The organism is Solwaraspora sp. WMMB335, from assembly GCF_049179075.1.
GTDB lineage: Bacteria > Actinomycetota > Actinomycetes > Mycobacteriales > Micromonosporaceae > Micromonospora_E.
The window spans coordinates 456,179-571,521 of the sequence record NZ_JBMHMF010000001.1; the positions used below are offsets into that span (position 1 = coordinate 456,179).

Consider the following 115,343-nt stretch of genomic DNA (forward strand, 5'->3'; position numbering starts at 1 on the left):
ATCTCCGTACGCGAAGCTCTCGCCCTGCTGCTCGGCGGCAACCTCGGCGAGATCCTCTTCTCCGTGATCAGCTCACTGATCTCCGGTCGGCAGGCGCTCAACCCGCGGCAGATCCTGTTCGTGAACCTGATGACCGACCTGCTGCCGGCGATCACCGTCGCCGCCCGACCGCCGCGCGGGGTGAGCGCGGACAAGCTCACCCGGGAGGGGCCCGAGTCGTCACTGGGCGCCAGTCTCAACGAGGAGGTGGCCCGGCGGGCGGCGGCGACCGCGCTGGCCGCCACCGGTGGTTGGCTGGCGGCCCGGTTCACCGGCACCCCGGCCCGGGCCAGCAGCGTCGGACTCGCCTCGCTGGTCGCCGCCCAGCTGGCGCAGACGGCGGTCGCCGCCAAGGGCGATCCGATGGTGCTGGCGGCAACGGGAGCGTCCCTGGGCGCCCTGTTCGGGGTGGTACAGACCCCGGTGGTCAGCCAGTTCTTCGGCTGCCGCCCGCTGGGCCCGATGGGCTGGTCGATCGTCGGTTGTTCGGCGGCCGCCGGCGCCGGGCTGGGGCTGCTGCCGCTGGAACGGCTGCAGCGGCTGCGGCGCACCCGGCTCGGCCGGTTGACGGCCGGCGTCAACCGGCGCGGTCACGGCCTGCGGCAGGGCCGTGGCCTGCGGTCACGGCACCACCGCTACCCGGTCCGTCGCCAGCGGTTGACCGGCGACGTCCCGGTCCCGGCCTGATCCCCGTCCGCGATGCACCGGTTCCAGGCGCGGGCCGCACGGCGACGCGGGAGCCTGCTCTCGCTCGCCGGCCTCGGCGTCGTGGTCGGCGTCGCCGTCGGGGTGACCGGCCCGCCGCTGCTGGGCCCGCTGGCCGGCTGGACGGTGACCGCGGCGGCGTACCTGTCGTGGCGCTGGCCGGTCATCTGGCGCTGCGACGCCGCCGCCACCGCTCGCGCGGTCGACCAGGTCGACCCGGGCCGGCTGGTGGCCGACGCGGTGCTGCTCGGGGCGGCGCTGGCCAGCCTGCTCGCGGTCGTGGTCGTGCTCGGCGCGCCCCGGGTGGCCCACGATTCGAGCAGCACCGCGCTCATCGCGCTGAGCATCGCCAGCGTCGTGCTGTCCTGGGCGGTGATCCACGAGGTGTTCACCGGTCGGTACGCCCGGCTCTACTACGGCGAACGGGCCGCAGGTATCGACTTCCATTCGCCGGAGCAGCCCCGGTTCAGCGACTTCGCCTACCTGGCGTTCACCGTCGGGATGACGTTCCAGGTCTCCGACCCGGAGCTGACCACCAGCACGATGCGGCGTACGGTGCTCAGCCACGCCCTGCTGTCGTTCCTGTTCGGTGCCGTGATCATCGCCGTCCTGATCAATCTGATCGGTGGCCTGGTGCGGTGAGGCGGAACGGACCGCTCACCTCGTAGGTGACGCCATCGCCGGACCGCCCGCCCGGGCCACGCTGCGAGGAAAAGTACAACCGGCTGCCGTCCGGGGTGAACGCCGGCCCGGTGATCTCCGAGTCGGGCTGGTTGAGCAGCCGGACGAAGGGCGCGACCACGCCGGCCGGCGTGATGATGTTGATCTCCATGTTGCCGCCGTCCTCCGCGACGAACAGGTCGCCGGAGGCCGAGCCGGTGATGTTGTCCACCCCGGTCAGCGGGGCGGTTCCGCTCGGCAGGGCGTTCGCGTCGTACGCCAGGTCGATCCGCTCGGTGCCGGCGTCGTAGGCCCACACCCGGTTGTCGCCCTTGGTGGTGAAGTAACAGACGCCGGCGGCGTAGTGACAGCCTTCGCCGCCGTCGAAGTGCTTCGCCGCGCCGACCTGCCAGCGGGTCGGGATCGGGAAGCCGTCCCGGTCGGGGATCGCCCGCCAGGTCACCGGACCGGAGGTGCCGCCGCCGGCACAGAGCACCTCCAGGCGCCCGCTGCCGAGGTCGCCCCAGGCGTCGGGGACGAAGCGGTAGAAGCACCCGTCGGACTCGTCCTCGGTGAGATAGACGACCTGCCGGTCCGGGTCGCAGGCGGTTGCCTCATGCTTGAAACGTCCCATCCGGATCCGTTCCTCGGCATCGCGCCCACCCTGCGGATAGGTTTCGAAGACCCGGCCGAGCGGCACCTCCTCGCAGGACAGCCAGCTCCCCCACGGGGTGGCCCCGCCGGCGCAGTTCACGTTGGTGCCGAACAGGATCCGGTACGCCCCGGTGATCGCGCCGGTCACGTTGAACCGGATCGCCGAAACCCCGCCGAGGAACGGGATCTCGGAGTTGGACACGTAGATCCAGCCGTCGCCGTCCGGGAAGCAGGCACCGCCGTCGGGGGCGTCGTGCCAGGTGAACGACGTGCCCGGCACCTGCTCACGGGACCGGGCAACGATCCGGGCGGAGAAGCCGGCCGGCAGCTGCAGCCCGTTCGCGTCGGGCGCGAGCAGGTCGCCGTACGGGCTGGGGCCGGGTTGAGCCACATCGGCGAATGCCTGCTGCCAGAGCACGCCGGAGAATGCGGCGGTGCCGGCGCCCAACGCGGTGGCGCGGATGACGGTACGACGGTCCACGGCAAGACCTCCACGGTGGTCGATATGTACGGATCGACCGGATCGTATGCGGGCCAGGCGTCGGGGACTGTGGTGCCACGTGAACAGCTGGTGACCGCTGGCCGTCGACCGCCGTGCACGGTCGAATCCGGCTACACCGCGGTACTCATACAGGCGGCTACACCGCGGTACTCACTTGTTGTTCGAATCGTTTGCGTAGCGCGTCCGCCCGCTGCGGGTCGGCGAATCCACGAAACGACTGTTCCACGAACTCCGTCGGCATCATCGCCTCGACCTGGGTACGGAAGTCCTGGTCGAGCTCGGTGAGGGTCAACTGTGGCGGGTCGGTGAGCTCGGCGACGATCGGACCGGCGTTCATCCGCGACAGCAGGTACGGCGTGCCGGGCGCGCCGGTGGCGCACAGGTAGTAGCCGTAGGCGGTGCCTCGGGCGTCCGCCGTACCGGTGGGATCGACCCGCCACACCTCTGCCGTGCACAGCATCCGTTCGTCCGGATTGACCTCGTGACCGTGCGCGGCGTGCTCATCGGCGGTGGACTGCTCGATCGTGGTGGCGATGCGCACCGCCGCGTCCTCGCGCACCTGGGCCTCGGTCATCACCGGAGCGGCGGACGCCACCGAGTAGTACAGCCCGACGGCGAACAGGGCGAGCACCGCCACCTCGGGCACCAGCCACCAGGCTGCCCGCCGGCGACCTGGTGACGAGGACCTCAACGAATCGACATCTCTCGACACAGTTGCCAGTGTCGCAGCATACGTCGCCGAAGGAAAGCGGCAACCTACCTGTAACGTGCCTGGCTCACCGGTGTGGTGCGTTCAGCCGACCAACGCGGCGACCTGCTGCTCGAACTGCAGGCTGTCCAGCCACCCGCGGTGCACCAACCGTCCGTCGGCGTCGAGGAACACGTACCGGCTCTGCTCGGTGATTTCGAACAGCTGCCACACCGCGCCGTCGGCGTCGTTGACGTGCGGAAAGTCATGCAGTTCGAAATCATCGACGAAGTCGCGCATCGCCGCCTCGTCGCCAAGCCCGGCCACGCCGACCACGGTGAGCCGGTCGCCATGGTCAGCGGCGGCGTCGGCCACCGACGGGGCCTGGCCCGCGCAGGTGGGACACCACGGTGCCCAGAACCACAGCACCGCCGGCTTACCGGCCAGGTCGGCGCCGTCGAAGGTGCCACCGTCGAGGGTGGCACCGGAGAAGGCGTAGTAGGCGACGGTGTTCCCCGCGTCGGCCGGCGGGCTACCGCCCGAGTCGGTGCCGGTAGGGCCCGCGCTGACGGCCGTACCGGCGCCGGAATCCGACCGCGTCGCCGTACCCGCGCAGCCGGCGGCGAACACCGCCGTGGCCAGCAGCGCGGCGATCGACGCGAGGAACCGCCGTCGGGCACCGTACGGTCGTGAACCGAGCAACGGTCGTGGATCGAGCATTGGTCAGTGACCGCCCTTGCCTTCGCCCAGCCGCAGCGCCAGCGCCGGACACATGTAGACCGCCTTTCGGGCGCCGGATTCCAACCATACCGGCACCGGCGACGGCGGGAACGCCGGATAGCCGTTCGCGTCGAGGCGGATGAACTCAGGTACGACGTGGGCGCACAGACCGTGTCCGTCACAGCGGGTCCAGTCGACGCTGAGCCGCTTGGTGCCGCCCGACGGCGCGTCGGCAGGCAGCGGCAGGATCCCCTTGACCGGCTTGCCGCAGCCGTCGCCCTGGGCATGTGCGGCGAGGTCGTCGGCGAAGACCTCCAGCGCCGACGTCGCGAACCGGGATGTGCCGTCCGGATGGCTGCAGGCGCCACGGCCCTTCACCACGCTGGCCGCTGCCCGGACCACGTCGACCGCGGCGCTGCCGATGACCAACGAATCGACCGCCCGGGCCAGATCGGGCAGGCCCAACCGGCATGGCCCGCACTGGCCGGCCGACTCACCGGCGAGATAGTGCACGACCCGCGCGACCTCGCCCAGCGGGCAGGTGCTCTCGCCCAACGGAATGGTGATCCCCGCACCGAGCGTGCCGCCGACCTTGGTGAACCCCTTGCGGGACACCTCGACGGTGGCCACCGCCTGCGGGGTGATCCACTTACCGTGGAAACCGCCGATCAGCAGCCCGGGGCCGACCGGTGCCTGGCACAACTCCAGGATGTCGCGCAGCGGCGTGCCGGTCGGGCATTCCACCACCGCGGGTCGGGCGGCCGAACCACCGATGGTCAGCATCACGGTGCCCGGCTCGTCGGGTAGCCCGACTGCCGCGTACTCGTAGGGACCGAGCCGGGCGGCGACCGCCAACTGCGAGTAGGTCTCCGCGTTGGACAGCAGCGTCGGCAGGCCGGAGACGCCCGAATCGCTGGCCCGCACCTTGACGCCCGGCGGGATGTGCGGGAGACCGTTGATCCCCCGGACCAGCGCCCCGCCCTCGCCCGAGATGAATCGGTGCGGCACGGTCACGATGCTGGTCGGCGCGGGCATCCGCCGTTCCGACAGAGCTGCCGACAGTGACGCGCCGCCTACCCCGTCGTCGGCCACCCCGATGACGATCTCGTCGGCTTCCAGCGCGAAGGCGGCCAAGGCCGCGCCGTCGAGGATCAGATGCGGCGCTCGGGTGAGCAGTACCTTGTCCTTCCAGCTCGCTGGCTCCCCTTCGGTGGCGTTGACCACCACCACGATCGGCTTGTCCTGTTTGTCGGCGGACTCGACGACCGCGGAGACCTTACGGTGGAACGGAAAACCGGCTCCGCCGCGGCCACGCAGCTCGATCGCCTCGGCCAGGCGCGTCAGGTCGGTGACGGACAGCGGGCCGACGCCACCGTGCACCTCCTCGTGCGCGCGCAGGTCGAGTCGGCCGAACTCCTCGAAGCCGGCGGTCAGCCGGGGCGGGCCGATCGTGGCGACGGGCGGGACCGTTGCCGTGCTCAATTCGCTTCTCCTCGGAGCTGGGTCCAGTACTCCTCGTCGTAGTCGTCATCGCTGTTCTGGCGACGTCGCGAGCGCCGGCCGGCGGAATCCGTGGCGGCGGCACGGCGTGCCCGCCGCGAGGCCAGGTCCACCAGGGTCGGTGTGTCGTCCGGTGGCAGATAGTCGTCTTCGAGGTCGGCGCCGGCCGGGGGCAGCGGCTCGGGGGCAGGTTGGCTGCGGTGGCGCGACGCCCGGGTGCGCGCTGGCTCGCTGGACACCGGCCGGTCGTCGAACCGTCCCCGGGGGCCCGCGCCGGACACCGGCCGGTCATCAGCGAAGCGGCTACGCGCCCCCGCGCCGGACACCGGCCGGTCATCAGCGAAGCGGCCACGGGATCCGACCGCCTCGTCCGGCGAGGGACGCCCGTCGTAGCCGTCGTCGTAGCCGCGGTCGTCGTCGACGTAGCGCCGCCGGCCACCCCCATCCGGCTCGGCGGCGTAGCGCCGGCCGGACACCGTGTCGTCGTCGCGGTAGCGGCGCGTGTCCTCATCGGCGTAGCGCCGGCGGGCGGTGTCCGTGCGCGACCCGTCGCGATCGTCGTCGAGCCGACGGTACTCGCGGGTCGCCTCGGCCGCCGGACGCGGCCGTGGGCTCGGTCGAGGCACCTCGGGCACCCGGTAGCGGTCGGCGGAACCGGGCGAAGTGGAGCGCTTCGCGGCCGCCGGCACCCACGAATCGATCATGTCGGCCGCGCGGTCGCCGAGCTGCCCGAACCGGGCGGTCACCGGCTCCAGGCCGACGCCGTCTGCACGGCCGCCACGGCGACGTGCCGAGCCGGAACGGGAACGGGAGTCGTCGGCCATCTTGCCGACCGGCTTCATCGACGTGCCGGTGGCCTGGGACACGAACGGCTTCTTCTTGCCGACCCCGGTGGCGAAACGGACCAGCAAGGCGATGACCACCAGGAGCGCGCAGCCCAGATAGCTCAGGGTCACCCAGGTGGCCGGCGGCCGACCGGCGCCGAGCCCGTGCATGATCCCGATCGGCCAGGCCACGTAGGCGCCGCTGTGCAGCGCCCGCCACATCCAGGGTGGACCGACGCCGACGAACCGCACCCGGGCCAGGCCGGTCCAGAGGATGGCGAACATCAGGTACGCGGCCACCGTGCCGAATCCGACGTAGATGGCCTGGCCGCCGCCGAGGAACGGGATGAAGGCCCCGACCGTCGAGACCATCCCGGTACTGATCTGGGTGACGATGTGCAGCACCAGAAAGGTGATGGACATGATCCCCGTGGTGCGGTGCGCGGACTGCAGCAGCACCCGGTGCCGGGGAAGCAGCACGATCCGGTCGGTGGCCAGCAGCCCGATCATCACCGTGAGGCTGAGCGCGACCAGAGCAAAGACCCCACCGAAGAAGTCCATGAAGAAGAAGGCGTAGACGTAGGCGATACGTCCGGCGGGCGTGAGCATCGCCAGGGCCCAGAAGATCGCCAGCACCGAGGCCGAGAGAATCAGTACCGACAGCCGCGACGGTGCCCGCCCGCCGCTCAGTTCGGGCCTGGGGCCGGCGGGTCGCTGGTTCTGGTTCGTCCGCGCCATGTGCTCCTCGATCTCCCGCTCGGTGCCATCCACGCACCACGCCGGCCGGACTCCGTTCGCCCGGTCCACCGCACGTGCTCTGCCCTTGGCATGGCGCCGGAGAAACCGTACCGCTTCTCGGTCGTTTCGCCCGCTCCAGTGCCCGTCCCTCACCATCTACGTACCGGAAGCGCCGGCGGATGAACACCACCAGGATTTGCTTGTGCCATGTCCGCTCTGCCGGGAACCTCCAGCTAGTTGCCGGTCGGACGAGCAGACCGGACGCTGCACCAATAACGGATAGTGACTCTCCGATCGCGACAGATTCTAAGCGGAAATTAAGACGCCCCTCCGGTGCCGCGAGGAGGGCGGCGCCGGAGGGGCGGGTTCCCGGTGAGCGACGGGGACCGACTCGGGGACGATCAGCCGCCTTGCAGCGAGCAGGTGGCCAGCGACTCCAGGCCGACCGGACGCTCCCCCTGCCGACCGATCGCGATCGCGATCCGATCGATCGTCGCGGTCCGCTTACTCGCCAACGGACCGAGAATCGCGTTGTTCACGAAGTTCGGACCACCCTGACCCTGACTACTGACCAACCGCGCGTTCGCCTCGGCGACCTGCTTGTCCAGCAGCGCCAGATTCCGGTCCACCTCGGCCTGCGCCGACGCCGGAACCGCCGGCAACCGGCCGGCAACCCCGGGACACACGATCGTCCCGACCGCCGCCGGCGGTGCCTGGGTGGCCGCCGGCGGGGTGGTCGCCGGCAGGTCCGCGGCCCCTCCCCCACCGGTATCGCCACCGGCGACGAGTTGGCAGGTGGCCAGCGACTCCAGGCCGACCGGACGCTCCCCCTGCCGACCGATCGCGATCGCGATCCGATCGATCGTCGCGGTCCGCTTACTCGCCAACGGACCGAGAATCGCGTTGTTCACGAAGTTCGGACCACCCTGACCCTGACTACTGACCAACCGCGCGTTCGCCTCGGCGACCTGCTTGTCCAGCAGCGCCAGATTCCGGTCCACCTCGGCCTGCGCCGACGCCGGAACCGCCGGCAACCGGCCGGCAACCCCGGGACACACGATCGTCCCGACCGCCGCCGGTGAGGTCTCGGCGGCCGCCAGACCGAGGCCGGCGCCCATGATCAACGCTGCCAGGCCCAGCGTGCCGGCGATCTTCCAACGCCGCGAGTTCAACGGCGACGGGCCGACCGGGTGGTCGACCCTGCGCCGGGGGGTACGCGAGTACATGCGACTGACAACCCAACCCTTCTGGGACAGCTGCCGGTAGCCGCGCCGCTCGATCGACGGCATCCCGGTGGGCCACTCGGCCCGCGTCCGGCGACACCCCGAGCGTGGGGCCGCCTGACGCTGTCGAAGACACTTTCCGTGGGACGCGGACGGTTTCACCCTGTCCCGCCCTTGCATACGGGGGTCCGACAGGGACGGTTCAACGGCTGCGGCAGATCCGGGAAAAGCACCCGGCGGCCGCGCGTAAGCTGGGCGCGACGCGGCTGAGGCGCGTCTCGGACAGCAGGTGGGGCGACGCAGCCGACTCTTGCGGGAGACCGACGTTAAGGCGCGCCGCCCCGCCTGCACACCCTACTCCCGCACCCTGTGAAAAGGACCGCTGGACTCGCTGTAGCGGTCTAACAATTGCTTGGTGGGCAGTCCGAATTCCACATCTTGTGCTGACTTGCCGATCAGGAACCGGCATCGGAGAGGCAGCCGCGCCGGCACAGATCCGTCCGATCGGGGAGTCTGGTGCGAGAATTCTCACGATGACCGAATCAGCAGCCCCTCGTCGGGACCGACCCACCGACGCACTCATCGCCTTCTGGCAGGAGCGGCATTTGTGCACGCTCACCACGTTGCGTCCGGACGGCACCCCGCACGTCGTACCGGTCGGTGTCACCTTCGATCCCGACACCGCAACCGCACGGGTGATCACCTTCGGCCGGTCCCGCAAGGCCGCTCACGTCCGGGCAGCCGGCTCCACCGGCGCACCGGTCGCCGTCTGCCAGGTCGACGGTGCCCGCTGGTCGACTCTTGAGGGACGGGCCTGGGTCCACGACGACCCGGACACCGTCCATGATGCCGAGCAACGGTACGCCCGGCGCTACCGCGTCCCGCGCGCCAACCCTGACCGGGTCGTGATCATGATCACGGTGGCCCGTCGACTCGGCAACGTCTGACCCTGCCTCGACGACGATGGGTCCGGCTTCGGTGGCGACGGCCCGACCGGGGGCGCGGTGCCCGGTCGACCGGCGGCGGGCAGCCAGGCGATACGGTCGGCGGCATGCCCTCCGCCAGCGGCTCCGGCCCCGCCCTGGTCACCGTCGTCGGCATCGGCGCCGACGGGTGGCGGGGACTGTCCGGGGCCGGCCGGGCCGCCCTGCGCAGCGCGCAGGTGCTGCTGGGCGGTCCGCGGCAACTCGCCCTGGTCCCCGCACCGCAGCGTCCCCCGGTCACCGTGGCCTGGCCGAGCCCGCTGCTGGCCCACCTGCCGCGACTGCTCGACCGGTATCGCGGCCAGCATGTCGTCGTACTGGCCAGTGGCGACCCGATGCATTTCGGCATCGGCGGCACGCTGGTCCGGCTGCTCGGTGCCGACCGGGTCCGGGCGGTTCCGCATCCCTCGGCGGTCTCGCTGGCCTGTGCCCGGCTCGGCTGGCCGATCGAGGAGGTCGACGTGATCAGCGCGGTCGGCCGGCCGGTGCAGCTGATCCATCCATGGATCCAGCCGGAGCGGCGTCTGCTGGTGCTCAGCGCCGGCACGCACACCCCGGGCGAGGTCGCCAGGCTGCTCACCGCACGCGGCTTCGGCCCCAGCACGTGCATGGTGCTGGAACAGCTCGGCGGCGAGCGGGAGCGGCTGCACACCGCCACCGCCCAGGACTGGGCCGAGACCGAGCTCGATCCGCTGAACGTGGTGGCCGTGCACTGCCGGGCGGAACAGGACACCGCGCCGCTACCGCGGGTGCCCGGCCTGCCCGACGACGCGTACCAGCACGACGGTCAACTCACCAAGCGCGAGGTACGGGCGATCACCCTGGCCCGGCTCGGGCCGCTGCCCGGTCAACTGTTGTGGGACGTCGGCGCCGGTTCGGGCAGCATCGCGATCGAGTGGGCGCGTACCCATCCGCAGTGCCGGGCGATAGCCGTGGAGAAGCACCCGCGACGGGCACAACGCATCGCCGTCAACGCCGCCGCGCTCGGTGTACCGGGCGTACAGGTGGTGACCGGCACCGCACCGGGCGCACTCGCCGGGCTCGACCCGCCCGACGCGGTCTTCGTCGGCGGCGGGGTGACGGCCGACGGGCTGGTCGATCTCGTGTGGGCCGCGCTGCGCCCCGGCGGGCGGCTGGTGGTCAACGCGGTGACCGTGGAATCAGAGGCGGTGCTCGCCGGCTGGCACGCCCGCTTCGGCGGCGAGCTGACCCGGATCACCATCAGCCGGGCCGCCCCGGTCGGCGGGTTCACCGGGTGGCGTCCGATGATGCCGGTCACCCAGTGGGTGGTGCACCGCCGGTGACCGTCCGCTTCGTGGGCGCCGGACCCGGCGCCGCCGACCTGATCACCGTACGCGGTCGCGACGTGCTCGCCGCCAGCCCGGTCTGCCTGTACGCGGGCAGCCTGGTGCCGCCGGAGCTGTTGGCCCACTGCCCGCCCGGGGTACGGCTGGTCGACACCGCCCGGCTGGCCCTCGACGAGATCGTCGCGGAGATGCTCGCCGCGCACGGCGCCGGGCTGGACGTGGCCAGGCTGCACTCGGGCGACCCGTCGGTGTTGAGCGCGATCGCCGAACAGATCCGCCACCTCGACGCGGCCGGGGTGCCGTACCAGATCGTGCCCGGGGTCCCGGCGTTCGCCGCCGCCGCGGCGGCACTCGGCCGCGAACTGACCGTCCCGCAGGTCGGGCAGAGCGTGATCCTCACCCGGGTGTCGGCGCGTTCGACCCCGATGCCGCCGGGCGAGGATCTGGCCACGCTCGGCGCCAGTCGGGCGACGCTGGTGCTGCACCTCGCGGTGCAGCGTGTCGACGCCGTGGTGGCCGACCTGATCCCGCACTACGGGCCCGGCTGCCCGGCGGCGGTGGTGGCCCGGGCCAGCCGCCCCGACGAGCTGGTGCTGCGCGGCACCCTGGGCGACATCGCCGAGCAGGTGCACACCGCCGGCATCGTGCGGACCGCCGTGATCATCGTCGGCGCGGTGCTCGGTGCGGCCGGTTTCCCGGACAGCCACCTCTACTCCACCGACCGGTACCGGCCGTGAACACCCCGGCCGGACTGCGGGTGCTGATCCTCGGCGGTACCGGCGAGGCACGTGCCCTGGCCGGTACGCTCGCCACCGGGCTGGCCGCCGCGCCCGGCGGGCGGGTGGTCACCTCGCTCGCCGGGCGGGTCGCCCGACCCCGGCTGCCCGCCGGCGAGACCCGGATCGGCGGCTTCGGCGGGCCGGTCGGACTCGCCCGCTGGCTGCGTGCCGAGCGGATCGACACGGTGGTCGACGCCACCCACCCGTTCGCTACCCGGATCTCCGCGTCCGCGCTCACCGCCTGCGCCGACGTGGCGGTGCCGCTGCTGGTGCTGCGCCGTCCCGGCTGGCTCGCCGGGCCGGGCGACGACTGGCACCGGGTGGCGGACCTGGCCACCGCCGCGGCGGCCCTGCCCGGGCTGGGTCGGCGGGTGATGCTGACCACCGGCCGGCAGAGCCTGGCCGCCTTCGCTCACCTGGACGGGCTGTTCTTCCTGATCCGCACGATCGACCCGGCGGCGGCGCCACTGCCGGCCGACCGGGTGCTGCTGCTGGACCGGGGACCGTACACCGTCGACGGCGAGCTGGCCCTGCTGCGCACGCACCGCATCGACGTCCTGGTCACCAAGGACAGCGGCGGGCGGCAGACGGCGGCGAAGTTGGTCGCCGCCCGCCGGCTGGGTCTGCCGGTGCTGATGGTCGACCGGTCGCCGGCGCCCACCTCGGTCGCCACGGTCGCCACCGAGGAGGCCGCGCTCCACTGGCTCGCCCGGCTCAGAGCGGGTAGCGCCGTGGAGTGAACACCGTCGGCGGGCCGCCGTTTGCACCCGGCACCATCGTGGTCGTCGACGAACCGACGATCAGCAGCGTACGCATGTCGACCCGGGCCGGATCGAGTTTCGCCAACTCCACCACGTCCAGCCGCTCGGCGGGGCCGCCGACGTCGCGGCCGACGACCACCGGAGTGTGCGCCGCCCGGTGTTCCAACAGCAGCTCCCGTGCCTTGGCCAGCTGCCAGGTCCGGGTACGCGACGCCGGGTTGTAGATGGCGATGACCAGATCGGCCCGGGCCGCGGCGAGCAGCCGCCGCTCGATCACCGGCCACGGCTTGAGCCGGTCCGACAGGGACAGCACGCAGTGGTCGTGCCCGAGCGGCGCCCCGGCCCGGCTGGCCACCGCCTGCGCGGCGGTCACCCCGGGCAGCACCCGCACCGGCACGTGCCGCCACCGCGGTTCGGTCGCGGCCTCCAGCACGGCGGTGGCCATCGCGAACACCCCCGGATCGCCGGACGAGACCACCGCCACCCGGGCGCCGGCGGCGGCCAGGTCCAGGGCGTGGGCGGCCCGTTGCGCCTCGGCCCGGTTGTCGGACGGGTGCCGCCGCTGCCTCGGATTGGGTGCCACCCGGTCCAGGTACGGGCCGTACCCGACCAGGTCGTCGGCGGCGGCGAGCGCGGCCTGCGCCTGCGGGGTGAGCCAGTCCCGGCCGGCCGGACCGAGCCCGACGAGCACCACCTGACCCGGGCCACGCGGGTCATGGCGCGCGGCCGGCACCGGTGCCGGTGCCGTACCGATCCGGCTGGCCAGCAGCGCCAGGGAGAAGTACGGCACGGTGTCGGGTACCACCCCGGCGAGCGGCGCGACCCGTTCGGCTCCCGTGCTGGCCCGTTCCACGTACCAGGCGTCGTCGAGGCGCCCGGCGGCGGCGAGCGCGTCACGCACGGCCGGAAAGGTGCGGCCGAGCTTGAGTACGACGGCCGCGTCGGTGTCGGCGAGCCGGCGGGACAGCTGGTCGGCGGGCAGCGTGCCGGGCAGCACGGTGAGCACCTCGTCGGCCTCGACCAGCGGCCGGCCCAGCGCGGCGGCGGCACCGCTCATGGACGTGACCCCGGGCACCACCTCGGTCGGGTAGCGGTCGGCGAGCCGCTTGTGCAGGTGCATGTAGGAGCCGTAGAAGAGCGGGTCGCCCTCGGCGAGCACCACCACCGACCGGCCGGCGTCGAGGTGGGCGGCGAGCCGGGCCGCGCAGTCGGCGTAGAACTGCTCCATCACCGGTCGGTAGCCCTCGTCGCCGGGGACCGGTTCGGTGGTCACCGGGTAGATCAGCGGCTCTTCGACCTGCCCGGCCCGCAGGTACGGTTCGGCGATCGTACGGGCGACGCTGCGACCGTGCCGGGCGCTGTGGTAGACGACGACGTCGGCTTCGGTGATCAGCCGGGCGGCCTTGACCGTGACGAGTTCCGGATCGCCCGGACCGACGCCGACGCCGTACAGCCGCCCGGTGCCGGGCGCCGCTGTGCTCGTCGCCGCTGTGTTCACCGCCGCCCCCGTCCCTCGTCGTCGCTGGCGATCGCGTTGACCGCGGCCGCCGCCAGCGCGCTACCGCCGCGCCGCCCACGCACCACCAGATGGTCGAGTCCGCTGGGATGCCCGGCGAGCGCCTGCTTGGACTCGGCGGCGCCGATGAAGCCGACCGGCAGGCCGAGCACCGCGGCCGGCCGCCCCGCCCCGGCCTCAATCAGTTCGAGCAGGCGGAACAGCGCGGTCGGCGCGTTGCCGACCGCGACGACCGCACCGGTCAGCCGCTCGCCCCACAGGTCCACGGCGGCGGCGCTGCGGGTGGTGCCCAGCCGCCGGGCGAGTTCGGGCACCCGGGGGTCGGCGAGCGTGCACAGCACCGGATTGTTGGCCGGCAACCGGTGGCGGATGATGCCGGCCGCGACCATGTTGGCGTCGCAGAGCACCGGGGCGCCGGCGGCCAACGCGGTCCGGGCCGCGTGCACCACCGCCGGAGAGAAGACCAGGTCGTCCACGAGATCCACCATCCCGCAGGCGTGGATCATACGGACCGCGACCCCGGCCTGTTCGGTGGAGAAGCGGGACAGGTCGGCTTCGGCCCGGATGGTGGCGAACGAGCGCCGGTAGATCTCCGCGCCGTCGCGGAGGTAGTCCGTCACGGCGCCTCCCGGGCGGTATGCACGGCGGCGATCAGACCGGCCCCCGGTGCGGTCCGCGCCACGGGCCGACCAGGTGTCGTGACCTGGTAGCCGTCGCCGGTGGCGAGGACCCGCACCACCGCACCGCCGGGAGTACCGCAACCGCGTTCACAGCCGATCCAGTGCACCGGCAGCCGGCCGGCGTGCCCGGCCGGTGCCGCGGGCCCGACCGGTGCCGCGTGCACGGCCGTGGCGTCGGCCCGTACGTCGGCCCGCGAGCGGGCGCAGCCCGGCCGGCCGGCGCAGCAGGTGACGCCGAGCCAGGGCGAGTCGGGTTCGGTGACCAGACCGGCCGCGTCGAGCCGCCGCGCCCAGCCGGTGGCGTCGGCGACCCGGGGCAGCACCACCGCGCGCCACGGGGTCAGCCGCAGGTCACCGTGGCCAGCACCACCATTGTCGCCAGCGGCGGCGGCCAGCAGCTCGGCCTGTTCGACGCGCAGCCGGCCCAGCGGCACGACCACGGCCAGCCCGTAGCCGCCGTCGGGCCGGGCCAGAACGCCGGCCGCGGCCCTGGCCGACATGTCGGTCGACCGTCCCGGTCCGGACCGGTGACGCTGGCGCTGGTCCGAACCGGTCGGGCGGGCCGCCGGATGGGCGGCGAGGCGGGTGCCGACCCGGCGCAGCACGGGCTCCGCCAGGTCGGCCAGCCGCCAAGCGGCCACGTCGCTGCCGTCCTGGCTGCCGACCTGTTCGTCGAGGAAGGCGTTCGCGGCGGCGACGGCCAGCGCAACCGCAGTGTCCCGACCGGTCCGTACGCCGTGGTCGGCACCGGCCAACAGGACGGTGACCTGCCCTGACTCGTCGGGCAGCAGGGCGATGTCGGGTCGGGCGGCGGCGGTGTCGCCGCGTCCGTCGTCCACGGCGAACAGAAACCGCCCGGACAGCCGGGCGAGCCGCGGATCGGCACAGACCGCCGCGTCGAGGGCGCGCACCTGTGCCGGTACGTCCCACACGGAAACCGCGTCGACGCCGCACAGCGGGGAGCCGACGATGTTACGGACCCGTTCGTGGCTGACCGACGGCAGCAGGCCGGCCGCGGTCAGCCGGGGGACGAGCAGCCGCGCGGCATCGGCGGACAGGCCACGCAGCTGTACGTTGGCCCGGCTGGTCAGCTCCAGGTACCCGGCGCCGGTGCTGCCGGCGGCCTCGGTGAGTGCGGTGAGCTGGGCGGCGGTCAGCAGCCCGCCGGGGCAGCGGATCCGGGCCAGTGCCCCGTCGGCGGCCTGGTGCAGTTGCAGCGCGCCGGGGCAGGCGTCCGGTCCGCTGCGGCCCGGTCCGACGGCGAGGTCGCGGCGCGACGGCGGTGACGGTGGCACGCGGCGGATACTACGGGCCGCCCGGGGTGACGACGCCGTCACGGCGGTCAGATCACATCTTGACGCCGCGTCGGTGAGTCAGGACAGTGGTCGGTAGCCATGTGCGGCGGCGAGTGGAGGAAGCCGGTGTGAGTCCGGCGCGGTCCCGCCACTGTCACCGAGAAGCGGACCCCATCCACGGCCACGGCCCGCGATCATGCGGGCGGGAAGGCCGGGGCGAGCGTCGATCCGGGAGCCAGGAGACTCCGGCCGCCACGACCGACGACCCGGGGCGCGGACCCCGAGGGAGGACCGGGCGTCCGATGATGCTTTTGCTGTCCACTTCGGATACCGACTTGCTGAGTGGGCGGGCCAGCGGCGCCGATTGGCGACTGGCCAACCCCGCCCGGCTCGATCTCGACGACCTGCCCGGCCTGCTCTGCGGCGTCGGCCTCGTCGTGGTCCGGCTGCTCGGCGGGCGGCGGGCCTTCGCCGAGGGCCTGGACACGTTGCTCGCCGGGCCGACACCGGTGGTGGTGCTCAGCGGCGAGCAGGCACCGGACGCCGCGCTGATGGAGCTGTCCACCGTCCCGGCCGGCGTCGCCGCCGAGGCGCACGCCTACCTGGCCCACGGCGGTCCGGCCAACCTGGCCGAGCTGCACCGTTTTCTGTCCGACACGGTCCTGCTCACCGGGCACGGCTTCGCCGCACCGGCTCCGGCTCCGGCCTGGGGCGTGCTGCAGCGGCCCGCGGCAGCCGCCGACGCGGAACGCCCGACCGTCGCGGTGCTCTACTACCGGGCACACCATCTGGCCGGCAACACCGGGTTCGTCGAGGCACTGTGCACCGCGATCGAGCAGGCCGGTGCCCACGCGCTGCCCGTCTACTGCGCCTCGCTGCGGACTCCCGATCCGGAGCTGCTGACCACGCTACGTCGCGCCGACGCGCTGGTCGTCACGGTCCTCGCGGCCGGCGGGACCCGCCCGGCGAGCGCCGGTGCCGGCGGTGACGACGACGCCTGGGACGTCGGCGCGCTCGCCGAGCTGGACGTGCCGATCCTGCAGGGTCTGTGCCTGACCGGCTCCCGGGCCGGCTGGGCGGCCACCGACGAGGGGCTGTCCCCGCTGGACGCGGCGACCCAGGTCGCCATCCCCGAATTCGACGGACGGCTGATCACCGTGCCGTTCTCGTTCAAGGAGATCGACGCCGACGGGCTGTCGGTCTATGTCGCCGACCCGGAGCGGGCCGCCCGGGTGGCCGGCGTCGCGGTCCGGCACGCCACGCTGCGCCACGTCCCGCCAGCGGCCAAGCGGATCGCGGTGCTGCTGTCGGCGTACCCGACCAAGCACGCCCGGATCGGCAACGCGGTCGGGTTGGACACTCCGGCCAGCGTGCTCGCGCTGCTGCGGACACTGCGCGACGACGGCTACGACGTCGGCCCGACCGATGGCCCGCACGCTCTGCCGGGGCTGGTCGACGGCGACAGCGACGCGCTGATGCACGCACTGATCGCCGCCGGCGGGCAGGACCCGGACTGGCTCACCGAGGAACAGTTGGCCGGCAACCCGGTCCGGGTGCCGGCCGCCGAGTACCGCCGCTGGTACGCCGAGTTTCCCGCTGAGCTGCGCGCACAGGTGCAGCGGCACTGGGGCCCGCCACCGGGCGAGCTGTACGTGGACCGCTCCCGCCACCGGGACGGGGAGATCGTGCTGGCCGCGCTGCGGGCCGGCAACGTCGTGCTGATGGTGCAGCCGCCGCGCGGGTTCGGCGCCAACCCGGTGGCCATCTATCACGACCCGGACCTGCCGCCCAGCCACCACTACCTGGCCGCCTACCGCTGGTTGGCGCACGGGTTCGGGGCGCACGCGGTGGTCCACGTCGGCAAGCACGGCAACCTGGAGTGGCTGCCCGGCAAGACGGTCGGGCTGAGCGCGGCCTGCGGCCCGGACGCCGCCCTGGGCGACCTGCCGCTCGTCTACCCGTTCCTGGTCAACGACCCCGGCGAAGGCACCCAGGCCAAGCGGCGGGCGCACGCCACCCTGATCGACCATCTGATCCCGCCGATGGCCCGGGCCGACAGCTACGGCGACATCGCCCGGCTGGAGCAACTGCTCGACGAGCACGCCAGCATCGCCGCGATGGACCCGGCGAAGCTGCCGGCGATCCGGGCACAGATCTGGACCCTGATCCAGGCCGCCCGGCTCGACCACGACCTCGGACTGGCCGACCGGCCGCACGACGCCGAGTTCGACGACTTCCTGCTGCATGTCGACGGCTGGCTGTGCCAGGTCAAGGACGTGCAGATCCGCGACGGGCTGCACGTGCTCGGCGCCGCCCCGCGCGGCGAGGCCCGCGTCGACCTGGTGCTGGCGATGCTGCGCGCCCGGCAGATGTGGGCCGGCCAGGTCGCCGCGCTGCCCGGCCTGCGTGAGGCGCTCGGCCTCGACGAGACCGGATCCGACCGGGACGGCACCGACGCCGCCGAGGCCACCGCCCGACAGCTGGTCACGGCGATGGAGGACGACGGCTGGCGGCCGGAGGCCGGCGCCGAGGTCGCCACGCGTGTGCTCGGTGGCGACGACGGGCGGGCCGCGCTGGTCACCCGGATCCTGACCTTCGCGGCGACCGAGATCGTGCCCCGGCTGGCCCGCACCAGCGACGAGCTGGCCAACGTCCGGCACGCGCTGGCCGGCGGGTACGTGCCGGCCGGTCCGAGCGGGTCGCCGCTGCGCGGGCTGATCAACGTGCTGCCCACCGGGCGCAACTTCTACTCGGTGGATCCCAAGGCGGTGCCGAGCCGGCTGGCCTGGGAGACCGGGCAGGCGATGGCCGATTCGCTGCTGGCCCGTTATCGGGCCGACACCGGCGACTGGCCGCGCTCGGTCGGGTTGAGCGTCTGGGGCACCTCCGCGATGCGCACCGCCGGTGACGACATCGCCGAAGTCCTGGCGCTGCTCGGCGTGCGGCCGCGGTGGGACGAGGCGTCGCGGCGGGTGACCGGCGTCGCGGTGATTCCCGCCGGCGAACTGGGCCGGCCCCGCATCGACGTGACGGTGCGGATCAGTGGCTTCTTCCGCGACGCGTTCCCGCACGTGGTGGCGCTGCTCGACGACGCGGTGCGGATGGTGGCGGCGCTCGACGAGCCCGACGAGGTGAACTTCGTCGCCGCGCACGCCCGCGCCGACCTGGCCGAGCACGGCGACCGGCGGCGGGCCACCATGCGCATCTTCGGATCCAGGCCCGGCACCTACGGCACCGGGTTGCTGCAGCTGATCGACAGCCGCAGCTGGCGCGACGACGCCGACCTGGCGGAGGTGTACGCGGTGTGGGGCGGCTACGCCTACGGCCGCGACCTCGACGGCGCGCCGGCCCGCGAGCAGATGGAGTCGGCGTACCGGCGGATCGCGGTGGCCGCCAAGAACATCGACACCCGCGAGCACGACATCGCCGACTCCGACGACTACTTCCAGTACCACGGCGGCATGATCGCCACGGTCCGGGCACTGACCGGGTCGGCCCCGGCGGCGTACGTCGGCGACAGCACCCGACCGGAGGCGGTGCGCACCCGGGCGCTGCACGAGGAGACCGCCCGGATCTTCCGCGCCCGGGTGGTGAACCCGCGCTGGCTCGCGGCGATGCGCCGGCACGGCTACAAGGGCGCGTTCGAACTGGCCGCGACCGTCGACTACCTGTTCGGCTACGACGCCACCGCCGGGGTGGTGGCCGACTGGATGTACGACCAGCTGGCCCAGACGTACGTGCTCGACGAGGTCAACCAGCGGTTCCTGACCGAGTCGAACCCGTGGGCGCTGCACGGCATCACCGAGCGGCTGCTGGAGGCGGCCGACCGCAAGCTGTGGGAGTACCCGGATCCGGCGACCCTGGACGGGCTGCGGGAGGTGTTCCTGCGCACCGAGGGCGATCTGGAGGACCGCACCGGCTGAGCACCGGGCGTACAGTCGCCGGCATGGGCACCCCGGCACCGCGCAGCACCCGGTACGGCGGGGCCGTCGCCACCGGGGTCGAGCCGGACAGCGTGCTGCTGCCCGGACACGACGTGCCGTTGGGCCGGTACACGACGGTGCGCCGGCCCCGGCGGATGGTCGGCGCGTGGTGCTTCGTCGGCGATTTCGGCCCGGACGACGTCGCCGGCCGGCCGGGGATGCAGATCCCGCCGCAGCATCCGCCGGTGATACACGGGCTGCAGTTGTGGGTGGCGCTGCCGGAGCGGGCGCTGACCGACGGGGTGGAGCTGTCCCCCGGCGCGCTGCTCTACCTGGGGCGGGGCCGATCCGGGGTGGCCGTGCACACGGCCGGACGGGCACGGCCGGACCGTGGGCTGACCCGCCCGGGTCGTTCCTACGTGGGTCGGTCCTACCTGGGCGGCGGCGCGCCGGACCCGGCGCAGCTATTGAAAGTCTTGATTAACTGAGTTTACAGTTAATAATCCTTACATTAGCTGCGGTGGCCCGGCCGGACCCGCACCTTCCGATCTCACCTGCCCGGAGACCCTCATGCGACGACGGATCACCCTGTCCCTGTTGTCGGCCGGCGCCGTGCTCGGCACCCTGCTGGTCGCCACCCCCGCCCAGGCCCACGGCTACATCTCCTACCCAGCCAGCAGACAGGCAATGTGCGCGCAGGGCCGGGTCCCGGCCGACTGCGGCGCCATCGTCTGGGAGCCCCAGAGCGTCGAAGGGCCCAAGGGCCAGCGCACCTGCCACGGCGGGGTGGCTCGGTTCGCCATCCTCAACGACACCAGCGTCAACTGGCCGACGACCCAGGTCGGCAACTCGGTCACCTTCACCTGGACGCTGACCGCCCGGCACTCGACCAGCACCTGGGAGTACTACATCGGCGGCAGCCGGATCGCGGTGTTCGACGACGGCGGCCGGCAACCGAACGCCACCGTCTCGCACCAGGTCAACCTCGGTGGCCGCAGCGGCCGGCAGACCGTCCTGGCCATCTGGAACATCGCGGACACCGCGAACGCGTTCTACTCGTGCGTGGACGTGCAGATCGGCGGCGGAGGCGGCCCGGCGCCGACCACCGCCCCGCCTCCCCCACCGACCACCGCGCCACCGACCACGCCCGCCCCGACCAGCCCGCCCGGCCAGCCCGGCGGCACCTGGACGCCGGGCACCACCTACCAGGTCGGGGCGACGGTCACTTACGGTGGCGCCAGCTACCGCTGCCGCCAGGCACACACCGCCCTCGTCGGCTGGGAACCCCCGAACGTACCGGCGCTGTGGCAACGGCTCTGACCGGCGCACCGGTGCCCATGCCGACCCGCCGGGGTCTCGCCGCCACCGGCATGGGCACCCTGCTGGCCGTCGCCCTGCTGGCCGTCGCCCTGCTGGCCGTCAGCGGCTGCGGCGCCGCCGCGACCGGTGATGCCATCGGTGCGGGGACCGGGCCGGGACCCGGTGCCCAGGCCACCGGCTCGTCAGCGGCCGGGGTCCCGCCGACCGCTGACGAGTTCACCGACGCCGACGAATTCAACGACGCCGACGTCACGTTCCTGCGGCAGACCCTCACCCAGCACGCGGCGGCCGCCGAACTGACCCGGATCGCCGCCGAGCGGGCCAGCGATCCACAGCTGCGCATGCTGGCCGCCGCCGTGGCGGTGACGCAGGCCGGCGAGACGGAGACGATGACCGGCTGGCTCATCGGCTGGGGGCAGCCGGTGATACCGCCGATCGGCTCGTCCGGCAACGACGGTCCGGCCGGCGACGGGCCAGCCAACGGGTCGACCGGCGACGGGCCAGCCGGGGACGGCTCGGCCGACCCGCACGGCGGGCACGACGTGGCGCACGGCACCACCGCCGCCGACGTGGCGCTGCTCGCCGACGCCGCGCCCGACGAGTTCGACCGTACGTTCGTCAACATCCTCATCGCCCACCAGCACTACGCGGTCGAACTCGCCCGCACCGTGCGGGACACCGGAGTGAACCCGCAGGTCCGGCAGTTCGCCGACCAGCTCGACCGGTCCCGGTCGGCGCAGATCACCCACCTGCTCGGCCTGCTGGGTTGAGCTCCGGCGAACCGGTGCCACGGCACCGTGTCGGATCACGGCTAGCTCGTTGATGACCGGCATGCCCACCATGTCGGTCATGAACGATGTGCCCTGCCCGACCGATCCTGCCATGCCGAAACGGCAGTTCCGCGGCATGTGGATCGCGACGGCGGCCAACCTGGACTGGCCCAGCCGTCCAGGGCTCACCCCGGCCGCCCAGCAGGCCGAGGCGCGCGGCTGGCTGGACCTGGCCGGGCAGCTGCACATGAACGCCGTCGTGGTGCAGGTGCGGCCGAGCGCCGACGCGCTGTGGCCGTCGGCGTACGAGCCATGGTCGGCGGTGCTCACCGGGCGCCAGGGCGGTGACCCCGGCTACGACCCGCTCGGCTTCCTGGTCGACGAGGCACACGCACGTAACCTGGAGCTGCACGCCTGGTTCAACCCGTACCGGGTCGCCAGCCACCCGGATCCGGCCCGGCTGGCCGACAGCCATCCGGCGCGACGCAACCCCGGCTGGGTACTCCCCTACGCCGGCGGCCTCTACTACGACCCGGGTCTGCCGGACGTCCGCCGGTTCGTGCAGGACGCCATCCTCGACGCGGTCACCCGGTACGACGTCGACGCGGTGCACTTCGACGACTACTTCTACCCGTACCCGGTGGACGGGCTGGTTGTCCCCGACCAGGACACGTACGCGCGTCACGGCACCGGGTTCGGCGGCGTCGAGGAGTGGCGGCGGCACAACGTGGATCTGCTCGTCGAGCAGTTGGGCCAGCGGCTGCGGGCGGCCAAGCCCTGGGTACGGTTCGGCATCAGCCCGTTCGGCATCTGGCGCAACGCCGGCACCGACCCGCTCGGCTCGGCCACCACCGGGCTGCAGTCCTACGACGCGCTGCACGCCGACACCCGCGGCTGGGTCCGGCGGCGGTGGCTCGACTACGTCGCCCCGCAGCTGTACTGGCACCTCGGTCATCCGGCCGCCGACTACGCCGAACTGGTCCGCTGGTGGTCGGCGACGGTCGACGGCACCGGCGTGCACCTGCTGGTCGGTCAGTCCGCGTACCGGATCGGCGTCGTTGGCCAGGACCCGGCCTGGCAGGACCCGGTGGAGCTGAGCCGCCACCTGCAGCTCAACCGGACCTACCCGGCGGTCCACGGTGACCTGCTCTTCCGCGCCGCCGACGTGCGCGCCGACCGGCTCGGCGCGATCAGCCGGCTGGTCGCCGAGCACTACCGGCGCCCAGCGCTGCTGCCCGTCGCGGGCGGGCAGGCCGCCGATCCGAGCGCCGACGCCCCGCCCGCACCGCCGGCGGTCACCGCCGCCGTGCGCGCCCCGACCGGCGTACGGCTGGACTGGCTGGCAGCCGCCGGCGGCACCCCGGTCGGCTACGCCGTGTACCGGCTCACCGGCACCGACGCCGCCGAGGAGTGCGTCCTGGCCGACGCCCGGCACCTGCTGGCCACGGTGCGGGCCACCGGGCCGGGCGGTTCGTACGCCGATGCCACGGCGGCGGCCGGCACCGCGTACACCTATCTGGTCACCGCGTTGGACCGCCGGCACCGGGAGAGCCCGCCCGGTCCGGCGCGGGTGCTACTCGCGGACGACGACAGGTTCTGTGTGATCGTGGACAACGCGACCGCCGGCGGCCTCACCGCCAGCGGCAGTTGGGGAACGTCGAGCTATTCCGCCGGCCGCTACGGTGCCGACTACCGGTTCGCCGACCCGCAGGCGGTCAGCGACCCGGCCTGGTTCACGGTGACCGTGCCGGTCACCGCCGGTTACCGGGTCGAGGTGTGGCATCCGGCCGCGCCCGGCTACCACCCGGCCGCGCCGCATCTGATCCGGACGGCGACCGGCCTGGTGTCGCGGGTGCTCGACCAGCGCCGCGACGGTGGCCGGTGGCGGGAGCTGGGGGTGTTCACGCTCGCCGCCGGCCGGTACCCGGTGGTCGGCGTGAGCCGCTGGGCGCCGGCCGGCGGCCACCTCGTCGCCGACGCGGTACGCCTCACCCGTGACACGCCCTGATGCTTGTGGCCGGGATCACGGCCCTCTACGGTGGACGGGCAGGGAACACCAACGGCAGCACGGGCGGTCGGACCGTCGCGGGGTGCTGAGCGGCTGGAGTTGACGTGCGCATTCGACGAGCGGGCCGGGGCGCGGTGCTGCGACGGTGCGCTCGCCTGGTGCGTCAGCTGGACCGGACGGTGGGCCTACCGGTGCCGTTCCACTTGGAGGAGTTCCTCGACCGGTGGAGCCGGCATCGGGGCGGCCGGCCGATCTCGCTGTTCCCGCTGACCGTCGCCGAACTGCCGGTGGGGACCTGCGGCCTGTGGCTGGCCCTGCCCGACCAGGACATCGTCGCCTTCCCGGTGGACGCGCCGCGAAACCATCGGGATCACATCGTGCTGCACGAGGTGGGGCACATGCTCGCCGCACACGCGGCCGGTCCGGACCGGCCGGCAGCCGGATTCGCCGATCTGCTGCCGGACCTGGATCCGGCGATGGTGCGCTCGGTGCTGGGCCGCTGCGCGTACGGCGATGTGCCCGAGCAGGAGGCCGAGCTGATCGCGTCGCTGATCATGCACCGCTCGCTCGGCAGCGGGCCACGGGTGCCGCTGGGTGGACGCGTCGGCGTGGTGGTCGAGCGGATGGAGCGGACGCTGGACCGCTGAGGCGGCGGGCCGAGCGTCAGGGGCGGGCCGGATCGGCGGTGGCGGCGGCGAAGCGACCGACGATCGGGGATCTCGCGTAGGCGTCGCTGACGCGTTCGAGCCGGCGCACGACCGCGGCGAGGTCCAGGTTCCCGTCGGCGGGCGCGGTCACGACGCCGCCGCCGCCGGCTGGTCCACGGTCCTCGCCGGCTGGTTTCCGGTGCTCACCGGTTGGTCCACTGTCCTCGCGCAGCGCCGCCAGTCCGGCGGCGAAGAGGGCGGCGTCCCGAACCGCGCGGGCGACCTCGCCGGTCAGCCCGGCGTCGTCGACGGCGTGGTCGATCTCGCGTCGAAGCGCCGCGCCGACCCGCTGTTCCACAACCAGTTGCGCGTCCTGGATCTCGATGACCCGGCGATAGAGGCGCAGCCGGGTGCCGCCCGGGCCGCGGGCGACCGGCAGCACGGCGTGCGGGCGAGCTTCGCGCGCGGCCTCCCACAGCGGACGCAACCGCCGGTGGGTACGCCGGTACTGCCACCATCGGCCACCGGACCGCACCACGATGCCGCCCGTCAGCAGCGCCACGCCGATGGCCGGAACCACGGCGGCGACGACGAACTCGACCAGGCCGAAGCGGTCGTCGCTGCCCACGTCGATGCCCAGCCGGCCGATCAGCAGCGCCCCGATCCGCCCGACGAGATAGATCATGCCGGTCACGCAGGCCCACCGCTGCAGCTGCAGGCTGATCCGCAACCACCGGTCGGAGGTGCGCATGGCGTACCGGCCGATCAGCAGGAACAGGCTCGTGACGATGGCGCCGAGATAGCCCGCGAAGATCAGGTAGTAGGCGACCACGCCGCCGGGAGCGTCCGGCGACGTGAACCTGTCCGGTGCGGTCGGTGTGGCGAGGAACAGGCCGGTCATGGCGGCGAGCGCGAGCAGGAGCGCGGCCAGCCAGCGCCGTGCGTGGGTGCTGGCGGTGGCGCGTTCGTACAGGATGTGCAGCACCATGACCTGGAGGGCGTAGGCGGCGACCAGGGTCGTGCCGTTGCCGGTGAGTTGGCCGAGGTTGGTGACGACCTCGTTCTGTACGCTGCGCGCCGCCGGCGACTGGACCAGGAACGACACGCCGAGCGTGCCCAGCGACGCGGTCAGCGCGATGCGGCCGGGCATCCGCGCCGCGCCGCCACGGGCGCTGAGGATCGCGGACGTCAGCAGGACCGCGCCCGAGGCGGCGAACACCCCGTTCACCAGGCCCGTGTGCGACACAGGGCGTAATGGTATCAGCTCGATGTCTACTCGGGGTGGACATCAAATCCGGTCGCATCTACTGTGAGTGGAAATCCTTCGCATGCCGGTGGAGGTGGTGGAGATGAGTTCCATGCCCGGAGGCGGACCCGGCGCCCCGGCGACGATCAGGAAGCGGGGGTCTCCGGACGCCCGGTGGCGTCTCCGGTCAGACGCTGCATGATGCGCAGGACGGCCAGCCGGTCAGGGCGGGACAACGTGGTGCTGCGTCGCATGATCTCCCGGACATCGGCATCCCGCACCGCCGCCAGCAGCATCAGCTGCTCATCGATGTCGGCGGCTTTGTCGTCGGAAAGGAAGTAGGCAGGCGGTACGCCGAAGAAGGCAGCCAGCGCCTCGATCTGCTTGAGCGTCGGATTGTCCCGGCTGCCGTTGCGCAGCGCCCAGAGGTACTGCGGTGAAATCTGCACCTCTCCGCTGGCACTGACCGCGCGGGCGACCTCCGGATTGCTGTACGGCCGGGTGCGGCCGGCCGGGATCACGACGGCGAAGAGGTGGTTGAGCCGATCCGCGAGGGCCGATCGACGGGGGCGGTCCTCCGGCTCGGACATCTCCTGCGACCTCCTCCGCTGCCGGCCCGTTCAGCCTAGCCCCACCTCCACCCGAAAGGAGTTTGCCGGATGGATCACTCCCGGATTGCATTAGGAATGCTGAGGCGTACGCCGCGCTGGCGGGCGGCTACCGCGCTCGCGGTGGCGCTGGTGCTCGGCGCCACCGCAGGCGGCCCCACGGTCGGCGGCCAGACCCTCGGCGGCCAGACCCTCGGCGGCCAGACCCTCGCGACGATCCGGCAACTCGCCGATGTCCGGACCGGCACGGTCGTCAACACCTGCACCAACCCCGTGCTGGACCGTGACCTGACCGGATGGGGCCGGCACGGTACGGGTGCGACGCCGGGCCGCGCGGCGATCTCCGGGCATGTGGTCGCGGACTTCGCCTACGTGCAGCCGAGCGGCAACGGCGTCGACCCGCAGATGTACCTGCCGCAGCTGGACGTCACGCCCGGTGGGCAGTGGACGTTCGCCATGGACACCTGGGTGAGCGGTCCGGCCACCGACGTCATGGTCCACATGCAGGTCGACTGGTACTCGTCGTCGGGCAGGTACCTCGGCCACACCGAGGGGCCCGGTACGCCGGTGACCGGCAGCACCACTGAACGGTGGACCCGGGTGTCCGGTGACTTCACCGCCCCGGCCGACGCGGCGCGGGCGAACGTGACCGCGCAGCTGATGGCGCCGGCCGGCATGACCTGGCGGTCGACGGCCTGCGACTACCGGCCGGTCGGCACCGCCGCGGCTCCACCACAGGCGACCGGTACGGCTGTCGGCACCTGCGCCAATCCCGTCGTCGGCCGCGACCTCGACGGTTGGGGCAGGCATGCCGGCGGTGCGGCGCCGACCCGGGTCGCCGTCGCCCGACACGCCGTCGCCGGTGCGGGAGCCTGGTTCGACAACACGGGCGCGTCGCCGGCCGCGTACCTCCCGCAGAAGGACGTGCGCCCCGGTGAGACGTGGACGTTCGCCGTCGACAGCTGGGTCGACCACGTCGCCGGCGACGACGCGTCGGTCCGGATGCTGGTCGACTGGTACAGCGCGACCGGCGCCTACCTCGGTCAGCATCACGGCGCGGCGGTGCCGGTCGTCAACAGCGCCACCGAGACCTGGACGCGGGCCGCGGGAGACTTCACCGCGCCGGCCGACGCGGCTCGCGCGAACGTCCTCGCCGAACTGGTGACGACAGACACGTCCACGTCGTGGATCATCACCGCCTGCGACTACCGGCCGACGTCCGCCACCGCACCGCCGCCCGAGTTCGCCATCAACGCGACCGTCCTTGACGGGGACCGGGTGAAGGTCGACTGGGAGACCACCCGGACCGACGTCACCGGATGGACCGTCGGCCGCGACGGCGTCGACGACTTCGGAACCGGCGCCTGGAGCACCGACAAGGCGGCGGCGGACCGCAGCCACACCTTCAACTCCCTCATCGCGGGCACGCGGTACATCTTCACCCTGACCCCCGGGACCGCCACCGGAAACCTCCCGGCGGTGACCGTCACGGCGACCCCCGGCGGCGGAACGGTCCCGCCACCGCTCGACGGCTGGCACCTCACCTTCCACGACGAGTTCGAGGGCACGTCTCTCGACACCACGAAGTGGTCGGCGGTGGACTCCAACGCCACCGAGGAAGCCTTCGGCCTCGGGTACACGTGTTTCGACCCCGCGCGGGTCAGTGTCAGCGGCGGAAACCTGGTGCTCAGCGCCGTCCCGGACGCCACCCCTGAGGTCTGCCCGGGAAGTGAATCTCCTCGCCAGTTCGATTCCGGGATGGTCTGGACGAACAACACGTTCAGCCAGCGTGAGGGTCGGTACGAGGTCCGGATGAGGACTCCGGATCTGCAGGGGGCCTGGCCGGCGTTCTGGACCTGGTCTCAGTCCGCCGCGCAGGACGGCGTGTGGTCCGAGATAGACATCGTCGAGGCATACGACTACGACGACTCCTCGTCGTGGACCGATGTCGCACCGAACCTGCACGACGTCGGCAACATCGACCCACCGACCACCTGCGACGTGCAGAACTTCAACACCGAGATGCACACCTATGCGATGGAGTGGAAAGAGAACTCGATCCGCATGTACTACGACGGCGTCCTGTGTCACGAGTTCACGGACTGGACCAGCTCCAGCGGCCCGCCTCCGGCGCCGTTCGATCGGGAGCACTACCTCGTCCTGAACCTGACCGTTGGATTTCCCTGGGGCGTCGAGGGCGCCGCCGAAACCGTTCCCGATCCCGGCTGGACCGGTTCGGAGATGCAGGTGGAGTACGTTCGCGTCTGGGAAGAGGACACCACCCCCGCGCCACCGCCGTCGGGCGACACCGCGCAGGCCACCCAGAACTGGGGATCACCGGCCTGGAGCGACGACTTCGACGGTACGGCGCCGAGCGCGAACTGGGGGCTCTACCACTCACCCGGCCACGAGCACGGCAACCGGAAACCGGAGAACTGTCAGGTCTCCGGCGGGACACTCAAGCTGGTCTCCGAGCCGAATCTCGACACCTGCGGCATGGCTCACCAGAAGGTGCAGACCCACGGGCGCTGGGAAGCGAGGGTCAGGTCCAGCGGCTCGGGATGGATGAGCCTCTTCATCATCTGGCCCGACCCCGGCAACTGGCCGGACAATGGTGAATACGACTGGCGGGAGCACCGTGCCGGCGCAGCCTGCTACACCGGCTTCCTGCACTATCCTGGTCACACTCCGCAGCGACAGGAACAGTTACCGTACAATTGCGCCGCCGGTGGCACGTCGCAATGGCACAATATCGCGTTCGAATGGTCGTCGACCAGGATGGCCGGATGGGTCGACGGAGTCCTCTGGTACGAGTTCGACTGCGCTGCCAACGAGGATCTCTGCCGGATGCCCGCCGGTCACCTGACCTTCCAGAACGACAACCAGGGCGACGCTCCCGGACACAGTGCCGTCACGGAGATCGACTGGGTTCGGGGTTGGGATCTGTAGTCCCATCGCGTTGTTCGACTCCAGACACCTTGTTTCCCGGCAGTCCACTGCCCGTGGCTGCCGGTAGGCCACTCCACCGGATGGAGGAAGTATGAGAACACGACGACCACCGGGACGGGCCCCGCGACGCGTGGTCTCGGCGCTGCTGGCGCTGGCGGTCCTGATGACCGCGACGTTCACCACCGGCCTGGTGTACGACGTGGCCGGCGGCGCCCCGCACGCGGGCGCCGGGCCGACCCGCGACACGATCACGGCCATCGCCAACGCCGAGGTGGGCACCGCCGAGGACGCGAGAGAGTGCCAGAAGTACGGCCCATGTGCGGACTGGTGCGCGATGTTCGTGACCTGGGTGTGGGAACAGGCGGGGATGTCCGGCGTGCCGCGCGACATCTACGTGGCGCGCAACCTCGGCCGGTGGGGCGTCGACAACGGACTGTTCAAACGCCGGCCGGCCGGCGGGGTTGGCACCCCGGTGCCCGGCGACCTCGTCATCTACGGTGAACCGGCCAACGTGACCGGTGGCCACGTGTCGCTCGTGGACTCGGTCAACAACAACGGGACGATCGTCACGATCGACGGGAACGTCACCGACAAGGTGGTCAGGCGAACCATCGACCCGCGCACGGCGACCTCGGGCGCCAGTCGCCTGCCTGTCTCCGGCTACGTCGCGCCGCCCGGAACGACCTCGGCGGCGGCACCGGCCATCGTCCAGTACGGCAACCAGATTCACGTGTTCGTCACCGGCGCGGACAAGCGTCTGTACCAAAAGGTGTGGAATCCCACCACCGGCTGGACCGGATGGATCGATCACGCCGGCGGGCTCAACGGCCAGCCCGAGGTGGTGGTACTCGGCGACCAGATCTTCGCGTTCGCCACCGGCACGGACCGGCGCGTGCACCAGAAGACGTGGAGCCCGACCGCCGGGTGGTCCGGCTGGAACAGCCTGGACGGTCAGATCATCGGAGAACCGAGCCCGCTGGTCTACGGCAACGAGATCCACGTCTTCGTAACCGGCACCGACCGCCGCCTGCACCAGAAGGTGCGAAGCGGGTCCGGCACCTGGTCCGGCTGGTACGACCTCGGTGGCGGGATCATCGGTGAGCCGAACCCCCTGGCGTACGGCGACCAGATCCACGTGTTCGTCACCGGCGTCGACGCCCGCATGCACCAACTGGTGTGGAACCGCACCGACGGCTGGTCCGGCTGGATCGACCATGCCGGCCAGATCGCCAGCGTCCCGTGGGTGATCGCGGCACAGGGTCAGATCCAGGCGTTCGTCACCGGAGCCGACCGGCGGGTCTTCCAGAAGACGTGGAATCCGTCCGGCGGCTGGTCCGGCTGGAACGGTCTCGACGGCCAGGTCACCGGTGAGCCGATCCCGCTGGCCCAGGGCAGTCAGGTCAACGTGTTCGTCACCGGCGTCGACCGGCACATCCACCAGAAGGTTCGTAGCGCCGCCGGCAGTTGGTCGGGGTGGCACGACCTCGGCGGTCAGATCGCCGGCTCGGCCAAGACGTTCATGCTGGACGACCAGGTCCACGTGTTCGTCATCGGTGTCGACAGACGCCTGCACCAGAAGGTCTGGAGTCCGTCCGGCGGCTGGTCCGGCTGGTACGACCTCGCCGGAACGATCGACGTGTCCTGACGCCGTACCTGGGCCGGCCGGCAGGACAGGCAAGGACCGATATTCATCGGCCGGTAGCTCGCACCGGTTCCCGACAGCCGGGTCCCCCGTGCGAGCTACCGGCGTTCGGTGTGTCGGGTCGGATGCCCGGCCCACATCAGGGATTGGCGGCGGGTCGCGTCCTGGTGGCTTCACTGTCTCGAGCGCGAATCCAATCGATGAAGGTGCGGACCTCGGTGGTCTGGGCCTCGGTGAGGTGGGCACCCGCATAGGAGACGACGGGTTGCCGATCGGACGGCCCTGTCGGTGGGACGGTGTAGGGGCGGGGGGCGGCGTCGAGAACCCGGCGAAGGGCGGCGTCGAGGTCACTCAGGCCGGCGCGGACGGCCTCGGGTCGGTCGATGGCCCGCTGCAGGCGGGGCAGGGTCGCAGCAAGGACACCGGCAGCGGCGACCGTGACCTGTAGACCGTCGTCGCTGAGGCGCAGCAGCCGCGACCGGGCATCGTCGGGGTTAGGCAGCAGCGTGCCGTGTCCACGGGTGGTGATCCGTCGAACCATACCCGAGACGGTGGTGGGGGCCATGCCGGTCCATCGTGAAATCTGTGTGGGTGTGCCTGGCCCGTAGGTGTGGATCAGCGAGTACAGACCGAACTCATCGCTGGTCAGGCCCGTCGGACGGAGCGCCTCGTCGAGCAGACGGCCGGCAAGGTGGCTGACCAGCCAGACGTCGAACAGAAGGGTGGACACCCCTCTATTGCTGCTGTTACGTTCCATAGAAACTACCGTACAGCAGTATCGTGAAGTGTGGGTCGTCGTCATGGTGTCAACGCTGATCCGTACCCGGGTGCGTCCCCGCCACCTGGTGGTGGTTCTCCTCGTCTGGTTGCCCCTGGCCGCGACGATCTTCGGACCGTGGCCCGGTCTACTCGTCCGGGTCACACGCGCCTGCGGCGGCCTGGCCCCGCTGGACGTACGCACGAGTTGGACTGCTACCGACGCCCACACGATGCTCGCCGCCTGCGGCCCCGCCGGCCGGACCACCTACCTGCACCTGCAGCTGGCCGACCTGGCCTACCCCGCCGCCGCCGGCGCGGCCCTGCTCGTCGCAACCGCTCTGCTGGCGCGTCACTACACAGCCCAGACCTGGCCGCTGCTGCTGCCGGCCATCGCCATGACGGTGCTGGACTACACAGAGAACGCCGGGATCTGGACCCGCCCGTACTCCTGCCACTCGGGACCGCTGGCGCCATGCCCGCGTCGCGCTGGAGTCGATCGGCTCGTTCGCAGCACAGCGACACAAATCGACGGCGCCTGCCGGCGGCGGGAGAGTCTGAGTACTGTCAGCTGCGCCGCTTCGCCAGATCGACGAACGAGGACCACACGGCCGGCTCGAAGCTGAGGGTTGCGCCGCCGCGATCCTTGGTATCGCGGACGAGGACGCGCCCGTGCAGGTTACCGGCGACCTCGATACATCCGTTTGTATCGCTGTAGCTGCTCTTGCGCCAGCGAGCGCCGGTCATGTCCATTTCTCTTCCATCCTCGCAATCAACTCCAAGCTCTGCCGGTGCGGCAAGCCGTGTCCCGGGTCAGCTCCCACGCGTCCTCAAGCCTCGCAGTGTCGTCCGGGGCCTCGACGATGCGGCCACGCAGATAGCCGTCCAGAAACCCCACGGTACGCCCGTCAACGGTTGCAAGCACCAGCCCGCCGTGCAGCCCTGGGTAGAGTCCAGTCCCGAGAGGGATCACATGGATCTGCACGCTCGGTCGCTCAGCCGCTGCGGTCAGCGCCCCGATCTGCTCACGCATCACCGCCCGGCTACCGACCTCGCGATGAAACACCATCTCATCGACCACCGCGACGAGCCGGCACGGGCTCTTCCGGGACAGAATCGACTGTCGGGCGATCCTGGCGGCAACCAGACCATTCAGGTCCGCGCCAGGGTCGTCCTCGAAGACGGCAAGCACCTCTCGGGCGTACACCTCGGTCTGGAGCAGCCCAGGCACCACGAACGGATGGAGCCACACGGGCACCTGTTCACCTACGACAAACTCTCGATAGAACTCGGCGAGCGCCGTATCGAACGCCTTATCCACAGCGCGTAGATAGTCAGGAAGCACGCTTCCTGGCTGAGCGCTGCTGCCTCCCGCAGTCGCCGAAGCTCTCTTACCAGATAACCGCTTCCGCCCATAGACCTTCACGTCTCCCAATTCAACACGCGGCGCCACGCTTCGGCGTCGATCACTACCCGCGCCCACTCCGACAACTTGTTCGTTGCCACCAGGTCACACCGGGTCGACGACCATCTTCCGCTTCCTGATACCGACAGTCCGGGGTGGAAGACGGAATTGCCAGCGCCGCTTTCCCAAGGGGGTCCAACGTGCTCAGGAATGACGGTATAGGCAGCACACCCCGCCTCGCCCGGCACACATCGATCGGTACGCCACCCCAGTCTGGAGTCGACCGGACGCCCAACCGGCCACCCCTGTCCAGACGGACACCGGATGCGACCGATGCCGACAACGACCCGCCATTCCGGATCACGGCGACCGCGCCAGCCGCCGACCTGTCGGACGCGCCGGACCCGGACGAGATGCGGGAGGCCGGACAGATACTGGCCCGGCACGCCCCGTCGCGGCACGGGGACCGACGGGTGTACGCCGTGCTCCGATACTCCGGTCGTTGGCCGTCCGTGGTGGCGATCCATGACTGAACCCGCCCCGACGCCGCCGGCAGAGCCTCTGGTGCGCCCCGGCGACCTGGTGTCGCTGCGGCAGTGAATGGATCATGGTCATCGGCCACGAGTTGAGCGACAACCCGATCTTCGACGGAACGCTGGTCACGGTGCGCCCGTACAAAGACGTCCTCCGCAGGCCAGGTGTCGTCACCCGGCCCGGATAACCGGGACTCCCCCGGGGTGCGCACTCCCCAATCGCCGGTCACCCCCACCATGTATGGCCGGCCGCACCCGGGGGCACCACCGGGACGGATGCCGCGCCGCTGCGCCGTGTCGGCAGATAAGCAGTCCGCCCATGAACTGATTGATTCATTTTTCAACAAGGTTCTTGTTGAGATAATTCTATTATGCTAAACCCTTGATCCGGCATTGAGAAATGCAGATACTTCTCAGTAACTCGCCGGACGCAGGGCGTTGCGCGTCCCATCGCGTGCCTGGCAGCACTCAAGGGCCTCGACGTCGGGGTCCCCGATTGAGGAGAGACAGTGAGGATCAGACGCACCACAGGCCGAGCTGCCCGACTGTTCACCGTAGCCGTCGCCGCGGTCACCGCCGGTGTACTCGCCCTGCCCACCGCAGGAGCGGCGTCCCCCCAGGTCTACACCACCACCCAACTCATCGCGGTGAGCGACGCGGTGGAGCGCTCGGGCGTCGCGGGTATCGCCTGGCACGTCGACGACAGGACCGGCCGGGTCGTCGTGACCGCGGACGACAGCGTCTCCCGGGCCGAGATCGCGAAGATCAAGTTGACCGCACGCGGGATGGCTGGCGCGATCACGTTCGAGCGCACCTCCGGTGTCTTCACCAGGCTGGTGTCGTCCGGCGACCCCATCTACGGCAGCGGCGGCCGCTGCTCGCTCGGCTTCAACGCCGTCAGCGGCAGCACCTACTACTTCCTCACCGCCGGGCACTGCGGCGAGGTGATCAGCACCTGGTACAGCAACTCCGCCCAGACCAGCCTGATCGGCCCGACCGTCGACTACAGCTTCCCCGGTGACGACTACGCGCTGGTCCGCTACGCCAACCCGGCCCAGAGCCACCCGGGCGGCTTCACCGTCGGCGACGCCTCCGTCGGGCAGTCGGTGACCCGTACCGGCTCGACGACCGGCACCCACAGCGGCACAGTGACCGCGCTCAACGCCCGGGTCCGCTACCTGGGCAGCGGGGTCGTCCGGGGCCTGATCCGGACCGACGTGTGTGCCGAGCCGGGTGACTCCGGCGGGCCGCTCTACTCCGGGTCCACCGCGCTCGGCCTCACCTCCGGCGGCAGCGGCAACTGCCGGACCGGCGGCACCACCTTCTACCAGCCGGTCCGTGAGGCGGTCGACGAGTACGACGTGACCATCTACTGACCATCGGCGAACGACGTCGGCCGGCGGACGGTGAGTCCGCCGGCCGTCGCGGCGCTCGCGCCGATCACTCGCCGGCGTGGGCGACCGGGCCCCGGACCACGAGGCGATCGAGCAGGTCACGGCTGGCAGCAGCCACGACGGCCACCGCTGCCTCGAACGCTTCGGCGTTGTGCGTCGCCGGCTGGCGGAACCCGGATATCTTGCGGACGTACTGTAGGGCGGCGGCTTCGATGTCCGCGTCGGTGACGTCGGAGACGTACGGCTCGCGCAGCGTCCTGATGCTTCGGCACATGCCGCTATCCTGCCCCATCGGGTGCTGGTCCGCCTGCCCGCGCTCGTCGGGCGTCGGGCGTCGGTACGCCGCACGCGCGAGGGCGGGAGCCGGTTGCGGCCCGCTACCACCGGAATCCGGGCTGATCGGGTAGAGGCGGTCGACCTACTCCGCGCCGGCCTCGCGGCTACCCAGCGGCCGGGCGTTGAGGGTTGGCCGCCGCCACCAGTCCGGCCGCGATCTGCGGCCGGGCCGCCCAGTGCAGGTGCAGGTACGAGGCGTGCACCCGGCCGGTGACGAACCCTTCGGGTGCGGCGCCCCGCCAGCCCCAGGCCGGGCCGGTCGGCCCGGTAGGCGCCGCCGCGCCCGCGCCTTCCGTAACCGTGCTACCCACACCCGTGTCCCCCGCGCGCGGCGTCACCTCGGTGCGGTGGAACTCGTGGCCGGTCAGCCGGGCTCCCTCCGGCGCCAGCACGCTGCCGGTCAGCGCCACCGCGTCGCGGTAGCCGAGCCTCAGCCAGGGCGTCATCCGGGCGTCGGCCGGCAGCACCCCGCACATCGGCGCGCCGTCCAGGGTCCGGCACAGCCAGAGCAGCCCGGCGCATTCGGCCGCCACCACGGCGCCGGACCGGGCCAGGGCCGCCACCTCGGCACGCAGCGCGGCGTTGGCGGCCAGCTCGGCTGCGTACACCTCGGGGAACCCGCCACCGACGACCAACGCGCGGGTCCGCTCGGGCAGCCGCTCGTCGCGCAGCGGATCGACGGTGCGGACCTCGGCCCCGGCGGCGGCGAGCAGTTCGGCGGTCTCCGGGTAGCCGAAGCTGAACGCCGGCCCACCGGCCACCGCGACCACCGGCCGTTCGCCCGGCGTCCGGCCCGCAACCGCGACCGCCCGCTGCGGCGACCACGGCTCGACCGGCAGGTCCGGGGCAGTGCGGGCGAGCGCGGCGACCGTGTCCAGGTCGATCCCGTCGCGGACCAGCTCCGCCAGCGCCACCACCGACGCGGTCGCCTCGGCTGCCCGCTCCACCACCGGGACCAGGCCGAGGTGGCGGGCCGGCGCGGCGACCGCCGGGTGCCGGCGCAGCACCCCGAGCACCGGTACGCCGACCTCGTCGCAGCCGTCACGCAGCACCTCGGCGTGCCGGTCCGAACCGACCCGGTTGAGAATCACCCCGGCGATGCGGACCCGGCCGAACGAGCGGAACCCGTGCACCAGCGCGGCGATCGACCGGGCCTGCCCCGAGGCGTCCACCACCAGCAGCACCGGCGCGTCCAGCAACGCGGCGACCTGCGCGGTGGAGCCGAGGTCACCGGCACCGACCCGCCCGTCGTACAGGCCCATCACGCCTTCGACGACGGCGAGCGCGGCCCCGGTCACGCCGTGGGCGAACAGCGGGCCGATCAGGTCCTCGCCGACCAGCACCGGGTCCAGGTTGCGGCCGGGTCGACCGGCGGCGAGCGTGTGGTAGCCGGGGTCGATGTAGTCCGGACCGACCTTGAATCCGGCCACCGTCAGGCCCCGGGCGGCGTACGCGGCCAGCAGCCCGGTCGCGACGGTGGTCTTGCCGTGCCCGGATCCGGGGGCGGCGATCACCACCCGGGGTACGGCTACCACTCGATGCCCTGCTGGCCCTTGCGCCCGGCGTCCATCGGATGTTTGACCTTGGTCATCTCGGTGACCAGGTCGGCCAAGGCGACGAGTTCGGCCGGTGCGTCCCGGCCGGTGATCACCACGTGCTGGTTGCCGGGCCGGTCCCGCAGCACCGACACCACCTCGGCCAGGTCCACCCAGCCCCACTTGATCGGGTAGGTGAACTCGTCGAGCACGTAGAAGCGGTACGCCTGCGCAACCAGGTCACGACGGATCTGCGCCCAGCCCTCGGCAGCCTCGGCGGCGTGGTCACGCTCGGTGCCGGGCCGCTGGATCCAGGACCAGCCCTCGCCCATCTTGTGCCAGGTGACCGGGGCGCCCTGCCCGCCCGCGCCGAGGGCGCGCAGCGCGGTCTCCTCGCCGACCTTCCACTTCGGGGATTTGACGAACTGGAAGACCACGATCGGCCAGCCGGCGGCCCAGGCGCGCAACGCCATGCCGAAGGCGGCGGTGGACTTGCCCTTGCCGGTGCCGGTGTGCACGGCGAGCACCGGTTGGCGCCGGCGCGCCCGGGTGGTCAGGCCGTCGTCCGGGACGTACTCCGGTCTGCCCTGTGGCATCAGGCGGCCCTCCCCTGCTCGACCGCTGCGGGCAGCTGCGACAGGGCCGCCAGGGGCAGCCACTCGGCGCCGTAGGCGGTGGCGAGCCGGCGGGCCAGTCCGAGGCGGACCGGGCCGGCCTCACAGTCGAGTACCACCACGGCCACGCCGTCCAGTAGCGGGACCACGGTCAGCGGATCCGGTCCGGCAGTCGCCCGCCCGTCGGTGACCAGCAGCAGCAGCGGCCGGCGGCGGGGATCGCGGCGTCGTTCGGTGGCGACGGTGGCGGCGGCCAGGCGCAGACCGGCGGCCAGCGGGGTACGCCCACCGGTGCGCAGCTGCGCCAACCGGGCGACCGCCACTTCGTGACTGCTGGTCGGCGGCAGCACCAGGTCGGCGCCGCTGCCCCGGAAGGTGATCATACCGATCCGGTCCCGCCGGTGGTACGCGTCGCGCAGCAGCGACAGCACCGCCGTCTTGACCACGGTCATCCGTTGCCGGGCGGCCATCGAGCCGGACGCGTCGACGACGAACAGAACCAGGTTTGATTCCTGCCCGACGTAGCGGGCCACCCGCAGGTCGCCGGGTGCGATCCGGCGGGCACCCCGGGCGGCGGTCGCCCGCAGGGTGGCCGGCAGGTGCACCGAGGTGACCCGTCCGCTCGGTGGTGCGGCCCCGACGAGGCGTCCCCGGTTCGCGTGAGCGGCGGAGCGACGCCCGGGTGTGCCCGGGCCACCCAGGCCGGGCAGCCGCAGGGTCCGGATCCGGTACGCCGGACCAGCCGCAGCTGGTGGCCCGGTCGGCTCGCCTGCGCCAGGCTGATCGGGACCGGGCTGGCCACCGGACGGTTCGCCCGGGCCGGGCTGGCCACCGAGTGGCTCGGCGGGGCCGGGTTCGCCCGCACCGGAAGGACCATCCGGTGGCAGTGCGCCCGGTGGTGGTGCGCCCGGTGGTGGACGGTTGCCAGGGCCAGGGCCAGGGCCGGAACCGCCGTCGCCGTCGCCAGGGCCGGGGCCGCCGCATTCGGCCTCCAGCACCTCGTCGAGACGATCCTGGTCGGCGCCGGGCGGATCGAGCGGATCCCGGCGGCGACGGTGTGGCAGCGCCAGCCGGGCCGCGTCGCGTACCTCGGCGACCGTCACCGTGGAAAGCCCACGCCACGCGGCGAGAGCCACCGCGGCGCGGGCCATCACGATGTCGGCGCGCAGTCCGTCCACCCGGTACGCCAGGCAGATCCGTGCGATCCGGTCGATCTCATGGTCGGGCAGGGCCACCCCGGGCAGTGCCTGTCGGGCGGCGCGGACCTGCTCGGCGAGCCGCTGATCGGCGTCGTACCAGGCGCCAGCGAACCCGGCCGGATCGGTCTCGTAGGCGAGCCGGCGGCGTACCACCTCGGCCCGGTCACCGACCTCGACCGGTGCGGTCACCGAGACCACCAGGCCGAAGCGGTCCAGCAACTGCGGGCGCGGCTCGCCTTCCTCCGGATTCATGGTGCCGACCAGCAGGAACCGGGCGGCGTGGCTGACCGACAGCCCGTCGCGTTCGACGTGCGCCCGGCCCATCGCGGCGGCGTCCAGCAGCAGGTCGACGAGGTGATCGGGTAGCAGGTTGACCTCGTCGACGTAGAGCAGGCCGCGGTGGGCGGCGGCGAGCAGGCCCGGCTCGTACGCCTTGGTGCCGGCGCCCAGCATCCGCTGGATGTCGATGGTGCCGACCACCCTGTCCTCGGTGGCCCCGACCGGTAGCTCGACCAGGGCTGCCGGACCGCGCCGGCCGGCGACCGGCGCGGTGTGCGGCCCGTCCGGGCAGCCCGGATCCGGCACGGTCGGGTCGCAGCCGAACCGGCACCCGACCACCCGGCCGACCTCGGGCAGCAGGGCGGCGAGCGCCCGGACGACGGTGGACTTGGCGGTCCCCTTCTCGCCCCGGATCAGCACCCCGCCGATTCCGGGGTGCACCGCGCCGAGCAGCAGCGCCTGCCGCAGGTCAGCGAGGCCGACCACGGCGGAGAACGGGTACGGCGTCATCGGGTGACCCGGCGGCTGGTCATGTCGTATCCCTCCCGCGGGTGTCCGCGCCCGCGTGCCGGTGGACCAACCGAGCGGCCGGAGTCTCCTGGCTGCCGGATCGTCGTCACACCCCGGCCTTCCCGCCGGATCTCGGCGGTGGCGCGGTGTCGCGTTGGGACGTGGCTCCCCGGTCACAGTGGCGGGACCGCCCCGGATTCGCACCGGGTTCCTCCGCGCACCGCTCGTGTGCCGGTCATGCTCGCCTACCGCGGGTCGGCTCGTCAACGTCGCGCTGGTCGCCAGCGTGACCACGACGCTCGCCATTGTCTTGACTTCCAGCTCAGCGGTACCCTGATCAGCGCCACGGTGCTCGGGAAGCCGGTGTGAATCCGGCGTGGTCGGCCGCGGCGACGGCCGTCGCCGGCTACGCCCTGTTACTGGCCTTCTGGCCGGCGACCGGGGTCGCGGTGCCGGCCGACGTACCCGCGTCCCTGCTGTGGGAGTTCCGGCTGGCGTCGCTGGGACAACTCGCCGTGCTGTGGACGGTCCTCGGAGTGGTTCTCGGGCTGCTGCTCACCCCGGTCCGCGCCGCCGTCCGGCCAGCCGTCGCGCCGGCATGACAGGGTGACCGGCCCGATGACCGCCGGCTGCCTCGTCACCGTCTGCCGTGGCTGCTGCTGCGGCACCAGCCGCAAGCACCCCGACGTCGACCACGACGGTCAGTTGCGTGCCCTGCGGGCGTCCGGCGCTCGGGTCCGGGTCGTCGACTGCCTCAACACCTGCGAACGATCCAACGTGGTGGTCGTCCAGCCGGTTCCGGCGGCACGGTGACGCGTGTGGCGGGCGTTGCTTGCCGGCTCCCCGTGCAGCCAGCAAGCAACGGCCTGGCGATGGCGCCGAGCCACCATCGCCCAGAACACAGCGAAGGGCAAGATTCTCACCGCACGGCTGCATGATTGTGCAACCGCTGACGCGACGGTCTTTCCCACACCGCGACGGCATGGTGAGCTGTGGCTGGCGACGAACGGGGGCGACGGGAGCGAGGTATGCCTGAGGTTGCCGGCACAATTCCACAACTGACCCGGTGGGGCGTGTCCGCTGACGCGGACCTGATCTACCGGGCACTGACCATGCTGGGTACGCGCACCGACACCCAGTTGGCTCACGAGCTCGGCCTGGCCCGCAAACGGGTACGCAGCGCGCTCGACGAGCTGTCCACTTTGTCGGCGGCAGCGCCGGCCGTCGACGGCTGGCGGCACCGGCCGGTGAGTCAGGTACTCGCCGGGCTGCACCGTCCCCGGGCCAGACCGATCAGCGAGCAGGAACTCTGGCGTCGGCACTTCGCCGCCCTGCACGGGATCGAACTGCCCGACCTGCACAGCCCGTTGTCCCGCTGGTGGCGTAGCCGGGCGAGCACGAGGCAACGGGTCCGGCGGCTGGTCGCCGCGGAACGGTACGAGCACATGACCATCAACACCGAGGTCATCACGGCCGCCGCTTCGGCTGCCGCGCTTCCCTTGGATCGCAGCCAGATCGCCCGCAGGGTCCGGGTGCGGGTGTTGAACCGGCCGGTCACCGGCGACGACCACACCCCGCACCACCTCGCCGATCTGAACGTGCCGGACGAACGACAACGGGAGATCGAGCTGCCTCCGATCAAACTGCTGGTCTACGACAGGCAGGTCGCGCTGTTTCCCGTTGACCCGCTCAACTTCGAAGCGGGGTATCTCGAGACGGCGCACCCGGTCGCGGTGCAGCAGCTGTGCGCGTTGTTCGACCGGCTCTGGGCGCAGGCACCGCGCCCGGGTCGTGGAGGGAGACCGGCGATCACACTCACCCCGCGCGAGCAGGCGCTGGTCGCGCTGCTGGCCGCCGGACACACCGATGCCACCGCGGCTCGGGAACTGCAGCTGAGCCTGCGGACCGTCGCGTACACGATGCGGAACTTGATGGACCGCCTCGGCGTGGAAAACCGCTTCCAACTGGCGATCCTGCTCGGCGCCTGCGGAGCGGTCACTCCGCTTCCGTCCACCCGCACCACCGACGTTCCCATACCCGAGGAGAAATCCGAATGATTCACCCAAGGCGCCGGGCGGCTATGGCGGCAGCCTCGACAACACTCGTGGCAACCGTCCTGGGCTGGCTGATGGCCGCCGACGTGTCCGCCGCCCCCAGACCCGCGAGCACTTCGACGGCATCGCTCTCGTCGGCCGGACAACCGCCCGCCTCCGAGCCGCCGGTGCTGGACCTGTGGACCTCTGCCGGCTGCGCCACCGGCCGTCTGGGCGGTTTCACCACGGACCCGGATCTCGGCACGGTGCTGCCTGGCGAGGCCGTCCTCTGTGGCCCGTACAAGGACAAGTACCGGTTCGGGGTTGCGGTGTTCCGCGCCGACGCGGGCCAGAGTTTCGTGTTTCAGAGTCAACTGGTGCCGTACCAACCGGCGGGAGCATCGCCGGTACGAATCCTGTTCCCCGACGGGCTACCTCCGCACGGCCGGGGAGTCTGCCTGCTGCGCTCGGAAGACGTCCGGTTGGCCTGCGTCGAACTGATCGGCGGGCCGGCCGGCGCGACGATCGCCCAGCCCATCCCGGTCGATCATCCGCTGGTCGATCGTCCGGCCGTGTTCGACTCGGAGCAGGACACGCAGTTGCCGACTCCGGGCTGCGCCAACTGCGTCTCCCTGCCCGAGGACCAATAGCCGGCGCATCCAGTGGCCATCTGCGACCCCGGGCCGTCGGATCAGCGACCGCCGCTGGTGCCGTAGTACGCGGTCCGCATCAGCTGCTGCATGTCGTCGAGCATCGGCATCCGCGGATTCGCCGGGGCGCACTGGTCCTCGTAGGCGTTCATCGCCTGCTGCGGCAGGCTGGCCAGGAACGACGCCTCGTCCACGCCGATCGCCTGGAACGACGCCTCGATACCGACCGCGTCACGCAGTCGTTCCACCGCCGCCGCGAACGACTCGACGCCCTCGGCCGGGGTGGCCGCCGGCAGGCCGAGCATCCGGGCGATGTCCTGGAACCGCTCCGGTGCCCGGTAGTTCTCGTACTTCGGCCAGCCGGACAGCTTTCCCGGCCGCGCACCGTTGTAGCGGATCACGTGCGGCATCAGGATCGCGTTGGTCCGCCCGTGGGCGATGTGGAACGTCGCGCCGAGCGTGTGCGACATGGCGTGCACGATGCCGAGGAACGCGTTGCCGAACGCCATACCGGCGATCGTGCCGGCGTTGTGCATCTTCTCCCGGGCCTCGGGATCGGCGGCGCCGTCGCGCACCGCCCGTTCCAGGTGGGTGAAGATCAGCCGGATCGCCTGCAGGGCGAGCCCGTCGGTGTAGTCGTTGGCATAGACCGACACGTACGACTCGGTGGCGTGGGTGAGCGCGTCGAACCCGCTGTCGGCGGTGACCACGGCAGGCAGGTCGGCGGCGAGCACCGGGTCGATGATCGCCACGTTCGGGGTCAGCGCGTAGTCGGCCAGCGGGTACTTCTTGCCGGTCACCGTGTCGGTGATCACGGCGAACGGGGTCACCTCGGCCCCGGTGCCCGAGGTGGTCGGCACGCAGACCAGCTTCGCCAGCGCACCCGGGGTCGGGAAGGTGAACGCCCGCTTGCGGATGTCGAAGAACTTTTCCCGCATGTCGGCGAAAACCACTCCGGGATGCTCGTAGCGCAGCCACATCACCTTCGCGGCGTCCATCACCGAGCCACCGCCGAGCGCGATGATGGTGTCCGGCCGGAAGTGGCGCATCTGCTCGGCACCCGCGTCGACCGTACGGATGCTCGGCTCCGGCTCCACCGTGTCGATGATCTGCAGGGCGACCCGCTCGGCCCGGCGCTGCAGCACCGTCAGGATCCGGTCGACGAACCCGAGCCGGGTCATCGTCGCGTCGGTGACCACGGTGACCCGGTGCACCTCGGGCATGTCGGCGAGGTACCGGATGGCGTGCGGTTCGAAGTAGATCTTCGGCGGCACCTTGAACCACTGCAGGTTGTTGGTCCGCCGGGCGACCCGCTTGATGTTGAGCAGGTTGACCGCGGTGACGTTGTCGGACACCGAGTTACGGCCGTAGCTGCCGCAGCCCAGCGTCAGCGACGGCGCGATGGCGTTGTACATGTCCCCGATGGCGCCCTGCGACGCGGGTGCGTTCCACAGGATCCGCACCGCCTTGACCCGCCGACCGAAATCCTCGGCCAGTGCCTCGTCCTCGGTGTGGATGACGGCGCTGTGTCCGAGACCGTGGAACTCGACCATCTGCTCGGCGTACCGGATGCCTGCGGTGTGATCGGTGGCCCGCAGCACCGCCAGCACGGGGCAGAGCTTCTCCCTGGTCAGCGGCTCGGCCGGACCGACCTGATCAACCTCGACCAGGATGATCGAGGTGTCCGCCGGGATGCTGAACCCGGCCTGAGCGGCGATCCAGGCCGGCGAACGCCCGACCACGTTTGGGTTGAGGGTGGCCTGCGAGCACTGGGCCGAGCCGGCGGTGGCACCGAAGAGCAGTTCCTCCAACTGCTGCTTGTCCTGTCGGGTGGCCCGGTGGGCACCCAGCGCGGCGAACTCGGCCATCGCCGGCTCGTAGATCTCGTCGTCGATGATGACGGCCTGCTCGGAGGCGCAGACCATGCCGTTGTCGAACGACTTGGACAGGACGAGGTCGTTGACCGCTCGTGGCAGCTTCGCGCTGCGTTCCAGGTAGGCGGGAACGTTGCCGGCACCGACACCCAGCGCCGGCTTGCCGGCCGAGTACGCCGCGCGCACCATGCCGTTGCCGCCGGTCGCAAGGATCAGCGACACCCCGCCGTGGCGCATGAGTGCGCTGGTCGCGTCGAGGGACGGCTGCTCGATCCACTGAATGCAGTTGTCCGGGGCGCCGGCGGCGACCGCGGCGTCCCGCACCACCCGGGCCGCCTCGGCACTGCAGGCCTGCGCGGCCGGGTGGAACGCGAAGACGATCGGGTTGCGGGTCTTGAGCGCCAGCAACGCCTTGAAGATGGTCGTCGAGGTGGGGTTGGTCACCGGGGTGATACCGCAGATCACGCCGACCGGCTCGGCTATCTCGACGATCCCGCTGATGTCGTCGCGACCGACGACGCCGACCGTTTTCAGTCCGGCCATCCGGTGCGTGACGTGCTCGCAGGCGAAGATGTTCTTGACTGCCTTGTCCTCGAACACACCACGGCCGGTTTCCTGCACCGCCAGCCGGGCCAGGTCGGTGTGCCGGCCGAGAGAGGCCACGGACGCCTTGCCGACGATGGTGTCGATCTGCTCCTGATCGAACTCCGCGTAGTCGTCGAGTGCCTTCAACGCGGCCGAGACGAGAGCGTCGATCGCCACCTCGATCTCGGTCGGCGCGACCTGGTTCGTCGACACCTGGGCGGCCTGGGTCATCCTGGATCACCTCGTTCGGTCGGCACCGACGGCACCCTGTCGCCGGTGCTCAACCTCATCGTCACTCCGGACGGTGATCGCTCGCTGCCGCCGGACGACCCCGGTCGCCGGGACCTAGGTCACCGGCCGCCCACCCAGCAGCAGCCGGGGCGTCGCGGTTCGCTGGCGTCAGCTCTCGGACCGTGTCGCCGCCAGCTCCCGTGCCTTGGCCGGCCACGTCGGCAAACTGGCGGTGGCCCGCACTCCGGCGGACCGGACCGCCGCACGCAGGGCCGCTTCGTCGGTCGCGCCCAACTGCTCGTACGTACGGATTCCGGCCAGCTGCAGCGCCGCCGCCATCTTGGGCCCGATCCCCTCGATACGCCGGAAGTCGTCGGCCGGCCCCGGATCGGCGGGTGCCACCGGCTCTACCGCCACCGGTTCAGCGACGGACGGCTCGACTACAGCTGGCTCGACGTCGACGGCAGGGACTTCGACAACGGGCTCGACGACCGTCGGCTCGACAGTGACCGGCTCGACGACCGTCGGCTCGACGACGGGCGGCTCGGCAGTGACCGGCTCGGCAGTGACCGGCTCGTCCTGGGTGATGGTCGAGCTGGCCGGCTCGGCCTGCGCGGTTTCGGAATCCGGCACGGCCATGCCCGGGGAATCCGGCGTCGCCGTATCCGGCAGTTCCTCGGCGACGGTCGCCTCGGGCTTCGCCGGACCGTCGGCGCTCCGGGCTTCGCCGGACCGTCGGCTCATCACGAGCCAGCCGGCGACTGCCCCGAGCACCACCACGACCAGCAAGATCAGTACGTTTCCGAGGGACCAGTCCACGGCAAACCTCCAGCACCAAAAAGTCAGAATCGCGAAAGGGTCTCGTTGTGGCCTTGCCGCTGTCAACCTACGGGCAGCGGCAAGACGATCCGAGAGCAGGTGGGTCCCGCTACTCTTCGCCCACCGCAGTGGGACGGTGCGTACCGCCGAAGAACGGAGAGCGCACTCCGCCCGGCCGCAACGCCGTTCGGTCGGCGTCACTCAACTCGGCACGCCCGGTGACCGCCCGTACCAGATGTGCCCGGTCCCATTCGCGTGCCGTGCGCAGCGGTAGCAGCGTGGTGCCGGCCGCCAGCGCGACCACCAGGTCCGCCGCCGCAGTGGTCAGCCACGACGCGACGCCAAGGCCGTCGGCCAGGTCGACACCGTGGACGGCGAGTTCGACGACCCGGGTGACCTGGAAGTCGGTCAGCGTCATCAGGTCACCGTGCCGGGTGACGACCAGCCGGTCCGCCGGCTCCGCCGCGACCCGGGCGGCCACCGTCGCCGCCTGCCGCGCCAGTTCGTCGATCGCCTCGCCGACCGACCGGGCCGCGGCCCACCGCTGTGCGTGGAGAACCCGCGCGCCGTCCACGTCGGGACGAAACCGCGCGTCGGGTGCGTAGTAGCCAATCGCCTCCACCGGCTCGCCACCACCGGTGACAGGCGCATGGCCGTCGAGCATTTCGACGGTACGAGACAGCGCGATCACGATGTGTGCCAGCAACTCCCGGACGGTCCACGGCGCGCACCGGGTCGGTCGCGCGAAGAGTACCGGCGGCACGGCCCGCAGCGCGTCGAGCGCGGCCCGGACCTCGGCGGCGTAGGCAGCGGCCACCTCGTCGGCCCGCCAGATCCGTTCGACGACCCGGAACCGTTCGGCCACCACCATCGTCGCGTCGTCGACGGTGAACGTGGCGTCGTCGAGGAAGCCTTCGCCTTCGTCGACGGCACGGGCGAGGTCCACCTCCGCCAGCGCAACCACCCGTACCTCGGTGATCTCCAGTACCGCGCGCGGCTGATCGGCCGAGTCCACCAGCACGGACCGGTCCCCCGCGACCGGCAGCGGCTCGCCCTCGTGCTGGTACTCGCGCAGCAGCCCGGACGTGGCGGTCTTCGCGCCGGTGAGGATCGCCTCGACCAGTCGGTCCCGCAGCGGCCCCGCAAACGCGAACTGGGCCTTCGGCAACTCGCCGTGGTGGCGCGATGTGCCCTGGCCGGCGCCGCTGTCCGCCTCGGTCACCACAGCGGCAGTCTACTGCCCACAATCCGGATGACGGGCGCGACCAGATACGCCAGGATGTTGCGGTGACGACGTCCGGATCGCGCGCGGTGACGCTGCACCCGATGACCCAGCCCGAGTACGACATACGCATTCCCGCGCTGGTCGCGACCTATGCCGGCAATCTGCTGCGGTCCGGGCGGACCACCTCCGCCACGGCGCTGGCCGAGTCCCGCCGTCAGCATGCCGAGTTACTGCCCGACGGGCTGGCCACCGGGCGGATGCTGTTCCTCGTGGCGCGGCCGGCCGGTGCCGACGACGCGCCACCGATCGGCTGGATCTGGGTCGGGCTCCCGGATCCGGCCGAGCCGCAACGGCCGGCCTGGATCTACAACATCGAGGTCGACCCGGCCCACCGCGGCAACGGCTACGGACGGGCCGTCCTGGCCGCCGTCGAACCGGTGCTGACGGCGCAGGGGGTGACCCGGCTCGGGCTGAACGTCTTCGCGGACAACACGGTGGCCCGCCGGCTGTACGAGTCGACCGGGTTCGCGGTCACCGCCCAGCAGATGGTCAAGCCGATCGGTCCCGCCGCCGCAAGGGCCGAGCCGGCGTGACGGGCGGGGCGTCCCAGACGCAGACCGAACCCGACCACGACGCCGACCAGCGGCACGGCTGTGTTGACCGGACGGGTTGGGTCCTTTCAGCCACCGCTTGTTCCGGGGATGCTGCAGACCGAGGCGTACGCGCACGTACCGGGTGCCCGAGGACGACGTCGCGGTCCGCCTCACCCGTTCGTGACCAACGGTCGGTCGGCTGGCACGGCGGCCCCGCGGGCTCAGCTCGCCGGCACGGCGATTCGTAGACTCAGCGCGCCGTGCAGGTCGAGCCAGACGTCGGCCGGGCCCCGTACCAGCCGCAGCAGCACCCCGGCGCAGTGCGGGCAGCGGGCGACCAGGCCGGGCGCGTCGCAGTAGACCAGCAGTGCGGCGAGCGGCCCGGCCCGCCCGCAACTGGCGCAGCGGCCGATCGCGGCGGTGACGTCCACCGCGAAGATCTCGGCCAGCGGCCCGGCCAGCGCGTTGCCGTCCAGGTGATGTTCGTCGGGCATGTCAACCTCCGGTGGGTCCGAATCGTTCGGTACGGACCCGGCGGGGGTCGTGCCCGAGGGCGATCAGGATGTCGGCGACCGTCTCCACGAAGCCGGTCGGCCCGCACACGTAGCAGGCCGGTTCGAGCATCGCCGGCCAGCCGTCGGTGTTGACCCGGGCGACGCCGATCCGGCCGACCCGGCCGGGCCAGCCCTCGGGCGCCTGTCGGGTGTAGACGTAACTGACGTCGAGGCCGGCGTCGTCGCGGGCCCGGTGGCGCAACTCGTCGGCGTAGTAGACGTCGGCCGGCGTACGCACCGAGTAGATCAGCCGGAACGGCACCCGGCGGCCGGCGGCCCGCCGGGCCCGGATCATCGCCATCAGCGGCACGATGCCGGAGCCACCGGCGACCAGCAGCACCGGATCGGTCGACTCCGCACGCCAGACGAACCAGCCGCCGACCGGGCCGCGGATCTCGACCGGGTCGCCGAGGGCGTACGGGCCGGCCAGGTAGCCGGAAACCTCGCCGTCGGGCACCCGCTGCACGGTGAGCTCGACCCGGTCGCCGTCGACGGCGCTGGCGATCGAGTAGCTGCGTTGGGCCTGGTACCCGTCGGGCGCGGTGAGCCGCACGTCGACGTGCTGACCGGGCAGGTGGCCGGGCCAGTGCGGGGTGTCGAGGACCAGCGTACGGGCGGTCGGGGTCTCCTCGCGGATCGCCGTCAGCCGGGCCACCCGCCAGCTCAGTCGCCCTGGTACCGCTGCTCGCGCCACGGGTCACCGTAGTCGTGGTAGCCGGCGGTCTCCCAGAAACCCGGCTCGTCGTCGGGCAGCAACCGGATGCCGTGCACCCACTTGGCCGACTTCCAGAAGTACAGGTGCGGCACGAGCAACCGGGCCGGTCCACCGTGTTCGGGGGCGAGGTCGGCACCGTCGTACCGGTGGGCGATCCAGGCCTGGCCGTCGAGCAGGTCGGCCAGTGGGAGGTTGGTGGTGTAGCCGCCGTAGGAGTGGGCGAGGGCGTAGTCGGCGGTGGTGTCGACGTCGGCGAGCAGGGTGTCCAGTGAGACGCCACGCCAGTGGGTGCCGAGCTTGGACCACTTGGTGACGCAGTGGATGTCGACCGTGACGTCCTCAGCCGGCAGATCGAGGAACTCCGACCAGCTCCACCGCTGTTGCCGACCGTTCTCGGCACTGATCACGAATTCCCACCCGGTGAGGTCGATTCGCGGGGTCGGGCCGGCGGACAGCACCGGGAAATCCTCGGTCAGGTACTGCCCCGGCGGCAGGGTGACGGCGGCCGGGGAACGCGGACGACCCTGGAAGCCGGGCGACACGATACCCACTCCGACAGTGGTATCACAGGTCGAACAGATCGCGCATGGCTTCCTCCAGGCGAGCCATGCTGGCGCCGGTGACCATACCGACCCGCTCCGCGCCGGCGCTGCCGGAGATGCGGCGCATCCGGTTGACCACCACCACACCGGACAGCGGATCGGTCTCGGCCAGCGGCACGACGAACGGCGGCAGGCTGGTCGCGCCACGCTGACGGACGATCGGCGCGCAGTACGGCGCGGCCCGGGGACGCTCGTTGTGCGCGTCTCCGGACAGCACCACCACGCGGTAGCGCAGGTCGGAGCGCTCCCCGACGGTCCAGATCTCGCCGCGGTTCACGCCGCGTCAGGCAGGTCGGACCAGCCGGACTCCAAGGTGTCGGCCAGCCGGTCGAAGGCGTCGAGCTCGTCGCGTACGTCCGGGTTGGCCGCCAGCCACTCCTCATGGGCCCGCGCCGCGTCACGCCGGGCCTCGCGCCGCGCGGCCCGGTCCATCCAGTCGGACAGCGGCATCCCTTCCCGTTCGGCAGCGGCGCGTGCCCGGGCCAGGGTCTCCGGGCTCAGGCGTAGCGTGACCATCTCTGCCATGTCGCGATGGTACGACCACCGGGGCCGTCCTGACGCCCGGGGCGGGGGCGACGGGCTTCTGGCGGTCCAGGCCGGACATGGACTCGCCCGGCCAGTTGTAACGTTCAAGAGTAGCCATTGACGTCCTTATAACAGCCTCCTAACCTACGTTGACAAGCGCTTTCCTGTGACCCACGACGCACGAGTACGCACCTGCTCGTCACCCCGGATCCGGAGGTCTGTATGGCGATAATGAAACGATTCAGGGCTTCACTTGCCGTGGCCGCCACCCTCGCCCTGGTCGCCACCGGTGTCACGGCGTGCGGGGACGACGCGGAGTCGGGGCCGATAACTCTGCGCTACTCCTGGTGGGGCAACGCCGATCGGGCGGACCTCATGCAGCAGGCGATCGATCTGTTCGAGGAACAGAACCCGGACATCACGGTCACCCCCAGCTTCCAGGAGTACGAGGCGTACTGGCAGAAACTGACCACCGAGACGGCCGGCGGCAACATGCCGGACGTGTTGCAGATGGACTTTTCCTACCTGCGGGAATACGCCGACCGCGGGGTGCTCTACGACCTCGGTGAGCAGACCGGTGGGGCGCTGGTCCTCGACGACCTGCTCGACGGCTTCGACGGGGTCGGCGAGGTCGACGGCGCGCTGTACGCGGTGCCGATCGGCGGTAACACCTGGAGCATGTTCTACAACCCGGCCCTGTTCGAGCAGGCCGCCGTCACGATCCCACAGACCGGCTGGACCTGGGACGAATACCGCGACGCGATGGCCACCATCAAGGACGTCACCGGCACCTACGGCGGCGGTAACTACACCGGGATCATCTACAACCTGGAGGTACAGCTGCGTCAGGAGGGCGGCGCGCTGTTCACCGAGGACGGCCAGCTCGGATTCGACGAGCAACGCCTGACCCGGTTCTGGGCGGAGGGCCAGCAGCTCATCGCCCAGGACGTGGTGCTGCCGGTGGAGACCGCCATCCAGATCAAACCGGCCTCGCTGTGGGTGGACGACCTCGCCGCCTCCGAGCTGGGCTGGGACAATTTCCTGACCCGCTATGCCGGTGAGACCGACACCGAGATCCACCTGGGTCCGGTGCCCAGCGACGACCCGCAGGAGTCCGGTCAGTACCTCAAACCCGCGATGTTGTTGAGCGCCGCCGCCGGAACCGATCATCCGGCAGCCGCCGCCGAGCTGATCTCCTTCATGATCAACGATCCGGAGGTCGGCCGGATCTTCGGCGGCAACCGCGGGCTGCCGGCCACCAACGCCCAGCGGGCGGCGGCCGAGCTCGATGGTCCGCTGGCCACCGTGGCCGAGTACGAGGAGACCATCGCTGACCAGCTCACCAAGGCCCCACCGGCCCCACCACGTGGTGCCGGCAGCATCGAGGCGGCGTTCATCCGGATCAGCGAGCAGCTGCACTACGGGCAGATCAGTGTGCCGGAGGCCGTCGACCAGTTCTTCACCGAGGCCGAGGAGATTCTCCAGTCCTGACCTCGTGAGGAGATTCCCGGACTGATGACCACGTCCACCACCGCCGCCATGACCGAGCGCACACCGGTGGAGCAGGACCCGGACCGGCCGGCGGCGCCACGGCACCGCCGGACCGGCGACGGGCCGGCCGGTTACCTGTTCCTGTCCCCGTGGATCGTCGGCATGCTGCTGCTGACGATCGGCCCGATGGCCGCCTCGCTCTACCTGTCGTTCACCGACTACAACCTGTTCACCGCTCCCGAGTGGGTCGGTCTGGAAAACTACCGGCGGCTGTTCGACGACGACCGCTGGCTGCAGTCGGTTCAGGTCACCGCCGGTTACGTTCTACTGGCCGTACCGTTCAAGCTGGCCGCGGCGCTCGCGGTGGCGATGCTGCTCAACGGCCAGCGACGCGGTCAGGGCATCTACCGGGCGGCGTTCTACGGACCGTCGCTGATCGGCGCGAGCGTGAGTGTCGCCATCGTCTGGAAGGCGCTGTTCAGCGACGAAGCCGTCGTCGACCGGCTACTGCGCACGGTCGGCATCGGCACCGGCGGCTGGGTCGGCAACCCCGACTACTCGCTGCTGATGCTGGTGCTGCTGGCCACCTGGCAGTTCGGCGCCCCGATGGTGATCTTCCTGGCCGGACTCAAACAGGTGCCGCGCGAGCTGTACGAGGCGGCCGAGGTGGACGGCGCCGGCCGGTGGCGACGGTTCTGGGCGGTGACCGTGCCGATGATCTCCCCGGTGCTGTTTTTCAATCTGCTGCTGGAAACCATCAACTCGTTCCAGATCTTCACGTCGGCGTACGTGATCGGTGGCCGCAACGGCAGCCCAGCCGGATCGACCCTGTTCTACACGGTCTATCTGTACGACCGCGGCTTCACCGACTTCCGGATGGGCTACGCCTCGGCGATGGCCTGGCTGCTACTGCTCGGCGTCGGCCTGGTCACCGCGTTCCTGTTCCGCACCGCTCGCGGCTGGGTCCACTATTCGGGAGACAGCAGATGAACGCTGAGGCCGATGTCACCGTGGCCGACGGCCGGCGGCCGGACGGCACCGGCGGCCGGGGCCCGCGCGACCCAGCCCGTGCCCAGGCCGAACGCCGCCGCCGCTGGGGCAGCCTGTGGTGGCATCTCGGCGCGCTGACGTTGCTGGTGGTGATCCTCTACCCGGTGGTGTGGGTGGTCTCCGCGTCGTTCAAGCCGTCGCAGTCGATCGTCGGCAGCCTCGACCTGTTTCCCCGGGAACCGACGGTAGACAACTACCAGCGTGCGGCCGAAGGCCTGGCCGGCATCAGCGTGCTGCGGTTCTTCTGGAACTCGGCGGTGCTCGCGGTGCTCGCGGTCGTCGGTACGGTCGCCTCGTCGGCGCTGGCCGGGTATGCCTTCGCCCGGCTACGGTTCCGCGGCCGTACGGCCATGTTCGTCCTGATGATCTCCACCTTGCTGCTGCCGTTCCACGTGCTGATCGTGCCGCAGTACGCGGTCTTCCAGCGTCTCGGGCTGGTGGACACGTACGCGCCCCTGCTGCTCGGCAAGTTTCTCGCCGCCGAGGCGTTCTTCGTCTTCCTGATGGTGCAGTTCATGCGCAACATCCCGCACGAGCTGGACGAGTCCGCGCGCATCGACGGGGCCGGACACTGGCGCACCTTCTGGCACATCGTCCTGCCGCTGTCGCGTCCCGCCATGATCACCACAGCGATCTTCACCTTCATCTGGACCTGGAACGATTTCCTTGCCCCGTTGATCTACCTCAGTACGCCGGACAAGTACCCGCTGCCGCTGGCTTTGCAGCTCTACATCGACCAGACGACGCTGTCGGACTACGGTGCGTTGATGGCGATGTCGATGCTCGCGCTGCTTCCGGTCATCGGGTTCTTCCTGTTCTTCCAGCGCTTCCTGGTCGAAGGAGTGTCCACCTCGGGGCTGAAGGGGTGACCGCGCGACGCGGCCGGTCCCCGGCGGCAACCGTGCCCGGTGGCGCCCGGTTCGCGATGTTCGGCGAGACCCTGCTGGTCGGCGTGCTGGTGCTGGTCAGCGCCCTGCCGGTGGTCACCCTGCTGGCCGCGCTCGCCGCCGGCTGCGCACACCTGCGGGCCTACGCCGACGGTACGGGCAGCACCCGGATCGGCGCCTACCTGGCCCGGTTGTGGGCCGCGCTTCCCGGCAGTTGGCCGTGGTCGATCGCGACCGTCGCCGGTGCGCTGCTGCTGGCCTTCGACGCCGCCGTGGTACGCACCGGCCAGCTGCCGGGTGCCATGGTGGTGGCGGTGGGCTGCGCGGTGGCCGCCGTCGGCGGCGGCGCCGTGCTGTTGCGCGCCGCCGCCGGCTGGGCCCCGGGATCGGCCTGGCCCGTGCTGCTGCGAGCGGCGGCGATCCGGGCGGTACGCACCGATCCCGGGGGAACCGCGCTGCTCGCTCTGGCGCTCGCCGGTCTGGTCCTGGTGACCTGGCAGCTGCTCCCGTTGGTGGTCCCGATGGCCGGCTGCGTGGTGCTGGCCGCGGTCGCGGTCGAGCGCCGTCCTGATCGGTCGTCCTGACCGGCCGGACGGGCCGGGCCGGCCGTCCTGACCGGCCGGGCGCGACCGTGCGGAAGGTCAGTCGTTCAGCTGGGCCAGATGCCGCATCTTGTTCATCGCGTCCAGCGCGGCCACCTTGTACGCCTCGGCGAGCGTCGGGTAGTTGAACACCGCGTCGACGAAATAGTCGACGGTCCCCTGACACCCCATCACCGCCTGTCCGATGTGGACGAGCTCGGTGGCGCCGGTGCCGAAGATGTGCACCCCCAGCAGATGGCGGGTGTCCGGGGCGACGAGCAGCTTGAGCATCCCGTACGAGTCGCCGACGATCTGGCCCCGGGCGAGTTCGCGGTACCGCGCGACGCCGACCTCGAACGGCACCCGGCCGTCGGTCAGCTGGTCCTCGGTGCTGCCGATGAAACTGATCTCGGGGATCGTGTAGATGCCGATCGGCTGCAGCTGCGGCATGCCGCGGGCCGGTTCGCCGCAGGCGTGGTGGGCGGCGAGCCGGCCCTGCTCCATCGACGTCGAGGCAAGGGCAGGGAAGCCGATGATGTCCCCGACCGCGTAGATGTGCTCCACAGTGGTCTGGAAATTCGCGGTGACCTGGATCCGGCCGCGGGAGTCGGCCTGCAGGCCGGCCCGGTCCAGGTCGAGGTCGGCGGCCACGCCCTGCCGGCCGGCCGAGTACATGACGGTGTCGGCGGCGATGCGTTTGCCACTTTCCAGAACCGCTACCGCACCACGTGGATGACGTTGCACCGACGCGACCTCCTCCCCGAAGCGGAAGGTGACCGCCAGATCGCGCAGGTGATACTTGAGCGCCTCGACGATTTCCAGATCACAGAACTCCAGCATCCGGTCACGGCGTTCGACGACGGTGACCTCGGTGCCCAGGGCCGCGAACATCGAGGCGTACTCGATGCCGATCACGCCGGCACCGACGACGAGCATCGACTGCGGGACGCGTTCGAGGTTGATGATCCCGTCCGAGTCGATGATGGTCTGCTCGTCGAAGTCGACGCTGTCCGGCCGGGCGGGCCGGGTGCCCGCCGCGATCACGATCTTGCCCGCGGTGACCTTGTTGCCGTGGCCGGTCGGATCGGTGACCACAACGGTGTGCGGATCGTCGAACCGGGCCGTACCGGTCATGATGCGCACCCGGTTGCGGGTCAGCTGATTACGGGTCACGTCGATTTCCCGGCCGATGACGTGCTGCGTCCGTGCCGCCAGATCACTGACCGTGATGTCGTCTTTGACCCGGTAACTACGGCCGTAGACCTCCCGCTGACTGAGGCCGGTGAGATAGAGCACCGCCTCTCGCAATGTCTTGGACGGGATCGTGCCGGTGTTGATACACACACCACCGAGCATGTGCGCGCGCTCGACGACCATCACCCGTCGGTCGAGCTTCGCTGCGGCGATCGCCGCCTTTTGTCCGCTTGGGCCGGATCCGATCACGAGCACGTCGACGTCATACACCGTTCCAGTCTGACAGCAACTGGTTTCCGGCCGCTTACGCCCACCCCCTCCATCTGGGCTTTCTGGGCCGATGCATGGGTTGCCAAGCTCTGCAAACAGCCTAGTATGGTGCGACGTGCGCTATGCGAACGCCACATGTATGAATATTTGGCGGCACGTGCACCGACGTCCGCTATGCCCCGGCCGCTGCCCCCTCACCCCAGTCGGACCCTGAGAGGCGCAACCGTGAGTTACCAGCACGCTGACCCGTACGACCACTCTGGATTTCCACCGTCCCGTCCGCCGCGCAACCGGGCCCGCCGCCGGCCGATCTGGCCCTGGGTTCTCGTTCCCATCGTCGTGATAGCGCTGGTCGTCGCGGTCGGCGCGCTGACCCGCGACGAGCAGTCACAGGCGACCCCGGTCACGACCCCGACCAGCCACCCGACGCCGACACCGCCGGCTGACACCGCCGGCTGGCAGGCCTGCCAGGACCTGCGCGAGCTCGGTGCCGCCGACCTTGACGACCAGATCAACCGGGACATCGGGCGGCAGGCGCAGCAGTCCACCGAGGCCGAGATCGCCGCTCGTGGCAAGGAGCTCGAAGACGCGGTACGGCGGGCCGCCGACCAGAACCCCATCGACGGCAACCTGGCCATCTCGGCTGCCCAGGTCGCCCTGCGTGACGCCTGCGACCAGGCGTTCGGACCGGCGTGACGGGCCAGCACTGACGGGCCGGCACTGACGGCAACGGGCAACCAACCGACCCGCGCCGTCGGCGCCGGGTGGGGTCGACGCATAGGGTGGCCGGTGACCCTTCCCGCGATCATGAACAGGTGGACCGACGAATGGCGGACCCGGCTGCAGTTGGCGCCATCGGCGCCGGTGACCACGCCTGTCTGACCTTCTCCGATCAGGAGGAGCGGTTGGACCTGGTCGCCGCGTTCGTCCGCGGCGGGCTACGGGCCGGGCACAAGGTCGTCTGCTGGACCGACTCGGTGAGCCCGGACGAGCTCACCGGGGAGCTGCACGACCGTGCGGTACGGCCCGGGTCGGCGCTACGGCGAGGGCAGTTACGGATATCCACGGCCGCCGATTCACTACTCGGCGGGGCCCACGACGCCGCCAGCATGGTGGAGACGCTGACCGGGGAGGTACGGCAAGCCGGCCGGGAGGGCTACCCCGGGCTGCGGATCACCGCCGACATGTGCTGGGCGACCCGCCCGCTCACCTCGGCGGAGCAGCTGCTGGAATTCGAGACGCGGGTGACCGATCTGTTCGCGCATGGGCAGCTCTGTCTGATCTGCCAGTACGACCGGGAGAGGTTCGACGCGGTGACCCTCGCCTTCGCCGCCCGCGCCCACCCGAAGACCGTCGCCGCCCAGGTCTACCTGGAACATCCGTTGCTGCGGATCTGCCGGCAGTACAGTCCAGGTGGCGTGCGGATCGCGGGTGAACTCGACTTCCGGCACGCCGACGTGCTTGAACTCGCGTTGGCCGAGTCGCTGCGCATCGACCGGCACGTCCGGGTCAACCTGGCCGCCCTGGACTACATCGACGGGGCCTGCGCCGCCATCATCGTGGCCGCTGCACGGTCGCTACCCAAGTCCCGTCGGATGACGGTGACCTGCCGACGCCTCGTCGGCACCGTGTTGTCGTTGGTCGGCGCGGACGGTGTCGCGGCACTACGGGTACAAAGATGTCATGACCAGCCGTGATCCGGCCGTGGGCACCGGCGGCCGGCCGAACCTCGCGGCGCCGGCAGACGCCCTCGATCAGCCGTTCGATCAGGACGGGCTCTACGGGCTGCGGGCCACGCTGAGCGCGCACGCACCTGGGTTGGCCATCTCACAGGAGCAGACCGAGCACCTGCTCATCGTCGCCGGAGAGCTCGCCACCAACGCCATCCGGCACGGCGGCGGCGTTGGCCGGCTGCGGCTGTGGCGCCACGGAGCCGTCCTGTACTGCCAGGTCAGTGACGGTGGCCCGGGCATCGCCGACTCCGGCATCGGCACGACACCGCCGGACCAGGCCCGGGCCGGCGGTCGAGGCGTCTGGATCTGCCGTCAGCTCTGTCTCGACCTGACCATCGAGCGGGCGCAACCGGGTCCGGGTGCCGTCGTGACCGCGATCATCGATCTCGACGACACGGCCGGTTGACCGACGGTCCGGCGCTCAGGTCACCAGCACCGCGACCACGGCCAGGTAGCCGCCGAGCAGCAGGGTTCCCTCGAACCCGAGCCGGCCCCAGCCACCGACCTGCCGAGCCAGCAGACCCCCGAGCAGTACGGTGGTCATCAGCAGCGCCGCGGTGGTGACGAACAGTTCGTCGTTGCCGGCGGCGTGGAAGACCGACCCTTGCCGGTAGAAGGCGTCACCGACCACCAGGTTGAGCGCGTCGAGGCAGTTACCACCGAGGATGGCCGCGATGGCGAGGGTCACCGCGCCGCGGCGGACGGCGGCGACCGCGGTGATCGTCTCGGGCAACGCGTTGACCAACCCCATGAGCACGCCACCGACGAATCCGGCGCGGAGTCCGGTGGCTTCCACCAGGCTCTGCGCGGCGAGCGCGGTCGCCCAGCCGCCGGCTGCGACAACGAGCCCGACCGCTGCGAACCACAGCCACAGGCCAGGTAGCGGCCTGGCGTCGAGCGAGCCGTGGCTGGCCGGCAGATCCCGGCGGGTCTCGTTGGTGTCGACGGCTTGCCAGTACGGCGTAACGTCGCAGGAGTGGGCGATCATGACACCGCCGAGGTAGCAGCCGACCATGATCGCGGACACCGGGTGCAGCCCGAACAACGTGCCAGCGGGGGTGTAGGTGGCGAGCAACGCCAGCGCGAGCAGGGCCATCAGCAGGCAGCCGAACAGCAGGTTGGACAGCGACGCGGACGCGTGTTCCAGGTTGACCCGGCGGTAGAACAGATCGGCAACGGCCACGGCGGTGGTCTGCGCGGCGATACCGCCGACCGCGTTGCTGTAGGCCAGTTGGGGTGCCGCGCCCGCCGCGGTGACCGCGGTCATCACGACGCCGGACAGCGAGGTCACCAAGCCGAAGAAGACCGCGCCGAACAGCGCCTCGCCCCAGCCGGTACGGTCGGCCAGCGCGTCCCCGAAGGCGACCAGCCGGAGGCTGCCGGCTACGGTGAGGATCCCGGCGACGACGAACGCGACGATCGCCCACGGCACCGGCCAGGTGCCCACCAGCAGGGATTCCGGCACGAGGCAAATTTTTCCATATGTCCGGCTACCGGATCGGCCGTTCTCCGCCCTGGCCACCCGCTCGCCGCGGATGTCCGTCAGCACATCACGATCGAGGAGAAACCACGTGGTCTTCAAGAAGATGCTGGGCGCTCTGGGAATCGGCGCGCCGAGCGTCGACACGGTGCTGCCCAATCCCAACACCCGCCCCGGTCTTGTTCTCGCCGGCCAGGTGAACATCGTCGGGGGCAATCACGACGTGCAACTGGACCAGGTCACGGTCAGCCTGGTGACCCGGGTCGAGGTCGAGGCCGGCGGTGAGGACCACAACGCGATGGCGGAATTCCATCGGGTGGGTGTCACCGGCGGCATCCACCTGCGCGAAGGGCAGCAGTTGTCACTACCGTTCCAGTTCGCGGTGCCGTGGGAGACCCCGGTGACCGACCTGTACGGCCAGCGTCTGCACGGCATGACCATGGGCCTGCGAACCGAGGTCGCCATTCCCGGCGCCGTCGACCGGGGCGACCTCGACCCGGTGCACGTCTACCCGTTGCCGTTACAGGAACGGATCCTCGAAGCGTTCGCCCGGCTGGGCTTCACCTTCAAGGGCGCCGACCTGGAGTACGGCCGACTGCACGCAGTGCCCCAGACCCTGCCGTTCTACCAGGAGATCGAGTACTACAGCGCGCCGCAGTACGCCAACGGCATCCGTGAGGTCGAGCTGACCTTCGTGGCCAGCGAGTACGGCGTCGACATCGTTCTCGAGTTCGACAAGCGCGGTGGCCTGTTCACCCCCGGCCACGACTCGTACGGCCGTTACCGGATCAGCCACGCCGATGCCGATCGGGTCGACTGGACCGCTCAGGTCGATTCCTGGCTACGTGAGGCGCTCTCCCAGCGGCAGACCCTGCTGGGCGGATACGGCGGATACGGCGGACACCACAGCGGACACCACGGCCGCCCCGGCATGGGCGGGATGATCGCCGGTGCGGCTGGTGGCGCCGCGCTCGGCTTTGCCGGCGGCATGGTCGCTGGCGAAATCCTCGACGACTTCGGGGGCGACGGCGGGGACGAGGACTTCGGCGAGGAGTGACCGGCTGTCACCCGGTCCGGGCGCTCACTCCGGCCGAAGGCCACGTGAGCGCCCGGATCTACCCGAAACGCTCGCCCTGACGGCGAATCAAGTCGTTGGTCCGCTACGGCGATAAATCGACAAACGCAGGACCCAGAATAGATCGACAGTAGATGGTCCTTTCGTCCGATTCGACCAACTGATCGAAGATGTTAAAATTTACGTCGATCATTCGGGCACGAGCATTGCGGGCCTGGCGGCATTGACTTAGCTTGAGGTGAGCTGACCGCCATATACGGCCAACCCGTTCCGAGCGGCGGCGTCGGCACGACTGGCGAGGGTGACGACTTTGCGAATCCAGGTCCTCGGCCAGGTCTCTGCCTGGCACGACGGCGAACAGCTGGATCTCGGACCAACGACTCAACGGGCCATCCTGGGCCTCCTGGCGATCGCATGTGGACAACCGGTGCGCGCGGCGGACATCTCCGCAGCGGTGTGGGCCGACCGCATACCCCCGCCGAGCGCCCGCAACGTCATCCAGACCCACATCAAACATCTGCGCCGCCGGCTCGAACCGGACCGCCGCCCGCGTGCTCCGAGCGCCGTACTCCGGCAGGTCGGCGACGGATACGCGCTGAACCTGCCCGCCGCCGCCGTCGACGCGGTACGTTTCCGCCACCAGCTCGCCGCCGCCGCCGGGCTGCACCGGTGCGGCGATCTCGACCGCGCGGCAGACGAACTCGAATCGGCGTTCGCGCTGTGGCATGGTCCCCCGCTGGCCGACGTGCCGTTGCTCGCCGACCATCCGAAGATCGTCTCCCTGATGGGGGAACGGCAGGCCGCACTCGCCCGCTACGGCGAGATCATGATCACCGTTGGGCGGGCCGCCGACGCCATTCCCGCGCTGGCGGAGGCGGCTGTGGCACAGCCGCTCGACGAAGCCGCCCAGGCTCGGCTGATCCGCGCCTGTCACGCGGCCGGGCAGCGGGCCCGCGCCTTCCAGACGTATCACGACACCCGCCGGCGGCTCGCCGAGGAGCTGGGCGTCGATCCCGGACCGGAGCTGACCGCCGCACACACCGCCTTGTTGCACGACGACGATCTGGCACCGCCCCGCGAGGCGGCGCGCGACGTTCTGCCCCGCGACGGGTCGTCGCGTCCTGACGGGGCGTCACGCGACGCTCCCGACGATGCGTCGCACGACGGGTCGTCGGTTCCCCATCGGAACCCCGCCGACCAGGTGCCCTATCCCGCGCCGGCGCAACTGCCGGCCGACATCCCGGACTTCACCGGTCGCACGAGCGAGCTGGACCAGCTCGACCAACTGCTCGGCGACGGATATGGTCCGGTCGCAGGGCTGCCCGGCAGTCATCCCGGCGTATCGATCTCGGCGATCTCGGGCACCGCCGGGGTGGGCAAGACCGCCCTGGCGATCCGCTGGGCGCACCGGGTCAGGTACCGCTTTCCGGATGGCCAGCTCTACGTCGACCTGCAGGGCTACGACGCGGAGCAGCCGGTCTCCCCTGGTCATGCCTTGGCCGGCCTGCTGCGCGCGCTCGGCGTCGCCGGTCCGGAGCTGCCGCTGGAAGTCGACGAACGGGCAGCCTACTTCCGCAGCCTGATCGACGGACGACGGATGCTGGTGGTTCTGGACAACGCGGCATCGGCGGAACAGATCCGCCCGCTACTGCCCGGATCGGCGTCCTGCTTCGTGCTGGTGACCAGCCGTGACTCCCTGGCCGGCCTCGTCGCCCGGCACGGCGCGCGCCGTATCGAGCTGGATCCGCTGCCGCTGGACGAGGCGGTGGCGCTGATCCGGCGGCTGATCGGCGAGCGGGTCATCGTCGAACACGCCGCCGCCGTCGTCCTGGCCACGCACTGTGCCCGGCTGCCACTGGCGCTGCGGGTGGCGGCGGAGATGGCGGTGACCCGGCCCGCCGCGCAACTGGTCGAGCTGGTACGCGAACTGGCCGACCAGCATCACCGGCTCGACCTGCTGGACGCCGCCGGGGATCCACGCACCGGCGTACGGGCCGTGTTCTCCTGGTCGTACCTGCATCTGCCCGCGGCCGCCGCCCGCGCCTTCCGGCTGCTGGGCCTGCACCCCGGGGCCGATCTCGAACCGTACGCCGCCGCCGCGACCATCGGCACCGGGGTGTCCGACGCACGGCGGTTGCTGGAGGTCCTGGCGCGTGCGCATCTGATTCAGCGCGGCCCCGACCATCGCTACCGCATGCACGACCTGTTGCGGGCCTACGCGGTCGACCTGGCCGAGCGGCGGGAGCCACCGCCGGAGCGGCAACGGGCGTTGACCGTCCTGTTCGACCATTACCTGCACACCGCGGCGGCGGCCATGGACCAGCTCTACCCCGCCGAACGGCACCGCCGGCCGGCGATTCCCGGTCCGGCGCCGGCCGGCCCGGAGCTGGCCGACCCGGCCGCCGCCCGGAGCTGGCTGGAGCGGGAACGGACCAACCTCGTTGCCAGCGTGGTGCACGCGGCCGGGCACGGCTGGCCGGACAACGCCCGGCAGCTCGTGCTCACCGTCTTCCGCTATCTGGAGGGCGCCGGACACTATCCGGACGCGGTGACCGTGCACCATCACGGCCTGCTCGCCGCCGAAGCCACTGGCGACCTGAACGCCCAGGCACACATGATGACCAACATCGCGGTGGTCTACGGCATGCAGGGGCACCGTCAACTGGTCGCCGACCATCTGCAGCAGGCGCTGGTGCTCTACCGGCAGACCGGCGAACGCGCAGGTGAGGCCCGCGCGCTGGGCAACCTCGGGGTCTTCCACGGTCAGCAGGGCCAGTACGACCTGGCCCGGATGCATCTGCGGCAGGCACTCGCCCTGCTGCGCGAGACCGGCGAAACCCACGGGGAGGCCATGGCGCTGGGCAACCTGGGCTGGATCCACGTGCTCCAGGAGCGGTACACCGAAGCCACCGAGTTTCTGGACCGGGCCATCTCGCTGTGCCGCAAGATCGGGCACCGGGTCGGCATGGCGTTCGCCCTGGATTCCTTGGGCCAGCTGCATGCCCGGGCCGGGCGTTTCCGGCAGGCCGCCGACCACCACGGCCGCGCCCTGGCGATCTACCGGGAGACCAGCCAGCCGGTCGGCGAGGCTTCGTCGCTGATCGGCTTGGCCGACGCGTTGATGCAGGTCGGCAGCCCAGCGGTCGCCCGCGACCACTACCGGAGGGCGCTGACGATCTCGGCGCAGATCGGTGACCGGGCCCAGCAGGCGAGGGCGCACGCCGGGCTTGCCCGGGCCGGGCAGCGTCTGGCCGGACCGAGCAGCGGACCGCAGCGTACGCCCGACGACGTGTGGGAGCACTGGTGGCACGCGCTCGCCCATTTCAGCGCGATCGGCGCGCCGGAGGCGGCGCAGATCCGCGCCCAGCTCGCCGCGGCCGACCGACGCCCGGTCGAGGCGGTGGTCAGCGGGCCGGCACCGGGTCACTGAGCACCGCCTCCGTCTGTGCCTGCGCCATCCGCAGCCGCCGCCGGTGCAGGTACTGGGCCAGCAACAGCCCGCCGGCACCGACCGCCACGTCGCTGAGCACCGAGACCAGCCGACTGGCCAGCACCAAGGTGCTGGCCAGCGGCAGTGGCATGACCGTCGCCAGGGCCAGGGCCAGCACCGCCTCGCGTATCCCGAGCCCGTCCGGGGCCACCATGACCAGCAGTCCGGTGACGGTGGCCAGTGCGAAGCCGGCGACGCACACCAGGTACGACGCGCCCGGCGGGGCACCGGCGGTGACCGCGAGCAGCCACAGGTGGTGTCCGGAGATGATCCAGGACACCGTCTGGACGACGATCGCCCGCCGAACGCCCTGGGCCGAGGCGGAGACGTCCGGCGGCGGGCGGCGCAGCACCCGGGCGGCGACGCCGACCCCCCGGTCCAGCAGGTCCGGACGCACCAGCAGGACCGCCAGCGGCAGCGCCGCGGCGAGCAACCACCACATCCCGCCACCGATCGCCGCCGGTCCGGCGGCGATCCCGACAGTCAGTCCGGTGAGCGCGACGATGCTCCAGCTCAACACGAACACCGACGCCAGCCGGACCGGTCCGACCTCGATCGCCTTGCCCATCCGGACCAGTACCGGCAGCGCGACGAACCGGCCCGGAACGAACTTGACCAGAAACCCGACGAAAAAGATCCGGGCCGCGGTCGGGGTGCCCACCCGGGCCCCCAGGTCGAGGAAGAGCGCCCGCCAGGACACGAAGCCGCAGACCAGACCGACGCAGTTGATGGTGACGGCGGCCCCGACGGCGAGGTAGACCGTGGCCGGATCGAGCGACGCGGCCAACTCGCGTACCGGGGTGAAGTCCTGGGTGCGCAGCACGGTCACCAGGCCCACCGCCAGCAAACCGACGAAGAGCACGGCGAAACCCTTGTTGAGCAACCGCAGCCAGCGTTGCCAGTCGATGCGGGCCACCGCGCTCACCGGCCTGGCTCCGTCGTCATCGTCGCCGCCGCCGCCGATGACGGCGACGACGGCGGCCGCCACACGGTGCGCCACAGGCCGGCCGCGAAGCCGGCCATCATGCCGGCGAGCTGCGTGGTGTGCATGAAGAAGTGCATCCCGACGAAGTAGGCCAGGAAACCGGTGCCCCGGCGGCGGCGGACGAACCGGAACAATGCACGGTCGGCGAAGCCGAACGCGGCCAGCGCCGTGACCGGCACCGCCAGCAGCCACCAGCTCAGCAGCACCAGCGGGGCGGTGAGCAGTGCCACCGTACAGCCGGTCATCGCCACCAGCGCGCCGACATCCACTCCAGACGCCGGCCGGGCGGCGGGCACGGCCTCCGCCTGGCGCCTGCCGGGCAGTGCCCATCGTGCGGTGCCGGCGAGCAGCGCACCGTAGCCGACGGCGCGGCGCACGTGTTCGGCCAGGAACGGCCCGAGCCGGTCCACGTCGTCGTGCCGCCCGAGCACGTCGGCGCTCATCCGGATGGTGTACCGGCTGGGCAACCGGGTCCCGAACTCGATGTCCTCCGCGTCGCGCAGGTTCTCGTCGAAGCCACCCACCTCGTCGAAGACCTGCCGGCGGATCGCGGTGAGGGCGAACAGCGTGGCGTCGGTGACTCCGGCGCGCTGGCGGCGCCAGTAGTGCTCGAACAAGGTCTTGTAGACTTCGACCGGACCGTCCGCGACCAGCGGTTCGGCGTCGTAGATGCCCTGTACGACGGCGCATCGTGGGTCGTCACGCAGCACCCGCAGGGCGGTGGCGATCGCGTCCGGCGCCAGCGCGATGTCCGAGTCGACGAAGAACAGCACGTCCCCGGTGGCCGCCGCGGCACCCGCGTTGCGGGCCGCGGACACCCCTCGGTTCGTGCCCAAGGTGAGCAGTCGGCAGGGCACGCCCGCGGCGATCTCCCGGGAGGCATCGGTGCTGGCGTCGTCGACCACGATGAGCTCGGCCGGCGCTCGGGTCTGCCGTCGCACTGCCCGCAGGCAGTCTGCGAGCGTCTTCGCCTTGTTGTAGTTCGGCACGATCACCGACACCCGCACGTCGCCACTCACAACGTCACCCAGATCGACTGCAGCCGGTGGTCGGACAATCCGGCCGGCTCGGAGAACTCGTGCCGATGCACCGTGATCTGCGGCGACACCAGTGCCCAATCCAGTCGCCACAACGACGTCTGCGCCACCGGCCAGGAGGCCGGATACAACGACCGGTTGGCCGTGACCGCGTCGCGCAGCCCATCCGGCAGGCGGCGGATGTCGCCCATCGCCGCAGTCGTGTTCAGGTCACCGGCCAGCACAACCGGGTGGTCGTTGGTTTCGACATCGGTGGCGAGCGCCTCGAACTGAGGTACCCGACGCGCGTGCTGCTCGCGGATGCTGCGGTGGAACTGGCCGGTGAACAGGCCCGGGCCGCCGGCCCACAGCGGCACCGGCAGGTGGGCGTTGTACACCGACAGCACCTCGTCGCCGACCTGCAGATCGGTACGCAGCACCTGATAGCGCCAGAAGTCAGTGAAATCGTCAGGCGCCGGTGGCAGCCCGTCCGCCGACAACGCGATCTCACCGACGATCGGGAACCGGGACAGCGTGACCAGTTCACCGACCTGCGCGACGTGGTAGCCAGGCAGTTCGCGGCGCAACCGGTCCAGCTCGTCGATCGGGACGATCCGCCCGTCGGTCTCGGCGATGTACTCCTGCAGCAGGTAGACGTCGGCCCGGTTAGCACGCAGCAGGTGGTAGAAGTCGTCGCCGGCACCGGCTGGATGCCAGTACCCGGTGTTCCAGGCGACCACCCGCAGCGCGTCGGACGGCACCGGTTGGGCCGGCCGCAGCGGGCCGGGCAGATTGATGCCGGCCAGGGGCGCACCGGCGATCAGGGCGAGGGTGCACAGCAGCGCGGCCGGGCGGCGGGTCCGCCAGCAGCCCGCGGCCGCGGCGGCGAACAGCAGCGGTACGGCCAGGAAGGTGATCGGTGGTAGCAACCCGGCCAGTAGCCACCACCAGACCCGCCCGCTCAACGCCAGGTGGACGAACACGAACACCAGCCACAGCGCCGACCCGGTCACGAACACCCGGCCCAGCCAGCGCCGCCACCACCGCCCCCACCGGCCGTGCCTGCGCCGCGACCCGACCAGGTCCTCGGTCGACCCGGTCCGAGGCTGGGGCTGGGCCGAGGGCTGGATCTGCCCGGCGGTGTCCACCAGCGGTTGTGGGGAGGGCGACAGCGTCATACGGTGGCCTCCACCGGGAAGGTGGCGTCATAGAGCTGGCGAAACGGGCGCGAGGTCAACCACTGCAGCGCCCCGACCCCGACACCGGCGGTGATGGTCACGTTGACCAGGAAATGCACCGCGACGAAGAATGCCAGGAAGGCCGGCCCGCGCTGGCGGTACGCCAGCGCGTACATCGACCGGTCGGCGGCGATCGAGGCGGCCAACAGCGCCGCGGGCACGGCCAACGCCGCCGACCCGAACGCCAGCGGCAGCAACAGCGTCGGCAACGCGGCGGCGGCCGCCAGACTGCCCCAGGCCCGCGAGGCGGTTTCGAAGCCGGTGGCGAACCGGCGCGCCCGGGCGTACAGCGGGATCCGCAGCCGGGCCCGGTGAAACAGCTTGCGCAGCAGCGGAAACAGTTGATGGTCGTGATCGTGGCGGCCACTGACCCGGGAGGTCAGCCGCAACTGGTGGCGCCGGGACAGCCGGTAGCCGTAGTCGACCTCCTCGGTCTGCTTGAGGTCCGGGTTGAACGGTCCGATCTCCTGGTAGACGCTGCGACGGATGGCGCACATCGCGGGAAACAGAAAGGTGACGTTGCCTTCGCCACTGGCCGACCAGTGGTGGTACTGCAGGCCACGGTAGCGGGCGACCAGGGTGTCGTGCAGCAGCGGCTCCGGGTCCTCGATGCCGCAGACCGCGCCGACCGCCGGCTCGGTCGCGAGGATGGCCACCGCCTCGGCCACCGCGTCGGGTGCCATCGCGACATCGGCGTCGACGAAGAACAGGATGTCCCCGGTGGTGTTGGCGACACCGATGTTGCGTGCCCGGCCGCAACCGCCGTTGTCGTCCAGGGCGATCACCCGTACCCCGAGCGACTCGGCCACCGCGACCGATCCGTCGGTGCTGCGGTCGTCGACCACCACGACCTCGATCGCCGGATAGGTCTGCGCGGCGACGGCCCGCAGACACACCGCGAGCGAATCGGCGTAGTTGTAGCTCGGCACGATCACCGAGACCAGTGGGACCGCCACGTCACACCGCCTCGACCGGCTTGTCGTACAGCCGGCGGAACGCCCGCGAGCCGAACCAGCTGGCGAAGCCGGTCAGGGCGGCGACGGCCATCACCACGTTGAGGAAGAAGTGCATGGCGACAAAGTAGACGACGAACAGCGGGCTGCGCCGCACGGCGACGAACCGGTACATCGGCCAGTCGCAGGCCAGGTAACCGGCCACGGGCAGCGCCGGCACCACGCTCCACCAGGGACCCAACAACAGCGGCAGGACGGCGCAGCACAGCACCAGCAACGCGGCGACGCTGCCCCACGCCCGGGGGCCGCTGCGCAGCCCGCCCGGGAAGTCCGGGTTGGCGGCGTACATCGGGATGTGCAGCCTGGTGCGGGTGAACACCTTGCGGACCAGGACCCGCAGGTCGTCGTCGTGGTCGTGCACTCCGCGCACCGTCGGGGTCAGCCAGATCTCGTACTTGCGGGCCAGCCGGAACCCGTAGTCGGCGTTCTCCGTCTCACGCAGTTTCGGGTTGAACGGCCCGATCTCGGCGAACACCTCGGCCCGCATGGCCAGCAGGGCGGTGTACATGGTGTGGATCCGGCCCTCGTCGGCGATCAGCCAGTACGACTGCTGCATGCAGCGGTACTCCTCCACCAGGCTGTCGCGGATCAGCGGCACCGGATCGTAGTTGCCGCACACGGCACCGATCTCCGGCCGCTCGGTCAACAGCGCGACCGCGTTGGCGACGGCGTCCGGCTTGGCCGCCACGTCGGAGTCGACGAAGAACAGGATCTCCCCGTTGGCCACGCTCGCGCCGAGGTTGCGGGCCACCGACGGCCCGCCGTTCGCCGGGGTCTGCACCACCCGGACCCCGTAGGACCGGGCGACCGCCACCGAGTCGTCGGTGCTGCGGTCGTCGACCACGATGATCTCCAGGTTCGGGTACGTCTGGGCGCGCAGCGCGGACAGGCACAACCCGAGCGCGCGGGCGTAGTTGTAGTTCGGCACGATGACCGACACCAGCGGTCGCGGTGCGGTGACGGCGGCGTCCGGCACGGATGGATCAGGCATGGGGGCAATCGCTTTCAGGCTGTTTCGACGACGACATTTCTAGGACGACAGGTGGTTGGCGGCGAGCAGCGCGACACCGACCACACCGGCCAGCAGCATCGCGGTCACGATGATCAGCCGGTCCCGCAGTACGGTGCGGACCGGATCACCGCCGCCCCGGCGGACCAGCACGGCCTGCAGGTACCGGGAGATCCCGAACAGGGTCAACGGCACCGCGGCCAGCAACAGCGCGTTGCGGTGCACCCCTACCGGCGCGTCGGAGTTGAGGTAGAGCAGGAATCCGGTGACCGCGACGGTGGCGTTGACCGTGAGCAGCTGGTCGGCCAGGTTGAGGTTGTATCCGCGCAGCGCCGGCCGGTGGGCGGCACCGTCGGCGGCCAGTTCCTGGCGACGCTTGCCGAGAATCAGCACCAGGCAGGTGGCGAACACCGCGGTCAGCAGCCAGACGGACACCGGCCCGCCGGTGGCGGTGTAGCCGAGCACGACACGCAGCACGAAACCGGTGGCCACCACGCAGATGTCCAACAGCGGGACGTGCTTGAGCCAGCGGCTGTACGCCAGGTTGAGCACCAGATACGCGGCCAGCGGCCACCAGGCGAACGTGGGTCCGACGGCCACCCCCGCGACGAGCAGACCGGCGAGCGCGGCGGCGAACAGCCAGGCCCCGGTCGGGGAGATCCGGCCGCTGGCCACCGGGCGGGTCCGCTTGCTCGGGTGCCGACGATCGAGCCGCCGGTCGGCGACATCGTTGACCACGTAGACCAGTGCGGAGGCCATGGTGAACAGCAGCACCGCCCAGCCGATCCGGGCCAGGGTCGCGACAGACCAGGCCGGGGTGTCCAGCAGGGCCAGCGGGACGGCCAGCAGGTTCTTCGGCCACTGCGCGGGGCGGACCAGGTTCAACAGGTCGGCACCGGTACGGGCGAGCCGACCGGGCCGACCGGCCACCGTGGCCGTCGACGTCCCGGCCGCCGGTGTCGGTTCGGCTGCCACCTCGACAGCGGTCATCGGCACCTCCGGTGGCTAGAAGAAGACCTTCGCGGCGGCCAGCACACCCTGCCGCCACGGGTCACGGCTGGTCCGCCCGTTGGCCGCCGCACGGGCGGGACCGCCACGGTGCTGCGCCTGCCACCACCGGAAGGTGTCCAGCACCGCGTCACGGTTGCTGTACCGGGGGGTGAAGCCCAACCGGCGCCGGGCCCGGGTGATGTCGACGTAGGAGTCGTCCATCAGCTTGTGCAGCAGCCGCCCGTAGACCGGGGACAGTCGGGTGCGCTCCAGCAGTTCCAGCGCGGCGCGGGCCGGACGGGCCGGAAGGCCGACCACCCGCCTGCCGTGCCCCGCCTCGTCGAGGACCGCCTGGAAGTCCTCACGCAGCGTGCCGAACTCGGCGGCGCCGATGTTGTACGTGTCGTTGGCGACCTCGGGCGCGGCGTGCAGGGCGGCGACGACCGCGTCGACGAGATCGTCGATGTGCAGCATCTGGATCCGCACGCCGCCGTCGCCGAGCACCGGGAAGTTGCGCCCCTCCTGCGCCCATTGGAACAGCATCGAGAACAGTCCCATCCGGCCGGGACCGAGGAACGTCTTGGGGCGCAGCACCGGCAGCACCAGATCGGCGCCGCGATAGCTCAGGGCGAGGCGTTCGGCGTCGGCCTTCGCGGTGCTGTAGACGTCGACCGGCGCGTACGGATGCTCCTCCGGGGTGGGCACCTGGCGGGGCAGGCCGTAAACCGCGGTCGAGGAGATGTAGACCAGCCGGGGCACCTTGGCCGCCCGGGTGGCGTCGAGCACGGCGCGGCTGCCGTCGACCACGATGGAGCGGATCTGGGCGGCCGGGTAGCTGGGCAGCGCCGCCGCGCAGTGCACCACCGCGTCGGCGCCGGTGACCGCCGGCCGCAGCACCGCCGGGTTCCGTACGTCGCCGATCAGATGCCGGTACCCGGCAGCGGTCGCGCCGGAGGTGGGTTCCCGCAGGTCCACCCCGACGACGTCGGCGCCGTCGGCGGTGAGCCGGGCCACCACCGACGAGCCGAGCATGCCGGCGGCCCCGGTGACCGTGATCACCACAGCGAGCCCACCTTCTGCGCGACGAACCGGGTGAGCAGGCGGGTGAGTCCCTGGTCCAGGACGGCGTCCAGGCTGTCGAGGAAGTACTCGACGTCGTCGTCGGAGGCCACCAGCGGCGGTCCGACGACCAGCGGGCTGGCGCCGTTGAGCGTGTAGTAGGTGTAGATGTCGTGGTCCCGGTACAGGGCGTTGATCACCGCACAGGTGATCAGCTTGGTCCGCAGTCGCGGATCGCGGGCCAGGCCGGCCGGTGCCACCTTCGCGGCCAGGTCGAGCACCCGTGGCCCGCCGTCGATGAACACCCCCCACAGCGCGCCGGAACCGGCCACGTCGGACACCGCGTCAGGATGCTGCTTGGCGATCCGGCGCAGCCCGGCGGCGAGCGACTGCTCGATCCGCCGCGCCTGGGCCGGGTAGTCGTCGTCCATTGCGATGTTGATCGCCTCGATCGCGGTCGCGCACTCCTCCCCGAACCCGTAGTAGGTCGTCGATGTCGAATGCATCAGCGCGTCGACCGGGCTGTCGTAGGCTTTCCGGAAGACCGGTTCGCGGGCGACGTACGCCGATATCGACGATTTTCCACCGCCGAACGACTTGGAGGTGGTGACGATATCGGGCAGCAGACCCGGATAGCGCATGAAATAGAACAGGCTGCCGGTCTTCCCCCAGCCCGTATAGATCTCGTCGAACACGAGCACGATGTTGTGCTCGGTGCACAGTTCGCGCAGACCACGGAGGAATTCCTCGCTGCACCAACGCATCGTGGAAGCGCTGAACGGTTCGATCAGGATCGCGTAGACGTCGTCCGGGTGAGCGGCGACGGCGGCACGTACCGAGTCGAGATCTCCGTAGGAGAAAGAGACCACGCCGGGGATGCCGGGAAACGCGAAGTGGTTCTGCGCCCCACCGGTGAGGCTACCCGAGCCCAGCAGCTTGCCGTGGAAGCTGATGTCGGCCCGCAGGATCGTGTTGCGCCGCCCGCCGTGGTACTTGTAGGCCAGCTTGACCGCGCCTTCGACCGCCTCGGCGCCCGAGTTCGGCAGGAACGACATGTTCAGGTCACCCGGCAGCACCTGGGCCAGGTTGTGGCCCAGGGCCGCCACGTACGGCGAGAAGTAGGTCTTGTGGACCTCCATGCGGCGTTGTTCGGCGAAACGGCGCCGGACCGCCATGATCCGCGGGTGGTTGTGGCCGTGGTTGAGGACACCGACACCGCCGGTGAAATCGAGGATGCGTCGTCCGTCGCGCAGGTAGAGATACGCTCCTTCGGCGTGGTCGACCAGCTCCCTACCGAACCCGAACGACGACATCAGGCCAACCTGGCTTCGGTTGACGAACCGCCGGTACAGATCATGCACCTGTTTGACGGACAGTCCGTCGCAATCATCTACGGTGAGCAGATTCGACACGCATCGACCCTTTCTCCAGCGCGGAATCAGCGGTACATCCGGGCCTGGCACGCAAGAATGTCCCGCGAGAGTCGATGCAATTGTTACGGACTCCGCTGTACCCCGACTGTAGCGGCACTGAATACGTACTGGACCGTCACTGGAATCGGCGGTCCACCGCTTGCCGGGCAGCGTCCGGTACGGCTAGCGTCTCGTGCCGTGCAGCCACAGGTTTCGGTCGTCATTCCCGCCTACAACAGCGCGCGAACCTTGGCGGCATGTCTGGCCGCGGTGTACGCGCAGTCACATCCGCCGGCCGAGGTGATCGTGGCCGACGACGCGAGCACCGACGCCACCCGCGAGATCGCCGGTGAGTTCCCGGTCCGGCTGCTGACCACGCCGGTGAACCGGGGGCCGGCGGCCGCCCGCAACCGGGGCATCCGGGCGAGCACCGGCGAGGTCGTGTTCTTCGTCGACGCGGACTGCGCACCCAGCTCCACCGCGATCGCCACCGCCCTGCGGATCCTGGCGCAGACTCCCGACGTGGCCTGCGTGCATGGCATCTACCTGACCGAGCCGCTGTACGACGACGGCCCGGTGGAGGCGTACCGGCTGTTGCACGCCCATCACTGGCGCGCACGCAACACCGGCCGGGTCCGGACCGCCATCTTCGCGCTCTGTGCGGTACGCCGCACGGTCTTCGACGACATCGGACTGTTCGACGAGAATCTGCGCGCGTCCGAGGACGTCGAACTCAGCGACCGGATGGTGCAACGGTACGGCATCTGGCTCTCCGCCGAGCTGACCTGCCGCCACGACGACGACAGCCGGCTGTGGCCGATGCTGCGCAAGCAGTTCGGACGCTCGCAGCTGCTGGTGCCGGTCGCGGTACGCGAACGGGGACCGGCCGGGCTGCGGGCGAACCGGCCGGGCGGGGTACTGGCCACCGCCGCTTTCCTGGCCACCCTGCCGCTGGCACTGCTCAGCCCGGTGCTGCTGGCACTGCCGGTGGCCGCGCTGATCTGGTTCGCCGCCGCCGATGCGCCACTGGCCGGCTTCGTGCGGCGTCAGCGTGGCACCGCGTTCCTCGCCTTCTTCCTCGCCGTCCACTTCCTGGTGCACCTGTCCATCGTCACCGGCGCCGCGGTCGGTGGACTGCGGTTCCTGCTCGACCGCGACTTCGGGCCGTCACGGACCCTGGGTGTCGAGGCGGGCCGGTGATCGGCGCGGATCGAGCGCCGGGCGATGACGCGGGGCGAGCGCACGCCATGGGCATCGGCTGGGAACCGGGCACCGGGGCGACGCGGCTGCGGGCACGGGCGCTCGAAGGCGTGTTCCTCGGCGTGCGCACGTACCACCGGTTGCGACCGGTGAGCGGCGCGACGCGACGCGGCTGGCCGGTGTTCCGGGTGGCACCCGGCTCGGTCGCGCTCACCGTCGACGACGGGCCGGACCCCCGGTGGACGCCGGCGTTGCTGGACCTGCTCGACGAGCATCGGGTGCGGGCGACGTTCTTCCTGATCGGCGACCGGGTGGCCGAGCACCCGGAGCTGGCCCGGCGGATCGTCGCCGCCGGACACATGATCGGCAACCACTCGCTGCGGCATCCGATGCCGTTCGCCGCGCTGCCCACCGCGCTGCTCGATGCCGAGATCCATCAGGCGCAGCAGCGGATCACCGAGGCGACCGGAGTGGCGCCGCAGCTGTTCCGGGCGCCCAGCGGCGGCTGGTCGGCCGCGGTGCTGGCCGCGGTGGCCGACGCCGGGTTGATCGCAGTGGACTGGACGGTCAACTCCGGTGACTGGAAGGAGCCCGGGGTGTCGCACATCACCCGGGTGCTGTCGCGGGCCGGCTCGGGCCACGTGCTGCTGTGCCACGACGGCGGTGGCGACCGCTCCCAGACCGTCACCGCGCTCGCGTCGGTGCTCCCCCGGCTGCTGTGCCGCGGCCTACGGTTCGTGCCGGTTCCCGCCCACCCGAGTGCCGCCGAGGAGGCGTGATGGCCCATCCGTTGTTCCGACTGGCCGCGAAAGTCCTGAACTGGCCGCTCACCGTACTGATCCGGCCGTACCCGCGGTTGAACGCCGTGGTGTGGGACCTGCAGTACGCGCTCGGGCTGTGGAGGTACCTGGACCGGGGTAGTGACCTGGGGCCCCTTACGCTGGCGCAGCGGTGTACACCGTACCCGCGCATCCTGGACCTGGGTTGCGGCACCACGGTCAACCTCGCCCTGCCGCCCGGCGAGTACCGCCACTACCACGGGGTCGACATCAGCCGGGCGGCGATCCGGCGGGCGCGGGCGTTGCGCCGCCCGGACACCACGTTCGAGGTCGCCGACCTCGGCACCTACCACAGCGCGCGCCGCTACGACGTGGTACTGCTACGCGAAGTGCTCTACTACTTTCCGCCGGACGAGGCGGTCGCCCTGCTGCACCGGGCCGCCGGCCTGCTCGACACCGGCGGGCGGTTGCTGGTCTGGCTCTACGACGTCACCAGCGTCACCGGTGCCCAGCTGCTGTCGCGGGTACGCGACTGTGGCCTCGTCGTACACCGCGAGCTGACCCCGCCGGGCCGGACCTGCGGCGTGGTGGTGATGCTCGGTGCCGCCGCGACGACGCCCGCGGCCAGATCGTCGTGACCACGCCGACGACGGCCCGCCCGGCGGGCACGGTGTCGGCTGCCCCGCGCCGAGCCGGTGATCACCGGGTGTCCGGCGGCGGGCTCGCCTTGCTGGCCGGCCTCGCCGCGGCCGCGCTGTACCTGAGCACCGGGCGGTTCTGGGGTGACCTGGCCGCCTACCGGGCCGGCGCGGTAGCCGCCGCGACCGGCGACGGGCAGCTCTACCAGGCCGCCTTCGTCGGTGCGGACGGCATCGCGCTGGGCTTCACCTATCCACCGTTCGCCGCGCTGCTACTACGACCGCTGGCCGACATCGGGATGGCACTGGCGATCGCCGGGTGGACGACGGCGAGCGTCGTCGCGCTGCTCGCGGTCACCGCGATGATGCTGCACCAGCGCAAGTGGACGCTGGTCGGGACGCTGGCCGCGCTGCCGGTGTTCGCGGTCTCCGGTCACCTGCAGGTCGGTCAGGTCGGGATGTTCCTGATGTGGATCGTTCTCGCCGACCTGCTCGGTGCCCGGCACGGCCGTTGGCACGGGCTGGGCGTCGGCATCGCCGCCGGCGTCAAACTCACTCCCCTGGTCTTCGTCGGCTACCTGCTGCTGACCGGTCGCTGGCGGGCGGGCGGCACCGCGCTCGCTGGATTCGCCGGCACCGTCGCCGTCGGATTCGTCTGGCACCCGGTCGACTCGCACTGGTTCTGGACCGGTGGGATGTTCGACGCGTCCCGCGTCACCGGCGACCCACGGACGATTCTCAACCAGTCGCTGTCCGGCGCGGTGGCCCGCATCGGCGAAACCACCGAGCCGGGCATCGCCTGGCTGGTGAGCGCGACCGTGGTCGGCGTGGCCGGCATGGCGATCGCGTTCGCCTACCACCGGGCCGGCGACGAGCCGGTCGCGGTGCTCGCCTGCGCCGCGACCGGTCTGCTGATCTCCCCGGTGTCCTGGCACCACCACTGGGTATGGTGGGTGCCGGCGCTGATCGTGCTCGCCGAGCGTTCCCGCCGGCATCGGCACCAGGCCGGGATGACCGCGGCGGCCGTCGTCTGGCTGACGCTGGTGGCCAGCACGAGCTGGGTGCTGGCCGGGCCGGGCGGCTGGGATCTGCACTTCACCGGTGCCGGCCTGGTCTACAGCAACCTGTACGTGCTGGTCGCGCTCGGCGGGCTCGGTCTGCTCGCCGCCCGGCTGGTGCCCGAGGGTTTCATCCGCCGGTCCGGACATCGATAGGCTGCTGATTGTCACCTGTGGTCAGCGAAAGGGTCCCCATCGTGCACACAAGACCGTTTGGTACGACCGGCATGCAGGTCAGCGCCATCGGCCTGGGCGCCTGGCAACTCGGCCGGTCGTCGCACTGGCCGGACGGGCCGGACGAGGCCGAGGCGGTACGGATCGTTCACGCCGCGTTGGACGCCGGCATCACGTTCGTCGACACCGCGCCCGGCTACGCCGACGGGCGAAGCGAGCCGAACATCGGCCGGGCGCTCACCGGACATCGCCGGAACGCGGCGATCATCTGCACCAAGTTCGGCTATCTGCCCGACGGCACCGAGAACTGGTCGTCCTCGGCGATCGAGGAATCGGTCCGGCGCAGCGCGCAGCGGATGAACGTCGACCACGTCGACATCGTCGTGCTGCACAACCCGCCGCCGGAGATCCTGGACGGGCGGCGCGGCGACCACTACGAGGTGCTCCAGCGGCTGCAGGACAAGGGTGTCATCCGGGCGTACGGCGCGTCGGTGGACTGGAGCGCGGACCTGGACACGGTGCTGTCGAGCAGCGACTCGACCGCGTTCGAGGTGCGGTTGTCCGCGCTCTACCAGGAGCCGTGGCCAGCCGTGGCACGGGCCCACGACCGTGGCGCCGGCACCATCGCCAAGGTGCCGCTGGAGTCCGGTTGGCTCTCCGGCCGCTACGGTGCCGACAGCGTCTTCACCGGCGTGCGCGAGCGATGGTCCCGCGAGGACGTCGCGGTGCGCGCCGGGCTGGTCGACGAGTTGCGGGCCCTGCTGCCGGAGGGGGTGAGCCTGCTGTCCGGCGCGTTGCGTTTCCTGTTGAGCGACGACGCGGTGTCGACGGTCATCCCCGGCACGAGATCCGTGGCGCAACTGCACAGCAGCGTGGCCGCCGTGGCCGACGGCCCGTTGCCGACGCAGACCGTGGCCGCGATCCGGGCCTGGTACGACGAGCGGTTGGCCGCCCAGCCGCTGGACTGGTAGCCGATTGCCGCGCAGCGGCGCGGATCGTCAGCCGCGTTCCAGCAGATGGCCGATCACCTGCGGGGCCAACATCACCGGCGTGCCGGAGCCGTCCCGTCGCGGATCGACCGCCGGTAGCGCCACCGACTCGCCGGATCGGGTCGCGCCCGCCGGGCGCGACCCGATCCAGGCCAGATCGAGCGCGTCCTCGCCTTTGAGGAAACGGTGCACGCGCACGCCGCCGGTCGCCCGTCCCTTCGCCGGGTACTGCGCGAACGGGGTGACTTTGACGCCACGACCGGTCGAGGTGACCACCATCGGCGCGCCATGATCCGGATCATCCGTACGTACCGCGCCGAAGAAGACCACTTCGGCGTCGGTGGCGAGGTGGATCCCGGCCATGCCGCCGCTCTTGAGGCCCTGTGCCCGTACCAGTTTGGCCGTGAAGCGCAGCAGCGCGGCGTCGCTGGTGACGAAGGCGAGGCTCTCGGCGCCGTCGGTCAGCCAGGTGGCACCGATCACCTCGTCGCCGTCACGCAGTCCGATCACCTCGAACTCGTCGGCGCGCACCGGCCAGTCCGGTGCGCAGATCTTCACCACGCCCTGGCGGGTGCCGAGGGCGAGCCCCGGCGTGTCGCGTTCGGCTGCCGGCGCCACGCCGACGACCCGCTCCCCGGCCCGCAGTGACACCAGCTCCGCGGCGGGCATGCCGCCGCTGAGCGAGACGGTGCCGGGCCGGTCGGGCAACACCGGCAGTGGCAGGACATCGGTGCGGATGGCCCGGCCGGCACTGGTCACCAGAAGCACCTGGCCACGGGCGGTGGCGGCGACGACGGCCGCGACGGCGTCGTGGCGGGCCCGCCCGTTGCGGCGGGCACCTTCGACCGATTCCTCGCTCTCGGCGACGGTACGGGCGACCAGCCCGGTCGACGACAGAATCACCTGACAGGGATCGTCGGCGACCTCCAGCGGCCCGGCCGGGACGGAGGCGGCGAGCACCTCCTTGAGATCGCCGTCGATCAGCGTGGTCCGCCGGGGGGTAGCGAACTGCTTGGCCACCTGCGCCAACTCGTCCGAGACCACCTTACGCAGCACGGCCGGGTCGTCGAGGATGCGCGACAGTTCGGCGATCTCGCCGCGCAGTCGGTCCTGCTCGGCCTCCAACTCGATCCGGTCGTAGCGGGTCAGCCGGCGCAGCGGGGTGTCGAGGATGTAGCCGGCCTGGATCTCGGTGAGCCCGAACTCGGCCATCAGCGCGTCCCGGGCGGCCCGGGCGTCGTCGCTGGCTCGGATGAGCCGCACCACCCGGTCGATGTCGAGCAACGCGATCAGCAGACCGTCGACCAGGTGCAGCCGGTCCTGCCGTTTGGTCCGCCGGTGGGCGCTGCGCCGGAAGACCACGTCGTAGCGGTGTGCGAGGAACGCCTCCAGCAGTTCCTTCAGGCCGAGCGTACGGGGCTGCCCGTCGACCAGAACCAGGTTGTTGACCCCGAAGGACTGCTCCATCGGGGTGAGCCGGTACAGGTCGGCCAGCAGCGCCTGCGGGTTGACCCCGATCTTGCATTCGATGACCAGCCGGGTGCCGTTCTCCCGGTCGGTGAGGTCCTTGACGTCGGCGATGCCCTGCAGCCGCTTGGTCTTGGTGACCTCTTCGGTGATCTTCTCGATGATGCGTTCGGTGCCGACCCCGTACGGCAGCTCGGTGACCGTGACCGCCTGCCGGCCGCGGCTGCCCTCCACCAGTCCGATCTGCACCTTGGCCCGCATCCGCACCACCCCACGGCCGGTGGCGAACGCGCGGCGCACCTCGTCGAGGCCGAGCAGCAGGCCGCCGGTCGGCAGGTCGGGGCCGGGCACGAACTCCATCAGCTTGTCCAGGGTGGCGTCCGGGTGACGGATCAACCAGCGGGCCGCCGCGACCACCTCGCCGAGGTTGTGCGGGATCATGTTGGTGGCCATCCCGACCGCGATCCCGGACGCGCCGTTGACCAACAGGTTCGGAAACGCCGCCGGCAGTACCTTGGGCTCGGTGAGCGAACCGTCGTAGTTCGGTTTGAAGTCGACGGTGTCCTCGTCGAGTTCGCCGACGAGCAGCATCGCCGGACGCGACATCCGCGCCTCGGTGTAGCGGCTGGCCGCCGGCCCGTCGTCCGGCGAGCCGAAGTTGCCGTGCCCGTCGATCAACGGCGTGTTGAGCGAGAAGCCCTGTGCCAGGCGGACCATCGCGTCGTAGATCGCGGCGTCGCCGTGCGGATGGAACTTGCCCATCACGTCACCGACCACCCGGGCCGACTTGACGTAGCCCCGGTCAGGGCGGTAACCCTGCTCGCTCATCGAGTAGAGAATCCGCCGGTGCACCGGCTTGAGACCGTCGCGGGCGTCGGGCAACGCACGGGAGTAGATGACCGAGTAGGCGTACTCCAGGTAGGAGTCCTGTATCTCGGTGGCGATCGGGTTGTCCAGGACGCGGGCGCCGGCCTGGTCGAACGCGGCCAGATCGGTCCGGGACTGCTTGCTCTTGCTGCGTGCCATGGTCTTCTACGCTTCCTCGATCGAACAGGTCCGGCTGAGACGGATCCTGCTCAGGCGTCGATGCTCTCCTGGTCGACCCGGCCGGCCGAGTCGATCAGCCAGTTGCGCCGGGGTTCGACCTTCTCCCCCATCAGCAGTTCCAGGGTGTGGTCGGCGGCGTCCGCGTCGTCGAGCGTGATCCGGCGCACCGAGCGGGTCGCCGGGTTCATCGTGGTCTCCCACAGTTCGTCGGCGTCCATCTCGCCGAGCCCTTTGAACCGGGGTACCGGGGTCACCACCTGGCGACCAGCGCGTGCCAGCCGGCGCACCGTCTGCTCCATCTCGGCCTCGGTGAAGGTGAAGATGGTCTCCGCGTTGCGCCCCTTCGTAGTGATCTTGTGCAGTGGGGGCATCGCCGCGTACAGCCGACCGGCCTCGATGACCGGGCGCAGGTACTTGGCGAACAGGGTGATCAGCAGCGTCCGGATGTGGGAACCGTCCACGTCCGCGTCCGCCATCAGGATCACCCGGCCGTAGCGCATCGTGGCCAGGTCGAAGGTGCGCCCGGTGCCGGCGCCGAGCACCTGCACGATCGCCGCCACCTCGGCGTTGCGCAGCGTGTCGACGAGGTTGGCCTTCTGGACGTTGAGGATCTTCCCCCGGATCGGCAGCAGCGCCTGGTACTCGGCGACGCGCGCCATCCGGGCCGATCCGAGCGCGCTGTCGCCCTCGACGATGAACAGTTCGCTGCGCTCGACCCCGGTGGACCGGCAGTCGACCAGCTTGGGCGGCATCGACGCGCCCTCAAGAGCGGTCTTGCGCCGGGCCGCGTCCTTCTGTTGCTTCTGGGTGAGCCGGACCCGGGCCGCGTCGACCACCTTCTGCAGCACGATACGCGCCTCGGCCCGTGTCTTGCGGTCCTCGATCCAGGCCTTGACCTGCTGTTCGACGATCCCCTGCACGACCCGGGTGAGACCGGCGGTGGACAGTTCGTCCTTGGTCTGGGAGGTGAACTGCGGCTCCGGGATCCGTACGTGCACCACCGCGGTCATGCCTTCCAGCACGTCGTCGGCGGTGGGTGGATCCTCTTTCGGTTTGAGCAGGCCACGGGTGGTGCGCACGGCATCGACCACGGCCCGGGTGACGCCGCGCTCGAAGCCCTTGCGGTGGGTGCCACCGTGCATGTTGCGGATCGTGTTGGTGAAGCACTCGACGATCCGCTCGTACCCGGTGCTCCAGGCCAGCGCGACCTCTATCTCCGCCCGCCGGACGACGTCCGATTGCATCACGCCGTTGGCATCGGCCGCGTTCTCCTTGTAGGTGCCGGTCCCGTTGATCACCAGGGTGCCGCTGACCGGCTTGTCGCCGTCGGGGCTGAGGAACTCCACCATCTCCACCAGCCCGCGCGGGTGGTGGTAGACCTCCTCGACCGGGTCGTCGCCGGTGGCGTCGCGCAGCACGTAGGTGACCCCGGGGACGAGGAAGGCGGTGTTGCGCAGCCTGGCCCGCACGGCGGCCACGTCGAGTGCGGCGCCACGGTCGAAGTAGCGGGCGTCGTACCAGTAGCGGATGGAGGTGCCGGTCGCCTCGCCCCGCTTCATCCGCCCGGTGGTGCGCAGACCGGACTGCGTGGTGAACCGGGCGCCCGGTCCGGGGCCGTCGAACACGCCGGGCGCGCCGCGTTGGAACGACATCTCGTACACCTTGCCGGCCCGCTTGACCCGCACGTCGAAGCGCAACGACAGCGCGTTGACCGCGGACGCCCCGACGCCGTGCAGACCACCGGAGGCCTTGTAGCCGGAGCCGCCGAACTTGCCGCCGGCGTGCAGGCGGGTCAGCACCAGCTCGACCCCGGACAGCCCGGAGCGGGAGTGTACGTCGGTCGGGATGCCGCGACCGTCGTCGTCGACCTGTACCGACCCGTCGGCGTGCAGGGTCACCTCGATCCGGCCGGCGTGCCCGGCGATCCCCTCGTCGGTCGAGTTGTCGAGGATCTCGTTGAGCAGGTGACCGACGCCACGGCTGTCGGTGGAACCGATGTACATGCCGGGGCGCTTGCGCACCGCGTCCAGACCTTCGAGGTGGGTGAGGTCTTCCGCTCCGTACAGCGTTTCAGGTTGTGCAGTCAACGCGTCGAACTCCCGGTGCCGCCAGCCATGTTCCGTCCATGGGCAGACGGAACCCCGGTGACCTGCAGGTCACCACCACCCGAGCCTAACGGCAGCCGCTGAGGGCGCCGCGCGGAGCCCGGCGCGGACATGGCCGGGCCGGTGGACGAGAACTCGGGTCTCGTCCACCGGCCCGGCCATGTCGACGGTTTCCGGCCTGGTCGGGGCGGCCGATCGGCCGCCCCGACCAGGTCAGCCGATCAACTGGCGCTGCAGGACGGCGTCATTCCGCTACCGGTCCCGGTGCCCTGGAACCCGAAGGTGGTGGACTGTCCGGCGTTGATCCGGCCGTTCCACGGGGCGTTGGTGAACCGTACGGTGCCGGTGCTGCCGCTGGCCTGGGAGTTCCACGCGTTGGTGACGGCGGCTCCGGACGGGAGCGTCATCGTCACCGCCCAGGCGTTGGTCGCCGAGGATCCCGCCGTCACCCTGACGTTGGCGACGAATCCGCCGGGCCACTGATCGAGCTGGTACACCGCGGCGCTACATCCGCCGCCGCCCGGTGGCGGAGTGGTCGGTGGTGCGGTGGTCGGCGGCGCCGTGGTGGGCGGTGGTGCCGTGGTGGGCGGTGGTGCCGTGGTGGGCGGTGGTGCCGTGGTGGGCGGTGCCGTGGTGGGTGGTGCGGTGGTGGGTGGGGGTGCGCCGCTGTTCAGTTCGGCCAGGACCGCGTCGTAGGCGGGCTTCTTGTTGCCGCTGCAGTCGAACAGCAGTGGGTTCTGGCTGGACCGCCACGAGTCGCAGTCGCGGACGCCCCATACGGTAATGCCGTTGCAGCGTGCCACGGCGAGGCAGTCGGCCACCACCGAGCGGTAGGTGTTGGCGGAGGCGCCTTCGATGTCGAGTTCGGTGATCTGCACGTCGACGCCGAGGGCGGCGAAGCTGGACAGGGTGGTGCGGTAGTTCGACGGGTAGGGCGAGCCGCTGTTGAAGTGGGACTGCAGGCCGACGCAGTCGATCGGTACGCCGCGTTGTTTGAAGTCGCGGACGAGGTTGTAGGCGGCCTGGGTCTTGGCCCACGACCAGTTGTCGATGTTGTAGTCGTTGTAGCAGAGTTTGGCGCCGGGGTCGGCGGCGCGGGCGGCGCGGAACGCGGCTTCGATCCAGTCGTTGCCGGTGCGTTGCAGGTTGGAGTTGCGTCGGGCGCCGCTGTTGCCGTCGTCGAAGGCTTCGTTGACGACGTCCCAGGAGTCGATCTTGCCACGGTAGTAGGTGGCGACCTGGGTGACGTGGTTGAGCATGGCCTGGCGCAGGGCGGAGCCTTCCATGCTCTGCATCCAGCCGGGCTGCTGGGAGTGCCAGGCCAGGGTGTGGCCGCGGACCGCCATGCCCTGGGAGATGGCGTGGTTGACGATGCGGTCGGCGTTGCCGAAGGTGAACTGGTTCTGTTGCGGCTCGGTGGCGTCGATCTTCATCTCGTTCTCGGGGGTGACGCTGTTGAACTCCCGGTTCACGATGTTGACGTAGGTCGACTCGCTGAGTTTGTTGGCCGCGATCGCGGCGCCGAAGTACCGGCCACGCTCGGCGGCCGACGCGCCGAGGGTGGTGGCCGCGCTGGCGGCGGACGCGAACAGCAGCGCGGTGCCGGCCGCGAGGGCGACCACCGCGGCCGAGGCCAACGCGGCCCGGGGTCCCCTTCTCCTCGGTCTGCTGACGGATTGATCAGTCATGTCGTGAGTGCCTCTCAGGTACGGATATGGACGGCAGGGACCCCGGCATCGCATCGACCTTGGTCGAAGTGCCGTTGAGCGATGCTAACGGAAATATTCCGGTAACTCAATGACTCGTCATCCGGCCAGAGCCCGGGGTACCCCACCCGGTTACCAGCCGTCCGGGGCAGGACACCAGTCACCAGGTGCGGGTGCACGAACAGAGCGGGTGTCGGAAATTATCGGAAAATGCATACTCAGGTACCGGCCGTGTCGACCGCCGGTCCGACCTGCGTCGAAGCTTGTCGGACAGGTATGGCAGCCTGGCAGGCCGGAACCTGTGGAGGACGCACCTGATGGATCGGGCACTGCCACCCGTCGTCACGCTGGAGGACGTGCGCGACGCCGCCGCACGGCTCGCCGGCACCGCGCACCGCACACCCGTGCTGCGCTCGCGGACCCTGGACGCCTTGACCGGTGCCAGCATCCACCTCAAGTGTGAGAACTTGCAACGGGTCGGAGCATTCAAGTTCCGTGGTGCCTACAACACCGCCTCCCGGCTGACGGCCGAACAGCTGGCCAGGGGCATCGCCGCGTACTCCTCGGGCAACCACGCCCAGGCCGTCGCTTTGGCCGCGCGCGAACTGGGCAGTACGGCGGTGATCGTGATGCCCGCCGACACACCACGATCGAAGATGGCTGCGGTCACCGGATACGGAGCCGAGATCGTCACCTACGACCGGTACACCGGAGACCGGGTCGCCATCGGGCAGGCGTTGGCCGCCGATCGTGGCCTGGCTCTGATACCGCCGTACGAGCATCCGCACGTCATCGCCGGTCAGGGCACCGCAGCGCTCGAACTCGTCGAGCAGGCCGGCGACCTCGATGCGTTCCTGGTCCCGGTAGGCGGCGGCGGGCTGGCGGCCGGCACCGCCACCGCGGTCAAGGGCCTGCGTGCCGGTGTCCGTGTCGTCGGCGTCGAGCCACAGGCCGGGGACGACACGCTGCGGTCGTTGGCCGCCGGCCACCGGGTGAGCATTGCCGTCCCCCGCACGATCGCGGATGGCCAGGCCGCCGAGACACCAGGCGAGCTGACCTTCTCCATCAACCAACGGCTCCTCGACGAGGTCGTGCTGGTCAGCGACGACGAGATCCGGGCCGCGATGCGCTTCGCCTTCGACCGGCTCAAGATCGTGGTCGAGCCGAGCGGCGCGACCGGACTGGCCGCCCTACTCGCCGGTCGACTCGATCCGGTCCCGGCCCGGGTCGGTGTGATCATCTCGGGCGGCAACGTCGACACACGACGGTTCACCGAGCTGATCGGCGACGCCGGACCCGGCTGACCGCACATCGGACACGGCCGGTCAGCCAGCCGCCTCGGCGAGCAGCGGCTCCAGCACCAGGTCCGGGTCTCGGCTCCGTACGGTGGACAGCCGCCACTTGTCAGGAAACAGGGCGAGCAGCGCACCATCGCGTACCCGGGTCATCACCTCGACACCCGGGGCCGCGTTGAGCGCCGCCACACATGCCGGGTCGGTACGCCGGGCCAGGCCGTACGGCAGGTGGTCGACGGCGGTCGGGACGCCGAACTCGGTGGCGAGACGGTGTGTGGCCACCTCGAACTGCATCGGCCCGACCGCCGCGAGCACCGGTGACTGCTCGCCGCGGCGGTCCGAACGCAGCACCTGCACCACGCCCTCGCCGTCGAGCTGCTCGATGCCGCGGCGGAAACGTTTGAACTTGGAGGAGTCGGTGGACCGGATCGCGACGAAGTGTTCCGGGGCGAACGACGGCAGCGGCGGGAACCGGACGGTCGGGCCGGTGGCGTAGAGGCTGTCGCCGATCCCCAGCGCGGTCGCGTTGACCAGGCCCACCACGTCGCCCGGGTACGCCTCGTCGAGGGTGTCCCGGTCGCGGCCGAACACCTGCTGGGCGTACTTGGTGGCGAACGGGCGCCCGGTCCCGGCGTGGGTGACCACCATGCCACGTTCGAACCGGCCCGAACACACCCGCACGAACGCCACCTGGTCGCGGTGGGCGGGGTTCATGTTGGCCTGCGTCTTGAACACGAAGCCGGAGAACGGGGTGTCGAGGGCACGCGGTGTACCGGTGGCGTCGGGCCGGGCCGTGGGCGCCGGTGCGTTGTCGACCAGCACATCGAGCAACTGCCGTACGCCGGCGTTGGTGACCGCCGCCCCGAACAGCACCGGCGTGCTCGCCGCCGAGGCGAACCCGGCCTGATCGTGGTCGGCCCCGGTGGCGGCGAGCAGTTCGAGCTCCTCCCAGGCCCGCGTCCAGTCCGGCCCGTACCGGGTGGCGGCCTGCTCGGCGGTCAACTGGTCCTCGATCACCGCGGTCGTTCCGCCCGGCGTACGGGTGAACGCCACCATCGCGCCGGTACGCCGGTCGGCCACCCCGTGGAACTGCCCGGCCATCCCGACCGGCCAGGTCAGCGGCGTGGGTCGCAGCCCGATCCGTTGCTCGATCTCGTCGAGCAGTTCGAGGGGTTCCCGGCCGGGCCGGTCCCACTTGTTGATGAACGTGATCACCGGCACCCGGCGGTGCCGGCACACCTCGAACAGTTTCAACGTCTGCGGTTCCAGACCTTTCGCGGCGTCGAGCAGCATCACGGCGCAGTCCACCGCGGTCAACACCCGGTAGGTGTCCTCCGAGAAGTCGGCATGCCCCGGCGTGTCGAGCAGGTTGACGACCGTGTCGCGGTAGGTGAACTGCAGTGCGGCCGAGGTGATCGAGATGCCTCGTTGCTGTTCCAGTGCCATCCAGTCGGAGACCACCCCACGCCGCTCGCCCTTGCCGTGCACCGCGCCGGCCTGAGTTATCGCCCGCGCGTGCAACGCGAGGGCTTCGGTGATCGTCGACTTGCCGGCGTCCGGGTGGGAGATCACCGCGAAGGTACGCCGCCGCGCGGCCTCCGCCCGGACGTCACCGGGTGTTCCGTCACCGCGAGTCACATCACCACGGGTACGCACCTCTCGGGGCGCGTCCGGCCCTGCCGACACGCCGTTCTCCTCCCGCTCAGCCCGGCCAACACCTTAACGCGGCGGGAGCAGGGCAGGTTCCGCCGGTCGGGACTCGGCACCGGGTGTGACAGGCGGTGGGCGACGGCGGCGGATGATTGACAGATCGATCCGACGCCGTCCAGGATGGGCCATCCTGACCGGACCTTCCCACCTCGTCAGCCGCCACGCCGACGCCTGACCGCGCTCTGCCCTTGTCGCGCATGGCGGACCTCGCTCTGCTCCCCGTGTCCGCCCTGAGACCCAGTGGCGCCGCAAGTGGAAAGGTAACCGATGCCCGCCGCATCTTCGCCACCGAGGCGACGGCACCTCGCCGCCGCCGTAGCCGCAGCCGCCGCCGTCTCGCTTCTCACCGGCCCGGCCACCGCAGTCACCGCCGCCGCCGCGGCCGCCGCCCCAACCGACGACCAGAGCGTGACCGCCGGCCCGCAACGGCTGGAACGCATCGCCGGTGAGGACACCAGCGTCGTCGAGGTCGTCCTCGCCGACCGTGACGCCCTCGACGCCCTGGTCGATACCGGAGTCGACCTGGACCACCACGTTTCACAGACGACAGCGGGGATCGTGGTGCACGCCGTCGTCACACCGAACGAGATCGAGGGCCTGCGGGCGTTCGGTTTCCAGATCGGTCGAACTCTCTACGACGCCGACGACGCCGTGGACCGGATCGCCGAGCGGGAGGCGACCATCGCCGGGCACGTCGCCGCCAACCAGGCGTTCACCGCGAGCCTGGCGCGTAGCGCCAGCACCGCCGATGTGCGGATCATCCGGGCCGACTACTACACCTCCGGAACCAGCCAGGTGCTCTCCGTCGAAGCCAAGTGGGCACAGGGCCAGACATCGACCAGTCCGCTGAGCGTCAGCCGGGACAGCGGTCCGGGCACCCAGATCGGCTCCGGCGGAACACAGACCATCACCCGCTTCGTCGACGCCGGGGTCTACCTGTACCACCGCGGTGCTGCCGCGGTCACCGCCCGACCCGACCGGATCCAGATCGTCAGCCCCACCGGTGACGTGGCGATCGCCGAGGTCAGTCAGTGGCTACCGGTTCCCGACGACTCGCCCGAGGGTCCGGGCTACCAGAAGGACTTCGTCACCAGTTACCTGACTCCGACCGAGTTGTACGACCGGATCAAGCGCCTGGCCGACGAGTATCCGCACCTGGCCGAGGTCGTCGAACTGCCGTACCGAACCAACGGCTACCGGCGCAAGGCACAGGTCGTGCTCGGATCGGCCAGCGCCAACCGGGTCGCGGTGGACTCCCACGCCTGGGGCCACGAGGGCGGCAACGAGATCACGGTCGAGTTCGCGGATCCGGGCGCGGCCGGTCAGCCGTTGACGGTGTCGGTCTCCGGCCCGGCGATCCGGGTCATGCTGGCCACCGACGGCACCGGTGCGGTCACCAGCACCGCCGCCGAGGTGGCCGCCGCGATCGACGCCGCGGCGGACGGCCTGGCCGACGCGTACACCTACCGGGACAACATCGGCGACGGCGTGGTCGCGCCGGTCGGACCGACGGCGTTGAGCGACAACCTCGCCGCGCCGGACACCGTTTCCCGTGACCCGCATCCGGTGTACGCCCTGCGGATCGGCAAGTACCGGGACGGGTCCCGGACCGGGGTGCTGGCCTACGCGCAGGAGCACGCCCGCGAGTGGGTGCCGCCGCTGGTGGCCGTCGAGACCGCCGAACGGCTGCTGCGCAACCACCGCACCGACGAGAACACCCAGCAACTGCTGCGTACTCTCGACATCTGGATCGCCCCGTCGATCAACCCCGACGGCGGGCACTACTCGTTCTACGACTACACCTCCCAGCGCAAGAGCATGACCAACCACTGTGCCACCGGTGGCTCCACCGACGCGTTGGCCCGCAACTCCTGGGGAGTGGACAACAACCGCAACTACACCGAGTACAGCCTGTTCGACGGCTACTCGGGAGCCTCCACCAGTTGCACCAGCGGCACCTTCGCCGGCCCAGGTGAGCTTTCCGAGCCGGAGAACAAGAACCTGGACTGGTTGGCCGGCCATCCCAACATCAAGTTCTCGATGAACCTGCACTCGTCCGGCAACTACTTCATGTGGTCACCCGGCGCCTACGCGACTCCCGGACGGGTCTCGGCGCCGCGCCCGACCCTCGCCGAGGAGTCGTTCTTCTGGGGTGCTTCCGCACGGATCCTGACCGCGATAAAACGGCACCGGAACATGGCGGTGACCCCGGCCCGGACCGGCCCCATCTCTGACGTCCTGTACTCGGCGGCCGGCAATTCCGGTGACATGCTCTGGTACAAGTACGGCGTCTACGCCTGGAACTTCGAAGTCGGCACCTCCTTCCAACCCGCCTGGGAGGAGGCGCACCAGCAGACCATGGAGTACGCCAACGGCCTGGTCGAGCTGATGCGGGTCGCCCGCGACTACGACAAGGACCGCAAGCGCCCGACCAGTTCGTTGATCGTGCGGCCCGGCGACACCGACCAGGTGGTGGACGTCGAGTTCGAGGTGAGCGAGCCGGCGGCGGTCTTCTACACCCTCGACGGCAGCAAACCGACCTTCGGATCCACGCTGTACGCCTCGGCCGGCATCCGGGAGGGCGCCGAGACGCTGACCGTGCCGTACGGAACCAAGGTGTTCTGGTTCTCGGTGGACGCGGCGGGCAACATCGAGAAGAACTACCAGCCCGATACCGACGCCAAGAACTGGAACCGCGGCGTCGCGATCCCGTCCGGCACCTGATCCCGACGACGCGGCCGTGGCACCCTGTCGAGGTGCCACGGCCGCCAGGTCGCTCGGTGCGACGGTTACTGCCAGCTGATCGGTGCGCAGTTGCCGGTGGCGTAGGCGCCGTAGGAATCCTGCACCAACTCGTGTTCGTGGGTGGCGATCCGCGCGCACACCTTCGGCCAGTCGCCGATCACCTGGACGAAGCTGTCGTCATCGGTCCAGATCACCGACGGCTGCTGGTCCTCGACGTACCAGACGCCCTGCTCGGACGGGGGGACGTGGACACCCATGATCCGGTCCGGCGGGTTGGTGCCGTTGCTTCCGTAGATGTGCAGGTGGTAGCCGCCGTTGATGTTCGGCCCGGACTGGCCGAAGTTGGCGTCGTACTCGATCGTGAGCCGGCCGCCGGAAACCGTCGCCGAGGTGATGCAGACCCAGCGTGGGTTGCTCTTGATCTGGTCCGTGCACTGCTCGTCCGCTGGCAGGTCGGACCCGGTCTCACCATCGTCGTCCGGCTCGGTCCCGCCTCCTTCGACCTGGTTGCCGGGATCCACTCCGGAGTCCACGGCCGTATTTTCCTGCTGGCCGTCGCCGTCGTCCCCGCCACTGGTCAACGCCCAGGCCAGGCCGCCCCCGCCGAGGAGCAGCGCGAGCAGGGCGACACCCGCCACCAGCAGGGTGCCACGCCGTTTCGCCGGCGGCTTCCCGGCCGCGCCCGCCGCAGACGGTCCCGCTCCCGCTGCGGACATGGCGACGTCACCGGTCGAGGTGAACGACTCGGTACGCGCGTTGCCGCGTACCGGAACGACACCGCGCACTCCGGCACCCGGCGCGGTCGGCACGCTCTCCGCGCCCATGTTTCTCGTCACCGGCGCGGTCGGGGCGGGGTACGTCTGCTGCGGGACGGTCGCCGTGGGCGGGACGCGGTACGCGCCAGTCGCCGGCGCGTTCGGCGGCGGCATCGACGGCGATGGCGGCACCGGCATCGCGGGCGAGACCGGTGCGGCCGGGTGAGCACCGGCGCCGGACGTCACCGCTTGCCCGCTGGCGAGCCAGGCCGCGCCGAGGGAGACCGCGTGCTTGGGGTGGGTGTCGACGGCGACCGGCCGGCCCAGCTCGGAACCGACCAGTTGGGAAACGATCGGCATCCGGGACGAGCCGCCGACCAACAACACCGAGTGCAGCATCTCCGGCGTACAGCCGGCGGAGCGGACCGCCCGGTGCAGCGCCTCGATGGACCCGTGCAGCGCCGGGCGGATCATTGCCTCGAACTCGGCCCGGGTGAGCCGGATCTCCGTCGCCACGTTGGGCAGCATCACCGAGATCGCCGTGTCGGTGTCCGACGACAGCGCTTCCTTGGCCTGCACGCACTCGTCGCGCAGTCGGGCGACCGCGGCGATCACCGCCGGATCGTCCTCGTCCAACTCCTCCAACTTGCCGCCAAGGGCTGCCCGGACATGGTTGAACACCGCGGCGTCGAAATCGATCCCGCCGAGCCGTTCGATGCCTTCCGGTTGGCCGATGATCGCGAAGCCGTTCGCGGTCTTGCGCAGCACCGCGGCGTCGAACGTGCCGCCGCCCAGGTCGTACACGGCGACGACGGCGCCCGGCTCGATACGCTGTTGCTGGGCGTAGTTGACCGCAGCGGCCTCCGGTTCGGAGGTGTACATCACCGGCTGGTCGAGATTGGCGATCCGCACCGCCTGACGAAGCAGATCCATCTTGTACGGACCCCAGTTCGCCGGGTGCGACAGGCAGATACCCGTGGGCTGCCCGCCCTCACGGCGTACCACCTCGTCCACCGTCCACCGCAGCACCCGCGCCATCAGCGCCTCGGCCGACTGCGGGACCCCGCCGAGCAGGATCGGCGTGGTATCACCCAGCCGGCGTTTGAACTCGCGTGCCACCCGGTGCGGTTCGGCGAATCCGCGTCGGTTCGCCGCCTCGCCGGTCAGGAACGTTTCGTCCTGCCGCAGCAGCACCACCGACGGGATGGCGGCGCTGTGACTGCCTAGCGAGATGACCTCCGCACGGCCGTTACGCCAGACAGCGGCCGAGGTGAACGTGGTCCCGAGGTCTATGCCGAGTGCGTACATCGTGTCGCTCCGATGATTATTCGTGGACAATGGGTCTGCTCAGGCTCTGCCGGCCCGCCCAGCGGTTCACCTGAGACAGTGCAGTCGTGTTGGTCACCCTCATGATGGTGCCTGGTGTGCGCCACCGCCGGCGTGGAGATGATCATCTGGGCCGGGCCAGGCTCGCGATCATGCCCTCGCAGGACCGGACGGCCACTCGGGCGGCCACCGCCATCTCGTGGGCGGTCAGCGGATTCTCGGCGCGACGTTGCCAGCGGACCAGCGCCTCGTTCGCGGCCGCGCCCAACTCGGCGGCCGACGCGTCCGGCGACAAGCGCAGCCGCTGGTGGATCGCCCCGCCGGCACCACCGATGAGCTGCTCGAGTTCGGTTACGACGGCGGGCTTGCCGGTGACCCAGCCGGCCCGGACACTGGAGAGAACTCGCAACTCGTTGAACGGATGCGCGGAGGCGATGATTTCCTCCACCGCGCCGGCCACGGCCTCGCTGCCCGGTCGCGGGACGCTACGCGTCATGTCCGCCAACGCCAGCAGTGCCGATCTGCTCTTGAGCACGTCCCGGCGCTCGAAGAACAGCGAACCGAGGATTTCCCGCAGGTCGGCGAGCCCGCTCCGGTCGAGCAACTCCCGGGACAGGTCGGTGGCGGTCGCGGTGGCGCTGTGCCGCAACAACGCGGCGGACAGCCGAAGCCCGAACATGCCGAACCGGGACAGCAACGCCTCCCGTTCGATCGAGGTGAGCCCCAGTTCCGGCATGGCCTTGACGAACCGGTCGGCGGACAGCAGCAACTGCTCGGCCTCGCGCACGGGCAGTTCGCCGATCCGGCGCAACTGCGCGACCTCCACCTCGGTGAGCGTCGTCGCGGTCTCGGCGAGCAGCCCGGCCACCGGTACGACGGACTGCACCAGCCGGCGGACGTTGGCGTCGCCGCTCAGCCGCGCGGCGATCCGGCGCGCCGAGGCGAGCGCATCGAGCCGACCGACGCCGATCTCGTCGGCGCGGGAAAGGACGCCGATGGCGTTCACCGGATTGGGCCGGGAGACCTCCACGTCGTGGAAGGCCCGGAGGAATTCGACGTCGTTGGAATGCAGATGGCGCATCAGATAGATGACCGCGTCCGCGGGTGTCTCCTCGTCGTCGGGGACGAGCAGCTCCCAGGACCGCTGCGCGGTCCGCTCGGACAGCGAGCCGATACCCGGGGTGTCGATCAGGGTAACCGTCCGCAGTGCCTGCGACGGCCAGGTGACGGTCAGTTGCGCGACATCGTCGACACCGAGGCCACCCAGGTCCACTTCGATGGCGCCGTCCTCGCGGTCGAACCGCAGTTGGCGCGGCTCCCCCTGGTTGGGCCAGGCCATGACCCGGTAGGTGTGGCCGTCCTCGTACCAGGTGACGATGCGGGTGCACTCCCCCGCGTCGGTCGGCGCCAACCGGTCGCCGACCAAGGCGTTGAGCAGGGTGGACTTGCCAGCCTTGACCCGCCCGGCGATGGCTACCCGCAGTGGCGCGTCGAGACGCTCACGCACAGCAACCAACCGTGGTTCGTACGGTGTGCCTCGGTAAACGTCGATGGCCTGGGTGAGCACGCTGCGCGTACGGTCGGTCAGACTCATCCGGTCACCGCCTGCGACCGCTGCCGAAGCAGCCGGTTCCAGACCAACTCGGACTCCAGATTCTCGCGTCGCTTGTTCCCCGGCCAGCCGGGCGCTGCCGGCCAGACCCATCGACCACGACGCACACCAAACGAAACAGCCGTCGCCAAGCGGCAGCCGGGCCCCAGGCGCCGAGGTCGCGCCGACTGTACATGGTCGGGATATCCAGTGCCAGGTCAGCCTGCCGGTCATCCCGGTCACCCACCGCCACGCCACGACGACGATCCTCGCCCGCCGGGCGCTCGCGGGTATCCGCCGGCGTTGTCCGGACCGATACGTTGCCGTCCTGCACTCGCCGTAGCCGTTGGCCGTAGACTCCCACGTCGATACGGCCAACGGAGGTAACGCACAGGTGTCTGTCGTGGTGGGGGTGGACGGTGCGGGACGCACGCGCCGGCTCGGCGAGATCGCCGCGACCGCCAACCGACCGGTGGTACAGGTCACTGACGGAAGTGTCGAGGATCTGACCGCTCTGCTTGCCCAGGCCGGCGCCGACGGTGCGCTGGTCTGCGTCGACGACGCCCACCAGTTGGCCCCGGACACGCTGCGGGCGTTGGCCGGCGCCGCCCGCGGCGGCGTGGCGATGGCGATCGCCCGCCGCCCGACCATCGACCGGCCGGAACTCGCCGACCTGGACGAGGTGGTGGCCGCTACCGGCGGCGTCGAGCGACTTGGCCCGCTCGGCCCGGACGAACTGGCCGAACTGGTGCAGACGGTGACCGGCCGACCTGCGGCACCGGAGCATGTGGACGCGGTTCGGGCTGCTTCCGGCGGGCTGGCGGCGGTGGCCGTCGCGGTCGCGGCGGCGCCGGACGGCGTCCCGCCCGCGCTCGTCGCACGGGTGCAGCGCAGGCTCGCGGTGCTGGGCCGGGGCACAGCGGAGCTGGCTGCGGTGCTCGCTCTCGAACTGGGCCTGCCCGATGACGTTCTCCGCGCCACGGCGGGTCTGGATCCGGCGCAGGCGGCGGCGGCGATGCGGTCGCTGCGGGACGAAGGTTTCCTCACGCCCGACGGTGAACAGATGATTCCGGCGGTCGCCCGCGCGGTGCTGGCCGACCGGCCGGCGGCGGAGCGCCGCCAGCTACACGACGCCGTGGCGATGGCGCTGCTGGGCACCGGGGCCGACCCGGTACAGGCGGCTGGACAGCTACGCGCGGCCCGGGTACGGACCCCGACCGCCGCCGACGTCTACCGACAGGCAGGTGACCGCCTGCGCTTCACCGACCCTACCGCCGCTCTCTCCTACTACGACGATGCGCTCGACGCCGGCAGCGAGCCGGGCGCGGTCGCCGCTGGTCGGGCCGAAGCCGCCACGCTGCTGGGCATGCCGGTCGACCTGGACGGCTCGGTCGCGGCACCGTCCGACACGGCCCGCGTCGCGATGGCCGCCGGCGCCGCCGCAGCCTATGACGGGCGGGCCGGCCGAGCGGCGCAGACGCTTCTGGACGCCGGCGATCCCGGCCCGGTCCTGGCCGTCCCCACGCTGATGGCCATCGGCCGGCCGGAATCCGCGAGGTCCGCCGCAGCCGGATCGGCACCGCTGCCGGTGCGTCGCCTTGCCGAGGCGGCACTGGCGGTCGGCGATCCACCGGCGGCGGTGCCGCTGCTGATCGAGGCGGCCGAGAGTTTCGAGCAGGCGCCGCCGGCGGTCGCCGTACCGGAGTTGCCCCACGCACTCGGCGCCCTGGTCGCGGTCACCGCAGGTGATACCGCCTCCGCGGAGTACCTGCTGGACCGGGCGCTGGCCAGCGGGGCCGGTGGACCGGTTGCCCAGGACCGGCACCGGACGTTGCTGGCCTGGGTCAGGATGCGGGCGGGCCGGTACGACACCGCCGTCGCCGAACTCCGCCGGCTCGCCGAGACCACCCTGCCCGGCCGGGAACGATTGGTGTACGCCAGCCTGACCGCCGGCATCGCCAGGCGAACCGGTGACATCGCCCAGCTGCGGGCGGCTTGGGCCGCTGCGGACCCGGTGCTGGCCCGCCGGGCGGTGGACCTGTTCCATCTCGAGCTCATCGAGGAACTGCTGGTCGCCGCCGCCCGGTTGCGCCAACACCAGCGGATAGCTCCGGTGCTGGCCGAATTGGACGACATCCTCGACCGGCTCGGCCGGCCGACCACGTGGCTCGTGTCGCTGGGCTGGATCCGACTGCAGGTGGCGGTCGTCGGCGAGGACGCCACCGCCGCGGCTACGGCTGCCGGCCAGCTCGGTGCGCTCGCCCCTGACGGGGTACGGCAACAGGCGCAGTGCCGGGCCGCCCGCCGGTGGGCCGATGCCCTGGCCGGCGAGGTGCAGCCGGACGGGGTGCTGGCGGATGCCGCCGACCTCGCCGCGGCCGAGCTGCCCTGGGAGTCGTCCCGCCTGATCGGACACGCCGCGATCCGCACCACCGACGCCCAGGCCGCCCGCCGGTTGCTGGAACGGGCCCGGGAGCTGTCCCGGCCCGAGCCCACGGCCGGCGACGCCGCACCGGACGTCTCCCGCGGCGGGCTGTCCGATCGGGAGGTGGAGGTCGCACGCCTGGTGCTCGCCGGCCGTACGCACCGTGAAATCGGCACGCAGCTCTATCTCTCCCCCAAGACGGTCGAGCATCACGTGGCGCGGATCCGCACGAAGCTGGGCGCTACCAACCGGGCCGAGTTGATCGCTACCCTGCGACGACTCCTGCCGGAGGAGTCGTAACCTGTCGGACTAGTGACCTTTGGTTGGCACCACCCCCCTAACCCCCGGAACCTGGCACGGGGATTGCCCCGATGCGGGGGGCCGACCACAACCCGCAATCTCTTACATGTGTCCGGCCGGACGGGACGGACCAGAATCCAGGAGGCAAATCATGGCCGAGGTAGAGGTAGCTCCGTTGATCATGGAGAAGATCAAGGCGCTGTTCGAGAAGGTGTTCAGCAGCGAGGCGGAGACCGCCAACTTCCTCGCCGACCCGGAGGGCGCCTTCGCCGCCGCCGGCATCGACGCCGCCGATCTCAGCAACGTCGACATCAACGAGACCGTCCAGGAGGCCGCGTTCTCCGGCAGCGGCAGCGGTTCGGGCGGTGGCGGCGGCTTCTCCGGTGGCGGTGGCGGTGGCGGCAGCTTCTCCAGCGGCGGCGGTGGCGGCGGCGGCTTCTCCGGCGGTGGTGGGGGCGGCGGTAGCTTCGTCCCGCCGCCGCAGGCAGTGCAGCAGGTCACCACGGTCACCCAGAACTTCACCACGCAGAACTTCGTCGATGAGTCGCAGAACTTCATCGACAACTCCACGGACATCGACAACTCGGTGGACCTGGACGTCGACGGCCCGGTGCTCGGTGACATCGACGTCGAGTCGACGAACCTGACCCAGGCCGGTGACGGCAACGTCGGCAACATCGGCGACGGCGACGTCAACGCGGCCGTCGGCGACGGCAGCGCGGCCCAGCAGGGTGAAGGGGACCAGGTCGCCGCGACCGGCGGGTCGGTCGCGGCCGGCGACGACGCGTTCGGCGTCACCGGCGACAACTCGTCGCTGGAATTCGTCGACGGGGACAAGGTCACCGCAGGTGACGGCGCGGTGATCGGCACCGGTGACGGCGACGTGGTGGGCGCCACCGGTGAGCGCGCCTTCGCCGGGAACTCGGGCTCCGGCGACGTGGTGGGCAACACCGGTGACGATGCGATCACCGCAGGCGACGATATCGACGGCGCGGTGAACACCGGCGACGGCGCCGTGAACGCCGGCGATGACGTCGACGGTGCGATCAACACCGGTTTCAACTCCGGGATTCTGGCCGACGGCGACGTCGACAAGGCGGTGCTCGGGGACAACACCGGGGTCGTCGCCGACGACCTGGACAAGGCGGTCATCGGGGACAACAACCAGGCCGCCCAGTTCGACATCGACACCGGCGGCGGCACCGGCGGCAGCGCCGACGGCACCGGCGGCAACGCCAGCGGCAAGGGCGGGGCCGGTGGCGACGCCGACGCCGACGGCGGAAACGGTGGCGATGGTGCCGCGGGCGTCGGAGTCGGAACCGGTGTCGGCGTCGGCCTACGTGGCAAGGGCAGCGGCAGCGGCGAGGGCAACGGTGACGGTGGGGACGGCGGCGACGGCGGCAAGGCGGTGGGCGGCGACGCCAGCGGCGGTGCCGGCATCGGCGGCAACGCCAGCGGTACCGGCGGCAACGCCAGCGGGGGCGGCGGCGGTGACCTGGGGCCGATCAACATCAACTTCGGTGGGGGCAGCCAGCAGAACGTGACCGACTCGGAGGTGGAGGACTCGTCACTGGCCAGCGGCGGAAACTCGTCCAGCACCCAGGACTCGTTCAACGACCAGTCCACGACCGACTCGTTCAACGACCAGTCCACGAACACGGACGACTCGTTCAACACGGACGACTCGTTCAACACCGACGACTCGTTCAACACCGACGACTCGTTCAACGACCAGTCCTCGAACCCCTCGTTCGAGGTCGAGGACTCGTTCAACGGCAACACGGCTCCGGCCGCCGAGCCGGACCCGACGCTCGGGGTGTAGCGCACCCACCGGGGTCGGGGCCGGTCACTATCGAGAAACTTGGCCAGGTATGCGCCGGTGTGGCGGGCCAGCGGATTTCCGCTGGCCCGCCACACCGGCATGTGGACTCGGTACAACTGGCTGACCAGTCAGTTACTGTCCGCCGTAATCGACGTTATTTTCAGGGGAGCGATGATGGCCGCTACCACGGCATCACCTAACGACGCACTGCAACGGGCCGTACAGATCGTGGACCTCGGGTTGCGCGCCTGCGAGGCGTACGGACGGGGCGATCTCGGTGCCCGGCTGACCACCGTGAAAGGCACCTTGGCCGACCCCGCGGTCCACATCGTCGTCGTAGGCGAGTTCAAGCAGGGCAAGAGCTCACTGGTCAACGCACTTGCCGGGGCGAACGTGTGCCCGGTCGACGACGATGTCGCCACCGCCCTGCCGACGTACGTCCGGTTCGGCAAGGAGCCGTCCGCCCAGGTGCTCTTCGACGGCGACCCGCCTCGGCGGGAGCCGCTACCGATGGACCAGGTACGACAGGTCGTCCTGGAGAAGAGCGGCGACGAGGCCGCGGACGGGGCCGCGGGGGTGGAGGTACGGCTGCCGCGACAGTTGCTCTCCAGCGGCCTGGTCATCGTCGACACTCCTGGTGTCGGCGGGCTCGGCTCGGTCCACGCGGCGGCGAGCCTGGCCGCCGCCTCCATGGCCGACGCGCTGCTGTTCGTTACCGATGCCGCACAGGAACTCACTCGCAGTGAGCTGGACTTCCTGCGCCAGGCCCGCGACGTGTGCCCGACGCTGGTCTGCGTGATCACCAAGACGGACTTCTATCCGCATTGGCGCAAGATCCGTGATCTCGACACCGGACACCTGCCGAGTAAGATGGAAATTCCGGTCATCCCGGTTTCGTCGGCGTTGCGGCTGCGTGCCGTCGCCGCCAACGACAAGGAGCTCAACACCGAGTCCGGATTCCCGGACCTGGTCCGCTTCGTGACCGAACGGGTGACCGGTGGAGCGGCGAAAAAGGTCGCCACGCAGGCCGCGGAAGCGGTCCTCGACGTGGGCGAGCAGATCCAGAGCCAGCTCGAGGCCGAACGGGCCGCACTGGCCGACCCGGCGGCTGCGGCCCGGATCATCGATGAGCTCACCGCGGTGAAGCAGCGGGTCGACGCGCTCAAGGCCGCCGCCGCCAAGTGGCAGCAGACTCTCGGCGACGGAGTGTCCGACCTCAACGCCGACATCGACTACGACCTGCGCGGACGGATCCGCCGCATCCTCGAGGAGGCGGATGCCGCGATCGACGAGGTCGATCCGGCCGACGCCTGGGACGAGACGGAACGGTGGCTGCAGGCCCGTGTCTCACACGAACTGCTGGCCAACTACATGATGCTGCGGGACCGGGCAGTCAGCCTCAGCGAGGATGTCGCCACCCACTTCCAGGAGGCCGCTGGCGGGGTCCTCCGCCAGGTCGCCATCCCCGACCCGGTCCCGTTGGTCGGCACCGCCGAAGTCGAACACAAGATCGAACTTGAGAAGATGAAGCTGCGCAAACAGGCGATGGTGGCACTCAAGAGTGCCTACGGCGGCGCGCTCATGTTCGTCATGCTCGGCACGCTGGTCGGTGTCTCCCTCGGTCCGATCGGCGTGGGCATCGGGTTGGTCATGGGGCGCAAGGGCCTGCGGGAAGAGAAGAAGCGCCAGCGCGCGAACCGGCAGGGCCAGGCCAAGAACGCGGTACGTCGCTACTGCGACCAGGTGAGCTTCGTGATGACCAAGGACTCTCGGGACACGCTTCGTCGAATTCAGCGGCAGCTGCGTGACCACTACAGCACACTCGCGGACGAACTGGCCCGTTCCAACGCCGAGGCACTGTCCGCCGCGTCGGAGGCGGCCAAGCGGACCCAGACGGAGCGGGAGAGTCGCCTGCGGGACCTGACGGCGGAGCTGGAAAGGCTGCGCCAGCTACGGGAACACGCGACGGCCATCCTCCGGTAGACGGACTGCGATCCGGCCGAGCCGGCTCGGCCGGTCAGCCGAAATCGTCGATGTCCGCAGCGTCCGCGGCGTCGTCGGCCAGCGACGGTACCGACCACGGGTCGGTCGGTAGCAGCGGCCCGTCCGGAAGTTCCGACGGGTCGTGCGGTTCGTCGTACCCCATCGGTTCCGCCTCCACCGGCGCGGATTCGGGCAGCGACGGGTCGTGGCGGTCCACCACGTCGCCGTCGCCCACGCCGAAGGCCAGGTCCCGGGAGGAAGTCGGGTCGAGTTCGGCACCGTCCAGGCCGTCGGCCGGGGAGACCGGGTCGGTGGCGGCGTCGGTCTCGTCGTCGAGGAAATGGGCCGCGTCGAGACCGCCAGCCGTCCCGACGGACAGCTCGATCTCCTCGACGGGCGGATCGGACGCCTCGTCGACAGCGGCCGGAACGGTCGCGAGCAGGTCGAAGGGCGAGTCGGCCGCGGTCGCCGGGAGGTCGTGGTCGATGACCGGTCCGTGCGCCATGACGAACGGGGCCAGATGCTCGGCCACCTCGGCCGCAGCGGTGTCGGCATAGCTGACGACGGCCTGGGCGAGAAGGTCGGCCGGCAGCTCGGGGTGACCGCTGGCGCGCAGCACAGCGGCGACGTCGCGGTCGGCCCCGGCCGCGCCGGCGAGCCCCGCGAAGATCTCGTGTAAAGATCGTGCCGGTGCCATACCCACCACTGTAAGTACTCGACCACGGGGACACGACAGGGGGACATCCCCCGGGGCGGCCCCTAACCCGGCCGCCGGGCCGCACGCAGGGTCGCAGCGCCCGTCCGTCACGCGGTCAGCGGCTCGGCTACCGCGACGTCACCGGTCCACGCCCATGTGGTGCAGGACGTTGCGAGTGAGCATCTGCAGGCCCGGGTCGACCGCGAGGGCTCCCGGATAGTTGGTCGCGCCGGCGTTGAGCACGACCCCGCCCGTCGGACGCTCCCAGTAGATGAGGTCAGCCCCGTGCCCCGGGTCCGCACCCCAGTGCGCGACGAACCGCGGACCGTGATCGGCGTGGGCGAGAACGGTCAGTCCCTCCGGGTCCGACGCCGGCATGCCCTGTACCTCCGGCAGCCCGTCCACCTCGTATCCGCTCACGGCGGGGCCGTCATGGGAGCGGGTGCCGATCAGGTTGTCGGCCTCGATCGGCACCGGCTGCGGATCGTGGAACAGGAAGTGATCGGGTGACATGACCGTGAAGGGCGCGAAGGCGGTACGGTCACCGCTGTCGATCCAGCCCAGCGTCTCCAGGCCCAACAGCTCGCTGGCTGACTGCCCGAGACAGGACCATTTGCCACCAGGGCGGCCATCGGTGTGCCAGCGCTCGCCCCACTCGTGCGGCGGCAGCCAGGCGACGCCGGTCCCCTCCCCCGGGTGCGTGGTCTTGCGGGTTTCGATCACCTTCGTGTCCTGGTCGTAGCTGACCCGCCAGAAGGCCGTGTTGCCGCTGAGGCACACCACGTTGCCCCCACCACGCAGATAGTTCTCGACCCCGTCACGCATGTTCTGCGTCCAGTATTCGTCGTGGCCCACGATCATCAGCGCGGCGAAGTGTTCCAGCAAGCCCGGGTCGGCGTCGAGCTCGGCGTCGGTGATGCACTCGTACGAGTAGCCCTCGCGTGCCAGCCAGGACTCCGCGTGTCGCTCGGGCCGGACCAGATGCTGGTGAACGGTGGCGTCGCGCAGGTGACTGCGGTGTACGAACGGCCGCACCCGGGGCAGTGGCATCTTCATCCCGAGGTTGAAGAAGAGCCGGCCGCTGATGTTACGGCTGTACGCCGAGGAGGCGAGACCGGGAATGCTCACGCCGTCGGTGGCCCGGCGGGCGTACGCGGTCCAGGTGAACGTCGCGTACAACAACGCGACCGAACGCGGCAGGCGCGGCCGGGGACGCACGACCACGAACGGCAGTTCCAACGGCTCGTCCTCGGCGCCGATCAACGTCACCCGCACGTAGTAGGTGCCGCTGTCGGCGGACTCGGGCACGTCGATCTCGACGCCCGCCGGCCAACCGCAGTCGACGAGGTCGTCGGAGGAGAACCGGATGCAGCCGCCCCGAGTCGGGTCGGCGTCCGGGTCGTAGCCGGGTCGGCCGATGGCCTGCGATGCCGGCGGTCCCGGGATGTTGAGTGTCGGAGTGTTGACCAGGGTCAGCGGCCGCTCGTTGCCGCTGTTGTCCGCCGCGGTCGTGCCGCGGCGTTCCCGCAGCGGCCAGTGGGTGAGCAACGCCTCGGTCGCCACCGCTACGGTCGGCGACATGGCGCGGTCGTCGGTGAGGGCGACCACCTCGTGCCGGGTTAGTCCGCGCGAGAAGATCGCGACACTGCTCACGTCCCCGTCCAGCAGGTGGTCGACGAGGCCGCTCTGCGCCGCCGCGGCGACGCGCACCGTGCCGGCCGCCGCGTCGCCGATCGCCGCCGCTCCCTCGGCCGCGACGGTGCCGTCGACCCACAACCGCACCCGGTCGCCATCGACGGTGAAAGCGAGGTGGACCCATTCGCCGAGTCGGTTCGACAGGGATGCGACGGCGAAGGTCCAGTTCACCCGGTCGTGGTGCCCGCCGTCGCCGACGTAGCAGCCCGGGTGGCCGTCGGCGTCGATTCCGATCGCCCAACCGCAGCGGTCCGGGTAGTCCAGGTCGCTGACGACCGCCGCCCAGCTGGACGTCTCGACGGTCACCGGCAGGTGCCACACCCGGACCCAGGCGGAAACCGACCCCGGTCGGCTGACCGGGCTGTTCCCGGCGAAGCCGTACGACCCGGGGTGCACGTCGTACCGGCGTGCCGAGGTGGACGACGCCCGCCCCAGCCAGGTCACCTCGGCCCGGTCGGCGGCGTCGTCCGGCTCGGGCAGCAGCAGCGCGTGCTGCCCGAGCCGGCCGACCGCGACGTCGTACGCGGCCGGCGCCGACAGATGCACCCGTAGCGTCTCACCGGGTCGTACGCCGATCGGATCCACGTAGCCCATCAGGCTGGCCACCCGGACCGGGCGGTGCGCAGGTGCCTGGTGAAGGGCCGGATCGTCGCCGAGGCGGACCTGCCACCCGGTGGCGGATGCTGCCGTTCGCGCATCGGTTGACATGGGTCTACCCGTCCTTGCTCGGGTCGAACGGTGCCAGCCGCACGGTATGACCCGTCAACGCGATGGCGTCACGTGCCGCCAGTGCGGCGAACTGATCGAGAGACGTGTATGTTATCGGAGAACCATCCGCACGGTCCGTGAGTTTCGAGCGTTCGCTTCCTTGGGAGTGTGGCGTGCGTCGGTCAGTTGTCGTCGCGTCGACGGTTCCGTTGGTCATCGCCCTTGTCGCTCAGGTGCCGCCGGCCGCGGTGGCCGCTGCCGGCGAGCGCCCCACCGCCCGGCCACAACCGCAGGCGGGCGCCGTGTCGGCGGCCACCACATGGACTCCCCCGCTGAGCACCCGGGGTCGGTACATCGTCGACGCCGCCGGCGCACGGTTCAGGCTGAAGTCCGGGAACTGGCACGGTGCGAGCGGCACCTGGACCGGTCGCGGAGATCCGGAAGAGGACGCCAACCACCACGCCGGTCAGAATTCGGGGCGGATACCCATGGGCCTCGACCGGGCACCGGTATCGGAGATCGTCTCCAGCTTCCAGGAGATCGGCGTCAACAGCGTCCGGCTGCCGTTCTCCAACGAGATGCTGCACGACCAACGCCCGGTGACCGACGCCGCGGTAGCGGCCAACCCGAGCCTACGCGGGCGCACCCCGTTGCAGGTCTACGACGCGGTGGTGGCGGCCCTCACCACCGCCGGTCTGGCGGTCATCCTCAACAACCACACCAACACCACCCGCTGGTGCTGTTCCGTCGACGGCAACGAGCGGTGGAACGCCTCCCAGTCCGACGCGGACTGGGAGGCCGACTGGCTCTTCCTCGTCCGCCGCTACCGGGACAATCCGCGGGTGGTCGGCGCGGACCTCTACAACGAGGTCCGCCGTTCCATCTGGGACGACCCGAACTGGGGCCTGGGTGACGACCACGACTGGTTCGCCGCCTCCCAGCGCCTCGGTGACCGGATCCTGCAGGAGGCAAACCCCGACCTGCTCATCATCGTGGAGGGCATCAACTGGTTCGGACTGCCGGTGGACGGGCTCCCGCACGGGCGGCCCACGCTGGAGCCGACCCGGCGGCTCTCGCACACCCTGGTCAGGTCCGGGAAGCTGGTCTACTCTGCCCACTTCTACGACTACACCGGTCCCAACCACAGCGGGGCGACCGGACTCGGCGAGACCAGCGACCCCCGCTACCGCGACTTCGGCCGCACCGACCTGCACGACGTCCTGTACCAGCAGGCGTTCTTCGCCGCAGCCGAGGCCGAGCAGCACTTCACCGCGCCGGTCTTGATCAGCGAGTTCGGCATCGGTCGTGGCGCGACCAGCGGCGACCAGCGGGCCTGGTTCGACGACTTCGTCGACTACCTCGTCCAACGCGACGCCGACTTCGCCTACTGGCCGCTGGTCGGGTGGTACGAAAGCCGCAGCGCCGACGGCTGGGCACTGCTGGAGTGGGACAGCGCCGGCAACCGCGCCAGTGTGTTCGACGGTGCCGACTGGCGGGCCGGCGCCTGGGGCCGGTTGGTCGGCCACACCGGCCGTGCCGGACCCGTGGCACCGGTGCCGCGCTGGTCGATGCTCAGCCCCGACCACGCAGACTTCGTCCAGTCGCTACGGATGCGGGCGGAGCCGGACTGGGACAGTGGCGCCCGCAAGGCCGCCTGCCCGGACGGGCAACGGCTCATCGGTCTGAGCCACACCGGCAACCGGGGGTTGTGCACCGACACCGATGCCACCGACCTCTGGTCCGCCACCGGCCGGTACGACGTCGTCGTCGACGAGCGTCACGTCGACCCGCGCAACGACTGGGCACCGGGCTACACCAAGCTGCAGTGCCCGGACGGATCCTTCCTCATCGGTTACAGCGTCCGCGGTACCGCGGTCTCGACGGCACTGTGCGCCGCGACGGCCACCGCTCTACCCGCCGGCGGTCGGACCGTGTGGTTCGATCGCGGCGACAACCGCCCCGGCGATGCCCGCGGTGGTGACTTCGCCCATGGCCGTTACAAGGGGCAGTGTGCCAGCCACGAGTACGCCGCCGGCATCGCCTACACCGGGCGGATCTTCTCGGCCCGTACTCCTGACGCGCTGTACTGCCGGCCCCTGCGGTGAGCCGGCCACACCGGCCATGCCGATCACGACGACGGACCGGGCTGCTGCCCGGTCAGCACGGTGAACGCGGCGAGCGCGGCGCCGCCCTGCACCACCGCGACCGACAGCCCGCCGTCCGCCCCCGCCCGGGCGGTCAGATGCACGGGCGCGTCGAGCTCGGCGAACGTGTGGAACGAGCCGGCGAAACCGGTCATCACCGCGGTGGCGGGTTCGGGACTCAACGCGGCACCGAGCTGGCGGGCCGCCTCGATGAGCAGGGTTCCCGGAACATGGTCCAGCCGATGGTCGAACAGGCCCGGGTGGCCGAAGGGCAGCAGCACCCGCGCGCCGGCCTCGTCCCGATCCTGGCGCAGCTCGGCGAGCAGCACGTCGGCGGAACGGAGCCGGCCGACGGTCGCCGGGGCGACGGCACCGCCGAGACGCGGCGACAGCTGATCCGACCAGGGCGGCGGTGACCCGTCGCGGGCCCGACGACGCAGCACCGGATAGGCGGCCGGGGACACGACCGACGAGGTGATCGTCACACGCCCGATCCGCGCACCGCCGATCGACAGCTCGCACCGGGCCGTGACGGAGCGGATCCGGCTGCCCGCCCGGACCACCGATACGTCGACGCGCATGGTCAGCGTGGTCGGGCCGACGGGCCGATGCAGGTACCCGTCGGCCGGCACGTCCAACTCGCAGGCGTCCATCAGGAAGCGGGTGTCCTCGGCCAGGTCCAGGTGATCGTGACCCACGTAGATGAGAACCTGCCGGCAGGCCTCCAGCAGCAGCATCGGGTCGAGGTGGCGGTTCGCCGCCGCAGCGTGCGCCGAGTAGTACGGGTGTCCCGCGGGCAGCACGGCCGCCGCGGCGTATCCGCCCCCACCGTACGGACGGACCTCGGTGAGAAAGACGGTGTCGGCGTGCCGGCGGTGCACGGCGGCGGGGTCGACCGTGGCACCGGACAGGGGTGGTAGCCGGGTATCGGTCATCAACAGCGTCCTTCCTCGTGCTGGTCCTCGTCGTGCTGGTCCTCGCGCAGCAGACCCGTGCGGGCGATCGCGGTGAGTGCTTCGAGGTGCTCGCCGAGCGAACTGAACCCGGCGCCGAGGGTGCTCACCGCCAGGTGCGTGGCACCGGCTTCGCGCCAGCGCCGGGCCGTCGCGGCGACCCCGGCCGCGCCGCCGTCGGTGTAGCGGACCCGACCGTGCATGCCGATGGCCGCCGCGGGCCGGCCGGCGGCCTCGGCCGCCGCCATGACCATCGCCCGGGCCGCGGCCAGCTCGGGTCCAGGCGCCAGGCGGGGCATCCAGCCGTCGCCGATGCGGCCTGCCCGGCGGTACGCCGCCGGGCAGGCGCCGCCGATCCAGATCGGAATCGGGCGCTGCGGCAGGGGGTTGATGCCGGCCGCCACGACCTGTTCGCCGCCGTGGCCGAAGGTGACCGACCGCTGCTGCCACAACGCGCGCAACAGGGCGATCTGCTGGTCGAGCCGTTCGCCCCGGGACCGCATGGGCCGGCCGAGCGCCTCGTACTCCACGCTGTTCCAGCCGATGCCGACGCCCAGTCGCAGCCGGCCGCCGGAGAGCAGATCGACCTCGGCCGCCTGCTTGGCGACCAGCGCGGTCTGCCGCTGCGGCAGCACCAGCACGCCGGTCACGAGGTCGAGGTCGCAGACCCCGGCGAGGTAGCCGAAGAGCACCAGCGGCTCGTGGAACGGGTGGTCCACGTCGTACACGCCGCGCCAACCGGGATGCCCGGCCGGATCGGCGCCGAGTACGTGGTCGTACGCGAACAGGTGGCCGAACCCCAGGTCCTGCACCGCGCGGGCGTACTCGCGCAGTGCTCGTGGACCGCCGTGCAGCTCGCCCTGTGGTAGAACGACTCCGATCTCCATCACGCCAGCACCCCGCCGACGACCAGACCCGCGTCCAGGACGATCAGGTAGAGCATGGCGAACGCCGTCGGCCACCGCCGCGCCCGACCGCCCAGATAGGCGACGGCACCGGCGATCGGGAAGACCAGCGCCAGGTACGGCAGAAACGCGACGACCGGCAGGTGCCACGGCTCGGTGACCGCGGCCAGCAGGACGCACGCGACAAGCGCCCAGCCGAGCGTGAGCACGCCGCTGCCGGTGGCACCCAGCGCCGTACCCGAGTACGTCCGGGTGCCCGCACGGGGTGCGCGTACCGTCTTGCGGGCGAACTCGAAGTGCAGGAACGCGGCAGCGAACACGAGGGTCAGCAGGGCCGGGCGGGCACCCGGCGGTACCACCCCGGTGCCGGTCGCGCAGGCGTACAGGTAGCCGCCGATCATCAGCTGCACCGGGTATGCCACGACGATGTAGGGCAGCGGCCGGTCACGCAACGTCGGCATCCGCAGCGCGAACCGGGTGAGCAGTTCGGCGTAGCCGAGCAGGGCCGCCAGCACCACCGCCGACCAGGGCGCGAGCGGCGCGTTGACGACGACCGCCAGCGCGGCCACCGCGAGGCCGGCCCGGCGCAGTTCGGTCACGCTGACCAGCCCGGTGACGAGCGGGCGGTCCGGATTGTGCACCCGGTCGTACGACTCGTCCATCCGCTCGTCGGCCAGCCGCAGGCAGAGCAGGACCGCGACGATCGTCACGGCCCGGACCAACGATCCGGCCGACGGCCGCCAGGCTCCCCCGGCGGCCAGCACCGCGGCCGCCTCGTACGCGCCCGCCCACAGCACGGCGTAGGTGAGGTGTACCCCGGGCGCGAAGACAGCACCGAGAAACGCTCGGTAGCGCACCAGTGCCGGGGCCGGCCCGGCCGCGCTGGTCATGATCCCGCGACGGCGGCCAGTGCCCGCCACCGCCCGGGATCGGCGCCGGCCAGCAGTTGCCCGTACTGCGGGCGGGTCAGGGGTAACGCGTGGCTGCCCACCACGACCAGATCCCAGCCGGTCAGCGGCAGGTCCGCCGACCAGACCAGCTCTACCACCGGTCGCCAGCTGGCCGGCTCACCGGTGACCGACGCCAGCCCGTCGTCCAGCGCCCGCCGTACCTGCTCCGGTAGGGCGGCCGTCGCGAGCAGCTGCGCCACCGCCCTGGCCAGGCGGCGGGCCGAGGCGGCGAACTCCAGGTCGTGCGGGGGGTGCTCGGCGTAGAGCGCGACGGCGAGGGCGGCCGCGTCGTCGGACCGGTCGGTGTCCGCCAGCGCTTGGCGGATCAGCGCGCGGCGGTCGCTGTAGGCCAGCAGGATGCCGAGCTCCCGGACCAGGTCGGCCGGCTCGTCGGAGGCGTGTACCAGGTTGAGCAGGAAGCCGAAGTCGCCGAGCCGGGTACGCAGCTGGCCCGGGCGGCGCCGGGCCGGGTCCGCCGGTCCCTTGCCGACGCTGAGTGCCACCGTCGCCGGCACGTCGACCGGTCCGGCCGGGCGCAGCAGGAACACCAGCGAGTCGCACTGCCCGCACAGCGCGTCGGCGAGCAGGCAGCGCTGGGGTGTCGCCCGGTTCAGCTGGTAGCGCCAGATGGCGCGGACCGCCTCGCGGCGCATCCGCAGTCGCCCCGTCGCCACGATCCGCAGACCCTCGTCCTGCAGCCATCCGATGATCCGCCCGATCGAGCGCGACGCCACGGCGTCCGGCTTCATCAGCAGCATGGCGTGCCCGTACGCGAACCGCACCGGGTCCGGCACCAGCGCCGACAGTTGCTCGTAGGCTTCCAGGAAGTAGCTGTCGGTGCCGTGGTACCGCTGCTTGTCCGGATCGTGGGTCAGTCCGGCGGGGAACGGCGGCCCGTAGGCCACGCCGCCGCTCATCGGCGGCTGACCCGGCTCAGCGTGTCCGCCACGCCCGGCAGCGGCGCACCGAGGTAGCCCACCTTGACCGCGTAGTCGATGACCCGTCGCAGGTGGTTCGGCCCGTCGGCCAGTCGCCGGTACGCCCGCAACCCCGCCGCCGTGCTGTCGTCGAAGTGCTGGCGGCGACGGAAGTAGCTTTCGTACAGCGACATGACCCGGTCCCAGTAGCCACGCTCGAGGGTCGGCAGGGTGGCCGGATCGAACGTGGCCGGCGCGAGGTAGCGGGGAACGCGGAACGACGGGTACTCGGCGAGCACGTCGGAGATGTGGCGCATCCGTACCGACGCCCCCACGGCGTGCAGGGTGCGGTCACGGGCCCGGGCGAAGTCGTCGACCACGGCGGCGATCAGCGCCACCACGTGATCGACCGGCACGAGGTCGACGCAGGCGTCGAAGTAGCCCGGGATCGCGCGGATGCGGCCCTGGGACAGCAGCTTCAGGACGACGTACAGGTTCTTGAAGTCGCGGACCACACCGGTGCGGGCGGCACCGACGACGACGCTGGGCCGGATCACCGCGGTCGGCAGACCGTCCGCGGCGGCCTTGCGTACCAGCTGCTCGGCGGCGAGCTTGCTCTCCTCGTACGGATTGCCGAACCGCTGTCCGACGTCGAGTTGCGACTCCAGGATGGCGCCGTCCCGCTCACCGCACACGTACGCGGTACTGACGTGTACCAACGGGATGGACCGCTCACGGGCCAGTTCCAGCACGTGGGCCGTGCCGGTCGTGTTGATCGCCTGGTAGACCTCGCGGGGCCGGCCGAAATCGGTGATCGCGGCGGCGTGCACGATCAGGTCGAGCCCGTCCGCCAGCTCCGCCCAGGTCTCGGGCCCGATGCCCAGCCGCCCGACGGTGACGTCCCCGGTGACCAGCCGCACCGGGCCCGCCCCTGCGTCCGGTGCTGTCCCGCCGTCCGGTGCTGTCCCGCCGTCCGACGACGCGATGACCCGGCCGTTGTTGGCGATCAGCGCTCGGGTGTGGTGTACCAGGGCATGCACCCGGTGTCCGGCCTTCACCAGGCGGGCGCAGACCTCGGCGCCGACCAGTCCGGCCGCCCCGGTGACCAGGATCTTCTTTGGCACGCTCACGCCGGCCCTCCGATGCCGCGCCGCTGGCGGACCAGGTTCAGGACGTCCCCGGCGGTCGTCACGTCCACCGACTCACCCAGGTCGAGCGGGGGCACCTGGAACTGCCGTTCCAGGGCCATCGCCAGTTCGATCAACCGGATCGAGTCGAACATCAGGTCATCGCGCAGCCGGGTGTCCGCCGCGACGTGCGGCATCGGGCGTGGCGCCATCGCGGCGATGATCGCCAAACCGGTCGTTTCGTCGAACGCGCCGTCCATCACGCCTCCTGTGCTGCGGCGCCGGCCCGCGCGTGCGGCTGAACACCGCCACTGGAAAGCAGGTCCTGCGCTTCGTCAAGGGGAAGTTGCTGGTCCAGATAGGCGCCGAGGCGCAGCAGGTCGTAGCCGATGTCGAGGGTGCGTTGCCAGCCGTGGGCGGACTCGAACGACGACGGAAACGCCTCCCCGCCCGAGGCCGTACGAATCTCGGCGACGTACTCCCCCATGACCGTGAGCAGGCCGCCGGCCTCCTCCTCGGTGGTGGCCGAGGTCGCGTAGAGCCGTTCGGCGAGGACCCGGATCCGCCGATACCCGCCGGGCAGCAGGTCGAGCCGGTGCAGCAGCTCTGGATCGGGCGGCAGCGGGCTCACTCCGTACGCGCTGAGCAGCGCGCGCAGCCCGCCGTTGACCGCGCGCGCCGTGGTGAGCGCGGCGACCCGCCACTGTCCACGGTCCAGCGCGCCGCGCAGGTCCTCCAGCGCGTTCTCGATCATGAAGTTGCCCCACATCAGCGCCATCGCGGCGGCGGCGAAGCGCGGCGCCGGCATCGGCAGCAGTGCGATCGCGCGCGGATGCGGCGGTTCGGCCCCGGCCAGGCCGAGGATCGGGCTGCTCGTCGTCGGCGCGGGGGTGATCGCGCCGAGCGGTGCGGCCATCGGCAGCCGGGGCGAGATCGGGGCGCCCTGCCAGGTGATCCGGATCAGGCCGTACCGCAGGTAGGCGGCGATCAGTTCGCCCGCGTCGGCGACGCCGACCCGCTCGGCGTCGGCGCACAGCGCCGCGAGTGCTCGACCCCAGACGACGCGCCGCCACATCCGGGTGGCGGTGACGCCGAGGACGAACACGTCACGGCGGTCACGCACCAGGTGTACCCGGTCGTCGATCTGCCAGGTGGTCACCTCCGGCGCCCGCGCCACCACCAGCCGGTGCGGCTCGTCGGCGCAGCCGCTCACGCCGAGCGCCGCGACCAGGCGTACGCAGTCCTGTGCGTGTTCGACCGCCCGGCCGGCACCGGGCGCGGCGTTGGCGATCGTCCAGTAGCGTTCGACCAGCGGATCCCCGGCGAGTCGGTCGAGTTGCAGCGACAGCCACTTCGGCTCGATGTACGTCTCGCCCCGCCGTGCCAGGTAGCTCTTGGCGGCCTGTTGGAGGCCGGCCCGCGCCCACACCGCGGCCGATTCCGCCTGGCCGAGGGCGAGCAGCGTCACGGCATGCCGGACGGACTGGCGCGCGTGCTCGGCCCACCACTGGGCCATGACGGCGGCGAAGTCGTCGTACGCGAGGTTGTCGCGGATCTTGCCGACCAGGTCCGGGCGGTGCACGACGTGCGCGCGGAGCAGCCGCTGGCACCGGTTGAGCAGATGCTCGTCAAGCGTGGCGATCCGGCGCGCGGTGCGCCCGACGTGCCTACGGACCTGCTGCAGGTGGCCGATGATCTGCCCGGTGGACCGGGTACGGATCTCGACCCGGCGCCCGTCGATGAAGAAGATCGTCGGCATCGTCGGCATGTCGGTCTCCTGGTCGGCGATCAGGAGGAAGTCGATGTCGGAGCGCGAGTTGCCGAAGCCCTCGGCGATGGAGCCCTCCAGGATCAGTGCGGCGCCGTCAGGGTGGTCGATGCGTTCGAGCGTGGCGGTGGCGAGCGCGCCGATCTCGGCCTCGGTGAGGATCATGCGGGTACCCCCGGCTCGACGATCGTGGCGTCGAGGGTCCCCTCCTGCAGGTGCTGCCACATCCGGCGACGGCGTGGTTTCCCGCTGGTGGTGTGCTGGATCAGACCGTTGCCGCCGAGGGCGAACCGGATCCGCGGCTCGTCGCCCAACCGGGAGCGCAGGGCCTGGTAGGCGGCATCCCGCCAGCCATGGTGCCTGCCCTCGACGAGCAGCAGCACGCCGGCACGGTCGGTCTCGGGCGCGCTGATCACCACGCAGCGGCTGATGGACAGACCGGTCGCCTCGACGACCGCGGCCTCGAGGTCCTCGACGTAGACGGTGCGGCCCCGGACCTTGAGACTGTCGCCCATCCGGCCCAGCACGAACAACTGGCCGTCGTGCAGGAAGCCGGCGTCGCCGGTACGCAGGCCGTCCGGGGTGAAGCGGGTGCCGCCGGAGCCGGCGTCGTTGGTGTAGCCCGAGGTGACCGTCTCCCCGCTGACCCTGATCTCGCCCAGGTGACCCGGCGGCAACTCGACGCCGTCGCCATCGACGATGCCGATCCGGGTGCCGAGACGCGGACCACCACAGCCGGTGAGCCAGCCGCTACGTGCCGGCACCGGCTCCTCACCGAGGTGGAACTGCCGGGTCAGCGTCACCTGGTGGCCGAACCGCAGACCGTCCGGCCCCACCCGCACCACCAGCGGCGCGACGCCCGGATCGGTGGCGGTCACCCCGAGCGTCGTCTCGGCCATCCCGTACGCCGGTGTGAGCGCGGTACGGTCGAAGCCCGCGACGGCGGTCGCCTCGACGAAGGTGTCGAGCACCTCGGGATCGATCGTCTGGGCGCCGACGAACGCGGTCCGCCAGCCGGAAAGGTCCCAGCCGACGATGCGCTCGGCCGCGACCCGCTGCGCCGCGTACTCGTACGCGAACGGCGGCGCGGCGGTGATCGTGGCCCGGGTCATGCACTCCAGCCAGCGGCCCGGGTCGCGCAGGAACTGCGCGGGCTGCATCAGCCACAGGTCGGCCTGGCTGCACACGGTGGCGAGCAAGGTACCGATCAGCCCCATGTCGTGGTAGAGCGGCAGCCAGGAGGCCATCGAGTCGTCCTCGGCCCACTCACTCCACGCCCGGGTGCAGGAGATGTTGACGGCGAGGTTCTGCCAGGTCACCGGCACCCCCCGTGGAACACCGGTGGAGCCGGAGGTGAACTGCAGGATCGCCAGGTCGTCGGGACCGGCCTTGGGCACCTCGATCGGTTCCTCCGCCTGCCCGTGCGAGAAGGCGCGACCGGGCAGGTCCGCGGCGACCAACGCCAGGTCGGCAACCTCCTGGTAGCGCTCGGTGGTGACCATCAGAACCGGTTGGGCGCGGCGCAGGATGCCCGAGACGAGCTCCACGTACTCGGCGCTGCCGGCGAAGCTGGGCGGGGTGATCATGCACGGGGTCAGGCCGGCGGCCCAGGCCCCGAAGTACGCGCAGAGCGTCGGGTAGCTGGTCGGCATGAGCAGGCATACCACGTCCGCGGGCCGGGCACCGGCGGCGGTCATCGCGGTCGCGCTGCGCCGCGCCGCGAGCGCCAGATCCGCGTACGAGTGGTAGTCCCAGGTACCGTCGTCGGCAAGGAACCGGATCCCCTTGTCCGCCCTGGGTCTGACCAGCCAGTCACGGACGTCGGCGAAGTCCAGGGTGGTGCTCACGTGGTGCCCTCCCCGTCCGGGTCGTGCAGGATCGTGACCGTTCCGGCGCCGCCGTCCATGTGGACCGTCATGCCGGTCTCCAGCTCACGGGTGGCGCCCTTGACCTTGACGACCGTCGGCACGCCCAGCTCGCGGGCCACGATCGCGACGTGGGTCAGCGGGCTGCCGCGTTCGATGATCAGCCCGGCCGCCGACGGCAGCGCCGCGACCCAGCCCGGATCGGTGCTGTAGGTGACGAGGATGCCGCCGTTGACGTCCTGCGGTCGGCTCGCCACGACGACCCGCCCGGTCGCGACGCCCGGCGACGACGGTGTCCCGCGCAGCTCGCCGACGCCGGTGCGGGCCTGCGGGCCGGTGGTCCAACCCCCGGCTTCGAGGTTGCCCGCCCAGTAGGGGGCACCGTACGTCCGGAACCGCGACGGCGCGGACATCGTCGCCTGCCGCTGCTGGGTACGCCGGCGCACCGCCACGATGTCGCGCAGCTCGTCGTGGGCGATCTTTCCCTCGTACGCCCCGGCGAGCTCGTCGAGACGCAGCAGGAACACGTCCTCGAACCGCTCGATCGCGCCGACCCGCTGCAGATGCCGGCCGAGCGCGCGCAGCATCTGCTTGGCCGACCCGAACGCCCTCGTCCGGCAGAAGCGCAGGCGTTCGCGCGCGGCGAGCGACCGGGCCGTCTTGCGGCGGACGAGTTCGTAGATCCAGCGGCGTGGCCCACCCAGGTGCCCATCGAGATAGGCCTGCGCGCTGTCGTCGCCGGCCTGTTCCGGTGGCGCCTGCAGCGCGTCGCGCAGCATCAGGTAGAGGCTCGACGGATCCTCGCGCAGATCCGGCACCTCGAGCTTGAGCTCGTCGGGGCTGCGGTAGCCGTGCGCCGCCACGTACGCGTCGACCGCCGCGAGCAACGCGGTGTGTCCGCCCGCCGCGAGCGCGGCGGGCATCGCCGCGGGCTCGGTCCGCGTCACCAGCCGGCGTAGCTCGTCGTCGGCCTTGACGGTGGCCGCGAGCGCGGCCAGCTCGCGGGCCGGTCCGGCGGACTCGACGTCGCCGCCGGGCCGGGCGGCGGCCCAGGTCAGCCACTGCGGCGCGGCGGGCAGCCAGCGCTGTCCGAGCATGGTGAGCAGGCCCATCGACAGCAGGATCGTGGAGTCGAGCATCTGCATCGGACCCCACCGTTTGAGCAGGCCACGAATCAGGTCCTGGAACGCCCGGTACACCTCGTCGGCGGGCATCGCCGCGTAGTCGCGCTTGTCGAAGACCGCGTACTGTTCGTAGAAGTGCGCCGTGAACCTGTCGACGTCGCGGTCCATCCGCAGGTATTTCCAGAAGAACGTCGCGCAGGTCAGCAGCCGGGCGCGCCGCCGCTCCCAGGCCGAGTCGAATTCGTACGGCTGCAACCGCTGGGCGATCTCGTCCGGCAACGCCTCGTCGACGCCCATGGCGACCTCGAGCAGTTTGCGGTTGACGTCGTAGAACGGCGGGATTCGCTGGAGGCGGTACCAGTTGACGAGGTTGTAGTAGACCCGACCGTGGAAGCTGCCGAGTAGCGCGGGCAGCCATTCCTGCATCTGCCTGAGCTGTTTGTCGGGCACCCGCAAAGACCGTGCGTAGCTCTCGTACACCGCGCCGTAGACCATCGAGGCGAAGGTGAAGGTCAGCGGGGACGTGACGCCGCGAAAGCTCTCCACGATGTTCGCGTTGTCCCAGATACGCAGCTCGCCCGCCCGCTCGACACCGGCTTCGGCAGGTGCCGGCAAGGTGGTGATCGGGCGGCTCTGCAGGACCCACAGCCGGCCGTCCGCGACCGCCCACTCGATGTCCTGCGGGGTGCCGAACGCATCGCTGATCGCGCGGCCGGCCGCGCGTAGTGCGTCGAGGTCGACCCGGTCCAGCGACAGCCCCGCCCGGTCGACGTCCGGCACCTCGACGATCTCGACCCCGCCGCCGGCCGCGGGCTCGTAGCGCTCCGGCTTGTCGCCCACCTCGCAGCGCAGGACCGCTCCGGTGGCCGCGTCGAGGACCACCGTGTCGGCGTCCACCGCGCCGGAGACGACGCCCTCGCCGAGCCCGTAGACGGCGCTGACCACGTACCGGTCGCGGGCACCGGTGGTCGGATCGGCGGTGAACATCACCCCGCTGACCTCTGAGTGGACCATCTGCTGCAGGAGCACGCCCATGCCGGCCGGGCGCGACGGCAGGCCGTTGCGCGCCCGGTAGGTCAGCGACCGGGCCGAAAACGCGGATGCCCAGCAGTCCCTGACCCGGTCCAGGACCTCGCCGACCCCGGTCACGTTGAGGAAGGTGTCGAACTGGCCGGCGAAGGAATGCCTGTCACCGTCCTCCTCCAGACCGGACGAACGTACGGCGACGCTGCCGCCGCCCGCGGCCAGGTACGCCGCGTGGATCGTCTCGGCCAGGTCGACCGGGATCTCGGTCGCCCGCATCCGGCGGGTCATCTCCGCCGCGACGCGCTGCGGTTCCTCCTCGGCACGACTCAGCAACACATCGATGTCATCGACTTTCTCCAGGAAAACAGCGAAGACGTCGCTGGAAACCGCGCTCCAGCACGGGACATGAACACCGAGGCCACTCATGGCCGCCAGCTTGGCCGCCTTGGCGCCCATTGGCTGCCAGCTTTCGACGCTGTCTGCTCTGGTACCGGTTGACAACCTTCCCCCCCAGCTAGTGCGCTGATCGGCGCCGGCGTGGCTTTCACTCTTGACGCCGACCGGTCTGCGGGAAAGCGACGAGAAGTCGGGACTTGACATCTCGCCGGCCGGGCCGTCGTCGGCCGGGACGCATCAGGTTTCACCGCCGAGAGGCATCTTCCTGCCTGGCATCTTGATGAAGGGTTACCGCCCTGGAGATGTCGTGGAGTGTCACGGAAGGT

94 protein-coding genes, 2 pseudogenes and 2 riboswitches (1 of these 98 cut by a window edge) are annotated in these 115,343 nt (G+C 71.1%); of the genes and pseudogenes, 42 read left to right on the forward strand and 54 right to left on the reverse strand.

The annotated features are described in order from the left end of the window. Both ACN27F_RS01970 and ACN27F_RS01975 read left to right on the forward strand, forming a co-directional pair. A protein-coding gene (locus ACN27F_RS01970; protein ID WP_421430829.1) for an HAD-IC family P-type ATPase crosses the window boundary here: on the forward strand, positions 1-726 show its 3' end. It extends 3,852 nt beyond the left edge of the window; 726 of the gene's 4,578 nt are visible here — the last part of the coding sequence; the start codon falls outside the window, past its left edge; the stop codon is at positions 724-726. 12 nt (positions 727-738) lie between these two features. Further along, positions 739-1,386, forward strand: a complete 648-nt coding sequence (locus tag ACN27F_RS01975) for a DUF1345 domain-containing protein (protein ID WP_421430830.1) — start codon at positions 739-741, stop codon at positions 1,384-1,386. Here the strand turns inward: ACN27F_RS01975 and ACN27F_RS01980 are convergent. From ACN27F_RS01980 to ACN27F_RS02005, 6 genes are all read right to left on the reverse strand, one after another. Beyond that, a complete protein-coding gene (locus ACN27F_RS01980; RefSeq protein ID WP_421430831.1) occupies positions 1,358-2,539 on the reverse strand; it encodes an alkaline phosphatase PhoX in 1,182 nt (393 codons plus the stop codon). The genes ACN27F_RS01975 and ACN27F_RS01980 overlap by 29 nt on opposite strands. A 157-nt stretch (positions 2,540-2,696) precedes the next feature. Continuing rightward, the gene (locus tag ACN27F_RS01985) at positions 2,697-3,206 is read right to left on the reverse strand and encodes a hypothetical protein (RefSeq protein WP_421430832.1); all 510 of its coding nucleotides are present in this window, start codon (positions 3,204-3,206) and stop codon (positions 2,697-2,699) included. A gap of 147 nt (positions 3,207-3,353) precedes the next feature. Continuing rightward, positions 3,354-3,968, reverse strand: a complete 615-nt coding sequence (locus ACN27F_RS01990; protein WP_421430833.1) for a redoxin family protein — start codon at positions 3,966-3,968, stop codon at positions 3,354-3,356. 3 nt (positions 3,969-3,971) lie between these two features. Continuing rightward, on the reverse strand, positions 3,972-5,450 hold the full coding sequence (locus ACN27F_RS01995; RefSeq protein WP_421430834.1) for an NADH-ubiquinone oxidoreductase-F iron-sulfur binding region domain-containing protein: 1,479 nt from the start codon (positions 5,448-5,450) through the stop codon (positions 3,972-3,974). Next, complete coding sequence (locus tag ACN27F_RS02000; protein WP_421430835.1) at positions 5,447-7,063, reverse strand: ferric reductase-like transmembrane domain-containing protein; 1,617 nt, start codon at positions 7,061-7,063, stop codon at positions 5,447-5,449. The genes ACN27F_RS01995 and ACN27F_RS02000 overlap by 4 nt, the downstream gene beginning before the upstream one ends. A 368-nt stretch (positions 7,064-7,431) precedes the next feature. After that, complete coding sequence (locus ACN27F_RS02005; protein ID WP_421430836.1) at positions 7,432-8,256, reverse strand: hypothetical protein; 825 nt, start codon at positions 8,254-8,256, stop codon at positions 7,432-7,434. 530 nt (positions 8,257-8,786) lie between these two features. Between ACN27F_RS02005 and ACN27F_RS02010 the strand changes: the two genes are divergently transcribed. The 4 genes from ACN27F_RS02010 (at position 8,787) to ACN27F_RS02025 (ending at position 12,062) form a co-directional block, all read left to right on the forward strand. Further along, positions 8,787-9,200: a TIGR03618 family F420-dependent PPOX class oxidoreductase gene (locus ACN27F_RS02010; protein WP_421430837.1), complete on the forward strand. Its 414-nt coding sequence runs from the start codon at positions 8,787-8,789 to the stop codon at positions 9,198-9,200. 104 nt (positions 9,201-9,304) lie between these two features. Beyond that, complete coding sequence (gene cbiE / locus ACN27F_RS02015; RefSeq protein ID WP_421430838.1) at positions 9,305-10,540, forward strand: precorrin-6y C5,15-methyltransferase (decarboxylating) subunit CbiE; 1,236 nt, start codon at positions 9,305-9,307, stop codon at positions 10,538-10,540. Next, on the forward strand, positions 10,537-11,280 hold the full coding sequence (gene cobM / locus ACN27F_RS02020) for a precorrin-4 C(11)-methyltransferase (RefSeq protein ID WP_421430839.1): 744 nt from the start codon (positions 10,537-10,539) through the stop codon (positions 11,278-11,280). The genes cbiE and cobM overlap by 4 nt, the downstream gene beginning before the upstream one ends. Next, complete coding sequence (locus tag ACN27F_RS02025) at positions 11,277-12,062, forward strand: cobalt-precorrin-6A reductase (RefSeq protein WP_421430840.1); 786 nt, start codon at positions 11,277-11,279, stop codon at positions 12,060-12,062. Before cobM ends, ACN27F_RS02025 begins: the two co-directional genes overlap by 4 nt. On the opposite strand, the gene ACN27F_RS02030 is transcribed toward ACN27F_RS02025, so the two are convergent. The 3 genes from ACN27F_RS02030 to cobG are packed head-to-tail and all read right to left on the reverse strand — an operon-like array spanning position 12,037 to position 15,574. After that, positions 12,037-13,581, reverse strand: a complete 1,545-nt coding sequence (locus ACN27F_RS02030; RefSeq protein WP_421430841.1) for a precorrin-2 C(20)-methyltransferase — start codon at positions 13,579-13,581, stop codon at positions 12,037-12,039. The genes ACN27F_RS02025 and ACN27F_RS02030 overlap by 26 nt on opposite strands. Further along, positions 13,578-14,219, reverse strand: a complete 642-nt coding sequence (locus tag ACN27F_RS02035) for a precorrin-8X methylmutase (protein WP_421430842.1) — start codon at positions 14,217-14,219, stop codon at positions 13,578-13,580. Before ACN27F_RS02035 ends, ACN27F_RS02030 begins: the two co-directional genes overlap by 4 nt. Next, positions 14,216-15,574: a precorrin-3B synthase gene (gene cobG / locus ACN27F_RS02040; protein WP_421430843.1), complete on the reverse strand. Its 1,359-nt coding sequence runs from the start codon at positions 15,572-15,574 to the stop codon at positions 14,216-14,218. The genes ACN27F_RS02035 and cobG overlap by 4 nt, the downstream gene beginning before the upstream one ends. Before the next feature lie 117 nt (positions 15,575-15,691). Next, a riboswitch (cobalamin riboswitch) is annotated at positions 15,692-15,819 on the forward strand. A 57-nt stretch (positions 15,820-15,876) separates the two neighbouring features. Between cobG and cobN the strand changes: the two genes are divergently transcribed. From cobN to ACN27F_RS02070, 6 genes are all read left to right on the forward strand, one after another. Beyond that, complete coding sequence (gene cobN / locus ACN27F_RS02045; RefSeq protein ID WP_421430844.1) at positions 15,877-19,497, forward strand: cobaltochelatase subunit CobN; 3,621 nt, start codon at positions 15,877-15,879, stop codon at positions 19,495-19,497. A gap of 23 nt (positions 19,498-19,520) precedes the next feature. Beyond that, on the forward strand, positions 19,521-19,985 hold the full coding sequence (locus tag ACN27F_RS02050; protein ID WP_421430845.1) for a hypothetical protein: 465 nt from the start codon (positions 19,521-19,523) through the stop codon (positions 19,983-19,985). A gap of 82 nt (positions 19,986-20,067) precedes the next feature. Beyond that, positions 20,068-20,817, forward strand: coding sequence for a lytic polysaccharide monooxygenase (locus tag ACN27F_RS02055; protein ID WP_421430846.1), 750 nt, complete (start codon positions 20,068-20,070; stop codon positions 20,815-20,817). After that, positions 20,802-21,587, forward strand: a complete 786-nt coding sequence (locus ACN27F_RS02060) for a DUF305 domain-containing protein (protein WP_421430847.1) — start codon at positions 20,802-20,804, stop codon at positions 21,585-21,587. The genes ACN27F_RS02055 and ACN27F_RS02060 overlap by 16 nt, the downstream gene beginning before the upstream one ends. 79 nt (positions 21,588-21,666) lie before the next feature. Next, positions 21,667-23,595: a family 10 glycosylhydrolase gene (locus ACN27F_RS02065; protein ID WP_421430848.1), complete on the forward strand. Its 1,929-nt coding sequence runs from the start codon at positions 21,667-21,669 to the stop codon at positions 23,593-23,595. Positions 23,596-23,699: 104 nt separating this feature from the next. Continuing rightward, positions 23,700-24,242 carry a hypothetical protein gene (locus ACN27F_RS02070; RefSeq protein ID WP_421430849.1) on the forward strand — a complete coding sequence of 181 codons (543 nt, stop codon included), beginning with the start codon at positions 23,700-23,702 and terminating at the stop codon, positions 24,240-24,242. Positions 24,243-24,258: 16 nt separating this feature from the next. Here ACN27F_RS02070 and ACN27F_RS02075 read toward each other — a convergent pair whose 3' ends face one another. After that, positions 24,259-25,488, reverse strand: coding sequence for an MAB_1171c family putative transporter (locus ACN27F_RS02075; protein WP_421430850.1), 1,230 nt, complete (start codon positions 25,486-25,488; stop codon positions 24,259-24,261). Positions 25,489-25,634: 146 nt separating this feature from the next. Next, positions 25,635-26,078, reverse strand: coding sequence for an XRE family transcriptional regulator (locus ACN27F_RS02080; protein ID WP_421430851.1), 444 nt, complete (start codon positions 26,076-26,078; stop codon positions 25,635-25,637). A gap of 96 nt (positions 26,079-26,174) precedes the next feature. Between ACN27F_RS02080 and ACN27F_RS02085 the strand changes: the two genes are divergently transcribed. Together ACN27F_RS02085 and ACN27F_RS02090 are read left to right on the forward strand one after the other, a co-directional pair. Next, complete coding sequence (locus ACN27F_RS02085; RefSeq protein ID WP_421430852.1) at positions 26,175-29,045, forward strand: family 16 glycosylhydrolase; 2,871 nt, start codon at positions 26,175-26,177, stop codon at positions 29,043-29,045. Between the two features lie 91 nt (positions 29,046-29,136). Continuing rightward, positions 29,137-30,690, forward strand: coding sequence for a CHAP domain-containing protein (locus tag ACN27F_RS02090; protein ID WP_421430853.1), 1,554 nt, complete (start codon positions 29,137-29,139; stop codon positions 30,688-30,690). A 136-nt stretch (positions 30,691-30,826) separates the two neighbouring features. On the opposite strand, the gene ACN27F_RS02095 is transcribed toward ACN27F_RS02090, so the two are convergent. The 3 genes from ACN27F_RS02095 to ACN27F_RS02105 form a co-directional block, all read right to left on the reverse strand. Next, complete coding sequence (locus tag ACN27F_RS02095) at positions 30,827-31,444, reverse strand: MarR family winged helix-turn-helix transcriptional regulator (protein WP_421430854.1); 618 nt, start codon at positions 31,442-31,444, stop codon at positions 30,827-30,829. 566 nt (positions 31,445-32,010) lie between these two features. After that, positions 32,011-32,190: a DUF397 domain-containing protein gene (locus tag ACN27F_RS02100; protein WP_421439909.1), complete on the reverse strand. Its 180-nt coding sequence runs from the start codon at positions 32,188-32,190 to the stop codon at positions 32,011-32,013. A 25-nt stretch (positions 32,191-32,215) separates the two neighbouring features. After that, a complete protein-coding gene (locus ACN27F_RS02105) occupies positions 32,216-32,764 on the reverse strand; it encodes a DUF5753 domain-containing protein (protein WP_421430855.1) in 549 nt (182 codons plus the stop codon). A gap of 284 nt (positions 32,765-33,048) precedes the next feature. Here ACN27F_RS02105 and ACN27F_RS02110 point away from each other — a divergent pair, with 284 nt between their 5' ends. Together ACN27F_RS02110 and ACN27F_RS02115 are read left to right on the forward strand one after the other, a co-directional pair. Continuing rightward, positions 33,049-33,381 (forward strand): hypothetical protein, encoded by a 333-nt coding sequence (locus ACN27F_RS02110; RefSeq protein ID WP_421430856.1) that lies wholly within the window; start codon positions 33,049-33,051, stop codon positions 33,379-33,381. 509 nt (positions 33,382-33,890) lie between these two features. Continuing rightward, positions 33,891-34,757: a S1 family peptidase gene (locus ACN27F_RS02115; RefSeq protein ID WP_421430857.1), complete on the forward strand. Its 867-nt coding sequence runs from the start codon at positions 33,891-33,893 to the stop codon at positions 34,755-34,757. 64 nt (positions 34,758-34,821) lie between these two features. Here the strand turns inward: ACN27F_RS02115 and ACN27F_RS02120 are convergent, their stop codons facing one another. From ACN27F_RS02120 to ACN27F_RS02135, 4 genes are all read right to left on the reverse strand, one after another. Beyond that, complete coding sequence (locus ACN27F_RS02120; protein ID WP_421430858.1) at positions 34,822-35,049, reverse strand: DUF2277 family protein; 228 nt, start codon at positions 35,047-35,049, stop codon at positions 34,822-34,824. Between the two features lie 166 nt (positions 35,050-35,215). Beyond that, positions 35,216-36,646, reverse strand: a complete 1,431-nt coding sequence (locus ACN27F_RS02125) for a cobyrinate a,c-diamide synthase (RefSeq protein ID WP_421430859.1) — start codon at positions 36,644-36,646, stop codon at positions 35,216-35,218. Beyond that, on the reverse strand, positions 36,640-37,242 hold the full coding sequence (gene cobO, locus ACN27F_RS02130; RefSeq protein ID WP_421430860.1) for a cob(I)yrinic acid a,c-diamide adenosyltransferase: 603 nt from the start codon (positions 37,240-37,242) through the stop codon (positions 36,640-36,642). The genes ACN27F_RS02125 and cobO overlap by 7 nt, the downstream gene beginning before the upstream one ends. Continuing rightward, positions 37,242-39,248 (reverse strand): VWA domain-containing protein, encoded by a 2,007-nt coding sequence (locus ACN27F_RS02135; RefSeq protein WP_421430861.1) that lies wholly within the window; start codon positions 39,246-39,248, stop codon positions 37,242-37,244. The genes cobO and ACN27F_RS02135 overlap by 1 nt, the downstream gene beginning before the upstream one ends. 82 nt (positions 39,249-39,330) lie before the next feature. Next, positions 39,331-39,461: riboswitch (cobalamin riboswitch) on the reverse strand. Positions 39,462-39,613: 152 nt separating this feature from the next. Here ACN27F_RS02135 and ACN27F_RS02140 point away from each other — a divergent pair. From ACN27F_RS02140 to ACN27F_RS02155, 4 genes are all read left to right on the forward strand, one after another. Next, entirely contained in the window at positions 39,614-39,850 is a 237-nt protein-coding gene (locus ACN27F_RS02140) for a CbtA family protein (RefSeq protein ID WP_421430862.1), read from the forward strand. Positions 39,851-39,866: 16 nt separating this feature from the next. Beyond that, complete coding sequence (locus ACN27F_RS02145) at positions 39,867-40,061, forward strand: hypothetical protein (RefSeq protein ID WP_421430863.1); 195 nt, start codon at positions 39,867-39,869, stop codon at positions 40,059-40,061. Positions 40,062-40,276: 215 nt separating this feature from the next. Then, positions 40,277-41,305 (forward strand): LuxR C-terminal-related transcriptional regulator, encoded by a 1,029-nt coding sequence (locus ACN27F_RS02150; RefSeq protein ID WP_421430864.1) that lies wholly within the window; start codon positions 40,277-40,279, stop codon positions 41,303-41,305. 47 nt (positions 41,306-41,352) lie between these two features. Then, positions 41,353-41,931 carry a hypothetical protein gene (locus ACN27F_RS02155; protein ID WP_421430865.1) on the forward strand — a complete coding sequence of 193 codons (579 nt, stop codon included), beginning with the start codon at positions 41,353-41,355 and terminating at the stop codon, positions 41,929-41,931. A gap of 41 nt (positions 41,932-41,972) precedes the next feature. Here the strand turns inward: ACN27F_RS02155 and adhE are convergent, their stop codons facing one another. From adhE to ACN27F_RS02175, 4 genes and pseudogenes are all read right to left on the reverse strand, one after another. After that, complete coding sequence (adhE, locus tag ACN27F_RS02160; protein ID WP_421430866.1) at positions 41,973-44,621, reverse strand: bifunctional acetaldehyde-CoA/alcohol dehydrogenase; 2,649 nt, start codon at positions 44,619-44,621, stop codon at positions 41,973-41,975. A 168-nt stretch (positions 44,622-44,789) separates the two neighbouring features. Then, positions 44,790-45,440 (reverse strand): hypothetical protein, encoded by a 651-nt coding sequence (locus tag ACN27F_RS02165; RefSeq protein WP_421430867.1) that lies wholly within the window; start codon positions 45,438-45,440, stop codon positions 44,790-44,792. Positions 45,441-45,549: 109 nt separating this feature from the next. Next, a complete protein-coding gene (locus tag ACN27F_RS02170; RefSeq protein ID WP_421439911.1) occupies positions 45,550-46,308 on the reverse strand; it encodes a maleylpyruvate isomerase family mycothiol-dependent enzyme in 759 nt (252 codons plus the stop codon). After that, a pseudogene (locus tag ACN27F_RS02175) lies at positions 46,282-46,662 on the reverse strand (ASCH domain-containing protein); the annotation flags it as partial. The gene ACN27F_RS02170 and the pseudogene ACN27F_RS02175, both read right to left, overlap by 27 nt. Positions 46,663-46,727: 65 nt before the next feature. On the opposite strand from ACN27F_RS02175, the gene ACN27F_RS02180 reads away from it, so the two are divergent. Then, the gene (locus ACN27F_RS02180; RefSeq protein ID WP_421430868.1) at positions 46,728-47,258 is read left to right on the forward strand and encodes a GNAT family N-acetyltransferase; all 531 of its coding nucleotides are present in this window, start codon (positions 46,728-46,730) and stop codon (positions 47,256-47,258) included. A 221-nt stretch (positions 47,259-47,479) separates the two neighbouring features. On the opposite strand, the gene ACN27F_RS02185 is transcribed toward ACN27F_RS02180, so the two are convergent. The 5 genes from ACN27F_RS02185 to ACN27F_RS02205 are packed head-to-tail and all read right to left on the reverse strand — an operon-like array spanning position 47,480 to position 49,654. Further along, a complete protein-coding gene (locus ACN27F_RS02185) occupies positions 47,480-47,752 on the reverse strand; it encodes a DUF6510 family protein (RefSeq protein WP_421430869.1) in 273 nt (90 codons plus the stop codon). A gap of 1 nt (position 47,753) precedes the next feature. Continuing rightward, positions 47,754-48,506, reverse strand: coding sequence for a ferredoxin reductase (locus ACN27F_RS02190; RefSeq protein WP_421430870.1), 753 nt, complete (start codon positions 48,504-48,506; stop codon positions 47,754-47,756). After that, a complete protein-coding gene (locus tag ACN27F_RS02195) occupies positions 48,476-49,078 on the reverse strand; it encodes a sulfite oxidase-like oxidoreductase (protein WP_421430871.1) in 603 nt (200 codons plus the stop codon). Before ACN27F_RS02195 ends, ACN27F_RS02190 begins: the two co-directional genes overlap by 31 nt. A gap of 13 nt (positions 49,079-49,091) precedes the next feature. Then, on the reverse strand, positions 49,092-49,406 hold the full coding sequence (locus tag ACN27F_RS02200) for a type II toxin-antitoxin system PemK/MazF family toxin (protein ID WP_421430872.1): 315 nt from the start codon (positions 49,404-49,406) through the stop codon (positions 49,092-49,094). Next, on the reverse strand, positions 49,403-49,654 hold the full coding sequence (locus ACN27F_RS02205; RefSeq protein WP_421430873.1) for a hypothetical protein: 252 nt from the start codon (positions 49,652-49,654) through the stop codon (positions 49,403-49,405). The genes ACN27F_RS02200 and ACN27F_RS02205 overlap by 4 nt, the downstream gene beginning before the upstream one ends. Before the next feature lie 231 nt (positions 49,655-49,885). Between ACN27F_RS02205 and ACN27F_RS02210 the strand changes: the two genes are divergently transcribed. Genes ACN27F_RS02210 through ACN27F_RS02225 form a run of 4 tightly spaced genes read left to right on the forward strand, consistent with a single transcriptional unit; the run spans position 49,886 to position 53,666 of the window. Beyond that, positions 49,886-51,145, forward strand: coding sequence for an ABC transporter substrate-binding protein (locus ACN27F_RS02210; protein WP_421430874.1), 1,260 nt, complete (start codon positions 49,886-49,888; stop codon positions 51,143-51,145). A 24-nt stretch (positions 51,146-51,169) separates the two neighbouring features. Next, positions 51,170-52,135, forward strand: coding sequence for a carbohydrate ABC transporter permease (locus ACN27F_RS02215; protein WP_421430875.1), 966 nt, complete (start codon positions 51,170-51,172; stop codon positions 52,133-52,135). Next, positions 52,132-53,064 carry a carbohydrate ABC transporter permease gene (locus ACN27F_RS02220; protein WP_421430876.1) on the forward strand — a complete coding sequence of 311 codons (933 nt, stop codon included), beginning with the start codon at positions 52,132-52,134 and terminating at the stop codon, positions 53,062-53,064. The genes ACN27F_RS02215 and ACN27F_RS02220 overlap by 4 nt, the downstream gene beginning before the upstream one ends. Further along, positions 53,061-53,666: a hypothetical protein gene (locus ACN27F_RS02225; RefSeq protein WP_421430877.1), complete on the forward strand. Its 606-nt coding sequence runs from the start codon at positions 53,061-53,063 to the stop codon at positions 53,664-53,666. Before ACN27F_RS02220 ends, ACN27F_RS02225 begins: the two co-directional genes overlap by 4 nt. 57 nt (positions 53,667-53,723) lie before the next feature. Here the strand turns inward: ACN27F_RS02225 and sthA are convergent, their stop codons facing one another. Further along, entirely contained in the window at positions 53,724-55,127 is a 1,404-nt protein-coding gene (sthA, locus tag ACN27F_RS02230; protein ID WP_421430878.1) for a Si-specific NAD(P)(+) transhydrogenase, read from the reverse strand. A gap of 225 nt (positions 55,128-55,352) precedes the next feature. Between sthA and ACN27F_RS02235 the strand changes: the two genes are divergently transcribed. The 3 genes from ACN27F_RS02235 to ACN27F_RS02245 all read left to right on the forward strand — a co-directional run bounded on the left by ACN27F_RS02235 (position 55,353) and on the right by ACN27F_RS02245 (position 57,266). After that, entirely contained in the window at positions 55,353-55,823 is a 471-nt protein-coding gene (locus ACN27F_RS02235) for a hypothetical protein (protein WP_421430879.1), read from the forward strand. Between the two features lie 119 nt (positions 55,824-55,942). Beyond that, positions 55,943-56,824 carry an MEDS domain-containing protein gene (locus tag ACN27F_RS02240; RefSeq protein ID WP_421430880.1) on the forward strand — a complete coding sequence of 294 codons (882 nt, stop codon included), beginning with the start codon at positions 55,943-55,945 and terminating at the stop codon, positions 56,822-56,824. Then, complete coding sequence (locus tag ACN27F_RS02245; protein WP_421430881.1) at positions 56,811-57,266, forward strand: ATP-binding protein; 456 nt, start codon at positions 56,811-56,813, stop codon at positions 57,264-57,266. The genes ACN27F_RS02240 and ACN27F_RS02245 overlap by 14 nt, the downstream gene beginning before the upstream one ends. A gap of 15 nt (positions 57,267-57,281) precedes the next feature. Here the strand turns inward: ACN27F_RS02245 and ACN27F_RS02250 are convergent, their stop codons facing one another. Further along, entirely contained in the window at positions 57,282-58,325 is a 1,044-nt protein-coding gene (locus ACN27F_RS02250; RefSeq protein WP_421430882.1) for a sodium:calcium antiporter, read from the reverse strand. Positions 58,326-58,431: 106 nt separating this feature from the next. On the opposite strand from ACN27F_RS02250, the gene ACN27F_RS02255 reads away from it, so the two are divergent. The 3 genes and pseudogenes from ACN27F_RS02255 to ACN27F_RS02265 all read left to right on the forward strand — a co-directional run bounded on the left by ACN27F_RS02255 (position 58,432) and on the right by ACN27F_RS02265 (position 62,845). Beyond that, positions 58,432-59,397: a sporulation protein gene (locus tag ACN27F_RS02255; RefSeq protein WP_421430883.1), complete on the forward strand. Its 966-nt coding sequence runs from the start codon at positions 58,432-58,434 to the stop codon at positions 59,395-59,397. 328 nt (positions 59,398-59,725) lie between these two features. Next, positions 59,726-61,675: pseudogene (locus ACN27F_RS02260) on the forward strand (BTAD domain-containing putative transcriptional regulator); the annotation flags it as partial. A gap of 384 nt (positions 61,676-62,059) precedes the next feature. Further along, positions 62,060-62,845, forward strand: a complete 786-nt coding sequence (locus ACN27F_RS02265; protein WP_421439913.1) for a tetratricopeptide repeat protein — start codon at positions 62,060-62,062, stop codon at positions 62,843-62,845. Here ACN27F_RS02265 and ACN27F_RS02270 read toward each other — a convergent pair. Genes ACN27F_RS02270 through ACN27F_RS02305 form a run of 8 tightly spaced genes read right to left on the reverse strand, consistent with a single transcriptional unit; the run spans position 62,820 to position 71,528 of the window. Beyond that, a complete protein-coding gene (locus ACN27F_RS02270) occupies positions 62,820-63,830 on the reverse strand; it encodes a lysylphosphatidylglycerol synthase domain-containing protein (RefSeq protein WP_421430884.1) in 1,011 nt (336 codons plus the stop codon). The two genes, ACN27F_RS02265 and ACN27F_RS02270, sit on opposite strands and share 26 nt — an antisense overlap. Then, a complete protein-coding gene (locus tag ACN27F_RS02275; protein WP_421430885.1) occupies positions 63,827-64,909 on the reverse strand; it encodes a glycosyltransferase family 2 protein in 1,083 nt (360 codons plus the stop codon). The genes ACN27F_RS02270 and ACN27F_RS02275 overlap by 4 nt, the downstream gene beginning before the upstream one ends. Beyond that, on the reverse strand, positions 64,906-66,084 hold the full coding sequence (locus ACN27F_RS02280) for an endonuclease/exonuclease/phosphatase family protein (protein WP_421430886.1): 1,179 nt from the start codon (positions 66,082-66,084) through the stop codon (positions 64,906-64,908). The genes ACN27F_RS02275 and ACN27F_RS02280 overlap by 4 nt, the downstream gene beginning before the upstream one ends. Continuing rightward, positions 66,081-67,100, reverse strand: a complete 1,020-nt coding sequence (locus tag ACN27F_RS02285) for a glycosyltransferase family 2 protein (protein WP_421430887.1) — start codon at positions 67,098-67,100, stop codon at positions 66,081-66,083. Before ACN27F_RS02285 ends, ACN27F_RS02280 begins: the two co-directional genes overlap by 4 nt. Before the next feature lies 1 nt (position 67,101). Beyond that, positions 67,102-68,148: a glycosyltransferase family 2 protein gene (locus tag ACN27F_RS02290; RefSeq protein WP_421430888.1), complete on the reverse strand. Its 1,047-nt coding sequence runs from the start codon at positions 68,146-68,148 to the stop codon at positions 67,102-67,104. Positions 68,149-68,187: 39 nt separating this feature from the next. Further along, entirely contained in the window at positions 68,188-69,156 is a 969-nt protein-coding gene (locus ACN27F_RS02295) for a UbiA prenyltransferase family protein (RefSeq protein ID WP_421430889.1), read from the reverse strand. A 15-nt stretch (positions 69,157-69,171) separates the two neighbouring features. After that, positions 69,172-70,218, reverse strand: a complete 1,047-nt coding sequence (locus tag ACN27F_RS02300; protein ID WP_421430890.1) for an NAD-dependent epimerase/dehydratase family protein — start codon at positions 70,216-70,218, stop codon at positions 69,172-69,174. Continuing rightward, the gene (locus ACN27F_RS02305) at positions 70,212-71,528 is read right to left on the reverse strand and encodes an aspartate aminotransferase family protein (RefSeq protein ID WP_421430891.1); all 1,317 of its coding nucleotides are present in this window, start codon (positions 71,526-71,528) and stop codon (positions 70,212-70,214) included. The genes ACN27F_RS02300 and ACN27F_RS02305 overlap by 7 nt, the downstream gene beginning before the upstream one ends. A gap of 297 nt (positions 71,529-71,825) precedes the next feature. Here ACN27F_RS02305 and ACN27F_RS02310 point away from each other — a divergent pair, with 297 nt between their 5' ends. Genes ACN27F_RS02310 through ACN27F_RS02330 form a run of 5 tightly spaced genes read left to right on the forward strand, consistent with a single transcriptional unit; the run spans position 71,826 to position 76,447 of the window. Continuing rightward, entirely contained in the window at positions 71,826-72,827 is a 1,002-nt protein-coding gene (locus ACN27F_RS02310; RefSeq protein WP_421430892.1) for a glycosyltransferase, read from the forward strand. Continuing rightward, positions 72,824-73,606, forward strand: coding sequence for a polysaccharide deacetylase family protein (locus tag ACN27F_RS02315; protein WP_421430893.1), 783 nt, complete (start codon positions 72,824-72,826; stop codon positions 73,604-73,606). Before ACN27F_RS02310 ends, ACN27F_RS02315 begins: the two co-directional genes overlap by 4 nt. Then, a complete protein-coding gene (locus ACN27F_RS02320; RefSeq protein WP_421430894.1) occupies positions 73,606-74,244 on the forward strand; it encodes a class I SAM-dependent methyltransferase in 639 nt (212 codons plus the stop codon). Before ACN27F_RS02315 ends, ACN27F_RS02320 begins: the two co-directional genes overlap by 1 nt. Then, the gene (locus ACN27F_RS02325; protein WP_421430895.1) at positions 74,241-75,458 is read left to right on the forward strand and encodes a glycosyltransferase 87 family protein; all 1,218 of its coding nucleotides are present in this window, start codon (positions 74,241-74,243) and stop codon (positions 75,456-75,458) included. Before ACN27F_RS02320 ends, ACN27F_RS02325 begins: the two co-directional genes overlap by 4 nt. Positions 75,459-75,499: 41 nt before the next feature. Continuing rightward, positions 75,500-76,447, forward strand: coding sequence for an aldo/keto reductase (locus ACN27F_RS02330; RefSeq protein WP_421430896.1), 948 nt, complete (start codon positions 75,500-75,502; stop codon positions 76,445-76,447). A 27-nt stretch (positions 76,448-76,474) separates the two neighbouring features. Here the strand turns inward: ACN27F_RS02330 and ACN27F_RS02335 are convergent, their stop codons facing one another. The 3 genes from ACN27F_RS02335 to ACN27F_RS02345 form a co-directional block, all read right to left on the reverse strand. Next, a complete protein-coding gene (locus tag ACN27F_RS02335; protein WP_421430897.1) occupies positions 76,475-78,958 on the reverse strand; it encodes a DNA gyrase/topoisomerase IV subunit A in 2,484 nt (827 codons plus the stop codon). A gap of 50 nt (positions 78,959-79,008) precedes the next feature. Continuing rightward, entirely contained in the window at positions 79,009-81,066 is a 2,058-nt protein-coding gene (locus ACN27F_RS02340) for a DNA gyrase/topoisomerase IV subunit B (RefSeq protein WP_421430898.1), read from the reverse strand. A 239-nt stretch (positions 81,067-81,305) separates the two neighbouring features. Continuing rightward, the gene (locus ACN27F_RS02345) at positions 81,306-82,772 is read right to left on the reverse strand and encodes an endo-1,4-beta-xylanase (protein ID WP_421430899.1); all 1,467 of its coding nucleotides are present in this window, start codon (positions 82,770-82,772) and stop codon (positions 81,306-81,308) included. A gap of 335 nt (positions 82,773-83,107) precedes the next feature. Between ACN27F_RS02345 and ACN27F_RS02350 the strand changes: the two genes are divergently transcribed. Then, a complete protein-coding gene (locus ACN27F_RS02350) occupies positions 83,108-84,094 on the forward strand; it encodes a pyridoxal-phosphate dependent enzyme (protein WP_421430900.1) in 987 nt (328 codons plus the stop codon). A 21-nt stretch (positions 84,095-84,115) separates the two neighbouring features. Here ACN27F_RS02350 and ACN27F_RS02355 read toward each other — a convergent pair whose 3' ends face one another. Beyond that, complete coding sequence (locus ACN27F_RS02355; RefSeq protein WP_421430901.1) at positions 84,116-85,771, reverse strand: peptide chain release factor 3; 1,656 nt, start codon at positions 85,769-85,771, stop codon at positions 84,116-84,118. A gap of 291 nt (positions 85,772-86,062) precedes the next feature. Between ACN27F_RS02355 and ACN27F_RS02360 the strand changes: the two genes are divergently transcribed. Then, a complete protein-coding gene (locus ACN27F_RS02360; protein WP_421430902.1) occupies positions 86,063-88,519 on the forward strand; it encodes a M14 family metallopeptidase in 2,457 nt (818 codons plus the stop codon). A 65-nt stretch (positions 88,520-88,584) separates the two neighbouring features. Here the strand turns inward: ACN27F_RS02360 and ACN27F_RS02365 are convergent, their stop codons facing one another. After that, entirely contained in the window at positions 88,585-90,603 is a 2,019-nt protein-coding gene (locus ACN27F_RS02365; RefSeq protein WP_421430903.1) for an Hsp70 family protein, read from the reverse strand. Positions 90,604-90,745: 142 nt separating this feature from the next. Beyond that, positions 90,746-92,215: a dynamin family protein gene (locus ACN27F_RS02370; RefSeq protein ID WP_421430904.1), complete on the reverse strand. Its 1,470-nt coding sequence runs from the start codon at positions 92,213-92,215 to the stop codon at positions 90,746-90,748. A gap of 391 nt (positions 92,216-92,606) precedes the next feature. Here ACN27F_RS02370 and ACN27F_RS02375 point away from each other — a divergent pair, with 391 nt between their 5' ends. The 3 genes from ACN27F_RS02375 (at position 92,607) to ACN27F_RS02385 (ending at position 98,742) form a co-directional block, all read left to right on the forward strand. After that, the gene (locus tag ACN27F_RS02375; protein WP_421430905.1) at positions 92,607-94,937 is read left to right on the forward strand and encodes a LuxR C-terminal-related transcriptional regulator; all 2,331 of its coding nucleotides are present in this window, start codon (positions 92,607-92,609) and stop codon (positions 94,935-94,937) included. Positions 94,938-95,088: 151 nt separating this feature from the next. Next, complete coding sequence (locus ACN27F_RS02380; protein ID WP_421430906.1) at positions 95,089-96,759, forward strand: hypothetical protein; 1,671 nt, start codon at positions 95,089-95,091, stop codon at positions 96,757-96,759. Between the two features lie 174 nt (positions 96,760-96,933). Next, entirely contained in the window at positions 96,934-98,742 is a 1,809-nt protein-coding gene (locus ACN27F_RS02385) for a dynamin family protein (RefSeq protein WP_421430907.1), read from the forward strand. 34 nt (positions 98,743-98,776) lie between these two features. Here the strand turns inward: ACN27F_RS02385 and ACN27F_RS02390 are convergent, their stop codons facing one another. Together ACN27F_RS02390 and ACN27F_RS02395 are read right to left on the reverse strand one after the other, a co-directional pair. Beyond that, positions 98,777-99,439 carry a hypothetical protein gene (locus tag ACN27F_RS02390; protein WP_421430908.1) on the reverse strand — a complete coding sequence of 221 codons (663 nt, stop codon included), beginning with the start codon at positions 99,437-99,439 and terminating at the stop codon, positions 98,777-98,779. Positions 99,440-99,577: 138 nt separating this feature from the next. Continuing rightward, entirely contained in the window at positions 99,578-101,842 is a 2,265-nt protein-coding gene (locus tag ACN27F_RS02395) for a N,N-dimethylformamidase beta subunit family domain-containing protein (RefSeq protein ID WP_421430909.1), read from the reverse strand. Between the two features lie 173 nt (positions 101,843-102,015). Here ACN27F_RS02395 and ACN27F_RS02400 point away from each other — a divergent pair, with 173 nt between their 5' ends. Then, complete coding sequence (locus tag ACN27F_RS02400) at positions 102,016-103,947, forward strand: glycoside hydrolase family 5 protein (RefSeq protein ID WP_421430910.1); 1,932 nt, start codon at positions 102,016-102,018, stop codon at positions 103,945-103,947. A gap of 23 nt (positions 103,948-103,970) precedes the next feature. On the opposite strand, the gene ACN27F_RS02405 is transcribed toward ACN27F_RS02400, so the two are convergent. Genes ACN27F_RS02405 through ACN27F_RS02445 form a run of 9 tightly spaced genes read right to left on the reverse strand, consistent with a single transcriptional unit; the run spans position 103,971 to position 115,122 of the window. Further along, on the reverse strand, positions 103,971-104,921 hold the full coding sequence (locus ACN27F_RS02405; protein ID WP_421430911.1) for an AfsA-related hotdog domain-containing protein: 951 nt from the start codon (positions 104,919-104,921) through the stop codon (positions 103,971-103,973). Beyond that, positions 104,921-105,826, reverse strand: coding sequence for an LLM class F420-dependent oxidoreductase (locus tag ACN27F_RS02410; protein ID WP_421430912.1), 906 nt, complete (start codon positions 105,824-105,826; stop codon positions 104,921-104,923). The genes ACN27F_RS02405 and ACN27F_RS02410 overlap by 1 nt, the downstream gene beginning before the upstream one ends. Next, positions 105,826-106,734: a hypothetical protein gene (locus ACN27F_RS02415; RefSeq protein WP_421430913.1), complete on the reverse strand. Its 909-nt coding sequence runs from the start codon at positions 106,732-106,734 to the stop codon at positions 105,826-105,828. Before ACN27F_RS02415 ends, ACN27F_RS02410 begins: the two co-directional genes overlap by 1 nt. Continuing rightward, positions 106,731-107,711: a nucleoside-diphosphate kinase gene (locus ACN27F_RS02420; protein WP_421430914.1), complete on the reverse strand. Its 981-nt coding sequence runs from the start codon at positions 107,709-107,711 to the stop codon at positions 106,731-106,733. Before ACN27F_RS02420 ends, ACN27F_RS02415 begins: the two co-directional genes overlap by 4 nt. Continuing rightward, positions 107,708-108,841, reverse strand: a complete 1,134-nt coding sequence (locus ACN27F_RS02425; RefSeq protein WP_421430915.1) for an SDR family oxidoreductase — start codon at positions 108,839-108,841, stop codon at positions 107,708-107,710. Before ACN27F_RS02425 ends, ACN27F_RS02420 begins: the two co-directional genes overlap by 4 nt. Beyond that, positions 108,838-109,098 (reverse strand): acyl carrier protein, encoded by a 261-nt coding sequence (locus tag ACN27F_RS02430; protein ID WP_421430916.1) that lies wholly within the window; start codon positions 109,096-109,098, stop codon positions 108,838-108,840. The genes ACN27F_RS02425 and ACN27F_RS02430 overlap by 4 nt, the downstream gene beginning before the upstream one ends. After that, complete coding sequence (locus ACN27F_RS02435) at positions 109,098-110,771, reverse strand: DUF6001 family protein (RefSeq protein ID WP_421430917.1); 1,674 nt, start codon at positions 110,769-110,771, stop codon at positions 109,098-109,100. The genes ACN27F_RS02430 and ACN27F_RS02435 overlap by 1 nt, the downstream gene beginning before the upstream one ends. Beyond that, the gene (locus ACN27F_RS02440; protein ID WP_421430918.1) at positions 110,768-112,453 is read right to left on the reverse strand and encodes an AMP-binding protein; all 1,686 of its coding nucleotides are present in this window, start codon (positions 112,451-112,453) and stop codon (positions 110,768-110,770) included. The genes ACN27F_RS02435 and ACN27F_RS02440 overlap by 4 nt, the downstream gene beginning before the upstream one ends. Next, positions 112,450-115,122: a phosphoenolpyruvate synthase gene (locus ACN27F_RS02445; RefSeq protein WP_421430919.1), complete on the reverse strand. Its 2,673-nt coding sequence runs from the start codon at positions 115,120-115,122 to the stop codon at positions 112,450-112,452. Before ACN27F_RS02445 ends, ACN27F_RS02440 begins: the two co-directional genes overlap by 4 nt. Positions 115,123-115,343 lie beyond the last annotated feature (221 nt).

Bases quoted from the DNA above. Each gene is read 5' to 3' on its own strand.
- ACN27F_RS01975 (WP_421430830.1), top strand. From the start codon at position 739: ATGCACCGGTTCCAGGCGCGGGCCGCACGGCGACGCGGGAGCCTGCTC.
- ACN27F_RS01990 (WP_421430833.1), bottom strand. From the start codon at position 3,968: ATGCTCGATCCACGACCGTTGCTCGGTTCACGACCGTACGGTGCCCGA.
- ACN27F_RS02005 (WP_421430836.1), bottom strand. From the start codon at position 8,256: ATGTACTCGCGTACCCCCCGGCGCAGGGTCGACCACCCGGTCGGCCCG.
- ACN27F_RS02010 (WP_421430837.1), top strand. From the start codon at position 8,787: ATGACCGAATCAGCAGCCCCTCGTCGGGACCGACCCACCGACGCACTC.
- cbiE (WP_421430838.1), top strand. From the start codon at position 9,305: ATGCCCTCCGCCAGCGGCTCCGGCCCCGCCCTGGTCACCGTCGTCGGC.
- cobN (WP_421430844.1), top strand. From the start codon at position 15,877: ATGATGCTTTTGCTGTCCACTTCGGATACCGACTTGCTGAGTGGGCGG.
- ACN27F_RS02050 (WP_421430845.1), top strand. From the start codon at position 19,521: ATGGGCACCCCGGCACCGCGCAGCACCCGGTACGGCGGGGCCGTCGCC.
- ACN27F_RS02055 (WP_421430846.1), top strand. From the start codon at position 20,068: ATGCGACGACGGATCACCCTGTCCCTGTTGTCGGCCGGCGCCGTGCTC.
- ACN27F_RS02065 (WP_421430848.1), top strand. From the start codon at position 21,667: ATGAACGATGTGCCCTGCCCGACCGATCCTGCCATGCCGAAACGGCAG.
- ACN27F_RS02080 (WP_421430851.1), bottom strand. From the start codon at position 26,078: ATGTCCGAGCCGGAGGACCGCCCCCGTCGATCGGCCCTCGCGGATCGG.
- ACN27F_RS02085 (WP_421430852.1), top strand. From the start codon at position 26,175: ATGCTGAGGCGTACGCCGCGCTGGCGGGCGGCTACCGCGCTCGCGGTG.
- ACN27F_RS02090 (WP_421430853.1), top strand. From the start codon at position 29,137: ATGAGAACACGACGACCACCGGGACGGGCCCCGCGACGCGTGGTCTCG.
- ACN27F_RS02095 (WP_421430854.1), bottom strand. From the start codon at position 31,444: ATGGAACGTAACAGCAGCAATAGAGGGGTGTCCACCCTTCTGTTCGAC.
- ACN27F_RS02100 (WP_421439909.1), bottom strand. From the start codon at position 32,190: ATGACCGGCGCTCGCTGGCGCAAGAGCAGCTACAGCGATACAAACGGA.
- ACN27F_RS02120 (WP_421430858.1), bottom strand. From the start codon at position 35,049: ATGTGCCGAAGCATCAGGACGCTGCGCGAGCCGTACGTCTCCGACGTC.
- cobO (WP_421430860.1), bottom strand. From the start codon at position 37,242: ATGCCACAGGGCAGACCGGAGTACGTCCCGGACGACGGCCTGACCACC.
- ACN27F_RS02135 (WP_421430861.1), bottom strand. From the start codon at position 39,248: ATGACGCCGTACCCGTTCTCCGCCGTGGTCGGCCTCGCTGACCTGCGG.
- ACN27F_RS02145 (WP_421430863.1), top strand. From the start codon at position 39,867: ATGACCGCCGGCTGCCTCGTCACCGTCTGCCGTGGCTGCTGCTGCGGC.
- ACN27F_RS02150 (WP_421430864.1), top strand. From the start codon at position 40,277: ATGCCTGAGGTTGCCGGCACAATTCCACAACTGACCCGGTGGGGCGTG.
- adhE (WP_421430866.1), bottom strand. From the start codon at position 44,621: ATGACCCAGGCCGCCCAGGTGTCGACGAACCAGGTCGCGCCGACCGAG.
- ACN27F_RS02185 (WP_421430869.1), bottom strand. From the start codon at position 47,752: ATGCCCGACGAACATCACCTGGACGGCAACGCGCTGGCCGGGCCGCTG.
- ACN27F_RS02205 (WP_421430873.1), bottom strand. From the start codon at position 49,654: ATGGCAGAGATGGTCACGCTACGCCTGAGCCCGGAGACCCTGGCCCGG.
- ACN27F_RS02210 (WP_421430874.1), top strand. From the start codon at position 49,886: ATGAAACGATTCAGGGCTTCACTTGCCGTGGCCGCCACCCTCGCCCTG.
- ACN27F_RS02215 (WP_421430875.1), top strand. From the start codon at position 51,170: ATGACCACGTCCACCACCGCCGCCATGACCGAGCGCACACCGGTGGAG.
- ACN27F_RS02220 (WP_421430876.1), top strand. From the start codon at position 52,132: ATGAACGCTGAGGCCGATGTCACCGTGGCCGACGGCCGGCGGCCGGAC.
- ACN27F_RS02245 (WP_421430881.1), top strand. From the start codon at position 56,811: ATGACCAGCCGTGATCCGGCCGTGGGCACCGGCGGCCGGCCGAACCTC.
- ACN27F_RS02265 (WP_421439913.1), top strand. From the start codon at position 62,060: ATGCAGGGGCACCGTCAACTGGTCGCCGACCATCTGCAGCAGGCGCTG.
- ACN27F_RS02280 (WP_421430886.1), bottom strand. From the start codon at position 66,084: ATGACGCTGTCGCCCTCCCCACAACCGCTGGTGGACACCGCCGGGCAG.
- ACN27F_RS02290 (WP_421430888.1), bottom strand. From the start codon at position 68,148: ATGCCTGATCCATCCGTGCCGGACGCCGCCGTCACCGCACCGCGACCG.
- ACN27F_RS02295 (WP_421430889.1), bottom strand. From the start codon at position 69,156: ATGACCGCTGTCGAGGTGGCAGCCGAACCGACACCGGCGGCCGGGACG.
- ACN27F_RS02305 (WP_421430891.1), bottom strand. From the start codon at position 71,528: ATGTCGTCGTTCGGGTTCGGTAGGGAGCTGGTCGACCACGCCGAAGGA.
- ACN27F_RS02320 (WP_421430894.1), top strand. From the start codon at position 73,606: ATGGCCCATCCGTTGTTCCGACTGGCCGCGAAAGTCCTGAACTGGCCG.
- ACN27F_RS02335 (WP_421430897.1), bottom strand. From the start codon at position 78,958: ATGGCACGCAGCAAGAGCAAGCAGTCCCGGACCGATCTGGCCGCGTTC.
- ACN27F_RS02345 (WP_421430899.1), bottom strand. From the start codon at position 82,772: ATGACTGATCAATCCGTCAGCAGACCGAGGAGAAGGGGACCCCGGGCC.
- ACN27F_RS02350 (WP_421430900.1), top strand. From the start codon at position 83,108: ATGGATCGGGCACTGCCACCCGTCGTCACGCTGGAGGACGTGCGCGAC.
- ACN27F_RS02360 (WP_421430902.1), top strand. From the start codon at position 86,063: ATGCCCGCCGCATCTTCGCCACCGAGGCGACGGCACCTCGCCGCCGCC.
- ACN27F_RS02365 (WP_421430903.1), bottom strand. From the start codon at position 90,603: ATGTACGCACTCGGCATAGACCTCGGGACCACGTTCACCTCGGCCGCT.
- ACN27F_RS02370 (WP_421430904.1), bottom strand. From the start codon at position 92,215: ATGAGTCTGACCGACCGTACGCGCAGCGTGCTCACCCAGGCCATCGAC.
- ACN27F_RS02380 (WP_421430906.1), top strand. From the start codon at position 95,089: ATGGCCGAGGTAGAGGTAGCTCCGTTGATCATGGAGAAGATCAAGGCG.
- ACN27F_RS02385 (WP_421430907.1), top strand. From the start codon at position 96,934: ATGGCCGCTACCACGGCATCACCTAACGACGCACTGCAACGGGCCGTA.
- ACN27F_RS02390 (WP_421430908.1), bottom strand. From the start codon at position 99,439: ATGGCACCGGCACGATCTTTACACGAGATCTTCGCGGGGCTCGCCGGC.
- ACN27F_RS02395 (WP_421430909.1), bottom strand. From the start codon at position 101,842: ATGTCAACCGATGCGCGAACGGCAGCATCCGCCACCGGGTGGCAGGTC.
- ACN27F_RS02405 (WP_421430911.1), bottom strand. From the start codon at position 104,921: ATGACCGATACCCGGCTACCACCCCTGTCCGGTGCCACGGTCGACCCC.
- ACN27F_RS02410 (WP_421430912.1), bottom strand. From the start codon at position 105,826: ATGGAGATCGGAGTCGTTCTACCACAGGGCGAGCTGCACGGCGGTCCA.
- ACN27F_RS02415 (WP_421430913.1), bottom strand. From the start codon at position 106,734: ATGACCAGCGCGGCCGGGCCGGCCCCGGCACTGGTGCGCTACCGAGCG.
- ACN27F_RS02420 (WP_421430914.1), bottom strand. From the start codon at position 107,711: ATGAGCGGCGGCGTGGCCTACGGGCCGCCGTTCCCCGCCGGACTGACC.
- ACN27F_RS02430 (WP_421430916.1), bottom strand. From the start codon at position 109,098: ATGGACGGCGCGTTCGACGAAACGACCGGTTTGGCGATCATCGCCGCG.
- ACN27F_RS02435 (WP_421430917.1), bottom strand. From the start codon at position 110,771: ATGATCCTCACCGAGGCCGAGATCGGCGCGCTCGCCACCGCCACGCTC.